Origin of the sequence: Nonomuraea sp. NPDC052129 (assembly GCF_040680095.1) — a bacterium.
GTDB lineage: Bacteria > Actinomycetota > Actinomycetes > Streptosporangiales > Streptosporangiaceae > Nonomuraea.
In genome coordinates this window covers 515,812-630,155 of record NZ_JBFAVX010000002.1, presented here as the reverse complement: position 1 = coordinate 630,155, position 114,344 = coordinate 515,812, and the positions used below count along the sequence as shown (strand labels likewise).

Genomic DNA, 114,344 nt, shown 5'->3' with positions numbered 1-114,344 from the left:
CGGCTGTGCTCCGCATATGGCGATCAGGCTGTCGAGCAGATTGTCGATGCCGTCAGCGGACTTGAACCGCGAGAGGGCTTCCCGGATGCTGGTCTGTGATCGTTGATCGGGTTCTGCTGCCAAGAGATCGCAGGCGACCAGGCCGGTGAGCGCGTAGGCAGCCGAATGGGAGTCATCCCCCCGGTCGAAGTGGTCGAACGCTGTTTGGAACATGGTCCGCGCCGGCTGGAAGCGCCGCCGTTCCAGCTCGATGTCGGCCAGGGCGAGGTGCGCGAGCATGGCCGTGCCATGGGTGTGTGCTCGCTGGGCGACGTTCCGCAGGAGGCATTCGGCGTCCGGCTGGAAGCCGTTCGTGATGAGGAACGGAGCAAGGCGAAGGGCGAGTTCGGCCGCGGACTCGGAATCCGCGACCTGGGTAACCGTCAAGAGCGTCTCCCGCTCCGCGGACAACCATTCGGCGCCACCTTGAGAAGGCCTGTTGGTCCCCGCCGGCGTCATCAGGGGAACCACCGGTGGTGGATATTCCAGACCCGCGACACGTACTCGCGCCAGGCACTCATCGACAAGCCGTCGCAGCGCCATATCCCGGTGCTCAGGTGAATCCTCGTTCTGTGCGCGCTCACGTGCGAATTTCCGCAGGAGATCGTGCATGCGGTAACGCGATTGACCGCTCTGATCGACTTCACCGGTACTCAGCAGGCCGGCCGCGACGAGCGCTTCCAGCGACGCGTCCGCCTCGCGGGAGGATTCGCCCAGCAGCGCCGTCGTGATCCACTCCGCGGCGCTGTCGATCCCGGCAAGGCCGATCAGCCGGAAGGCGCGGCGGGGCATGTCCGGCAACAGCCGATAGCTCACGGCGAAGGTTTCCCGGATGTCCAGCTCGCCCAAAGCCAGCTCATCCAGAGGGCGTCCGCCTGTCAATCGCGTGGCGAGCTCCCGCAGCGGCCAGCTCGGCCTCGTGGAGAGCCTGGCCCCGGCCACCCTGATCGCCAACGGCAGGCGTCCACAGGCCAGCACGATCGTACGTGCCGCGTCGGGTTCGGCCCGTACCCGATCCGCTCCGGCGATCCGCTCCAGCAGCGACCGGCCCGCCACCTCGGACGGCACATCGAGCGGTATGCGAGCGGCGCCTGCCACGGTGGAGAGCGGGCCTCGGCTGGTGACCAGAACGGCGCTGCGCGGCGTACCGGGTAACAGGCAGCGCACCTGACCCTCGTCCTGGGCGTCATCGAGGACGATGAGCACGGCTCGATCGGCCAGCAGCGACCGATAAAGCGCCGCTCTGGCTTCGGTGGAGTCTGGGATCTCCGGCCCCGGCAGCCGCAACGAGCGCAGCGCGTCGGCGAGGAGAGCGGCGGGCTCGCGTGCGGTGTTACCGGTCCTGAGGCTCAGGTAGAGCTGACCGTCGCGAAAATGGTCGCGAAGCCGGTGGGCGGCGTGCACGGCCAGGGTGCTCTTGCCCACGCCGGGCGGCCCGGTCAGTACGGCGATAGCCGGCGCGGTGCGGTCGGCCGCCGGGTGCAATGCCGTGATCACATGACCGAGCTCTTCAGCTCTTCCCACGAAGTCCGCGATGGCCGGCGGAAGCTGGCAGATTCGCTGCCACGTTTCCGGCTCCTTGACGATCACGGTGTCGGCCAGGATGTCGGCCTGGAGTCGCTGAAGCTGCCGGCCGGGCTCGATGCCGAGCTGGTCGACAAGCGCCGCGCGGGCGCGCCGGTAAGCGTCCAGGGCCGCATCACGTTGCCCGGCCTGCGAAAGGGCCAGCATGAGCAGACGCCACGCAGGTTCGCTCAGTGGCTGCTCGGCCACGAAGGCGCGGAGATCTTCGACCACCTCCGCCGACCGGCCCAGGCCGAGCTTCATCTCGGCCCAGCGCAGCCGTACGGCTGCGCGCCGCTCTTCCACCTGGGTGGCACGGGCGAGCGCGGGACCCGCGAGCTCGGTCCCTTCGGCCAGCTTCCCGCGCCATAACGAGAGCGCTCGCTCGTACTGATGGACCGCACCCCAGACGTTTCCCTGGGCATGCTCGGTCTCCGCCAGCCGTACCGTCTGTTCGAAGGCGAGCAGGTCCACCTCCTCGGGAGTCGCCTCGAAGAGGTATCCCGCTGCTCTGGTGGTAAGCCGGGTGCCTGACGGGAGGGCTCGGCGCAACTGGGCGATGTAGGTCTGGAGGTTGGAAACGGCCGAGGCGGGAGGAACCTCCCACAGCGCCTCCATCAACCGTTGCTTGGAGACCAGGACGTTGACATGGAGCAGCAGGCTGGCCAGCACGGCGCGCTGCTTGCCGCTCAACGAGGCTTCCCGCCCGTCTGGCCAGCGCACTCCCACTGGGCCCAGGATCGTGAAGGTCGCCTCGCCCAAGTCCAGCTCCCGCCTGTGCTGACTTCATGGTGCATATGTGGCACCAGGGCCCATTGTTGGTCACGAGCCGCTCGCGGTCGAGGCTCACTGTGAAATGAAGCGCATCATCCCTTTTGGAGGCATTCCATGCTGCACGGCTACACCCTTCCCCTCTCCCCGCGCGGCGAGGCCAACCTGGTTGGCGCACCCCCTTGGCACTATGCGGGTGACGTGATCGGGGTGGAGTTCTGGACCACCTCCGAAGCCGCGGCCGCCACGTTACCTCCGGGCTTGACTCCGGATCCGTCCGCGTCCGGACATGCCACCGCCATGTTCATCGACTGGCAGTTCTCCGCCGCCGGCCAGGACTACCTCGATCCGGTACGCAGCCAGTACCGCGAGTTCATGGTCCTCATCGACGCCATGTGGCAGGAAACGCCCGTCGCCTGGTGCCCGTACATTTACGTCGATAACGACGCCGCTCTGGCCCGCGGGTGGATCCAGGGCTTCCCCAAGAAGCTCGGAACCGTACACCAGACCAGAGCCTTCGCCGCGCAAGGCCCAGCCACTCCGCAGGTCGGCCCGGGCGGCCGGTTCGCCGCCACCGCCTCGGCCGCCGGCCAGCGCGTCGCCGAGGCCCTGGTCACCTTGGACCAGCCCGTCTCCGACGCGGCGGCGCTGCTGTCCCGGCCCACCGTCAACCTGCGCCACTTCCCCCAACTCAGCGCCGGCCGGCACGACAAGCCCGCCGTGCACGAGTTGGTGATGGCCGTCTTCGACGACGTCCGAGTCGACAACGCCTGGAGCGGTGCGGGGGAATTGTCCTTCCTTCCCGCACGTGGTGAGGAATTGGCGGCGCTCGCTCCTGTACGCACCGGGATGGGATTCCGCGCGTCCCTGTCCTACACGGTCAACGACCTGCGCATTCTCGACAGCTGAGTTTCGCGGGTCACGGGTTGCTGGACGTCTCCCGAAGCCAGGCGTCGAGTATCGCAAAGTCCTCGTGGGTGAGACCGTTCGCGGAGTCGACGCGGTGAAGAAGAGCCGGTCCGCGATGGTGTCTGGCGACCCATATCCGATCGAGGTCGGTGATCTCATCGTCGACCCAGACAAACGGGCGGCCGGCTGCCGCCTCGACGAGAGCCTGCGTCTTCCAGTGCAGCACACCAGGGTCGTCTTCCTCAGGGGCGTCCGGGAGGTCGGCCACCGGGAGCTCCGGCAGGCCGAGCAGCGGAGCGATCACCTCGTTGGCGTCGTGCATCCACGCGGTGGCCCAGATGAGCTCGCAGGACAGCGCCAGCAGCCGCGGACCGTGTGCGGGATCGATCTTCGCCAACTGCGGATTGGCCGCGTCCTGCCATGCCGCCCACTCATCGAGGGCTGACGGGCGCCATCCGCCGCCACAGGGCAGGAGCGTCCCGTCGACGTCCAGGAACAGCAGTGGGCGCTGGACATGATCGGTCATGGCCGCACGATATCGGCCGGATCGCCATCGAGGGGCGTCGTGCGCGCTTTGGGTCGGGGCTAACCACCGACTTCAGGCGCGGGCGGCTGCTCGGCAGGGAACAAGATCGCGCTGAGGAGGTACGGCGTGCGGTCTGGCGAGGGTGTGTTGGCCAGCCGGTCGCGCAGCACCACGAGCAGGTCGGCCAGCATTTCAGCGAGCTCCTCCGGGCTCAGCCAGACGGTGCCCTGCCGGTAGGAGACCGAGTCGGCCTCCGGGCTGGCGCCGTCGCGGTCCAGGTAGGCGTTGAACTCGGCGATCAGGACGGCCATGGCCGCGGCGAATCCCCGGCGGTGGTCGTCGAGCGACATCGTGGCGGCCTCGCCGGCGCCGATCCTGGGCCGGTCCTGACGCAGCCGGTAGCGGCGCTCGACGGCGCCGCGGACCCGCTGCTCGCCGTCCACTTCCAGGAACCCTCCCTCGGTCAGCTGGGCGACCTGCCGGTACATCGTGATCTTCGGCACCTCGGGCATGCGGGCGCACATTTGCGCGATCGTCAGCGCGCCCGCTGCGGACAGGGCGTGCACGATGCGCAGCCGCACCGGGTGCAACAACTGCTCGACAGGATCCATGGCTCAACGATTTCATATGAGATACCGTTATCCAAAATGAAAACGTTGCGTTCGAAGGAGGAGCCATGCGAGACGCCCCTGGACAGCTGGTGCCCGTGAACGGCCGGACCGTCTATGTCGAGGAGTCCGGCCAGGGACAGGACTGGGTGGTCTTCGAGGCGGGCAGCGGATGCGGCCGGACCTTCTGGGACCCGGTGCTGCCACCACTGGCCGACCAGGCGCGGCTGGTGGCCTACGACCGCGCCGGGCGCGCGCTCAGCGGCCGTACCACCCAGCAGCTCAGCATCGATGACCTGGCCGCCGACCTGATCGCGATGATCGAGGCCGTCGTCCCGGGCGAGTTCGTGCTCGTCGCGCACAGCATGGGCGGGCTGGTCGCCCGCCGCGCCGCCGAGCGCCTCGGATCCCGGCTGCGGGGACTCCTGCTGGTCGACCCCACACCGGAGACCTCGCCGGTGTACGACACGTGGGACCAGACCACCAAGAAGATCGACCGCATGCTGGCTGTGACGCAGACGCTCAGCCGCTTCCGCCTCTTGGCGCGGCTGTTCAGCGGTAATGTCCGGCCCTTGTTCTCCGCCGACACCTACCAGGCCATGCTCGCCGAGAACTTCACCCCCGCCGGGACCGCTCAGACCCGCAAGGAGATGCGGGCGGTGGCCGCCGCCATCCCGCAGTTCCGCGCCCACCCGCCCCAGCTCCCGAAATGCCCGACGATCGTGCTGTCGGCGGCGCGCGCCGCCAAAGGGCGGGAGCGCCAGAACGCCGCCATCCGCGAGCACCAGCGACTGTACGCCGACACCCTGCCCGACGGGGGCCACGAAGTCGTCGACTCGGCACACTTCATCCAGGCCGAGCAACCGCACCTCGTCGCCGACCGGATAGGCCGGCTGCTCAGCCGTGGCTCCTGATCACCCGCCCGCTTGCCTGATCGACGATCTGCCCTGGCGCGTCCAGGTACGCCATGCTCGCCGCGATAGGGTCCAGCTCAAACCATACGGTCCGGCCGAACAAGTGCCTTCTGACACCCCATTTCGTCGCCACGGCCGCCAAGATCTGCAGCCCTCGCCCGCCGGTCTCGTTCGAGTCCTCGCTGAGTCGTGGCCCCGACCACCAGCCCTGGTCTCTGACCTCGACACGGATCCGGCCGCCGCTGCCGAGCCACATGCGGACGCGAAAAGCTCCATTTCTCCAGCGGCCGGAAATAGTATGCTTTATTGCGTTGGTGGCGATTTCGGTAACTAGAAGTCGTACGTTATCCAGAAGATTCGCATCGTCGACGGCTTCAGGCAGCTCCCTGACCAGCCAGCTAGCGGCATAGATCCGCACATCGCCGACGACCTCGGGGAACATCTGATCGCCATGGCCGAGAACAACTGGTTCAGCGTCCAACTCGTCCCATACGAAGCTCTGTGCACGGCAGCCCTGGTGGGGCCGGTCGTTCTCGCCCAGGAGAATGGAGTGACGATCGCTGCGTATGTCGAATCCGCTCTCCACGGTCACGTCATCGACAAACCCGCCGAGATCAAGCGACTGGTGGATCGGCTCGAATGCATACGCAAGGCGGCACTTCCCGAGTACCTGTCAATGCAGCGGATCAAGGGGAGAGTGGCGGCATGGAGTTGAGCGAGAAGATCGGGCGAGAGATCGCGAGCCCCACAGGATGGATCACCGCGTCAAGCGGCCAGGGCGGCGAGTGCCTTGAAGCCAAGCATCTGTCCGACGGCCGCGTCGCCCTGCGCGACACTGAGCAACCAGACGCCGAGCCCTGGGTGGTCCGTCGGGCCGTCTGGGACAAGTTCATAGCGGGCGCGAAGAACGGAATCTTCGACTTCTAGCGCCATCAACCATGCGGCCCCCGACAAATCCGTCGAGGGCCGCACCCGATGGTCAAACGCCCTCTTGGGCCGGATGTCAGCGTTTGGTGTCGGCGTGGGCGGCGGCTTTGTCGTGTTCCTGGGTCGCTGCCCAGCTGGCCAGGAGCTGCAGAGCGTCCGCGGCCGGTGTGCCGGGATCAGCGCTGTAGACGGTGATGGACAAGCCTTCATCGCCGGGCAGGTCCAGGGACTCGTGCCTCAGCTCCATCGCGCCGACCACCGGATGGTGGAAGCGTTTGGTTCCTCTGGTGTAGACGTGCACGTTGTGGGCGCCCCACAGGGTGCGGAAGGCGTCGCTGCGGGTGGACAGCTCGCCGATCAGGTTCGACAGTTCGCGATCGTAGGGGTTCTTGGCGGCTTCGACCCGCAGGACGCCGACGCCGTCGCGGGCGACGCGTTCCCATTCGAGGTAGAACGTTCTGGCCCGGGGATCGAGGAAGACGAAGCGGCAGCAGTTGGCCGGCTCCTGTTCGAAGCACTCACAGTGCAGGGCGCGGGCCAGCGGGTTGGCCGCCAGGATGTCCATGCGGTTGTTGCGTATGTAGGCCGGCTGGTCGTGCAGGCCTTCGATGATGCGCAGCACGCTGGGCCGCACGGCGGCCTGTTTGGGGCGGGGCCGCTCGTGGAGGGGCCGGGCGTTGGCCGCGTGTGCCAGGGCGTACAGGTGGTCGCGTTCGGTGTCGTCCAGGCGCAATGCCCGGACGAGGGCGTTCAGGACGCTGTCCGAGACACCGCCGAGGTTGCCGCGTTCCAGGCGGGTGTAGTACTCGACGCTGACCCCGGCCAGCGTCGCGACCTCGCCTCGGCGCAGGCCGGGCACGCGCCGCTGCCCGTACGCGGGCAGGCCCGCCTCCTCCGGCGTGATCTTGTCGCGGCGGGATCTCAGGAAGGTGCTGACCTCGGCCCGGTTGTCCATTACCCCAGCATAGGAAGGATGTAGCGGCCGGTGAGGGCGCGTGAGAGTCCCTGCCAGTACCCCCCACAGAGGTCTTCTCGGCGTGGGACGCGCATCACAGGGACGCGTTCGGCTTCTCGGCGTACGGCGCGGAAACCCCCGCAGGGGAACCTGCCTCCTTCAGCCGGCTGCGGGTAAGCGCCCACCCGACGAGACCGAGAAGGGCGGCGGCCAGAGCGGCGGCCATGATCGCCGCCCAGCCGCCGGATGCCCACAGGGGGCCTGCGGCGGCCGATCCGATGGCGCCGCCCAGGAAGTTGCTGACGACGAGGGCGGTGTTCAGTCGGCTGCGGTCGGAACCGGGCAGGGCGAACAGCCGGGTCTGCCCGAGCACCACGATGGACTGCCCGGCCATGTCAAGGACGACGACGACCACGATCAGCACGATGATCGAAGTGCTGGCGGCCCAGCCGGCGACCAGCGACAGTGCCAGTACGGCCAGGGCGGCACCGGTGGCAGGAACCGACCATCCCCGATCGTGCAGGACGCCGGCTCGCCGCGCGGCGAAAGCGCTGGCCACTCCGGCCAGGCCCAACAGGCCGATCTGGCCGGCCGAGTAGGTGAACGGCGCCGCTGTCAGCAGGTAGGTCAGCGACGTCCAGAACAGCGAGAACACCGCGAAGCTCGCGGCGCAGATGACCAGAGTCGGGAGCGCTGCGCGGTGGCGCACCACGGTGGTGAAGACCGACCTCAGAAGGCGCAGGTAGGGGACGGGTTCGCGGGGTTCGAGGGGCGGGATCACCTTACGGAGCACGACGGCGAGGACGAGCGTCGCCGCGGCCGCGATCACGAAGATCGCCCGCCAACCGAGGAAGTCCGCGACGAACCCGCTGATCGTGCGCGAGAGCAGGATGCCGATGTAAATGCCGGACGCCACGGTGCCGACGACGCGTCCGCGACGCTCGGGCTCGGCGAGCTCGCTGACCAGCGGGGTCAGCATCTGCGCACCGACGGTCGTCAGCCCTACGCCGCCGAGCAGCGCGAGAAGCACCGGGAACGTCGGGGCCAGGGCCGCGCCCAGGAGCGCCACGGCCGACAGCGTCAGGACGAGGGGGATGAGCCGTCGCCGGTTGAGGACATCTCCCAGCGGCACGAGGAGGAAGATCCCGAAGGCGTATCCGACCTGGGTGACCGTCACCAGCGTCGCGGCGCTCGATGACGACACCCCCAGGGACGCGGCGATGATCTCGATCAGGGGCTGCGCCCAGTAGAGATTGCCGACGGCCAGACCGGCGGCGATCGCGAAGACGAGTGTGCGCGCCGGAGTCATCCGGCGGTCGGGCATGGAGGGCACGAAGAGTCCCTTTCACAGGACAGAAGCGACGGGCGGCTATTTGCGGACGATCGCGACATTGAAGTCGTACGTCCCCAGCGCGGCCGAGACCAGCGGCGCGTACATCTCTGTAGCGCGGGCGGCGCGGATGCCGCCGAGATCCAGGATCACCTCGTCGGGCCAGCCGAACTCGCGGAGCAGGCTCTTCACGCTCTCCTTGGCGCCGGCGTCCTCGCCGGCGACGAAGCCGACCATTCTCGTGCCCAGGACCGCGATCTTCATGATCTTCTCCCCTTCAGTCGAATGGCGTGTGGTGGAGCGCCGACCGGAGTCCCCGCATCCATGGCCAGGCAGAGCCGACCACTGACTATGCAACGCAAAACAGCTGTGACCTGGGAGTCTCCGCTGTGAGGGGTACTGGCAGAAACCCCCAGCGCCCAAGACAGGGGCTCCAGGTAAACCCGGCTCCCGGTCAAGGAGACCCGCGAAGGGGGTCCCTAGAAGTACCCCCCTGCCTCGCGGTAGGACCCGCCATCCGGCATTAGAGTCGGAAACAGATCACTCGTGGGCGCAAAGCCGCAGGCCAGAAGGGTCGGCTCATACCTTCCGGGCGACGCGTCGAAGGTGACGACAACTGCCAGGCCGCCGACTCGCGTCGCGTCATGGCCGCGACCCGAGCACACATCCAGGAGGACCCGTGACCACCTCGCACAGCAGGACACTCGCACCTGGGGTCGACATCCCGCTCCTCGGGTTCGGCACCTACCTCATCCCCGACGCGGAGGCCGCCGACGCCGTCGAGGCGGCGCTGCGCGCCGGCTACCGCCACATCGACACCGCGGAGGTCTACCAGAACGAACGCGGCGTCGGTGAGGGCCTTCGCCGCGGGATGGCCGCCGAGGGGCTCACCCGCGACGACCTGTTCATCACGACCAAGCTGTGGCCGGGAGACGGAGACGAGTCCTTCAAGTCGACGCAGCAGGCCGTCGACGCCTTCGAGGCGAGTCTCCAGAGACTCGGCCTCGACCACGTCGACCTGTACCTGATCCACGCGCCGTTCAACCGGGCGCAGCGCCTGGAGCAGTGGCGTGCGCTGGTCGAGCTGTTCGAGAAGCACAGGGCGCGGGCGATCGGCGTGTCCAACTTCAGTGCCGCGCACATCGAGGAACTGACCGCGGCGGGTCTCCCCTTGCCACACGCGAACCAGATCGAACTGCACCCGTGGTCTCAGAAGCCCGAACTTGTACGCTTTCTCGACGAGAACGGCATCGTTCCCATCGCCTACAGCAGCTTGGTGCCACTCTCGACCTGGCGGACCGCCCCGGGCCATCACAGTGGCAAGACGGATGAGATGCGGGCCGACAGCGCCAGTGGAGATTCACCCTTCAAGGCCCTTGCCGCCAAGTACGGGGTTACCGAGGCGCGACTGCTGCTGCGGTGGGGCGTCCAGAACGGGTACCCGGTCCTGCCCAAGAGCACCAACCCCGCACGTATGCGCGAGAACGCGGACTTGTTCTCCTTCGCCATCGACGACGAGGACATGCGGGCCATCACGGCGATGGACCGCGGCCAGGGCGTCGCGTGGGGATCATCCGACCCCACGCACGCCACCTGATCGCCGCGCTCGACCGCTCCACCGTTCCCGCAGGCGGCGGCACCCTGGTGAGCGTACGGTCAGCGGCCGTACGCCTCCAGCAGCCGCAGCCACACCTCGCTGACCGTGGGGTACGACGGAACCGCGTGCCACAGCCGGTCCAGCGGAACCTCGCCGACGACCGCGATCGTCGCGGCGTGCAGCAGTTCCGCGACGTCCGGACCCACGAGCGTGAAGCCGACGATCACTTTCCGGTCCTCGTCGACGACCATGCGGGCGTGCCCCCGGTATCCGTCGGCGTGCAGGGCGGATCCGGCGACGGCGCCCAGGTCGTAGTCGACGACGCGGATCCGTACCCCGGCGGCCGCGGCCGCCTCCCGGCTGGTCCACGGCGCGGCCTCCCGCAAACCGGGAATGTCGGGCAGTAGTGCGCCGCTTCCGGTCGCGATGACCACCGCGTGCCGGGCCGTCAACGTGATGGGGACGCCGTCGTCGCCGGTCACCTCGACCACGCCCGCGGACACGATCCGGCCCTGGCCACGGTGCAGGGCGATCCCGGCCGAATCGAGCCAGCCGACCTGACCGTCATCCTTCCAGTACGAGGCGAAACCATCCCGCCGGCCCAGCACCGCGGCCGCGTCGAGACCACCGGTCACCGCCTCGCGCGCACCCGGCAACTGACGCGCCGCCCGTAACGCCGCCGCGCTGCGCAGCAACGCCTTGGTCGGCATGCAGGCCCAGTAGGAGCATTCTCCGCCGACGAGCTCACGCTCGACGACGGCGGCGCTCAGGCCGCCCCGCACCACCCGGTCGGCGACGTTCTCCCCGACCGGACCGGCCCCGATGACGACGACGTCGTACGTTTCGCCGTCCACGTCAGTTCCCCTTCGCGGCGCGACCGAGGCGGAAGGCCGAGATGAGGAAGAAGACGCCGCCGGGGATGGCGTAGCCGGCCGCGTTGGTCAGCGTCGGGTTGGCCGCGGCGGCGCCGACGATGAACGACGCACCGGCGAGTACGGAGACGCCGCCGCTGATGATCATCGGCCACTGGCCGCCCATCTTGCGTCGGGTGACACCCACGATCAACTGGACCAGCCCGGCAACGACCGCCCAGGCGCCCCACACGCGCAGCACCGCCGGGATGCCGGACGCGCAGGCGATGGCCACACCGATGGCGGTGATCAGGCTGACGGCGACGTTCACGTACAGCAGGGCAGGTGATCCGGTGGCGCGCGACGCGCGGGCGTCGATGACGGCGGCGGCCACGTCGAACAGCGGGTAGAGCACGAGCAGGGTGACCGCGAGCGGGCCCAGGTTCGAGGCGGTCGTGAACATCACGAGGGCCCAGACGATGGCGAACGCGAACCGGACGAAGTACAGCCGCCGCAGCGCGGACGCGGTCCCGGAAATACCGGGCGACGCGGCGATAGTGCTCATGATGATCCTTTCGGCGGATGAGTGAGGAGGAGAGCGCCTCAGCGCTCCCTCCGCTAGACCGAACGTTCTATCGCGGCACAGCATGGCAATCTGTGGCGCAGCCTGTCAAGACCGAACGTTCTATCCGCTAGGCTGGCGGCATGCCCACCCCATCCGAAGGCCGGCCGTCTGAAGCGCGGTCCCGGCTGCTCAACACCGCTACCCGGCTCTTCTACACGGAGGGCATCCACTCCGTCGGCATCGATCGCATCGTCGCGGAAGCGCAGGTGACGCGGGCCACCCTCTACCGGCACTTCCCCGGCAAGGAAGACCTTGTCCTCGCCTACCTGAACGAGGTCGACCGGGCCATGCGGGGCCAGGCGGACGAGGCCGTCACCGCCGGACTACCGGCCGCCGGCACCATCCGGGCCCTCAGCGAGTCCATCGCCCAAGGCATCCGGTCCCCCGGATTCCGGGGATGCGCCTTCCTCAACGCCGCCGCCGAATATCCCGCCCCGGAGTCCCCGGTGCACAAAGCCGTCCTCGCCCACCGCCAATGGTTCCTGGAAACCGTCACGGAGCTGCTGACCAAGATCCAGGAGACCGGCGCCGAGCCCGCCGCCCGCCACTTCGTGATGATGCGCGACGGCGCCATGGCCGCCGGCTGCCTGTTCGACCCGGTGCTGATCTGCGAGACCTTCCTGCACGGAGTCGAGAGGCTGCTGAAGGTCTATGCCGCCACCGACTACAGCGACCCGGCCTGAGAGGGACGGCTCGTCACCGGAAATTCCGCCGTTATTGGCCCATAGCTAGATTTCGGTCATTACCATAATCCCTCGCGGTGATCATCGGTGAGAGTCTCCGGTACAGATGCCGCAGGGAGTTTCAACGTGCGGAAGATCGCAGCCACCACCCTCGCCATCCTCACCCCCCTGGCTGGAGCCGGCACAGCTTCAGCCGCGGCCGAGTCCGCACCCGACCGGTCCCAGGTCGTCATCATCGGCCATCGCGGCGCGGCGGGCCACCGCCCCGAGCACACTCAGGGCGGCTATGAGCTGGCCGTGGCCATGGGCGCCGACTGGATAGAGCCCGACCTGGTGCCGACCAAGGACCACAAGCTGGTGGTCAGGCACGAGAACGAGATCTCCGGCACCACCGACGTGTCGCTGCGCCCCGAGTTCGCCGCGCGCAAGACCACCAAGGTCGTCGACGGGCGCAACGTGACCGGGTGGTTCACCGAGGACTTCACCCTGGCCGAGCTGAAGACGCTGCGCGCGGTCGAGCGGCTGCCCGCGATCCGCCAGCGCAACACCGTGTACAACGGCTACTACCAGGTGCTCACCTTCCAGGAGGTGCTCGACCTGGCCAAGCGGCTCTCGCGCCAGTACGGCAAGCAGGTCGGAGTCTTTCCCGAGACCAAGCACCCGACCTACTTCAGGTCGATCGGGCTGCCGCTGGAGGAGCCGCTGATCGAGACCGTCAAGCGCAACGGGCTCAACCGGCCGAACAGCCCGGTGGTGGTGCAGTCGTTCGAGTCGTCCAGCCTCAAGCGGGTGGCGAAGGAGCTCCGCGTGCCGCTGTGGCAGGCCCTGGGCACCACCGGCCAGCCGTACGACCTGACCGCCGCCGGAGACCCGACGACCTACGCGGACATGATGAAGCCCGAAGGGCTGGCGAAGATCGCCCAGTACGCGAAGTGGATCGGACCGGACAAGTCATCGGCGATCCCGCTCAACCCGGACGGCAGCTCGGGCACCCCGACGACGCTGGTGTCCGACGCGCACAAGGCTGGGCTGAAGATCGGCGTGTACACCTTCCGCAGCGAGAACCAGTACCTGCCCCTGCAGCTGCGTCGCGGCCAGACCCCGACGGACCACGGTGACGCGCTGGCGGAGTACCGGGCGCACATAGACCTGGGCGTGGATGCCTTCGTCACCGACTATCCCGACGCCGCCGCCCTGGCGAAGGCGGAGCAGGGCAAGCCGCGCGAGCAGGTACAGCCGAAGCAGTTCGACAACGGCCTGCCGGAAGAAGGGCAGGAGTAAACGAACACCCCGCCTCCCGGCCGGCCGGCCGGGAGGCGGGGTCACATATCGGGCACGGTACTGCCGCCGAGGGCCGACCCGTCACATGGTCCCGGGGTTGCCGGGGAGCACGATGGCGAGGAAGTCCTGGGCGGTGTAGGTGGCGAGCTTCCTGGCCTGGCCGGTCTTGACGTTCACCGCGTAGGCCGTGAAGGGAGCGTACGGAGGGTCCAGGGTCGGGGCAGGGTCGGAGTCGCGGCTCTTCTTGCACACAAGGGGCTGGGCAAGGGCGGTGATCTCCTGAGGGCCGGTCCAACTGCGCAGATAGACGCGATTGCTGGTCGTGAACAGGCCCCGTATGGGGACCCTCCGGACCACCTTGCCGGTTTCCCGGTCCAGCTGCACGAGATCCCGGCCGCTTCTGAAGCATCCGGTGCCGGGAACCTCTTCGCTCTCCACCGCGACGACGGTCTTCCCATCGGGACCGAGGCCGCCGGCCAGGTAGTGGCCGGTGACGTCGACGGTCTTCACGTTGACCGCCTTGGCCGTCTGCCAGAGGCGGGTGATGGTCTGCAGCCGCGTCTTGCCCGCGTACTCCGCCAGGGTGATCGTGTCGCCGTCCAGGGACAGGCCGATGGGGTTGCCGCCGTTGGGGAATGGCCGGACCCTGTGCTCGCGCATGTCGAACAGCATGGCCGGGTCCTTCAGCGGCGGCCTCTTGGTGAAGGCCAGGAAGCGGCCGTCGTCCGACAGCAGAAGATGGGCGATGCTGCCGAGCTGGGCCTTGGGCACCTTCGCCGGGGCTGTCAGCACGGATCCGGAGGCGAGGTCGCGCACCGCGAAGGTGCGGGCCCCGACGTCGTAGTAGGCGATCTTGCTGCCGTCCCGGCTGATCGCCAAGGGGCTGGTCACGAGCGTGGGCTGGGTACCGCGCAGGGCCTGCGCCACCCGGTAGGTCCGGCCGCCCCGGGTGACCACCCGCCAGCCACCGTCCACGCACCCGGCCAGCACCTCGCCGCTCTGCGGCCGGCAGAAGGTCATATAGGCGTGGCTCAGTGGCCCCACCCCGCGGGCCGGCAGGTCGGACACCGCCTTGGGGTCGGTGGCCGCGTGCGGCTCCGCCGGCAGCAGGCGTACGGCGGCCGTCGCGGCGAGCGCGGCGGCGATGACCGCGGCTGCCGCCACGAGCGGAGTGATCCGGTGCCGCCGCCGCTCGCGGGTTCTGATCGTCCGCTCGGTCAGGTCCACCTGGGGCGCGTCGTCGGCCACGTCGTTCAGCGCGTCTCGCAGCCAGGTCATCGGTGTGCCCCCTTCAGCTCTTCCATCTCGGCGAACTTCGGTGCCAGCTCCGGCGCGAGCGCCCGTAACCGGGCCAGCGCGTCGTGGGCTTGGCTCTTGACGGTGCCGAGCGAGCAGTTCAGCAGCCTGGCGGTCTCGTGCTCGGTGAGATCCTCGTAGTAGCGCAGGACGATCACCGCCCGTTGCCTGGGTGGCAGCCGCGCGAGCGCCTGCCGCATGGCGAGCCGGGCGATCGTGGACTCCTCGCTGGAGTGGGGCCGCTCCGGTGGCTCGGCCCTCGGCAGCTCAGTCGTCCAGACAAGCCGACGACGCCAGGAGATGTACTGGTTGACCAGCGCCTTGCGGGCGTACGCCTGAGGGCTGGCCAGCTTGGGCCAGCGCCCGAGCAGCTTGACCAGCACGCTCTGCAGCAGGTCCTCGGCGAGGTGGGCATCCCCCGTGAGCAGATACGCCGTCCGCATCAGCGACTGCTGGTGGGCGGCCATGAACTCGCGGAAGCTGTCATTGTGGTCCAAGACGACTCCTCTCGCCGTTAGCGACGCAGTCGGGCGGGCGAAAGGTTGGGTCGGTTCAGTCATTTAGGGGCCGACGTGCACGTACGCCGCCCAGAAGATCGGAAACCCCGGACGGCGGCGACGCAGCGAGCGTACGGCCAGGTGCAGCGCCGTGGCCGCCGCGTCGGGGTGCGGCTCGCGGGTGCCGCCCGCGGTCAGCACGGTGTAGACCTCCTCCGCGACGGCCGGCGCGTGCAGGTCGCTGATGGGCCACAGCGAGCCGATCACGTGCGGGAACCCGGCGAGCTGGACCGACGCCGCGATGCTGACCGCCTCGTCGGTCAGGACGTCGCCGCCGCGCGAGGTCTCGCAGCCGCTGAGGAAGGCCAGCTCGGCCCGGTCGAGGCGGCGGGCCGCCAGATCCCGTACGGTCAGCGGCGGGCCGGGCAACAGCAGCCGGCCGCTGGAGGGGTCGGTGGGCTCCTGCACGGCATGGCAGGCGAAGTGGACCCAGGCGCTCTCGTCCAGCGCGGCGAGCACCCGGTCGCGGGTGGCGTCGGCGCCGGTCAGTTCCAGCCGTCGCGGTAGGTGCCGGCGTACGGCCCGCAGTTCCTGTTCCACGCCCTTCAGTACGGCCGCCCCGTCCACGGCGGGGACGCCGACGAGCAGCACCTGCCGGTCGGCGGTCGGCCCGGTCTGCTCGCGGGCGTGCCGCAGGGCCCGCAGAGTGGGGGTGTAGCTGGAGATGACCAGGTCGGGCGCCCGACCGGCAGCGTGCAGCGGCAGCAGGGTCAGCGGGCCGGTGGGGCACCACCACATCCTGGACGGCGGTTCGCCGAGCGCGTCCAGCACCGGGCCGGTGATGTGCTCCCAGAGCCAGTCGAGGCAGGTCACGACCGCTTCGTTGGCCCTCGTGTCCACCGCCGCCGCGAACGCCGCGGCCCGTTCCTCGACTTGTGCGGCGGTGATGTCCAGTGGCACGACGCGAATGCCCTCGGGCGTGACGAGGAGCGCGTCGCAGCCGTAGCGGCTGACGTTCACGACCGCGACAGGCCCGGCGTCGGCGGCCCGCAGCAGGCTCTCGTGGCGCGGCGGGCGCAAGAACCCGGCGAAGCCCGGCAACGCCCTGATCTCGGTGAGGATCTCCTCGCGGCGCCGCCGCAACGTGTGGCGCTGGTCGAGGAGGCGTTCCCGGTCGAAGGCGGGCGCGTCGGACTCGTCCGGCGGCGCGTCGGCCAGGTCCATGCGCTCGGCGGCGTCGATGGCGTCCTGCACCTCGGCGAGCCGGTCGGCCAGTTCGGGCGCGGCTGCGTGCAGGACGTCGCGGGAGCTGCGGTTGTCGATGACCTGGGTGAGCATGACGCCTCTGCCCTGCTCCAACAGTTCCAGGGCGGTGCCCGGGTCGGCGGCCCGGATCGCGGCCGCCGCCGCGTCGCGGGCCAGCCCCTCGTAGTCCCGCAGTACGCGCTCCTGATCGTCGCGGCCGAGCCCGCGCCAGGCCGCCTCGTCCAGCGCGGCGACCGCCGTGGCGAACGCCTTGACCGCCTCCTCGACCAGCCCCGCCTCCATGGCGAACTCGCCCCACCGCTGCCCGACGGTGACCCGCCAGTCCGCCGACGCCGTCTCGACCTGGGCAGCCTCGCGGTAGCGGGCGAGCGCCTCGTCGCGCGGCGCGGGCGCGCCGGTCATCTCCCACTGGTCGGTGAGCGTCCCCGCCAGGTGGTACAGCGCGATCGAGGCGGTCGGGGCGCCGGGTTCGCAGGTCGCCACGGCGGTCCGCATCGTACGCAGGGCCCTCCTGAGGTCCCCACCCCGTCCGGTCATCGCGTAGCGCTTGCGCAGGGCACCCCCGAGCTGGCTGTACGCGACCGGGCCGCCCGGCGGCTTGGCCCTGATGGCCTCGGTGAGCTGCTCGATGGCCTCGTCCAGGTCAGGGATCTGCTCGACGGCGCCCTTGGGGGCCGGTTCCCCCAGCGCCTCGGCGATCATCGCGGCCAGCGTGGCCCGGCTGATCCGTGGCGACAGAGCCCTGATCAGCAGGGCGCCGCCCAGGTTGACGGTCGCGCGGGTGCGCATCGCGGTGCCGGGCGGGGAGGCGGCCTTGGCCTGGCGGAACATGTCGATCGCCTCGTCGAGGCCGTCGCCCGCCTGCATGAGCACCATGCCGAAGGTGTTGAGGACGCCGGGCCGCTGGATGTTGCCGGGCTGCACTGTACGGACGGCTTCGCGCATCCGCTCGACGGCCTCGAGCAACGCCGGCGTATGACCGGCGTACTTGTACCGCTCCGCCAGCACTGCGGCCAGATTGCCGAGATAACTGGGGCGGTAAGGGCTGGTCAGCGGTGCGGCGGCCACGGCGTCACGCAGGACGGAGGCGGCGTCCTCCGCGTCCTCGCTCCGGCGGGTCCGCTCGTAGCGCTGCGCCAGCGCGCCGCCCAGGTTGGCCAGGATCAGGGCGTAGTTGGGGTGCTCGGGGGCCGTTAGGGAGCTGGCCGCGCGGTGGCTTTTCACCGCTTCGTCCAGCTCCGCCAGGTTGCCGGTGAGTTCGTACCGGAAGAAGAGCGCCGATCCGAGGCCGGTCAGCGCCATCGCGCGCTCCGGGTGCTGCGGCGAGTCCTTGAGCGCCTGCCGGTAGCAGCCGATGGCGTCGTCGATCACCTTCGGACCGCCACCGAACCGGAACTTCAACATCAGCGCATTGCCCAGATCCGAGCGGTACATCCCGACATGCGGGTCGGTAGGGCTGACCAGCGCCACCCCTCGGCTCAGGACGTCGATCATCTCGTCGAGGTCGTCGACGGTGCCACTGAACTCCATGCGCAGGCCCAGCACCGCGCCCAGCGAGATCAGCAGTTGCGGCAGCTCGGGGTGGCCCGGTGGCGCCTGGGCCACGGCCTGATGGAGCATCTCCACCGCCTGGTCGGCGCGGTCCAGGGCGCCGGAGGTGCGGACATCCTCGATGAGCGTGCCGCCCATGCCCGCGAGGTAGCGCGAGCGGCCGTCGGGGCCGAGGAATTCCTCGCCGACGGCGGTGTTCCGTAGCCGCTCCATCATCTCGGGGGTGATGACCGGGATCTCGTCCGCCGCCATGATGGCGCCCAGCAGGACCATGATCTCCTGCTTGACCGGCTCGGACGCCTCGGCGTAGCGGGCGCGCACCTCGTCGAGGGCCGCCTTCAGCTCCTCGGCCCTGGCCGGGTCCTCGTGGGCGACGAGCACCAAGGCGTTGGCGAGCTTGGCCAGCCGCCACAGGTACCTGTCGCTGGACCGGTCGGTGGCGTGCACCGACTGGCGCAGCAGGTCGATCCCGCGGCGCAGGTGGTCGCGGTCGCCGGTCCGCATGTGGCTGAGCATGAAGGCCATGCCGTGGTTGGCCAGCACCAGCGGCCGGTCCTGGAGCTGACCTCGGAGTGCCACCTCGTACAGCTCCAGGGCTTCCCCGAGTTCCCCTCCGCCACTCGCCTTCACGTGGTTGCCGAGTACGCCCGCCAGCGCCGCCTGGGCCTCGGCCAGCTCCGGCCGGCCGGCCAGGGCCGCCACAGCGCGGCGATGCAGGTCGATGGCCTGGACCAGGTCCTGCTCGTCTCGAAGCCAGTCGTAGCGCATGCTCAGGGCGTTGCCGTACTCACTGAGCAGCAGGGGGTCAGGGTCGCGCGCCACCACCTCGCGGTATCCGGCCAGCCCGTCCTCCAGGGCCTTGGTGTCACCGGTCAGCAGGTATCGGTTGACGAGCTCGGCCGGGTTCATCGGCTCCTCCGCCATCTGACGACGCCGAACGCGGTCACCCCGAAGGCCGTCAGTGCCAGGGCGGCCACGATGAAGGGCTTCACGGAATCGGCTATGGGGACGCGGTAGTTCAGGGACTGCACCGCGGTCAGCATCATGATCAGGCTGCCGATGACGGCGGTGCTCAGGACGCCGAAGCGTTCCCAGCGGCGCTCGGTCTTCTCCGCCCGCAGCTGCAGCCGCTCGGCCAGCACGATGTCGGCGATCGCGGTGATCTCGCGGGCCCGCTCCCGGGCCGCCTCGGCGTAGGCGAGGTCGTCGTCGAGGCGCTGGAGAAACCACTCGGTCAACGCCAGGTCGTCCTCGAGCCCCTGCGCGCGCATGTTGTGCAGCGCGATCTCCACGCTCCGCCGCATTTCGCGCAGCCGGGTCGCGGCCCAGATCAGCCCCGCCGCCGCCGTCTGCCGCTCGGTCAGCTCGCGCCGCGCAGACGTCAGACCGTCGCCCCCGAGCAGCGCCATCGTCGCGTCGACCTGCTCGTCGACCCGGCTGCGCGCCGCCCGCATGCTCGCCCCGTCCGCGTAGACGCGCAAGTGGTAGCGGACCTTGGCGGCGTGCATCAGGTAACGGGCGAACGGCGCCATCCGGTCATCACCCGCCGTCCACGCCCACGCGTCCAGGCGGGTCTCCAGCCTGCGCGGGGCGATCACCGCGAACACGCGCCGGCTCCGCGTGTCCTCCTCGTGCCCGACCTCCCACAGAGCCAGGCCGTCTCTGGTGGTCATCCGGCTCGTGGTGTACGGCTGCGGTGTCGTGTGCGGCCGCGGCAGGGCGGCCACGATCCGATCCGCCTGCCTCGGACGGCCGTAGGCGACGAACAACCGGCACTCACCGAGGGCCCACTCGCCGATGTCCTCGCCGGCGCATCCGGCCCAGAGGGCGTCGAGCTCCTTCCAGGAGTCGCCCGTCAACGCCACGCTCAGGCAGCGCGTGTCGTGTTCCAGTCGCAGCACCGCCTGACGCAGCGGCAGGCCCCGCGCCGTCCGGACCTCGACCGTGCCCACGGTCGTGGCCGGCATGTGTAACCGGTCGCCGAGCGCGTCCCACACCTGGCGCAGCCGCCGCTCGCCCGCGGCCGCCTCCGGTCCGGCGGCGGCCACGAACACGTGGACGATCAGCCCTGGGGCGGCAGGCTCACCCGGCCTCATCGGCCCGGTCCGCGACGGGGGCCGACAGGCTGTGGATCAGCTCGTTGACGCGCTCGCGGGTCTGCTCGGGCATCGGAGCCACCGGTTCTTCGGGGTATTTGGTGATGATCCGCATGGGCCCGGCCAGCTCCAGGTAGCCGATCTCCGCGTCCGGGTCGGCCGACGCCGCGAGCCTGGTCACGGCCGCGTCCACGTTCGCCCACTTCGCCGCGGGCAGCTCCCAGCCGAGAGCCTCGCGCAGCAGTGCCACGGCCTCATCGTGCACGCCGAACCTCCCGTCGGGCGATTCCCGACTCAAGTGTGCATGCCACCCCGTGATCACGACCAGCGATCACACCAACACGATGCGGTAACAAGGGGGGCGTTCGCCGCGTTGATCCCTTGCGACCTGCGGCGTCCGCGTGGCCGCTGGATTCGCCCGTGAAGACGCCCCGGTCTCCAGCGAGACCGGGGCGTCTTAGCCCGTGCGCTTTGGTGCCTCAGGGCCCCCGACTGAGGCATGTCGAGATTATTCCTTTGCGTCCGTTTTGTACAGCTTTTCGCAGATGGGACCCGCTGGAGCGCCTTCAGCGCCGCCCGTTCTGGCAGTGCGGCTCCCCTTCCGGCGCGGGGAGCGAGTTCTCCAGGAAATCCCTGGGTTTCCGGATGGCGCATAGGGCAATCGCCAGCGGCCCGTCAGAGCGCTGAAAGCGCATTGCAGGCGGCGTGCCTGTCAATGGTTACGCATACGGTTCACGCCGTCACCAAGGAGATCCGATGAAGCGCACCATCCGTACCATGTTCGGAGTCGCCGCCACCGCCGGCATCCTCGCCCTGGGCGTCCCGGCCTTCACCGGCGCCGCGAACGCGTCGACCACGTCCGCCACATCCGCCACCGCGTCCGCCGGTCTCAGGCAGGGTCAGTCCTTCCTGTTCAATTACACCTTCAACGGCCATCTCAAGGTCGCCGGCGGCAATTTCACGGTCGATCACCGGGTCTTCCTGGTCGTCAAGTTCAACACCGGCCGGGTGGCGTTCTCCAAGTGGGAGATCGCCCGGACGCACCCCATCACTCCCGGCGGGGCCATTTATGTGGAGACGACGATCGCGGCGCCGTGCGCGCCGGGCAACAACGGCTACGCCCGCGCCTATGACGAGGCCACCAGGACCTGGTCTCCGAAGCTGCCGGTGACCATCTGCCAGCGGATCGACTGACCTTCGCCAGACCGGCCGGGCACCCTGAGTGACGATCAACGACTCAGGGTAAAGAGCGGAGCGACAGTCCCCCCGGCCATGGAGTTTCGCATGGAACGTACGGTTCTCGCCGCAGTCGCCGAGCGCCCCGACGCCGACACGGCACTCGCCGAGCAGATCCGCCGCGTCGGCGCGGCGATGGACGACCTCGGCGTCCAGGTGCGCTGGACGCACCGCACGCAGGACGCGCTGGCGGTGATCGGCTCGGACGCCTCGCTGTCCGGGATGCTGGCCGACTGGGACGCGCCCGGCGCCGACCAGGTGCTGGGCGCGGTCACCCAGCGCTTCCGCGGCCTGCCGGTCTTCCTCATGACCGCCGAACAGGAGCTCCCTCTGTGGGTGTACGAGGTCATTCAGGGCTATGTGTTCCCGCTTGAGGACACCCCCGACTTCATCGCCGGCCGCATCGCGCACGCCGCCGAGGAGTACGCCGAGCGGATCCTGCCACCGTTCTTCCGCGCGCTGCGCAAGCTGCAGGACCACCACCAGTACTCCTGGCACACCCCGGCGCACGCCGGCGGCGTCGCGTTCCTGAAGTCGCCGGTCGGGCGGGCGTTCTTCGACTTCTACGGCGAGCGCCTGCTGCGCACCGACCTGTCCATCTCCGTCCCCGAACTCGGCTCACCGCTGGACCACACCGGTCCGATCGGCGAGGCCGAACGCAATGCCGCCCGCGTCTTCGGCGCCGACCGCACCTTCTTCGTGATGAACGGCAACGCCACCGCCAACCGCATCGTCGGCCACCACGCCATCGCCCGCGACGAGACCGCCCTGGTGGACCGCAACTGCCACAAATCCCTCCAGCACGCGCTGACCATCAGCGGCGCCCGCCCCGTCTACCTGGTGCCCGAGCGCAACGGCCTCGGCCTGGCCGGCCCCATTCCGCCCGCCGCGCTGCAGGCCGACGCCCTGCGTGCCCGCCTGGTCGGCCACCCGCTCGCGCGGACCGACCCGGCCTACGCCGTGATCACCAACTCCACGTACGACGGGCTCTGCTACGACTCCGTACGCGTCGCCGAGCTGCTGAGCGAGAGCGTCCCCCGCGTGCACTTCGACGAGGCGTGGTTCGCCTACGCCCGCTTCAATCCCCTGTACGCCCGCCGCTACGGCATGGCCGTGGACGAGCGGACGCTGCCGGGGCCGCGGCGCCCCACCGTGTTCGCCACCCAGTCCACGCACAAGCTCCTTGCGGCCCTGTCGCAGTCGGCGATGCTGCACGTCCGGTCGGCCGATCGCGCTCCGGTGGACTACGAGCGGCTCAACGAGACGTACCTGATGCACTGCTCCACCTCGCCGCTCTACCCGATGATCGCCTCGCTGGACGTGGCGGCGGGGATGATGGACGGTCCGGCCGGGCCGTACCTGACGGGCGAGGCCGTCATCGAGGCGGTCAGGTTCCGCCAGGCCATGGTCCGGCTGGCCGCCCGCATCCGGGAGGACGGCCGGCGGCCGGACTGGTACTTCGGCGTCTGGCAGCCCACGCACGTCACCGACCCCCACACGGGCCGGCCCGTCTCCTTCGCCGAAGCCGACCCCGTCCTGCTGAGCACGGATCCGGCGTGCTGGACGCTGGAGCCCGGCGCCGCCTGGCACGGTTTCCAGGGCCTGACCGACGGCTACTGCCTGCTCGACCCCATCAAGGTGACGATCACCTGCCCCGGCGCCGACGCCGCCGAAGGCACGCTCGACTGGGGCATTCCCGCTCGGATCGTCGCCACCTACCTGCGGGAGCGCGGCATCGCCGTGGAGAAGACGGGGGACCACACGCTGCTGGTGCTGTTCTCCATGGGCATCACCAAGGGCAAGTGGGGCACGCTGATCGACGCGCTCACCGACTTCAAACGCGCCTACGACGACGACCTGCCCCTGGCCGAGGTGCTGCCGGGCTTCGGCCCGCCGGCCATCACGCTGCGCCGCTTCTGCTCCGACGTACACGACAAGCTCCGCGCCCTCGAGCTCGGCGCGCTCCTCGACCAGATCTTCACCACCCTCCCCCAGCCCGTCCACACCCCGGCCGACAGCTACCAGGCCCTGATCCGCTCACGCACCGAACGCGTCCCGCTCGCCGACCTGCCCGGCCGCATCTCGGCCGCCACCGTCGTGGTCACGCCGCCAGGGATCCCCATGCTGATGCCCGGGGAGGCGATCGGACCCGCCGACGGCCCGCTGATGGCGTACCTGCACGCCCTGGAGGACTTCGACCGTTCCTTCCCGGTCCTGGCCACCGACATCCACGGCGCGCACCGCGGCGACGACGGCCGCTACCACGTCGAAGTCGAACGCTGAGGAGCGGCGCTGGTGGAGCTTAGTCCTCGTAGAGCCTGGCCAACTCCCCGGCCTCGACGGGGTGCAACGAGCGCAGCACGGCGAGCAGCTCTTTCTTGCTCATCGTCAGGCCTTCGATCCGCACCAAGTCGTCGCCGTACCAGGCATAGATGATCTTGTGGGTGTCACTGGGAACGAGCCATACCCCCGGTGACACCTGCCGGCACTTGTCCTCCTCCGGGAGGTAGTAGTTCAGCGCGGCATAGTCGCAGGCGTCTTTGGGGCTATCCGTGCTCCCTGACTCGACGGCGACGTCAACCCGCGAGACCAAGCCATCGCGGGCGTAGCTGAGCTCCAGCCGCCCATCCACGCCCTCAAGGGACCAGAGCCGGTAATCCGGCAGCGTGGGCGCGAGGAGCGGGACCCCGGCACGGGTCAGTCTGTGGGCGCGCGCCGCGTCGGCGAGCACGTCCTGTGCCGACCACACGGCCAGGTACGCCACGGCGACGCCCGCGACCGTCAGGACGCGGAGCCCCCGGTGCACCGGCATGACCAGACCGCCCGCGGCCAGGTAGGCGGTCGCGCCCAGAGCCACGAGGGACAGGCCCATCTGCCAGTCACCCGAGTCCATGGTCTCGGTGGCATGTACGAGGGGGAGGGCGAGGAGGAGGAACGCCACTATGGCGGCCGGACCCACCAGGCCCACCCCCCACCAGCGCGGCAGGCCGCCCCACCAGGACAGGAAGAACCCCAGGGCGGAGGACAGGACGACCGTCATCATCAGGTCGAGCGGCCCAAGGTCGTCTCCCCGCCAGCAGAGGAGGACGAACTGGGCCAGTCCGACCACTGCCCCTACGAGCGCGGCCCGCAGCGATGCGTTCATGTTCCGATCATGTCGAAAGAACTGCGCCCATGGCGGAAATCAGGCGATTTGGTGCGGCGACCACCGCCGCCCGCCTGCGGCCACCGGCGCACCCACGGATCCTGGCGGGCGACTTCAATGCCACGCTGGACCATGCCCGCGCGCTTTTTAGACGGCCCTCCACAACTGCGCCGCCTACCACGCTGAAACGTATTTACATTACACGAACAGAATTATCCGCGAAGGCGCCACATAACCACTACATTCCCCCCACACGGGTGCCCCCGCCAGCGTTGATACATATCAGTCGACGCACAGGAACTTTTCAGAAATCGCCTTTCAGGCGTGGCTTCGTACGCGATTTGAACATCGAATTAAACATCCGTCCAGACCCTTGTTGAGCGAGTTTCGATCATTTACTGTCCAGAGGATCAATTCGCTCGTTAAATGAGGAGGACCGGTTGCGTCGATTAACATTCACCGTCGCCGTCGCGGCAGTGCTACTCCCCCTGCTCTCCCCGACGGCGTCCGCCGTCACCACCACCACCAGCGCCACCAATGAGGCGGACCCGGACAACGTCCAGCAGGTCGGTCCGGGGCTGTACTTCACCGACACCGACACCTTCAAGATCAGCGGGACCGACGTACCGGCCGGGGCGATCGGCCGCTCGCACGGCGTGGCCACCGGAGGCGGCGACCTGGCCCGACCGCAGTCGGCCCTGGCCTCCCGCCCTGAGATGGCGGTGTTCGGGCCCGGCTGGACGGCGGAGTTCCTCGGCGGGATGGTCGACCGGAAACTGGAGACCCAGAACGGCGCCATCGTCGTCACCGAACTCGACGGCGGCACCACCTCCCGCTACGACCTCAAGAGCAGCATCTCCTTCCCCGACGGTGGCGGCGTCCAGCGATACGAGACCACCGACGGCTCCAAGATCACCGAAACGACCCGATGGGACACCGCCGCCGGAGCGATGCGCACCTCCATCACCGAAACCATCGCGATGGACAAGGGCGCCACGGAAGCCGGCGACGACACCTTCACCCAGAGCAACGCCGACCTCAGCCTCACCTACACCTGGAGCAAGATCGACGGCCTGCAGGGCACCGACACTTGGCGCGCGACCAGCACCGGCAACACCGCGTACGGCACCTCATCGGTGACCTACGACCCCCAGGGCCGCATCAGCACCATCAAGGAACCGGCCGGAGGTGAGACCCCCGAGGAAACCCTCACCATCCACTACGCCGCCACGACCACGGCCACCGCCGCCTCCTTCGGCGACTTCGCGGGCCGACTCAAGGACATCACCCTCACCTCCGGCTCGTCCGCCCCGCAGACCGTGGCCCAGTACGGATACGACCCCAACGGCCTGCTGCGCACCGTGGCCGACCCCGGCCTGAGCAGCTCCCCCGCCGCCACCTATGGCTACGACCAGCTCGGCCGCCTGAACTCCATCGACTCCCCCACCGACGGCAGCTGGCAACTGGCCTTCGCCAACGGCACCGCCGCCCCCACGGCGACCGCCACCGGCACCGCCCAGCCGACCCCCGGCGACCCGATGCAAGGCGCGACCGGCATCAACGACCCCAACGCCACCGAGCCGTCCCCGGGCGACTTCCTGCCCGGCGACATCTCCAACCCCCAGGCGTACCCGTCGTACTGCAACGACGCCTGGAAGTGGCTGTACTACCAGCGGGCCGGCTGTTCGTCCTGGGTCGCGCACAACGGCTGGCACAAGCCGCTGTGGAAGAAGCTCCCCAGCAAGCGTTATGTCGTCGGCATCACCTTCGACCACTGCACCAACGCCCCCGACCGGCCGATGGGCTTCGACTTCCGGCCCGCCTGCGACATGCACGACTACGGGTACGGCCTGATCGGCAACACCTACAAGCACTACAGGTACTACCTCGACAGGTACCGCAAGTCCCAGGTGGACGACGTCTTCTACAGCACGCTCAAGAACTGGACCTGCAACGCCTACTTCATCCTCGTCCGGCCCGCATGCAGGAGATGGGCCTTCATCTACCGCCAGGGGGTTCGCCTCGGCAATCCCAAGAACGGCGCCGACAAGACCTGACTCGCAGCACACTCTGATCTGAGAAGGCCGGCCGGATGGCGTGATCGCTCGCCATCCGGCCGCCCTTCGTCACATGACCGCCTTGATCCCTGTGACGGTCCATCGTGGCTGGGGCTTCGGGGATGTACCCCCTCCGGGGGAGCGAAGAAAACGGTCCGTCGTGACGTCACTCCAGCCGGGCCGCGGCCTCCAGTGGCTCGGACGAACGGAGGAAGCGCAGGTCCTCCATGACCAGGGCCGCATCGGTGGCGCCGCCGCGGCGGAGGGCCGGGGCCAGCGCGTCCAGGTCGGACCAGCGGGACGGGCGGAGGTGGACGCGGTAGCCGTCTCCGGCGGGCTCCAGGGTGAGGGCTTCGCCGATGGCGAGCCCGCTCTCCGGGAGGTGGGCCGCGGTCGCTCCGGCGGCTCGTTCCAGGGCGGTGACCGAGGTGACCCCGGCGGCGATGGGCAGGGGCGTGTCCGGGCCGGTGACGTGTTCGTGCAGGTCACGCAGGCGGGCGGCGGCGGTCGTACGGGCGGGGTGGTCCTTGGGCAGGCGGTCGGCCAAGAGCCTCGCGGCGCGGGCGATGTGACCCAGCGGCGGTAGGGACGCACGCTCGCCGAGCAGGGCGATCAGCGCCTCCAGGGCATCCTCGGCGCCGGAGGCGAGGATGACCCACTGTTTGGTGGTGAGCGGGGTGAGCCTCGGGTGGCGTTCCGTCCAGTACGCGACCGCCCGGTCCAGGTCGGGGCCCGTACGCCAGAGGTCGGCGGGGTCATCGGGCATGAGCAGCTCGACGGCTTCGACGGCCTCGTCGGTGTTGGTGAGCGCTTCCAGGGAGAGGGCGGCGATGTGCAGTTCGATCTCGGTCAGGTCGAGTTCGCGGGCGGGGGCGGCGTCGCCCTCGCGGAAGGCGGCGACGCGGCCCCGCGCCCAGCCGTCCGGCCAGGAGAGCGTGCGGGCCGAGGTGGACAGCAGGATCAGGCACTGGGCCAATGACAGGCCGGTGGCCTCGGCGAACGCCCGTACGGTCGCCTTCCGGTCCACGGGCGGCGGGCCGTTCTCGGCGATCAGGTCGAGCGCCCGCCGCAGCCGGTCCGGGTCGCCCCAGCCACGGCAGGTCCGCAACTCGACGGCCCGGTTGCGGGTGAACAGGAGCGGGTCGGGGCCGTCCGGGGTGTAGAGGAGCGCCGTGACCATGTACCCGTGCCCCACCCGCTCATAGTCGGCGACGGCGGCGGCCGCGATGGGGCCGCGGCCCGAGCGGATCTGCCCGAGCTTGTACTCCGGGCGCAGCCGGGCGACATGCCAGGTGCCGTCGGTTCGGAGGAGTTCGGGGACGGCGGCCAGTTCCAGAAGTCGCGCGCGGCTGCCGCCGTCGCCCCACGCGGTCTGCAGGACGGCGGCGCCGAGGCGGCCCAGCGTGTTCTCGACCCCCTTGACGGCGGAGGCGTCGAATGTCGCGATCGTCTTGTCGTACGGCACATCGATGGCGGTTCGGGTGAAATGGACGATCCTCTCGAACGCGGGCTCGGGCCCCGGATCGTCCGGCTCGGGGGACTTCTCGGACCGGACGGCGGGCTCCGCGGCGGCGGGCGCCGGGCGCAGGTGGGGCGGCGGGGTCAGCGCCAGGCGTTCCAGCAGGGCGAACGCGCGCTCGCGGCATTCGACGGCCGTCCACACCAGGAACGTGACGCCCTTCCAGAGCGACTCGTCGGTGATCTCCGGCAGGAGCGGGCGGAGCCGTCCCGCCAGCTCGTCGCGGGCGGCGTCCCTCTCCGGGTACCCGCTCTCGGGGTCCAGCACCCGCATGAGGCCGGCGGCGAGCGCGGCGTCCGCGACGTCGATCAGGGCCTGCGCCTGCTTCTCGTCGACGGCGCGCAGCGCCCTGGATCCTTCGGGGTCGCGCGGCCGCATCGCCGACCACCGGCCGGGCGGCGCGACCAGGCGGGTCCCGGACGCGTAGCGGTGGCGCTCGACCGTGCTGATGTTCTCGGCGCCGTCGTGCTCGGGCACCCTGCTCCAGCCGCGGACGTAGCGGCCGATTGTCCGCCCGGCCGGGTCCCGCAGCTCGATGATCCGGCCCTTGCCGCGCCACACGGTGGCCTCGGCGCCGCCGGGAAAGGCGACCCGTTCGCCGTCGGCCGGTACGACACGGCGGGCGGCGGGGTGCGCGCTGCCGTGCGGGCAGTGCGGGCCGCCGTGGTCAAGTACGGTCACCCGGCCGTTCACGGCGATCAGGCAGCGGTCGTAGAGGTCGCGCGCCTCGGTCCGTTCGTGGGACCGGCTGGAGACGTACTCGTACGTGCCGAAGCCGTGGGACGGACCGACCCCATCCGGTGTGACGACGGAAGCGCGGAACTTGTGCTCCCAGAGCCGGCCGGACTCGATCAGGAGCAGGTCGGTGCCACTCTCTTCCATGTAGTCGGTGATGGTGTTGACGTGGCCGGGGACGAAGGCGGGCAACTCCAGTTCGTCGAGGACGCCGCCGCTCAGCGTGGCGGCGAGGGCGCGGGCCGGGTCCGTCCCGGTCGCGATCGTCCGGACGCTGTCCAGGAGGGGGCCGGGGACTCCGGCGATGGTGAACCGTTCGGCGTCGCACAGGGCGGCGTGCGCGTCCGGAAGCCCTTGATCGGGAACCCGCTCGGCATGCTCGGCCAGGATGGCGGCGACGATCCGCGCCGTTCCCGCCGTCGCGGTCAGGGCCCGTACGGTCTCGGGGGCGGTCTGCTTCGGGACGGCGGGCTCGGTGACGTTGAGCTGATTGGTCACGTTGCCCACGATCGCGTCGCGCAGCAGCGGAGCCCAGTCCGGGTCGGCGGCGACGGCGGCCAGGTCGGTGCCCACTCCGGAGGCGAGCCGGTCGTACAGCTTGAATGTGTGCAGCAACCGGGGCCGCGCGAGCGGAACGCCGCGGTCCAGGAGGAGATCGAGGAGCGGGAGGTCGGCGGCGGTCTCCTCCCAGCGGTTGACCTCGTCCTCGTCCACTCCCAGTACCGCCTCATGGCCGTCGCAGGTGAGGTCCTCCGCGCGCAGCCGCGTACCGGCGTCGTGCAGGAGGTCGCCGAGACCGGCGACGGGGAGCGCGAGCCCCGCGTACAGCTTCAGGAAGCGGCCGAGCCAGACCTTCGCCGCCGTCCCCGTCAGCCCAGGGGTGGTGAACGGGGCGGTCAGGCCCACGCCCGCGAGGTTGCCGAGCAGAAGAGACACTGCCGCGCTCTTGGCCTTGGGGGTGTCCGCGGCGGGCAGCGGCAGGACGCCGAGGAGCGCGCGGCCGATGCCCGCGTCCGCCCGTGCCATCGGGCCGAGCAACGGAAGGACGAACTTCCAGAGGGCCTGCGGTGCCGACTCCATGCAGCCACCCTCCAGCAGGGCCCGTACGGCGCGTTCGTCCTCGGGCCCGCCGAGCGCGTGCCCGGCGGCCTTCGCCAGGGCCGCCCAGCCGTCGGCCAGGGCCAGCGCGCCGTCCGCGCCGTCCGGGACTTCCTCGCACCACTCGATGAGCAGGCCGCGGTGCCAGCGGTACGCGCCGGGGGCGGGATGGCGGGCGGCGAGCCGTTTGCCGTGCTTCTTGAGCGTGGCCGTTCCGGCGGCGTCCGGTCCCGCGGCGAGGTGCGCCGCGACGAGCGCGGCCTCGTCGACCGGCAGCGCGTGCGCGTCCTCGGCGACGCGGGCCTTCTCGAAGAAGGCGGCGGCGAAGCGGGCGCTGCCCGCGGCGGCCATGATCCGCGCGCACTCCTCGTAGAACGGCGGCAGCAGTTCGGGCGCGTGCGTCTCCAGGTCGTCGCCGGTACGGGTGAGCGCGGTGCGCGCGAGGCCGGGCTTGCGGGCGGCCATGCCTCGGGCGGCCCGCAGGTCGGTGTGCGCGGCCAGGATACGGGGGCGGTGCGCCGGGTACCGATGCAGGGCGGAGGCGAGGAAGCCGAGCGGGCCCACGTGCACGGTGCCGACGCCGGTCTCCGTCACCGGGTCCAGGTCGTACAGCGACTTCTCGGCCTTGTCGCCGTCGACGGCCGCGCGCCGGACGAGTTCGACGACCGGCTCGTCCAGGACGGTGTGCTCGTAGCGGACGGCGACGCACGTGTCCTCGCCGGAGCCGGCGGGCGGGCCCGGCAGCACCGCCCCGGCGCGCAGCAGCACGTCGCGGGTCGGGGCGGCGATGCCGGAGGGCACCACGGTGCCGGGCTCGCCTTGGTGGGCGTCGCAGTAGTGGGAGTACGCCTCGGCTGCCTCCACCACCGGCTCCGTCTCCTCCACGGTGCGGTCCGCGTACAGAGCCATGAGAATCCGGACACCCTCGGACCAGGCGATGTCGCCGATCTCCCGGCCGCCCGCGGCGAAGCTCAGCCCCGCCATGTAGGCCGGGCTCATCGGCCCGCTCCAGTGCAGGTCGATCTCGATGCCGAGCGGCTCGGGCGCGTGCACGGTGAAGCGCGCCCTGTCCCCCTTGATGCGCCCGCCCAGCTCGTGCACGCGGCGCTCGAACGCGGCGCCGCTCTCGTAGTGGGAGTCCATGTATCCGAAGTCGACCACGCCGAACGTACGGTCCATGCTCGCGGGACGCGTCCACACCTCGCGGCGTACCTGCTCGACAACCTGCGTGAGGTACCGTCCCCGCCAGATGGGCAGCTCGTCGCCGAGCAGCAGCGGGTGCGGGATCGCGAAGGCGTTCGCGCCCGTCCACGCGCCCTCGCGCAGGAGCGCACAGCGGGCGAGGTCGGGCGTGCCGTCGACGATCGGGGCGATGACCAGGTCGGTGAGCGTCTCGCGCCACACCGGGTCGTCCCACACGGCCGCGAACACCGCGGCCGGGACGGGCAGCGACCGTACCATCCAAGACTCGACCTGGTCGTGCACCGCCCGCGCGTGCTCGCCGAGCCGGTCGCAGAGGGCGGCGAGCCGTACCGCGGTCGGATCCTTCCTGACGTTGGCGGGCACCTTGGCCAGCACGCGGCCCGCGGCCGTCCGGCAGGCGAGCACCGGCCGCCGCGTCCCCTCGACGGTGAGCTCGTGGCCCGTCGCGATCCCGATCCATCTCATGGCGCCATTCTTGATCATCCCTAGGACATTCCGCTGTTGATCTCCCGAAGCAGGGGCTGTCCAGCTCGATCGCGCCGATGTTCTTCATCCGGGGCAGCAGCGGGGTCTCTCAGAAGGGGGCTCTCCGAGGAGCGCCTCGCGCCGGCGGGCCTGCGCGCGGCGTTTCTCCCGACCAACCTTGAGCCTTGACGGGCGAGTGCGCTCGAATGCCTGCGTCCTGGGTCTATGCGTCTATGTGTCCATGTGTCTATGTGGCGCGTGAGGCTCCGTTCTTCGCGGCGGAGCGTTCGAAGGAGGGCTCTGGCGGAGCCAGCTCGGGCGTGGCGGAGTCCGTCACGGCCTGCTGCTCCTCGGCCCGCCGCTCCGGCGAACCGGCGGCGTCCACGGCCGACTGCTCCTCGGCCTGCCGCGTCAGCGAACCGGCGGCGTCCACGGCCGGTTGCTGTTCGGCCTGCCGCTCCGGTGAACTGGCGGTGTCCACGGCCGGCCCGCTTCTCGCGGAGCGCTCGAAGAAGCGCAGCAGCTCCACGGGTAGCGGCATGACCAGCGTGGAGGTCTTCTCGGCCGCCACCTCCACCACGGTCTGCAGCAGCCGCAGCTGAAGCGCGCCGGGCGCCTCGGTCATGATGGCCGCGGCGTCGGAGAGCTTCCGCGCCGCCTGGAACTCTCCGTCCGCGGTGATCACCCGCGCCCTGCGCTCCCGCTCGGCCTCGGCCTGGCGGGCGATGGATCGCTTCATGCCCTCGGGCAGATGGACATCCTTGATCTCCACGCGGTCGATGTGGATGCCCCAGCCGAGCGCAGGGCTGTCGATCATCAGCGCCAGGCCCTTGTTCAGCTGCTCACGGTTGGACAGCAGGTCGTCCAGGTCGCTCTTGCCGATGATCGAGCGCAGTGAGGTCTGCGCCACCTGCTCGATCGCGAACAGATAGTCCTGCACCGCGATGGCCGCCCGCAGCGGCTCCACGACGCGGAAATAGGCGACGGCGTCGACCTGAACGGAGACGTTGTCACGGGTGATGCCCTCCTGTGTGGGCACCGGCATCGTGACAATCTGTATGTTCACCTTCTTCATCCGATCCGCGACCGGAATGAGGAAAGTGATCCCTGGTGGGCGGACCTCCCGCTGAGCCTTGCCGAGGCGGAAGACCACACCGCGCTCCACTTGGTTGACGACCCTGATGGAACTGACGGCCAGCCAGACCGTCAACAGGACGATCAGCCCGAGCACGATATTGATGATCATGGCGTGCCCCTTCCAGCTCAAGGCTAGATCCGGGGACGCACCTGTCAGGCAAGGAAGGCGTCAAGTCCTGGTCAACGGCACGAACAAAGCTCAGAGCCGGCCCGCCTGCGCGTCGGCGTGGAGCAGGCCGGCTTTCCCCGGGGCCCGAGGAGGGTGACGGCGCGCGGTCGTCGCTCTCCTCGGGCGTCATCGATGGTTCAGCTCGGTGGGATCATTCCGTTCTTGGAGACCGGTACGGCCAGTTGCACGGCGGCGGTCAGCCTGGCGTCCTCGGCCGGCAGGTTCCCCAGCACCGGGTTGAGGTGCTTCAGGGTCAGCGACACCGGCGTGATGGTCGAGGCGGTGATGTCGAACTTCTCCAGGTCGACCCATCGCACGATGTTCATGATGTCCGCCGGGATGTCGTCACCGGACTTCTGCACCGGCACGCAGAGCTGGCGGGCGGCGGTGACCCGGGCGTCCGAGGGCGGGATCTGGCTGGTCAGCACCGGGTTGAGCTGGGTGAGGTTGAGGCCGACGTTCATGGCCGGATTCGGGGTGTGGGCATAGCACAGCAGGTCGATGTGGGAGATGAGCCGCACAATGTCCGGGGCGGGCACCACGCCGTTCTTGGAGACCGGGACGCACAGATGCTCGGGCACGTTCAGGACGACCCCGATGCCCGGTACGTTCGCCAGCACCGGATTGAGGTGGCGCAGCGCCAGGCTCAGGTTGAGCGAGGGGCCGGTGACCCGATAACAGGACAGGTCGACGAACCTGACGAAATCGAGGACGCCCGGCGGCGGGATCACGTTGTTCTTGGCCACCGGAACGCACAGTTGCTCACGCTGTCCGAGCGTGACTTGCAGGTTCGGCTGATTGGCGAGTACGGGGTTGAGGTGCCGCAGCTTCAGGGTGGTGGCCGGTGGTTGGTACGGGGTGGTCTTGAAGCATTCCAGGTCGAGGTTCGACACGAATGCATTCGGCGTCGGCAGGGCCAGGGCCTGCGCGGGCGGCGCGACGAGGAAGGCCACGACGAACATGGCGAGGCCAGCGGATAAGAGACGTCGTACGAGGTTTTTCGCGCGGCGTTGTGGTGCGACCGTTCCGTCCATAAATAGTGCTCCATTCCGGTGGGCGGTGCCTCGACTGTGCGCCCGTGCGACCGGCCTAACAAGGCTGGTGACCGCTTTTTGCCACAATGCTCAAACGACCGGGTCCGATGAAAAGGCGGATCCATTTTCGGCCAGAAATATCCGGCCTATTCTTCGGGTATTCAATAGCGAATCGGCGAAGCGGCTAACCGACCTTGCGGAGCACCACGCCGAGCAAGCGGTCCGTCGTCAGATATCCGGAGCGGCGGGAGTCGTACGAACGGTCCGCGTTGTCCCCCAGCACGACCAGGTGGCCGGCGGGCACATGCGTACCCGGCGCGGTCCGCAGCGCGGGCACCGTGTCCCTCGGTATCGGGTCACCCGGGACGGCCGCGACGCGCTTGACGATCCAGCCCGTGCCCGGCTCGTCCGCTGGCGACCCTCCCACCGCGCCGGCGCGCGGCCCCTTCGTCACTCCAGCGCGCGACCCCTTCGCCACTCCCGCGAGCACCACGACCTGTCCGGTACGCAGTGAACGGGGAGATGTCCGCCGGACGACCAGGCGCTCGCCCGGCCGATACGTCGGCAGCATGCTCTCCCCATGAACGGTCACCACCACATACCGCCTGCGCAGCCACAGGATGATGACGAGCATCACCACAGCGACGCCGGCGAGCGCGCCGATCAACGCGCCACTCCCGTCGGGTGAACCTCGTCCCGGTAACCGGTGGCCTGCCGGCTGAACAGCCGCGCGTACGTCCCCCCGTCCGCCAGCAGCGCGGCGTGCGTGCCCTCCTCGGTGACCACGCCGTCGGCCAGCACCACGATCAGGTCGGCGTCGCGCACCGCGCCGAGGCGATGGGAGATCACCACGCTGGTGCGCCCGGACCGCAGCCTGGCGAGCTGGCTGTGCACCTCGTACTCGGCCTCGGGATCCAGCCCGGCGCTGGGCTCGTCGAGGATCATCAGGTCACGGTCGCGGCGCAGGAACGCCCGCGCCAGCGCCACCCGCTGCCACTGCCCGCCCGACAGCAGCACGCCCGCGCTCTCCTCGCCTTCCTCCTCCGGGGTGAATTGGCGGCTCAGGAGCGTGCGATAGCCGTGCGGGAGAGCCGCGACGGTGTCGTGGACGCCGGCGTCGCGTGCCGCTCGTTCGACGCGCGTCCGGTCCTCGGTGGCGGCCGGGTCGCCCAACGCGATGTTGTCGGTCGCCGTCATCTCGTAGGCCACGAAGTCCTGGAAGACCGCGCCGATCCGGGCGCGCAGCGTCTCCGGCGCCACCTCGCGGAGGTCCACGCCGTCCCACAGGATCGCGCCGCGTGTCGGGTCGTAGAAGCGGCACAGCAACTTCACCAGCGTGCTCTTGCCGCCGCCGTTGCGGCCGACGAGCGCGACCGTGCGGCCGTGCGGGATGAACAGGTTGACGCCGCGTAGGACCCACGGATGGTCGTCGCTGTACCTGAACCAGACGTCCCGCAGTTCGATGCCCCGGCGCAGCGGCGCGAGCGGTCTGGGCTCGCCCGGCGCCGGGAGGTCGGGGCCGGCGGTCACGATCGTGACGTGATGGTGGAAGGTCAGCAGCTGTTCGTAGGCCATCACGCCTGCCGACACCATGACATTCAGCGCGGCCTGCACACCGGCGACGGCCGCCACGAACATCGACACGTCGCCCACGCTGAGCTGCCCGCGGCCCGCCGCGAGGATCGTCCAGACGAGTCCCACGCCGGCCACGGCCGCCGACGTGCCCGACAGGCTCGCCTGTACGAGGAACTCCCGCCGGTCCATCCGCCGGCGAGCCACGTTGGCGGTCCGCAGCTCGGCCAGCATGCGCAGGCGCAGGAAGGCGCCGAGGTCGAACAGGCGGATCTCCTTTGCGGCGTCCGCGGTCGACATCAGGTGCGCGTAGAACAGCTCCCGCCGCTCGGCCGGCCCGATCCGCCACATCATCGCGACCCGCTGCCGCGACAGCCGCAGCTCGATCAGCAGCGCCGGTACGGCCGACAGCAGGACCAGGACGGTGAACGCGGGACTGATCAGCGCCAGAGAGCCGACGAACCCGACGACGGTCACCGTGCTGCGCGCGGCGGAGCACGCGGTGTCCACCAGCCTGCCCGGATTGCTCGCGCTCTGCTGGGCCAGGCGCAGCCGGTCGAGGAAGGCGGGGCTCTCGAACGGGGCCAGTCCCGTGAAGCGGGTCACCGCCGCGAACAGCTCGTCCTTGGCGCGCTGTGCCGCCCGGCGGTCCACCTCGGCCCGCAGGTAGTGCGCGGCGTGCGTCGCCGCCACGGCGGCCGTCGTCACGACGGCGATCGTCACCGCCAGGCCGAGCAGCACAGTGGTCCGGTGGTCCGCCAGGCCGTCCAGTACGGCCTTCGTCAGCCAGGCCAGGGCGATCGGGGCGGCCGCGCCCACGAGCGTGACCGCCAGGTATCCGAGTACGTGGGCCGGCGCCGACCGCCACACCATCCCGGCGGCGCGCAGCCCGCATCCCGCCAGGACCCGGGGTGCCGGTGCCGTCCCCGGCCGGCGATCGCTCACGCCGGCTGCTCTTCGGCCTGCCGCTCCGACGAACCGACGGTGTCCGCGGCCGGCGAACCAGCGGTGGACACGGCCGGCGAAACGGCCGGCAGCCGAGAGATCCGGGGCGCCCTCGCGAGCACCTTGCCGCCCTCGGCCACCTTGAAGAAGGTCGGGAACGACTGGACCCGGAACGCGTTGGCGACCCCCGAAGGCGCCTCCTCCACGATCACCTGGGCGACGGGCGACAGCTGGGTGACCAAGGACGCGGGATCACCCGAGCGTCCGTCGACCACCGCGAGCACCCGCGACCGGTCCTGGCCCGCCGCCCAGGAGACCACCTCGGGAAGCTGCTCATGGCAGCCTTGGCAGTCCGGCGACATGAACGCGACGACCGTCCCCTCGGGCAGGAGGTCGCGCGTGACGTGGGCGCCGTCCACGGTCGTCGCGTCGAAGTCGCCGACGACCTCTCCGACGGGCAGACCGTTGTCCGCTCCGGCCAGGACGCCCGTGCCGACGGCTTCGTACAGCGCGTCGATCAGCTTCGTCTGCTCCCGGAGCCGCCGGATGACGCCGAGGGTCAGCAGCAGGTCCAGCAGACACAGGGCGCCGACGAGGACCACGATGGCGATCAGGTAAGGCACTAGACATCTCCGTGTCGAAAGCTCATGAGGGTGTGCCCGGCCGCGGCCGACCACCGCCGGGCACCGGTCATCGCGGCGTACTCGTCACCGTGAAGGCCCGCGCGCGCTACGTGAGCGGGCTCGGGGACGAGTGGTTACGAGCAGTAGATGTAGCTCTTGCACCCGCCACACGACACGTGACCGTTCGGGTAGTAGCAGCAGTACTTCGCGGTGAATGCGGGGAAGCTGCAGCACTCGTAGGCGCAGTCGGCAGCCCGGGCCACAGTGTGCGGCGCGACCAGCTCAAGGAGCCGGTCGGCCATTTTGGTCACGACGCGCATCGAACCTCCATATCGGCGGCGGTCCCGGCGGGCCATCACCCGGCCGGCACGGCAGAGCACGGCCGGCCCACGCCGACCGTCCCGCCGCGCCTCGCAGCCTGCACCCGGGCTCTGAGCGATTTCTCAACGAATTCTTAACGGCCTGCCGAGAACGGGCTCACCCCTCCTGGTCGTGGGCCGCGATGCGGGCGCGTACCTTGTCGGCCTGCGCGTCGCCGAGGTCGTCGTAGCATTCCGCCGCCCGCTTCCAGGCGTCGAGCGCGGCGGCGGTGTCGTCGGCCCGCAGGTGCGTCTCGCCCAGCCGGACCAGCGTCTCGGCGGCCGGGTGGAGGTCGTCGCAGCCGCGCAGCAACTCCACCGCCCGCTCGTAGGACGCCACGGCCTGCGCGAGGTCGCCCTTGGCCTCCAGTACGACGGCGATGCTGTCCCAGGTGTGGCCCTCGCCCTGGGCGTACCCGAACTCGGCCAGGATGCGCTGTGCCCGGCGGCAGTCGGCCAGCGCCTGGTCGTACTCGCCGAGCTGGGCCCGCAACCAGCCCGCGTTGTTCAACGCCCGCGCCTCGCCGATGGCATCGCCGGCCCGCCGGAACAGCTCCTGCGCGCGCAGCGTGTGGCCCAGTTGTCCGGCGGGTCGCACCCGGTTCAGCGAGACCGTCAGGCCCAGGTGGAGGTGCGCCTCCAGGACCGGCTCGTCCAGGTCGCGATGCAGCTCGATCGCCTGTTGGAAGTGCTCGATGGCCGCCAGGTCGCGGCCGAGCCTGACGTGGGCGCGCGCGATGCAGTTGTGGCACCGGGCCTGGGCCAGCCGGTCGCCGAGCCGCTCGGCCGCGTCCAACGCCACCGCCTGAACGCCCAGCACCTGCTCCCATGGGCCGCGGCGCTGCATGAACTCCGAGAACGCCCACGCCAGCTGCCACACGTGCCGGTCCAGCCCGGCCTCGGTCGCCTCCGTCAGCAACGCGGGCAACGCCACCGACTCGTCGGCGTACCAGCGCAGGGCCTCCGCCTGACCGGCGAACCGCTCCGTCACGGCACCTCGCGCCCGCGGTTCCAGGTCGAGCTTTTCGCGGTGCGGGTAGCAGACTTCGCTGGCCGCGCAGGCCGAATGCAGGTAGTGGTCCAGCAGCCGCCTCGTCGTCCCCCGCCGTACCGTCCGGCTGTCGGCGGCCCGCTCCTGCTCCGAGGCGTACACGCGCAGCAGGTCGTGCAGGTGCAGGCGGCCTGGCGCGCGGAGGCCGACCAGGTTGGCGCGGTCGAGCCGCGCGGCCAGTTCCCGGGTGCGGTCCACCGGCAGGGCGGCCAGGCTCGCCGCCGCGGCGAGCGACATGTGCGGCCCGGGGTGGCGCCCGAGGCGCCGGAACAGCCGGATCGCGGGCTCGGGCAGGTCCCGGTACGACCGCCCGAACACCCTGCGCAGGTCGATCGCCGGGTCGCTGTGGGCGAACGGTTCCAGATCGGCGCCGGGCCGCGCGAGGTCCGCGGCGACCTCGGCCAGCGGCAGGTCGGTGTGCCGCGCCAGCTGCGCCGCGACGATCGCCAGGGCCAGCGGCAGCCGGCCGCACCGGCGAATGATCAGCGCGGCGGCCTCGGGCTCCGCCGCCAGCCTCGGCTCGCCCAGGCGCGCCGCCAGCAGGCGGTAGGCGTCGTCGTCCGGCAGGACGTCCAGGCGTACCAGGGAGGCGCCCGAGGTGACCGCCAGGCCGGTCAGCTCGGCGCGGCTGGTGATCAGCGTCAGGCACCCCGGCGCGCCGGCCAGCAGCGGGCGTACCTGTTCGGCGCCGCGGGCGTCGTCGAGCACGACGAGGACCCGCCGGGCGGCCAGCAGGCTGCGGTAGAGCCCGATCCGGGCCTCGACGTCCGACGGGATCTGGGCTTCCGGGACCGCGAGCGCCCCGAGAAACCGGGGCAGGACCACGGCCGCGTCGGCCGGGTCGACCGTGCTGAGGTCGGCGTACAGCTGGCCGTCCGGGAAGCGGTCGCGATTGAGGTGCGCCCAGCGCAGCGCGAGCGACGACTTGCCCACGCCGGGCGGTCCCGAGATCGCGTAGACCGCCGCGCTCGCCGGCCGGTCGCCGGTCGCGGCCTCGGCCAGCCGGTCCAGCTCCGCCGCCCGCCCGACGAAGCCCCTCAGGTCGACCGGCAGCTGGGCCGGGACCACGTGTGTGGTCTCGGCCACGTCGCCGGAGCGCAGCAGCATCCGGTGGACGCGCCGTAATGCCGTACCGGGCTCGACGCCCAGCTCGTCGGCGAGCGTCCGGCGTACCCGGGCGAAGTGCGCCAGCGCCTCGGCGGTCCGCCCCCACGTGTGCAGCGCCTCGATCAGCGCGGCCGCCAGGAGTTCGTCCAGCGGGTGTTCGTCGGCCAGCGGCGTCAGCGCCGCCACGGCGGCCGCGGCGTCGCGGCCGGTCACCGTACGCGCCCACCGCAGCATGGTCGCCTTGCGCTCGTCGCGCAGCCGGTGGCGGGCGCGCTCGGCCCATTCGCCGGGCAGGCCGGTCAGCGGGTCGCCGCGCCACAGCGCGAGAGCGTCGCCCAGCAGCGGCGCCGGGTCCGGCTCGGCCATCGCCTGATAGGCGAGGCTCCGGAAGCGCGACACGTCCACCGCGGACTCGTCCACGTCGAGCAGGTAGCCGCCGGGCCGCTGGACGACGGCGCCATCGCCGGCCAGTACGTCGCGGCGGATACGGGTGATGACGGTGTACAGGGTGCGCCGCGCGCCGGGCGGAACCTGCTCGCCCCAGACCCGGGCGAGGAGCCTCTCGACGGACACGACCCGGCCGACCTCCCACGCGAGCGCGGCCAAGGCGAGCGCGACCTGCGGCGGCCGTACGGGGCGGGTCTGGCCCGAGCGCTCCACCTCGACGGGTCCGAGCAACCGAATCAGCACGACGGTCTACTCCCTGCTCGTGGATCTTCGAGCGTAACGAACTCCCTCTTGCTGGATCCGCTCGCCCGTGGCTACGTTGTGATCATGCAGTACGTCGACGTGGCGAGCAGACTGCTGCTGCTCACGATGTTCACGCTCGCGCTGGTGGGCAAGGTCTCCAGCCGCCGGGCCTGGGACGAGTTCGTCGTGTCGGTCGGAGCGATGGGGCTGGTCGGCGCCGTGAAGGTCCCGGCGGCGGTCGCCACGGTGGTGGCGGAGGGCGGGGTCATCGTGCTGGCCGCGGTTCCCCTTCGCTGGGCCGGATCGGCGTCGTTCGTCCTCGCGGCCGGGCTGCTCGGGTGTCTGACCGTCGCCGTCGCGCTGGTCGTCCGGAGGGGAAAGACGGTGGCCTGCCGCTGCTTCGGCCCCACCCAGACGCCCTTGGGCGTAGAACACGTGGTACGCAACGTCGTGCTCGTCGTGATCGCCCTGCTCGGGCTGGCGGGGTCGCTGGTGAGCGGTACCTTCGACCCGGCGCTCAGCGTGGTGGTCGGCGTCTTCGGCGCTGTTCTGGGGCTGCTGTTCGCCCGATGGGACGATCTCGTCTCGTTGCTGGCGCCCTCCTGATCATCGTCTGCGCACGATCCCGGGCCGCGGACGACTGATCGCCGGGGGGCGTCGCTACCCTGAGCTGGATGGACATCCAGCAGCTCCGTTACTTCGTGGCCGTGGCCGGGGAGCTCCACTTCGGGCGCGCCGCCGAACGGCTGCACGTGACGTCGTCCCCGCTCAGCCGCCGCATCCGGGAGCTGGAGAAGGAGCTCGGCAAGGATCTGTTCGACCGGGGCTACCACCAGGTCGAGCTGACCGCCTTCGGGCGGGCCTTCCTGGAGCCGGCCCGCGACGTGCTGGCCCGCTTCGACGCGCTGGCGGACCTCGCGACCGGACCCGCCGTCGTCGCCCCGGCCGTGCGGGTGGGGGCCACGCCGCTCGCCCCCACCCAGGTCCTGGACCTGGTGCTGGAGACGTTCGCGCGGGTGAGTCCCGGGATCGAGCTGCCGGTGAGCCTGGAGCCGTCGGCGGGGCTGCTCGCCCTGCTGGCGGCGCACCGGCTGGACATCGCCGTCGTCCACCTGCCCGTGGACGCCCCCGGCCTCGACAGCCTGGCCCTCGCCGAATACCGCTTCGCCATCGCGATGCGGGCCGACGACCCGCTGGCCGGCCGTACCCGGCTCAAGCTCGGTGACCTGGCCGACCGGCAGATGCTGCTCACCTCGTTCAAGGTGCACCCGCTGGTGATGAAGGGGCTGCGCGACCATCTGCGCGAGGGCGGGGTCACCCGGATCCGGGAGATGCCGCACAGCGACGTCGTACAGATCGCCGCGCACATCACCCACTCGCGCGCTCTGTCCCTGATCACGCCCAACACGATCGCGGGCCGCGTCCTGACTGAGTCCGGGCTCGTCCTCGTGCCGCTGGACGACCCGGACCTGCACTTCCGGCTCGGCGTGGTCTGGCCCGCGGGCGCGGCGGATCGTGGCGGCCCGCTCGCGAGCGTCATCACCGCCCTGCGCGAACGCGCCGCCGACCCGCTCACCATCCTCTGACACCGGGCCTCGGCCAAGCCGGTGCCCGGTCAGAGCGGCAGCGGGATGCGATCGACGAACCAGTACAGGCTGACCGCCACGATGGGGACCGACAGCGCGACCACCCCCCAGCGGGCGGCGGGCGTACGGCGCAGCAGCACCAGCAGCGGAAAGAGCACCGCGATGATGGCGAGCTGCGCGGCCTCGATGCCGAGGTTGAAGCTCAGCAGCGACAGGAGCAGCGCCCACGATCCGCTCTGGTCGATGTCCAGCGCGCCCGCGAAGCCGAGCCCGTGCACCAGGCCGAAGGCGAACACGATGGGCAGCCGCCACCTGCCCAGCCGGTCTTCGCCCCGGCCCAAGAGGTTGGCGAGGGCCACGACGATGATCGAGCCCGCGATGATCGGCTCGACGATCTGGCCGGGAACGTCCACGACCCCCATCGCCGCCAGCAGGAACGTGATGCTGTGGGCGGCGGTGAAGGCGGAGGCCGTGATGACGACGTCCCGCAGGCGGCGCGCGCCGATGAGCAGCGCGAGCAGGAAGAGGACGTGGTCCAGGCCGAACAGCAGATGCTCGGCGCCGAGCAGGAAGAACTCCCCGATCTGGTTCGGCGCCGGATGCTCGCCGACCTTCAGCGTCGGGTTCTGCGCGGCCAGGACGGCGGAGCCCTTCTCGCCGTCGACGTCGTAGCGGACGATGGTCTTCGTACTGTGCACGAAGCTCTCGGCGTCGGGGAACAGCGCGCTGGAGATCGCGTGCGCTCCCCCGCCGTCGCCCTGGCAGGCGTAGGCGTAGGTCAGCACGGCGAAGGCCACCTTGTCGCGCAGGCGTACGTCCGCCGCGCCCACCTGCGTGGGCGCGCACGGCTTGTCCTCGTACGCCACGGCGAAGCGGCGCGTGACGTACGTGGTCACGGCGTCGCGGTTGATCGTGAGCTGGCGGAGCTGCTCGGCCCGTTCCTTGGCCTCGTACGCCTCCGCGTAGAGCCAGGCCGACTTCATGAGCAGGTCGTACTCGAGGTCGAGCACGACTTTGACGTTCGTCCCCGTGCCGGTCACCTCGGCCTGGGCGGTCGTCGTGACGTCGTGCGCCGCCGCCGGGGCGGGACGCGCCAGGCCGGCCAGCACACCGCCGAGGACGACGGCGAGGACGAGAGTGGCCAGCCGCCGCATATGGGGCATGTCTCGTGTCTCCAAGTGGGGGATGCCGCCCCGGACCAGGTCCGGGGCGGCGGATGGATCAGCGGTTGAACCAGTGGTACATGGGCGAGTCAGGCCCCCACTTGCCCGGACGGCCGTCCTTGTCCTTCGTGACGAAGACGCTCGGCTCGGAGGCGGTCACACCGCCGCCGGCCGAACGTGCCGTGACGAACCAGGCATAGGCCGTGTCGTCCTTGAGCCGGTCCCAGGTGACCGAGGCCACCTCGCCCGACGTCACCGTGCTCTTGCCGATGATCCGGCTGGGCTTGTAGAGCGCCAGGGAGTCGGTCTGGAAGCTCGTCGTACGGGAGGTGAGATCGACCGGCAGCACCATGTTGTCCTCCTTGCCGTTGTAACGGCGCAGCGGATCGAACTCGGTGGCGCCGAAGTCGTTGAGCAGCGGCGAGTAGGTGTCCACGCTCAGCTCCGCCCGCTTGACGTTGAACGACAGCAGCCGGAAGAAGCTCGCGCCGAACTGGAGCTGGTCGTCCGGCTTGTACCCGCCGATCTCGGTGAGCCCGAGACGGTCGGCCGAGACCGTGTAGAACTGGTAGTCCGCCAGCAGCTCGACGACGCCGTTGCCGACCTGGCCCACCTTCGGCTTCACGTTGGTGCCCACGCCGTGCTCGTGACCGGCGAGGATCAGGAAGACGTTCGGGTTCTTCTCGACCACGGTCTTGTACAGCATCGAGCCGTCGGGCGCGGAGAATCCGGCGCCGCGTCCGTCGGGGTTGGTGCTCGGCACGAGGTAATCGTGGGAGAGCAGGATGCCGTTGCGGCCCGGGAACTTCTTGAAGATGGAGTCGGCCCATTCGGCCTCGTCCCTCGTCACGCCGTACGACAGGCCGACCACGACGAAGTCCAGCCCGCCGGCGGAGAACAGGTCGTAGTGGTTCTGGTTGTCGCCTTCCTTCCACGGCCCGCCGTACTTGGCGTGCTGCCAGCCTTGTGAGGCGTCCTGGTACCGGTTGGGGCCGTAGTACTTGTTGTAGATGGCCTCCGGCCCGTCCTCGGTGCCCGACTGGTTGTCGTGGTTGCCGGCGATCACGCCGTTGGGGATGTTCGCCTCGTCCAGCACGCGCTGCTGCTTCGACGACACCTCGAACTCGCCCACGACCTGCTTCTGCGTGGCCTCGTCGGCGGGCTTGCGGATGTTGTTCTCGATGATGTCGCCGGTGTGCGCGACGTAGGAGATCTTGCGCTGGTCCTTGTTCGCCTTGATCCAGTCGACGATGCCGGAGTAGGCACGCTCCCACACCGCGCGCTCCTCGGGCGTCTCCTGTTCCACCGCGCCCTCGGAGATGTACTGGGTGTCGGTGAAGTGGACCATCGAGAAGTCGTACGTGGCGGGGTCGGCGAAGCCGTTGGGGTCGCCGGGCTCGACGTCGTCGGCGAACGGGTCCTCACCCGTCACCATGACGTGGACCTGCCGCCTGTCGATGTACTTGGTGTCGACGACGGCCGTGAGGGCGGTCTTGCCCGTGGCGGCGCCGCGGGCGCTCGTCAGCAGGTCCCACGTCTTGGCCTTGGTGTTCCACACCCGCAGCGCGACCAGGCGCTCGGGGTCGATGACGCCCTCCCAGCGCAGGACCGGGGCGTCCACGTGCCCCTCGACCTGGACGTCGAACCGCTGGTACGTCATGTCCCGGCCGGTGGGCGCGTCGAGCGTCTTGCCGTCGGCCGGGTCGAGCCCGTCCGTCCTGACGCGCTTCTCACCCGGAACCTGCAGGGTCGTGGGAAGGGTCTGGGTCGTGCCCTGGTACGCCTGGTCCGGCGCCAGGATCTTGGCCTCCGAGAACGTCGCCGTCAGCCGGCCGCCATCGGGCTCGGCGACCTTCGCCGAGAGCTTCACGGGATCCGACACGTCGACACTTCCCAGCGCCGGGGTCAGCTCGGCGGGGACGTCCGGGATGCCCGCGGACTCGAAGACGACCTCGCGGACCGCGGTGTTGCCGAGACCGTCGGCGCCGGTCACGGCCAGCGTGTGCTTGCCGGCTCGAAGACCGGGCCCCACCTTGGCGCCCAGTTCGATCGGCTGGCCGTCGAGCTTGACGTCCGGCCCGGACACGACCGCCGAGGCGTCCTCGAGCTTGACGTCCAGGATCACCGAGGCGGTGATCTTCTCGTTCGCGGCCGGGACGCTCTTGGCGACCTTAGGCGCCGAGTTGTCCGTGACCAGCAGGCGCGTGGCGGCCTTGCCCGCGGCCGACGTGGCCTCCAGCGTGTGCTTGCCGTCCTTGATGGCCTTGGTGTCGAGGTCGGCGCGCAGGCCGCGGGCCTGGGCGTCCACGAGGAACTCCAGGTCGATCTCGGTCAGCGGGTTCACGTTGTCGCCGCAGTTGCCGTCGCCCATGCCGTACGAGGTCTTGACCATCTGGCCGGTCGCCGTGCCGCCCACCGGGGTGAGGGCGATGTTCGAGATCGCGAAGTCGTCGCGGTTGCTGCCGCACGAGGTCGGGAAGGTGCCGGCCACAAAGTCGATGGTGTTCCAGCCGGGCACCAGGAACTCGTTCGGGATCGTGAAATCGACGCGGCGGCTGACGAAGTCGCCGTCGAGCACGACCTTCTGACCGTTGACAAGCAGGTAATTCTGGTAGCGCGCCTCGATCGAGTTGGTGCCCACGTTGAAGCTGAGCGTCGCGTCGCCCGAGCCGAGCGTCTCGATGACGTGCACCGCCGGGGCGTCGATCGAGTAGCGCAGCTCGGCCTCGCGCAGGGCGCTCTGGTTGCTGCCGCAGGTGCCGTCGCCCATCTCGTACGACGACTTGATGTCCTGGCCCTTGACGGTGGCCCCGTCCAGGGCGAGGTCGAGGTTGGCGATGGTGAAGTCGTCGCGGCCGTTTCCGCAGGTCTCCTTGTAGTCGCCGGTGACGAGCTTGATCGTGTTGTCGCCGGGGACCAGGAACCTGGCCGGGACCGCGACGGTCACCCGCTGGTTCACCCAGGAGCCGCCCAGGTCGACGCGCTTGCCGTTGACGAGCAGGAAGTTGTCGTACTTGTCGTCGATCGAGTCCGCGCCCACGTCGAAACTGAGCTTCGCGGCACCGTTGCCGAGCGTGGCCTTCGTGACGGGCTCGGCGCCGTCGACGGTGAGCGACTTGACGCCGCCCTCGCCGGTGGCCGGGACGTTCGCGAAGACCGGCTTGGTGCCCGCCACGAGCGTGCCGTCCGTGGGCATCAGCCGCGGCGCGCCGGCCGGGGCGTTGTTCACGGTCACGGTGTTCTTGACGCTCGCCCCGGCCGCGGTCGTGGCGGTGATGGCGTGCTCGCCGTTGGCCAGCGTCGTCGTGTCCACTTCCGCCGCGAGACCGGTGGTGCCCTGCGGGTCGGCCTGGACGAAGAACTTGAGCGTGGCGCGCTTCAGCAGCGAGGTGTTCGTGCCGCAGCTGCCGTCGCCGAAGGACAGCGTGTACGGGTTGTCCTCACCGTCCGCGACCTCGCCGAGCAGTTCGAGGCCCACGTCGGACAGCACGAAGTCGTCGTAGTTGGTGCCGCAGGAGGACTGGACCGTGCCGACGACGATCTCAACGGTGTTCTCGCCCTTGACGAGCTGCTCGTTGGGGATGTCGATGGTGGCCCGTTCGTTCACGTAGTCGCCGATGTCGCTGCGGTGCGCGCCGTTGACGAGAACGTAGCTGTGGTACTGCGCCTCCGTGGAGTTGGAACCCACGTCGAAGCGGAGCTTCGAGACGCCCACGGTCTTGGTGGCGTTGACCGCGGCGCCGTCGATGGCGAGTTTCGTGACGCTGTCCCCGGCCGCGACCGGGGCTGCCACGACCTTCACCTTGCCCTCAAGGTAGGACCCGCTGATGGGGGTGAGGGTCGGCGGGCTCTGGGAAGTGGTCGGCGTCGGGGTGGGCCGTCCCCGATCCGCGTCCGTCGGCCCGGGGTCGGCGTACGCCGCCGTCACGAGGCTGCTCACGAGTAGCGCCACGGCCGTGCCGACGGCGGCCAGGCGCCCCCGGCTCCGTACGCCGCCGAATAAATGTCTTGCTGCTGGCCGCATCAGGCGCAGTCCCTTCACTTGCATGCTCACACGGACAACCGGCCAGGCCGGTTGCCCTCAAGCGGACACGTTGGAGCGCACATGTGAACGCTGTGCATGGAGAGACTGACGGGAAGAAGAACTGTGCGTGCTCGCTGCCGCCGCCGTCGGCCATGACCTGGTCGATCACCCGTCTCTATAGGGCTCACGCGCCGTGCTCGCATGGCGCGTGAGCCCTTGCCCTGCAGGGGTGGGACGGCTTACCAGTCGCCCTTGTAGAGCTGGCCGCGCACTGCGCCGCCCGGGAACTCGGCGGTGTGCAGGTTGGCGTACCAGTTCTTCGGCTTCTTCCAGATGCGGCGGGCCACCGCTATAGAGGTGGTCGTGCTGCCGGCGATGCCGTTGACGCTGGCGGGCAGGCCCTTCTCGGCGGCGAAGAAGGGCACGACCACCGGCCCGTTCTTGCCCTTCGGGGCGCGGTGGATGTGCGCGCCGACCGGTGGCCCGACCCCCGCCCACGCGGCGGCGAACCACACCCGGTTGCCCTCCGGCTGCACCAGCCACCCGGCGCGCCCGTCGCGGTCGCCGACCTTCATGCCGGGTGCCGGTATCTCCTGGCGCCCGTCGGCCCGCGTGGTGAGCGTGGCGCCGAACCCGTGCGCCAGCACCGACTCCAGCTCCACCGGGCGGATCCGGTACAGCTGGGCCCGTACGGCGCCGCCGCCGAACTCGGCGTTGTGCAGGTTGGCGTACCACTTGCCGGGATGGCTGACGATACGGCTGAGCAGAGCGCCGTCCTGCACCTGGACCGTGCCCTTGACGGCGTGGAACGTGGTGGGCAGCGCCTCGACGAAGAACGGGACCCTGACGTCGCCGTTCTCACCCGCCTCGCCACGGTGGATGTGGAACCCGCTGGGCGCGTCTACTTTGCTCCACCGGACGGCGTAGTCGACCCGGTTGCCATGGATGCGGAAAACGGCCAGCGCGCTTCCGTCCGCGTCACCTACCTTCATGCCCTGGGCGGGCACTTCGTTCGCGCCTTTGAGCGACGCGGCCAGGTAAACCGGGGTGGTCGCCTGTGCGGAAACCGGGCTGAGCGAAGTGGCGATCAGTACGAGGGAGGCAGCAAGGCCGGGGACAATGAGGGTGCGCATGTTCATGATTACCCTTTCCGTTCTCTCTCGGCCTGGTACGGCTGCCTCCCTTGTGGGGTTCAACTGCGGATAAAAGCGCATTCTCGGTGATATGTGGAAAAGGCCGTGACACGGTGGCGCTGACCTCGGGAAACGACGCGTCAGAGGCAGCCTCAGCGGGCGCAGGTCGTCAGACCGGGGCGCCAGCGGCAGGCGATGGCGGCGAACCCGCCCTCCGCTATGACCTCCACCGGCAGCGTGCCGCCCTGCACCACGTGCGCCTCACGGACGAGCCCGTCGGCGCCGTCGCCGGTCACCTCGACCAGCCACCGTCCCCGCAGGAAGCCCGTCGGCACCTGCAGCGTCCGGGCCGCCCCGGAGACTCCGGCGCCGATGAACCAGCGGTCGCCGCTGCGCCGGGCCATCACCGTGTGGTCGGCCGGCTTGCCGGACAGCAGCCGCGTCTCGTCCCACACCGTGGGCACCTGGTCAAGGAAGCGCTCGGCCTCGGGCCGCGCCCGGTACGCCTCCAGCGACCCGGCCAGGTTCTCCAGCCCCGACTCGAACACCACCGACAGCGCCAGCTCATGCGCGTCGGAGGTGGGCCGGCTGGGGCGCTGGAAAGCCATCGGCGTGTAGTCCATCGAGCCGATCTCGTTCCTGGTGTACGGCAGGGCTGCCAGGTGGCTGGTGGTCAGGTTCGACGACTTCTCCGCGCCGTGCACCCCTTCCATGCTCATGACCTGGGGCCACGTGCGGTTGATCCCCTTGGGCACGGTCGAGCCGTGGAAGTTGACCATGAGCTGGTTGTCGGCCAGGTCGCGCAGCGTCCCGTCGTACCACTGCAGCCGCTCCTGCGCCTCGGAGTCGATGAAGTCCAGCTTGACACCCTTGACACCCCATTGACGCAGCAGCCCGAAGCGCTGGACGCGCTTGTCGTGGGTGTCGAAGTCGGAGAATCGCAGCCAGGTCATGATGCCCACGCCGCGCGCCTTCCCGTACTCGACGAGCTCGGGTATCCAGGTGAACTCGGCCGTCCGATCCGTCCAGGCCCGCTCGCCGGTGACCGGATCGTCGTACCAGCCGGCGTCCACCAGCACGTACGGCCAGCGGTGCTGCGCGGCGTAGTCGACGAACTCCTTCTGCTGCTCAAGGCTCTGCTGCACGCTCCGGCCACCGGCCAGCCAGCTCCACAGCACCTTGCCCGGCTTGATCCACGAGGTGTCGGCGACCTGGGATCCGGGCGCGAGGTCGTCGACGAGGGTGGACTCGGTGACGGTCGCGAGGTCGCCCGTGACCATGACCCGCCAGGGCGTGGTCAGGCCGTGGTCGTAGGGGACCCGCGCGTCCCAGAGGGCGATCTTGTAGGTGCCCTGGTCGCTTACCAGGCGGGGACCCGTGTAGGAGCCATTCAGCGCCGATTCGGCCAGCAGGAGGTAGTTATGGCCCACTCCGAACAGGGCGGGCATCTGGTATTCGGCCGGGGGGACGTCGGCGTACTGGATGAACGGGTTCTCGTAGTCGCGGCGGTGGCCGGCCAGCCAGGCGGTGGACCCGGCGGGGACGGCGAACGCCGACGCCTCGCTGAGGACGGCGCCCGCGCCGGGCAGTTCGTAGCGGTAGGCGACGCCGTCGCGGGCGGCCCTGACGACCAGGTCGAGCTTGGCATCTCCGCGGGCGAAGCGGAAGCGGGTCTCGTTCATCACGGACAGGCGATTGAGGCGCTTGCCGGCCGTGGTCGTGTACTTCTCGACGACCACGCGGCCGGAACGGCCGGTCAGGCTCAGGCCGGTGGTGAGGTCGGCCTGTTCCGTGGTGACGCCGAGCGGGCTGGGTTCGAGTACGGTCGCGCCGTCCCGTGACACGGCCACGGACGGGCGGCCCTGCGCGTCGAGGTGGACGGTGGCGACGGGCCCACCTGTGGGGGCCTTGACGGTCCAGGAGTCGGTGGGGGTGGTGGGAACGGTGAGCAATCCGGCGAGCAGTGTGCCGGTGATAACCCAGTGCAACTGGTGCCTCCCGAGAGGGCTGGGGTGTGCAACCGATTGTACTGGTAATTAACTTCCTCAAGAATTGAATTGTCCAGCGGCGACGTCGCTGCGCCCTTGAGGGCTGTGGGTCAGCACATGGTCCACGAGGTCGACTTGGTGCGCTGTGTCGGCGAGGTGAGCCGGAAGACGACCGTGTGCTTGGTACCGAGCTCGGGGGTGATCTGCTTCTTCGACCCGAAATAGTCGCTTCGGCCGTAGGACGGGATCCGCCTGGAGCCGCTCTCGATCACCTGACCGTCGACGAGCCACTGGTAGGAGAACGCGGCTCCCATCTCGGAGGAGTCGATGCCGATGCCGAAGCCCAACGAGCCCCTGTAGCAGGTGATCCCCGCGTCGTTGATCTTCGACGAGCCGGCGACCCGCACGTAGGCGAGGCTGAAGGAGGCGGCCTTGGTCTTCTTGGTCGCGGTCGGCGACGGTCGGGTTGTCGTCGGTTTCTTCGTCGCCGTGCTCGTGGATTTGTTCGTAGGCGTGCTCGTGGGCCTCGGCGTGTTCTTGGGCGTGTTCTTGGGGGTAGAGCGGATGGGCGTGTGCTCCTGCGACGGCTCGGGGGTGGAGGGCGCGTGCGTGGGCTTGGGGGTGGAGCGCGAGTGCGTGGGCTTGGGAGTGATCGGTGAGGTCTGCGTTTTCTTGGGCGCTGCGGTCTTTTTGTGCTTGGTCGTGGTGGCGGAGGGGGACGACTCGCTGGAGTTCGCGGCCAGAGCCGATAGAGCGGCGCCCCCGTTCAGCGGGCCTTTCCAAACGACGACGCCGGCCGCCAGACACACGGCTACCACTCCGGATACGCCCGCGACCAGCGGAAAGCGACGACGCGGCCGCGCGGGACGCTGACCGCCACCTGCGGGAGCGTGCCCCGGACCGGGTGGGGCGTACCCGGGGCCGGATGGAGTGTGCCCGGAGCCGGGTGGGGTGTGCCCAGAGCCTGGCGGGACGTATCCCGGGCCGGGCGGGGCGTGCTGAGGCGCTGGCGGCATGTGCTGGTTTCCGGCGCTGTTGGCGCCGCCGAGCAGGCGCAGCAGGACGTCCTGCATCTGTGGGCGGGCGGCCGGGTCCTTGGCCAGGCAGGTGTACACGACCGAGCGCAGCGGCTCCGGCAGGTCGCCCAGGAAGGGCTCCTGGCTCAGGATGCGGTTGATGACCGCGGGCAGCGAATCCTCGCCGAACGGCGGCGTGCCCGTCGCCGCGTACACCATGACCGAAGCCCAGGCGAAGACGTCCGCCGCCGGGCCGACGTACGCGCCCGCCAACTGCTCGGGGGCCATGTACGCGGGCGTCCCGACGACGCTGCTGGTGACGGTGACGGCGGAGTCGGCGACGCGGGCGAGGCCGAAGTCGACGACGCGCGGCCCGTCGCGGCCGAGCAGCACGTTGGCGGGCTTGAAGTCGCGGTGCACGATGCCCGCCTGGTGGATGGCGGTCAGCGCGGTGGCCGTGCTGACGGCCAGGCGCTGCAGGTCGCCGCCGCCATGGCGGCCCGCCTGCTGCAGGGAGGGGCCTTCGACGTACTCGCTGACGATGTACGGACGGCCGCCCATCGACGCGTCGAGCACCTGGGCGATGCAGAACGGCTCGACGCGCCGGGCCGCGGCGATCTCCTTGGCGAAGCGGTCGTCGCCGCCGACGGACTGCCGCAGCACCTTGACGGCCACCGGCCGCCCGTCCGGGGCCTGGCCGAGGTAGACGATGCCCTGGCCGCCCTCACCGAGACGCCCGACGATCCGGTAGGCCGCGATCACCTCGGGGTCGCCGGGGCGCAGGGGTTCGGCATTCGGCATGAGTGGAGTGACTCCTCTGACGGCCGGAACGGACCCCATGCACCTTAACGAGATAGATCCCGATTTTCAGGCACGTTACGCGATCTCCACCGCAGCCGCAGCCGCACGCGAGCGCGGCGTCGCGGGCACACCGTCGCGGCGGGCACACCGTCGCGGAGCCGGTCAGAGGCGGTAGACGCGGGTGGCCGTCGCGGCGAACACGTCCCGGATCTCCCCAGCGGATCGCCCTGAGAGCACGTCCTGCCAGGTAGAGAGCAGGGTGGGCAGGTCGGTCCAGAGCTTCTCGATCGGGAAGTTGCTGCCCCACATGCACCGACGGGAGCCGAACAGCTCCAGGCACGTGGCCGCCACCCGCTCGATCAGCGACCGGTCCACCCGGTGCACGAAGGTGCCCTGGCCGGTGAGCTTCACCACGACATTGGGCCGCTCGGCCAGCAGCCTCAGGCCAGCGGTCCACTCCGCGACGGCCGGCGGCTCGGCGCCCACCGGCATACCGGCGTGGACCAGCACGAACGTCACGTCCGGGAAGTCGGACACGAGGGCCGCGGCGTCGGCCATCTGGGCGGGGAACACCTGCAGCTCGAACAGCCACCCCAGCTCGGCGAGCACGCCGATGCTGCGCCGGAAGACGGGATCCTTCATGCGGTCCGGGGCGGCGGCGAAGCGGAACTCCGGCCGCTCGTGCCAGTGCAGTTGCAGCCGGGTGCCACGAACGAGCGGGGTCAGGGCGGCCTGCCGGCGCAGCACGTCGGCCGCGCCCTCGTCGAACAGGTCGGCTGAACCCACCACGGCGGTGGGCCAGCCGGTCTCGGCGTGTACGTCGCGCAGCCACCGCACCTCGTCCACAGAGCGGTCCAGCGGCCAGTTGGCCTGCACGTAGACGGCCGAGGTGATGCCACAGGCGGTGGCCTCCCCGACGTACTCGGAGGCGGGGTAGTCGCGGCGGATCGGCTCGTACGGGCCGAAGATGCGCGGGACCATCTCCCCCTGGAGCCAGGGCAGGTCGGCGGCCCGCCATATGTGGTGGTGGGCGTCCACGATTCCATCCAAAACTATTCCGTCCAAAACTTAAGCTCCCAGGGGTGGCGAGGTGGACCAACGCCGCGCCGCGGTGTGGCGGGGGCCGGACAGGACAGCGGGGAGGCGGCGTACCTCCTCCAACGCGGTGGGCAGATCGCGTACGCCGCCGAGGTGGTCCAGGCTCGGGAGCTGGGCGGCCATGGCGCGCGTGGCGGGGCGGTAGGTCGGCGAGCAGGCCAGCGGGGACCACCAGACGAGCCGGTGGCCTAGCCGCGACAGGCGGGCCGTGGCGCGCACCATGGGGGTGCAGTCGCCGCGTTCGAGCCCGTCGGACAGCACGATCACGAGCGCGCCTCGGGCCAGCGCCGCGAACCGCGGGTTGCCCAGGAAACGCGCCAGCGCCGCACCGATCGCCGTACCGCCGTCCGCGTCCGTGACCAGCGCCGACACCGCCCGCAGCGCCTGATCGGCGTGCGGGTGCGACAGCGCGGCGGTGATCCGGGTGAGCCGGGTGCCGAAGGTGAACACCTCCGTACGGGCCGGCGCCGCGCGCAGCGCGGTGTGCGCGACGCGGAGCAGGTCCGGGGTGTGCAGCCGCAGCGAGCCGGAGACGTCGACCAAGATCAACAGGCGGCGCGGACGCGGCGGGCGGGCCAGGCGGCGAAGCTCGATGATCTCCCCGTCGTGGCGATGGGCGCGCCGCCACGCGTGCCGTACGTCCAGCCGGTCCCCCGACCGGGCCGGGCGGCGGCGCCGTGACGGGGTTGCGGGCAGTACGGCGGGCCAGGTGGCTTCGAGCGTGCGCATGAGCGCGTGCCGCTGTTCGCCGGTCCGGCCGAACTCGCGCGTGCCGTAGGTGCTCAGGGTGCTGGCCTCGATGCCGTCGCCCGGCCGTACCTCACGCGCTGGGTCTTCCTCACCGGGTCCGCCGGGGGACGGCGCGCCGCCCTCGTCGCCTTCGGGCGGCGGGTCTGCCCCGCAGGGTCCGCCCTGCCGGAACCAGGCGTCGAAGACCCGGTCGAAGGCGGGCAGGTCGCCGACGTCCTGGAGCAGGGTGATCCGGGTGTACCAGTACAGCGTGGTCAGGTCGGGCGGCGGGGACTCGGCGATCGCCCGGAGCAGGTCAGCCCGCTTGGTCGGCGCGGCGGGCACGCCCACGCCGCGCAGCGCGGTGAGAAACCCCCAGAGATGGTCCGCTGCGGGGGTCAGGTCAGGCATCGTCGAACATCTCCTCCGCGTGCGCGAGGAGCAGCCGGGTGTCCTCCTCGTCCTTGATCAGCAGGCCGAGTGCCCGGCGCAGCGCCACGGGCCACGGGCTACCGCCGTCGGCCAGCGCCAGCGCGCCGCGCGCCCACTCCACCGACTCGGCGATGCCGGGCCGCTTGAGCAGCGGCAGCCGTCGTACGTGCTGCACCGCCCGTACGAGCCCCTCCGCCGCCCGCTCCTCGAGCCCGGGAACGGCCGCGCGTAGGATCGCCCGCTCGCGGTCCGGCTCGGGGAAGGCGATCCAGTGGTAGAGACAGCGCCGCTTGAGCGCGTCGTGCAGCTCGCGCGTGCGGTTGGAGGTCAGCACCACGATCGGCGGCGTACGCGCCCGCACCGTGCCCAGCTCCGGGATCGTGATCTGGAAGTCGCCCAGGAACTCCAGCAGGAACGCCTCGAACTCGCTGTCGGCCCGGTCGATCTCGTCGATCAGCAGCACCGCGCCCCGCTCGGCCTGTACGGCGCGCAGCAACGGCCGGCGCAGCAGGAACTCCTCTCTGTACAGGTCGCCGACGTCCTGGCCACGGCTCTCGGCCACCCGGACCTGGAGGAGTTGCTTGGGGTAGTCCCACTCGTACAGCGCCTGGCCGGAGTCCAGCCCCTCGAAGCACTGCAGGCGGATCAGGTCCAGGCCGGTGACACGCGAGAGCACCGCGGCGACCTCGGTCTTGCCGACGCCCGGCTCGCCCTCCAGCAGGAGCGGCCGGCCCAGCCGCAGCGCCAGGTGGATGGCCGTGCACAGCCCCTCCTCGGCGAAGTAGCCCGCCCCCTCCAGCGCGGCGGCCAGCTCGCCCTCGCGCCAGAGCCCGGCGGCGGCGCTCACAACTGGGCGTGCTCGGTGGTCAGCAGGTGGACGCGCTGGGAGGTGTGCGCGGCGGCGTCGGCCGCGGCGGCCTTGCCGTCCTCGGAGCCGAACGCGGCGGCGCGGGCGTCCTCGTCGTCGAAGTACAGCTCGTTCACCGAGTCGTAGGCCCCGCCGTCGCCGGTGGTGACGCTGACCGTGTACTTGCGCAGGCCGGGCAGCCTCTTGGCGAACTCGACGTGGTCCTCCACCACCCACTTGGCGAACTCCTCATGGGACAGGCCCTCGGCCCGCTTGAGCAGGGAGACTACTTTCAGCATGATTCCTCCACTTTCAGGCGCAGGGCGTCCAGCCCGCGCAGGACGCGTTCGGGGGTGAACGGCATCGACTCCAGGCGCACGCCGCAGGCGTCGAAGATCGCGTTGGCGATGGCCGGGATCGGGGCGTTCGCCGTCATCTCGCCGATCCCCTTCGCGCCGTACGGACCGTTTCCGGCCGGCCGCTCAAGGAACAGGCTGTGCTGTACGGGAATGTCGGCGGGGCCGGGCATCAGGTACCCGGCGAAGTCGCGCGGCCCGTGGTCGCGCGACGGGTAATAAGGCTCGGTGGTCTCGAACAGGGCGTGCGACACGCCCATCCAGGCCCCGCCCTCCACCTGCTGCGTCGCCATGGCCGGGTTGAGCGCCCGGCCGATCTCGTACGCGTTGTACAGCTCCAGCACCTCGACCACCCCGGTCTCGTCGTCGACCTCGACGACGGCGGCCGTACACGCGTGCGCCTGGCAGGAGTCGGGGTCCATCTCCCCCGTCTCGGGCACCGGCGCGCTCGGCTCCTTGAGGTAGATGCCGCGGCCGGAGATCGTCCGCCCGTGCTTGAAGTGCGCGGCCAGCGCCAGGTCGGTGATGTGGATGCGCTTCTCCTCCGCGCCCTTGAGCCTGATGAAGCCGGTGCCGTCGGTCTCCAGGTCGGCGGCGTCGACCTCCAGTTCCTCGGCGGCGACCTCCAGCATCACGCCGCGTGCCTCGGCGGCGGCCATGATGACGGCGTTGCCGACGCGGTGGGTGCCGCGGCTGGCGAAGGTACCCATGCAGTGCGGGCCGGTGTCGGTGTCGGCGGTGTCGACGAGCACGTTCCCGATCGGCAGGCCGAGCGTCTCGGCGGCGCACTGGGCGGCGATCGTTTTGATGCCCTGGCCCAGGTCCACCGAGGACAGCGAGATCACGAACGTGCCCGTGGTCGTGGCGTGGATCAGTGCCTGCGAAGGGTCGCCGCCCAGGTTCATCCCGGTCGGGTAGTTGACCGACGCGTACCCGCGCCCGCGCAGCAGCGCCATCGCTACAGCCCCTCTCGGGTCGTGGAGGACATGCGGCGGAACGCCTCCGGCAGCTCGTGCCCGGCCATCTCCGCCGCCTTCTGGATCACCTCGACCAGGGCCGTACCCTCGGCGACCTTGCGGTGGGCCTTGAGATCCCCGTCGCGGTAGGCGTTGAGCAAGCGCAGCCGCAGCGGGTCCAGGTCCAGCGCGCGGGCGATCCGATCCATCTGCGACTCCAGCGCGAAGTCGGCGATGGTCACGCCGAACCCGCGCATGGCGCTGGAGGGCGTGCGGTTGGTGAAGACGCAGTGGCAGTCGGCCCACACGTTCGGGATCGAGTAGGGGCCGGGCAGGTGGGCGGCGGCCTTGGTGGTGCCGTACGGGGTGTGGCGGGCGTACGCGCCGGCGTCGACGTACAGCGTGACCTTGCGGCCGATGATCCGGCCATCGGCCATCACCGCGTCCTTGATGTAGATGCGCTCGGCCGCGCGCGGCGAGGAGACCTGCATCTCCTCGGCCCGGTCGTAGACGAACTTGACCGGGCGGTCGGCCGCCATCGCCGCCACGCACGCGACCGGCTCGACCACCACGTCCACCTTGCCGCCGAAGCCGCCGCCGACCGTACCGCCGACGATGCGTAACTTGTTGAACGGCGTCTCCAGGATCAGCGCCGTGTTGTCCAGGGTGAAGAAGCACGCCTGGGTGTCGGAGTGGATGCGCAACCGCCCGTCGGCCTGCGGGACCACGACGCAGCCGGTGGTCTCGGTGGGAGCCTGCTCGATCGGCGCGGACTGGTAGCGCCACTCGAAGACGTGATCGGCCCGCGCGAACGCCGCCTCCACATCGCCGAACCGGATCCGCCGGCAGTGGTGGCCCTCGTAGATGAAGTGGTTCTGCCCGTGGTACTCGTTGACCAGCGGCGCGCCCTCCTTCAACGCCTCCTCGACGTCGAAGACCGGCGGCAGGTCCTCGTAGGCGACCCTGATCCTGGCCGCGCCCTCCAGCGCGGCCGCCTCGGTCTCGGCGACCACGGCGCAGATGGGCTCACCGAGGTAACGCACCTTGTCCACGGCCAGGATGGGCTCGTCGTCGGGCCCGACGCCGATCAGCTTGAGCGGGGTGTAGAGGTTGTTCGGGATGTCGGCGTGGGTGAGGATCCGCAGGACACCGGGCACGGCCAGGGCCTCGGTCAGGTCCACGTCCAGGATCCTGGCGTGGTGCCGGTCCGAGCGGTGCATCTTGAGGTGGGCGAGCCGCGCCGGGGCCACGTCCTCGAAGAACTCGGTACGGCCGGTGACGTGGCCGCGCGCGTCGGACCGCTGGACCACCGAACCGATCACGGTGAAATCGCCACCGCCGTCCACCCTTGTGCGCGCGGCGGCCCGCTCGTCGGCGAACGTACTCGTGTCAATGGGAGCGAGCCGGTACGCGGGGGCGAGCCGGTCTTTGGGGGCGAGCCGATCCGTCATCGCGCCACCGCCTCCTGCTTCTGCTGGGGCTGGGCGCGCCGGCGCCTGGCCGCCTCCAGGATGGCGATCACGATGGGCCGGTAGCCGGTGCACCGGCAGACGTTGCCCGAGATCGCCTCCACGACGTCCTCCTCGCTCGGATCGGGATCCCGTTCGAGCAGCGCCTCGGCGACCATGATCATGCCAGCCGTACAGAAGCCGCACTGAGTGGCGAAGCAATCGACAAAGGCGCTCTGCACCTCGTCCAGCTCACCACCGGTGGCAACCCCCTCCAGCGTGCGGACCTCGCGACCGGCGACGGTCTCCACCGCGACCAGGCAGGCCACCTCGGGCCGGCCGTCGACCAGGACGGTGCAGGTCCCGCAGGCCCCCTGCGAACAGCCGCGCTTGGCCGCGGTGAGCCCCAGCGACTCACGCAGACTCGCGAGCAGCGTGGCCCCTGGCGCGGCGATGAACTCCCGCTGCTCACCGTTGACCGCGAGCGAGACGATCTGTGACGGCACGGTCCACCTCTTTCTGTCGTGTCACGAACTACCCGGGGACCATCGTGGTCACCGCACCACGGGAGGGATGAACGCGCGCCGCAGATGCACGGGCAGCACCCGCCTCCGATACCACGCACTGGCGTAAGCGTCATCGAAGGGGTCGATGTCGCCACGGGCGGCCGCCTCACCCGCCTCGGTGAGGACCTCGTGGGTCAGCGGACGCCCCCGCAGCAGGCGCTCGGCCGACACCGCGCGCACCGGACGCGGGGCGACACCGCCAAGCGCGATCGTGGCGGAGGTGACCACGCCATCGGAGGTCACCAGGCCGTCGGAGGCGACGACGCCATCGGCAGTACGGGTCACGGAGGCGACGGTCACGATCGCCGCCGAGTTGAGGCGGCGGCGCATGGCCTTGTGGTAGTACCAGGTGCCCGGTTCCGGCACCGTAGCCCGTACCGCCACGACGACCTCGCCCGAGCCGACCCCAGAGCCCAGCACCTCGGCCACCGGTGCGTCCCGCCGACCGTCCGGCCCGGCGATCTCGCAGGTCGCGTCGAGGGCGAGCAGACACACGGCCAGGTCGCCGTACGGCTGCGCGACGAACAGGTTGCCACCCACGGTGGCCTGGTTGCGGATGGTCGGAGAGGCGATCGTCCGCAGCGCCGGGCGCAGGAAGGCGAGCCCGGGATGCTCGCCGACGGCGGCGAGGGTGGCCGCCGCCCCGATCCTGGCCACCCCGTCGCGTACCTCGACGCCGTCCAGCCCCGCCCGGCGCAGACTGACCAGCTCGGTCGCGGACGCGGCCCCGCTGTTCACCAGCGGCATCACGACGGTGCCGCCACCCATGATCCAGCCACCCCGCGCCGAGCAGGCGACCACGGCCTCGGCGGACTCCGGCACATGCACCGCCTGGATCACCATGTCGCGGCCCTCCCAGCCCTCGGCGTGTAATTATCGATAATTGATTATCGAGGTATCGTAGTCAAGACAGCTATCGATAATCGGTAGGATCACTCCATGGCTGATGAGCCCTCCAAGCTGCCGCGTCTCACGCTGGCCCGGCAGATCCGTGACTCGCTGGTCGGCAGGATCGTGTCCGGCCAGTTCAGGCCCGGCGAGCGACTGGTGGAGACCCGGCTCGCGGCGACCTACGGCACCAGTCAGGCGCCCGTACGCGAGGCGCTGCGCGAGCTTGAGGTAATGCGACTGGTGGAGACCCAGCCGCGCCGCGGCACCTTCGTCCGGCCCTTCGTCCAGGAGACTCTGCGGGAGAGCTACGTCGTACGGGCGGCGCTGGAGGAGACGGCCACCCGGCTCGCCCTGCTGGCCGGGACCATGCCGGTGGAGGCGCTGCGTACGGACGTGGCCGCGATGCGGGCCGCCGCCGAGATCGGTGACGGCGAGGCGTCGGCGCGGGCCAGCGTGTCCTTCCACCGGCGCATCGTCGAGGCCGCGCACAACGAGCTGCTCAAGCTCTCATGGGAGGGCCTGCAGATCGAGGCACGCACGTCGGTCACGATGGTCGCCACCGAGGTCGACCTGCACGACATCGTCCGCGACCACGCCGACCTGCTGGCCACGATCGAGGCCGGCGACCTGGAGACCGCGTGCCGGCACGCCCGCGACCACCAGTGGCACTACGCCGACCTCCCGCATGACGCCCACGGCCGCACCCGCGACTCCGCCGCAGGCTGACCACCCCGACCTCCAGCACGACTCTCATTCGCCGACCAAGAGTTGGACGACCCGTAGCGGGAAGTCCAAGGCCCGCGTGCTCCAGATCGCCGCCCGGTGCTGGGGCGCGGGCGCGCACATGACGGTCTACCTCCAGTACGAGCGGCCCGGCCCACTCGGGTACAAGATCGTCAAGGATGGCCAATGGGACTGCACCGGCGCCAACGGCTACATTCGCATGCACAATGCGAAGATCGGCGGCACGTTCCGCGCTTACTTCGTGCTCAACCGCAAGCACACTGTTGAGTACTGGGCGCAAAACTGGATGCCCTAGATCGAGCGGTCCGCCCTTTCAAAACGGGGCCGGGTCGTCTTCGATCGTGATCGTTCCGGCGGACCTCCTCAGGTCGCCAGAGGTCGGCTCCGCGAGCGGTGGCTCGGTGGGGGCGTCGTGGGGTGGCTGCGCGGGTCGGGAGAGGCCGTCGGCTCGGTGCCCGTGGCAGCCGGAGGCGATGGGGGACCGGGGCGCGTTGCTCCAGCTTGCCGCCCATGCTCATGGACTCGGCAACTCAGCCAGCGTAGAGGCGAGTCACCGGCTATGGGATTGGATGCCATCGAAGTTCCCTTCGGCCGGAGGTTTCTCCCGCCACATCGATGACCAGCCTGTTGACCTCTCCAACTGCCCCGCCACGGCGCTGATCATTTCGAATGTGTCCTGTCTCGTTGGACTTGAGGCATAGTGCATCTCTCACCTGCGGTGCATCAGATTGGATGAGACAACGCCGAGCGGGACCGTCTCGTCGATCACGAGGCATATCGATGAAACTCACCGTGGTGCGCCGGAATCACTTGGGCGCCTCGCCGGGGTAGGCAGCCAGGGCGGCTTCGAAGTCCAGGTTGTGCTTGATGGCCATGCGGTACTTGCGGCGGGGACCGATGCCCAAACGCTCCTTCCCGGCCAGAACCGAGTTGACGAGCCGTGCCATCCGGACCGGTTCAGGCAGCACACCCAGCTCGAGGTCGTAGTAGGTGTAGGCAAAACCTCGTACGGCACCGGGCTCGTTGACGTCGAGCAACGCCCACCCGTGCTCCTCGTCCCATTCGAGGCTCATCTCAACGGAGTTCCCGAAGTCCGGAATGTGCCAGTAGCGGTCCAGGAGCGAGATCGTCAGGGCACGCTTCAACTTGCCCGGCTCCCCGGCCCGTGCGGCGCCACTGTTCTCGATGCCCGCCGCCGTCAGCGCGTTCGCTACGGCCCAGCCGTAACTGATGGCGTCGGCGCGTTCCCGCTTGGTCATGACCCGGTCCTTTCAACGTGTCCGGTCCCATTAATCGTGTCAGTCGATCAAGCTGTGACCTGGTGTTCGCCAGGTTGATCGACACGATCGGGACCAGTCGGGGTCCAGGCTGTCGGATCGCGTATTCTGCCGTGTGTCGATGTCCCAGGGATCATGTCACTCGCCTGGACCTAGGAGCTGGGGCGCGACAACTGTTATGCGACAGCGGGTGTCCGAAATCTCGGTCAACCTTGCAGATTTAGCCCATGTTGATCTTTGGTGGGCGCAGGCCTAGGCAGCTGACCGACGCACAAGACGGCCGCTCATGCCGATGGCAGCGCGTCGGCTACCTGGTTGATCACATCAGGCGCATAAGCCATGCTGGGCACTGTGAGCGATGGGTACGTCCGTTTGATTCCGACCGACCGAGAGTGGCAGCCCACACTCGAGCATGCTGCTGCGGCAACGGCTTATGTAACCCAGCTGTTCTCTCGTCCCGAAGACGACGTTGAAGAGGTCGAGCACGAGTTTTACGACCAAGTCACTCTGATCGACGCCGGCGAGAACACCACTCGGATCTCTTGCTCAAACTGCGACGGAGACATCGATGTGCAGTGGCTCAATGACCTGGTCGAGGAGAACGGCGAGAGCATCGGCAGCCTGGATGTCTCAGTGCCGTGCTGCGGCTCGGTCGTCGCCCTGGATTCGCTTCGTTATGACTGGCCCATCGGATTCGCCCGATTCGAGGTGAGCGTCATGAATCCGGTTCGCGCCAAGTACGAACTCGATGCCCAAGAACTTGACGCCGTAGCCGCACTTCTCGGTCATCCTGTCGCCCAGATCCTCGCGCACTACTGATGGCACCAGCCTGGCCGGGCCTCAGCTGAGACAGAGATCGGCCTTTTCTTAATGAGGATGGCAGTTTGGTACGCGAGAGCAGGGCGGGAATGTTCTGGTCATCGAATTGAAGGCGATGCTCGACGGCGGTGAGGAACGCATCAGGACTCTGGTGAGGGCGCCGACACAAGAGGCTGGTGAGGGTGACGGTCTCGGGATAGGTGACGAGTTCGACGCGGTCGGGGCCCGGCCGGTGTGGGTCGCCGTAGGGGTCTTCGTCGAGGTGGGAGAGGCGTTGCTGCCAGCGGTGGATCAGCTCGGGTGGGCCGTTGTTGCTGGTCAGCCAGGAGGCTGTCAGCTGTTGGGCTTCGTGGTGTTTCCAGCTGAGGAGCAGGGGATCGGGCTGTCCTCTGAGGAGCCGTCGGTGCCGGTTGTTGGCGTGCAGTACTTCAGGGAGTTGGTGGAGTGGCCGCAGGTCGCCTCCGCCGTGCCAGCGACCGTGAACGGCGGAGATGCGTTGATGTGGGTAGGTGCGCTGGAAGGCCATGCCGCGAACTCCTCGGCGGGCTGCGCAGAAGAGGCAGGCCACTGCCTTCCATGCGGTAGCGATCAGCTGGATCGTCAGGGGCGGTTGCGGGGATGGGGCGAAGATCTCGTGGAGTGCGGGCAGGGCTCGCTGGAGCACGGTGGTTGATCGGCCAGTGAGCACGGCCAGGTTGGTGATGGAGTCGGGTGTCCACCCGATGACGTTGTCGGCGTCTCTGTCGTGGTGGTGGCTGTGGCCGATCTCATGGGTCAGCTCCCGTATGGTGAGGTGGTTGGCATCGGCCAGCCGGTTGAGGTAGGAGCCGACAAGCTCTGCCGGGAGCGGTGGCAGCGGGATCGGCAAGAGCCGCGGCTGGATCGGCTGCGCGGCGAACGCCACCACCTCCGGATCGAAGTCCAGGAGGATCGCATGATCGCGCCTGCCGACCTCGTGACAACTACGACAAGCAAGTGCCATCTTGGGCGCGCAACGACAACGCGCGTCCGGGCGCTGGGACGCCACGTCCAGCAAGTTATGGCCAGCGCCCATAGGCGAATGACGCAGCCCAAGAGTGACACCGTCCGTGGCGTTCCACGAATCGCGAAGCCGCTTGGCCGGGACGTCTGAGGGCGCTCACACCGGAACCCCAGCCACGGCGGACCGGCACGCCCCCCGTCAGACCCGGTGCGGATTGGTGATCATGGCGGCGCGGCGCCCGCTAAGCTGCTCCGGCCCCCTACACAGAGCGCGGAAAGCCCCCGATGCGCGAAATGAAGTTCTTCTGGTCGGCAGCGGTGGGCTCTAGTGGCCGGTGTTGTCGTAGGTGAAGGAGACGAACCCGAGGGAGTCAAGGCGTCCCTGGTGCTCCGTCGAGAGTCCGGCCAGGGCCATGGTCGCGCCCGGAGCGGCGGCGACGTGCTCCTGTGAGGTGACGAGGGCGGTGATGCCGGTGGAGTCCCAGAACGTCATGCCGCTCAGGTCCAGGACCAGCCGGAGGGGCTTGGTCGTCGAGATCAGGTCCTCGACGGTGGCGATGACGTCCGGAGCCGTCCGCTGGTCGAGGTCGCCCACCAGGCTCAATGTTGTGCGGCCGTTCTGGGCGTGGCGGGTCAGCTTGAAGGCCGGGCGGAGCGGGCTGGGCAGCGCGAAACCCACGGTGACGACGGTGCCGCCGGGACCATGGCTCACGGTGTGGAAGTCGCTGAGGAAGCGGGCCATCCACAGCCCATGCCCGAACTGGTACGGCCATCCAGGAGTCCCCTGCTCCGGGTGAGCGGCGCCGCTGTCGACGACCTCGCAGCGCAGCATGCCGTCCGCGATCTCCAGGCGTACCGATCCGCTCCCGGAGCCGTGCAGAATGACATTGCTGGCCAGCTCGTGCCCGATGAGGACCATGTCCGAGGTTCGGCCCTCGGGCAGCCCCGCCTGGCTCGCGTGCGCCTCCAATGTCGCCCGCAGCGCATAGAGCGAGTCGCGGTCGAAGGGCTGATCCAGGAGTACGGCCGACTCGACCGGCCCCTCCCCATCTCGCTGACTCTCCAGACGACGCTGGCCCTCCACCTCGCCGGAGGGCGACGCCGGACGGTCAGGTGGCCGGTTACCCGTCATGAGTGGCCACCAAGCTGAGTCCGGGCACCGCGGAAGCGCCGAGCAGGGCGAATCGCGGGTGGATGGCAGGGCTGCAGCGCAGTGTCGCTTTGCGAGGCGTGGGCAGGCTGCGGACGGCGTCAATGATCATACGAGCGCTGGACAGGTCGATGAAGGAGAGTTCGGCCATGTTAACGGTGATGTCGTCATCGACCCGGATGGTTTCGCTCAAGGCCAGCCTGAGCGCGTCTTCGGCCGACCGGTCGAGCTGCCCGGCCAGCCGTATGCCCGGCGGGGCGTACTGGCGGCAGATACGCAGCAGCGCGTCGTGGTGATAAGTGGCCGCGGCGACCGTATGGGTGTGATAGCTCGAGACCGAGGCGAGGGTGATCGGGTCGAAGCGTTCGCGGTCATACTGGCACAGGATCGCCGCGCCGCCGCCCGCCAGGGTCGCCGCGATCTCCTCTTCGAAGGCCGGCAACTGCTCGATGCCGCTCACCGGCGTTAAGGCCCAGCTCATGTCGAGCGCCACACGCAGTCCGGGATAACCCTCGCGCGCCGTGCGTACCATCTGATCGCGCAGCCACCGCGTGGCGTGCTCCGCGGTGAACGCCTGCCCGTCCAGCAGCCCGTCCTTGCAGGTCATGACCATCATTCGCCCAGCCGTCGTTGCCTCCCGCGCGACCACTCCCCGCCGGCCCAGCTCCGCCAGACTGCGCGCCGGCTCCTCTGCCAGCCAGACGACGCGCTGCCCCTCGGCCAGTCCGTCCCGGACGAAGGCGGTGGTGAGGTCGAGCAACTCCTCATGCTCCCCGAATGTCAGGCAGGCATGATCGTTGATGGTCAGATCCGTGATCTGCGTTTCAGCACCGACCGTCACCCATGCCACCTTCCCGATCGCGGCCACCTCCCGGAGCACGCATCGTTGCGGAACTTAGAGTAGTGACCAGCAGACCGTAAGGCATTCGGGGTGCCGCCCGTAACTCTTCCCCGCCCCATCTGCCCGATGAGCGCCGTCATAATCCGTGGATCGCGGATTCAGGCGCCACTCCGTCCCCCTCCGACGTGCTGTTTCTCGACTCGGGCTCCCGTCCGCTAGCGAGTCTATGACCGTCTGTTGTGGGGGCGGCAGGGCGGCCGCCCGCAGCGGGTACGGCAGGGTGGCCCCCACTATGGGGCACCGGCCGGCAGCGGCGGGACCGCGTTCCGTGCCCGCTCAAGGGCCTGGTCGGGCCACCACTGGCCGGCCGCCGGGGTGACGATGCCGTACGCCGGGTCCGCCGGTCCCCCGGTGCCCCGCGTGCACTGGCCGTTGGAGAATCCCGGGCTGTTGAGCCACAGCGACGCGTCGGCCAGTGGGCTGCCGGTGTCGGCGGTCGGCCGGGCGCCCGCGCCCCTGCCCGGAGGGTTGCACCATTCGTCCGGTGCCGGGAACCGCCCGGCCGGCGGCTGCCACTCGCCCGTCCCGTTGCGGCTGGTGTCTACGACGAAGTGCGGCAGGCCGGGCGTGTCGTCCGGCACGGCGGCGAGGGCCGCGTCGGCGCACGGGGCCGTCCGCGAAGCCGCCCTCAGGTAGACGCACTTCGACAGCTTCGCGGCGTACGCGAGTGACCGGGCGGTCGGGCGGTAGCCGACCGCGTTGACGTAGAAGCCGTCGGCGCGGACCGCTCCCGCGTTGACCAGCCGGTCGGCGATCTGCGTGAACGCCGGCCACCCCGCCAGCCCGCCGTCGAGGTAGACGGCGGTGCCGGCCAGGCCGGTGAGGGTCTCCACGGCGTAGGAGAGGTCGGCATACCGCTGGACGGCGGCGGCCTCCCCGCCCTGCGGGCACTCCGGGCTGCCGGGCAGCCGGGCCAGGGCGCTGGGCTCCAGGGCGACGACGGCGGGCCGGTTTCCGATGCCCTCGGCCACGGCGTCGATCCAGGTGCGGTAGGTGTCGGTGTTCGGGGCGCCGCCGTTCCAGCAGTCACGTCCCGGGATGTTGTTGGTGACGAACACCGGGACGGTTCGCTGCCGGTCCGCCTGGGTGACCGTCTCGCGGACCGTACGGGAGATGTCTGCGGGTGAGCCGCCGCTGAGCCAGATGGCCTGGGGGACCTCCGACAGGGCCCGCATCAGGGCGGCGTCGGCCGTTCTGCCCTGTGCCGACCAGGTCCGCGCCTGGCGGGCCGCGTCGGTGTCCGGCTGGACGTAGAAGCGGACGCCGGCGACGCGCAGGGGGTTCTCGCCGGGGAGTTTCCGCCACCGCGTGCCCGCGTCCTGCGCCACGGCGGGGTTCCCGGCGGGACGCGCGGACAGGCCGGGAAGCAGCGGGTCTCGGTGGGTGATCGCCAGGGAGGTGAAGACGGCTCCCGCCGTCACCAGGGCGAGTGCGGCGCCGCCCCACACCCACCGTCGTCTCGACACCCGCCGTCGCGATGTGGCCCTGCGGCGTCGTCGCTGGTCCTTGCCCGCGCTGGCACCTACGCCGCCGCCTGGCTCAGGGGTGGTCGGCTGGCTCCTAGAATCGCCGCCCGGCGGCTCGGCCCTTAAGGCTCCCGGTGACGCGCCCGGCGGCTCGGCCCCTGCTCCGGATGGCGTGCTCGGAGGCTCGGGGTCGGGCGCGACGATCGGGGCCTCACGCACGGGGGCAGGTGGTCGTGCGACGCCGAGGCGGGGCTCGGTCGCGAGCGTGTCGGCCGGGGTCGGAGCCGGGACGGCGGTGGGCGGGAGGCGTCTCGTCGGGCCTTCGGCGAACGCGTCCACGAGCTCCGCCGCCGTGGGCCGCGCCGCCGGGTCCTTGCTCAGCGCCCTCGGCACCAGCTCCCCGAGAACCCCCTCCAGCTTGGGCAGTACGGGATCATCGTGGACCACCCGATAGAGCACCTCGTGCCCCGCCCCGTAGCCGAACGGCGGCTGCCCGCAGGCCGCGAACACCACCACCCCGCCCCAGGCGAAGACGTCGGAGGCCGTCGCGAGCGGCAGCCCCCGTACCTGCTCCGGAGACATGTACGCCGGCGTGCCCATCCTGGTGACGGAGAGCGTGGTGGAGTCGGCCGCGAAGGCGAGGCCGAAGTCGATGACCTTCGGACCCCCGGGGGACAGCAGCACGTTGGACGGTTTGAGGTCCCGGTGGACGACGCCCGCCGCATGGATCGCCCCCAGCGCGACCGCCATGCTCATGGCGAGCCCTTCAAGCTCCGAGCCCACCATCGGGCCCCACTCCTTGACCGCGCTGTACAGCGTCGGCCCCGGCACGTACTCGGTCACGACATAGGCCAGGTCGCCGTCCAGATCGGCCTCGAGCACGGGAGCCGTGGAGAAGCGGGCGACCCGCTGCGCGGTGGCGACCTCGCGGCGGAAGCGCCGGCGGAACTCCGGGTCGCCGGCGAGGTGCCGGTGAATGACCTTGATCGCCACCAGTGTCCGCGCCCCGCCCTCGGCGAGGTAGACCACGCCCATCCCGCCCGCGCCGAGCCGGCGGATGATGCGATGGCCGCCGACCAGCCGGGGATCACCGCCGATCGTCCCGTCCACCGTGTCGCCGCGCTTGGTGCCGTGTGCCATCGCCTGCCCATCTAGAAGACGCCAGGTCCTGTCCAGAAAGGCGCCAGGTCCTGCTGACGCCTGCAGGCAACAGGGCTTTCCGCTCCAGACAGTCGTCAGAAGGTACGGCTCCCGCGGCACCCGGGTTCAGGCACGCCGCGGACCGCCGAAATACGGCAACCCGTGAATCGGGCATTAACCTGCCCCGATGATCCGTTACGTATCGTGAGATCCACTCTGACGACGAGGCGGGGAGTTGTGATGCCTGATATGACGATTGATGTCGCGGCGCTGAAGCGGCGCATGGGCCGAGTAGGGGTCTGGAACAGCACGCTGGGCGGCGAATCGGCCTCGTTCGAGCGCGACGCGGCTGCCGAGATCGAGAGCCTGGGCTACGGGACCCTGTGGGTGGGTGAGGGGCCGAAGGCCAAGGAGGCGCTGGTCCATTCGGCCATCCTGTTGAGCGGGACGCGGCAGATGATGATCGCGACCGGCATCGCCAACATCTGGGCCCGGGACGCCACCGCCATTACGACCGGGGCCAACGCCCTCGCGGAGGCGTACGACGGCCGGTTCGTGCTCGGCCTCGGCGTGAGCCACGCGCCCTTGGTGTCGGCGCGAGGCCATGACTACAGCAAGCCGGTGTCGGCGATGCGCGCCTACCTCGATGCCATGGACGCGTCGGAGTACGGCGGCCCCCTGCCGGAACCGGCTCCACGGCTGCTGGCCGCGCTTCGTCCCAAGATGCTGGACCTGGCCGCGAAGCGCGCCCAGGGCGCACACCCCTATTTCGTCACCCCGGAGCACACCGCGCGCGCCCGCGCGGTCCTCGGCCCCGATCCGGTGCTGGCGCCGGAGCAGACGGTCCTGCTCGACACCGACCCGGAGCGGGCCCGGCGGACCGCCCGCGGTTTCACGACGCACTACCTCGCGCTGCCCAACTACGCCAACAACCTGCGCGAGCTGGGCTGGGACGACAAGGACCTCGCCGACGGCGGCAGCGACGCCCTGGTCGACGCCATCGTGGCCTGGGGCGACCCGGAGACGATCATCGAGCGGGTACGGGCCCACCTCGACGCCGGCGCGGACCACGTCTGCATCCAGCCGCTCGCCGAGACCAGCGGCGAACTGCTGGAACACCTGCGCATCCTGGCCCAAAGCGACGTGGTCTCAAGCTGACAGTCCCGGCGCGAGCTCGCCGTCCCACCTCACGCCGCGGGCTCGCCGCCGCCCAGGACGCCTCACGCCGCAGGCTCGCCCTCCCCCAGGACGCATCGGACGCGGTGCTCCTCGCCGTAGGTGGGGATCTGGCCGGCGCACGCGTCTGCGGCGTACGGGCAGCGGTTGCGGAACAGGCACCCATCGGCGACGGGCGGGCCGCTCCTGCGCTCCTGCCGGGCGGGCCGCCCGTCCTCGTGCGCCGCCCAGGGGTCGGGGGCGGCCTCGGCCAGCAACCGGGTGTACGGGTGCCGTGGCGCGAGGATGACGTCGTCGGCCGGGCCGCGCTCGACGATCTGCCCCCGGTACATGACCATGATGTCGCGGGCGAAGTAGCGCGCGGTGGCCAGGTCGTGCGTGACATAGAGGACGGCCAGCTCCTCCTCCCTCTTGAGCCGGTCGATCAGGTTGAGGATCTCCAGCCTGATCGACACGTCCAGCATCGAGACCGGCTCGTCGGCCAGCAGCACCTTGGGGCGCGGTGCCAGCGCGCGGGCGATCGCCACCCGCTGCCGCTGGCCGCCGGACAGTTCGTGCGGATACCTGCGGGTGTAGGCGGCGGGCAGGTTGACCCGCTCCAGCAGTTCCTCGGCCGTGCCCGGCGACTTGTGGATCTCCAGGGGGCGGCGCAGGTGGTAGCCGATCGTGTGGGCGGGGTTGAGCGAGGCGAACGGGTCCTGGAAGACCATCTGTACGTCTTTGCGGTAGTTCGAGGTCTCCAACCGGATCTCGCCCGAGGTGGGCTTGGCGAGTCTGGCCAGCATGCGGGCGATCGTGGACTTACCGCTGCCGCTCTCCCCCACCAGCGCGGTGGTCTCGCCGGAGCGCAGCTCGAAGGAGACGTCGTCGACCGCCCGAAGGTGCTCCTTCCTGGACAGCTTGAAGGTCTTGCTCAGGTGGCTGACCTTCATCGACGTCATGAGATCACCTCGTGATCGGCGTGCTCGAAGCGGCGCTCCCGCAGGCGCCGGTCGGGGCGGGCGGGGTGCAGCCTGCGGTCGTACTGCAGGCAGGCCACCAGGGAGTCCTGGATCGAGTCCAACTCGGGCTCGTGGGTGTGGCAGCCCTCGAACGCGTACGGGCAGCGGGGCGCGAACGAGCAGCCCACCAGCTCCTTCGACAGGTCGGGCGGGCTGCCGGGGATGCCGTGCAGCGCCTGGCGTTCGCCGCGCAGGCTGGGGAAGGAGTTGAGCAGGCCGACCGTGTAAGGGTGGCGGGGTTGGAGGAGGGTGTCCTTGCTGGTGCCGTACTCGACGATGCGGCCGCCGTACATGATCGCGAGATGATCGCTGATCTCCAGCAGCAGCGACAGATCGTGGGTGATGAAGACGACGGCGAAGCCGAACATCTCCCGCAGCCGGTCGATCTCCTCCAGGATGTCGCGCTGCACCACCACGTCCAGCGCTGTCGTGGGCTCGTCCAGGACGACCACGTCGGGGTTGAGCGCCATGGCCATCGCGATCAGCACCCGCTGGCGCATGCCGCCCGACAGTTCGTGCGGGTAGGCGCCGATTCGCCGCGGATCGATGCCGACCAGCTCCAGGAGCTCGCGGGAACGCTCCTCCCGCTCGCGCCGGGACATCGACGGCTCATGGGTGGTGAACACGTCGTGGAGCTGGCGCCGGACGCTGAGCACGGGATTGAGCGCGTTCATGGCACTTTGGAAGACCATGGCCACCCGCCGCCACCGGAAGCGCCGCAGCTCCTCACCCTCCAGGGCCAGCACGTCGATGGGGTCGCCGTCCTTGGGGTGGAAGACGACCTCGCCGGAGGTGGTCCGGCCGGGCGGCTGGAGCAGCCGGTTGACCGCGTACGCCAGCGTCGACTTGCCGCAGCCGCTCTCGCCCGCGATGCCGAGGACCTGGCCGCGGCCCAGGTCGAAGCTCACGCCACGGACCGCGCGGGTCTGTCCATAAGCCACGCTCAGGTCGCGTACGGACAGGACGGTGTCGTTCATGTCGCGGTCGTTCATGTCGCGTACCGACGGGACGGTGTCGTTCATGCGGCCGCCTTTCGCAGTCGCGGGTTCATCAGCTCGTCGATGCTGAAGTTGATCAGTGAGAGCCCGGTGCCGAGCGCGGCGATGAACACCCCCGGCGGTACGAACCACCACCAGGCGCCCATGGAGAGCGCGGAGCCGTTCTGGGCGTAGTAGAGCATCCCGCCCCAGGAGGTGACCGCGCCGCCGCCGAGGCCGAGCGCGGACAGTCCCGACTCGGTGAGGATGGCGCCGATGATCGCCCAGACGAAGCCGGAGGCGATGACGGGGACGAGGTTCGGCAGGATCTGGAAGACCATGATCCGCCAGCCGGGCTCGCCGCTCACCCTGGCCGCGTCCACATAGTCGCGATTGCGCAGCGACATGACCTGGGAGCGGATGACCCGCGCGGGACCCGCCCAGCTGATCATCGAGATGATCAGGGCGTAGGTGAACGGGCCGCTGTCCTCGACGTAGTCGGCGACCAGGATCAGCAGCGGCAGCGTGGGGATGACCAGGGCGACATTGCTGAGCAGGGAGAACGCCTCGTCCACCCAGCCGCCGAAATAGCCGCCGACGACGCCGATGAACAGCGAGCCCACCGTGCCCAGCACTCCGGCGATCACGCCGATCAGCATCGACCCGCGCGTGGCGTGCATCAGCTGGGCCAGTACGCTCTGCCCGGTGTCGGTAGAGCCGAGCCACTGCTCCGCCGAGGGTGGTTCGAGCCGGCCGGCCACGAGAGCCTCGGGGTCTCCGACCAGGATGGGGCCGACGATGGCGAGCAGGGCGAAGAAGCCGACGATCACCAGTCCGGCGACGAGCTTGCCCGATCTGGGCAGGCCGAGCACCCGGTCCCGGGGAGCGGCCAGGGTCACAACAGCGGTCACTGCCTCAGCCCGCCTTCCGCACTCGGGGGTCGATCAGCCCGTACAGCAGATCGACCAGGAGGTTGGCGGCCAGCACGGCCACCGAGATGATCAGGAAGAGGCCCTGCATGAGCGGGTAGTCGGCGCTGCCGACGGCCTGCAGCAGCGCGAACCCCACGCCCGGGTAGGAGAAGACGACCTCGGTGGCGACCTGGCCGCCGACGAAGAAGCCGAGCGTGATCGCGAACCCGGTCACGCTGGGCAGGACGGCGTTGCGGGCCGCGTACGCGACCATCACCCGGCGCGGCCGTAATCCCTTGGCCTGCGCCATGACCACGTAGTCCTCGGCCATGGTCGAGACCATCATGTTGCGCATGCCGAGCAGCCAGCCCGCGATGCCGGAGATCACCAGCGTGAGCGCGGGCAGCGCGCCGTGGTAGAGCACGCTGCCGATGAAGTCGCCGGTGAAGCCCATGCGTACGTGGGCGTAGTCGTAGGCGCCGTTCAGCGGGAACCAGCCGAGCCCGGCCCCGAGGAAGAACAGCAGCAGCAGGGCCAGCCAGAAGTACGGGATCGCGGCCAGGAACGTCGTGGTCGGGATCAGCCCGTCCAGCCAGCTCCCCCGCCGCCACCCGGCCACCATGCCCAGGCCGACGCCGAGCCCGACCGTGATCAGCAGCGCTATCGACACCAGCCCGAGCGTCCAGGGCATCGCCTGGCCGATCACCGTGCCCACCGGGGCGGGGTAGTAGGTGACGGAGGTGCCCAGGTTCCCGGTGGCCAGCTGGCGGAGGTAGGCGAAGTACTGGACCCACAGCGGGTCATGGCTCACCCCGAACATGACCTCCAGGGTCTTGCGGAACTCCGGCGGCGGGGGTTGCCTGCTCTGGAAGCGCGACAGGATGATGTCGACCGGGTTGCCCCTGATCAGGCGCGGGATGAGGAAGTTGATCGTGAGTGCGGCCCACAGCGCCACCGCGTAGAAGCCGAGCTTGCGCCAAAGGTATGCCATGTGATTCTCCCCGGGCGACCGGGGCGCGCGGCCCCGGTCGCGTCCTCGTCGTTCCTACTGCACCGGCTGGAGGTTCTTGGCCACGATGCCGTTGTCGGGGTGGGAGAAGGGCAGGCCGAGCGCGTACGGGTTCTGCTCGCTGGGCCACCCGGTGACGTTGGTGGTCCGGAACTCGGCCAGGGCGCTGGACTGCTGCAGCGGGATGTAGGGCAGGTCGGCCACGACGGCGTCCTGGATGGCGTAGATCGCCTGCTTGATCGTGTCCGTCTGCTCCGGCGGGGTGTCGGCGATGACCTTCAGCGCGGCGTCCACGGCCGGGTTCTTGTAGCGGGCCATGTTCTGGTTGGCCGGGGGGATGTTCTTGCTGTTGAGGATGTTGTCGTACATGTAGTACGGGTGCGGGCCGCCATAGGCGTTCCACATCATCAGCTCGAAGTCGCCCTTCTGCTGCATGTCGACGAAGGCGTTGAAGGAGACCTCCTTCGACTTGAACTCGATGCCGACCTCCTTGAGCTGCTGCCTGATGACCTGGGCGGCCGAGACGTAGTCGGTCCAGCCGCTCACCAGATGGCAGGTCACCGACAGGCGCTTGCCGTCCTTGGCGTAGAAGCCGTCGCCGTCCTTGGCGTATCCGGCCGCCTCCAGGGTCTGGCGGGCCTTGTCCTGGTTGAACTCCAGCTTCGCCGTGGCGTACTTGGGCGAGAGGTAGTCCTGGAAGAGCGGCAGCACTATGCCCGCCGGGCTGGCCGGCTTGCCGAGCCCGGCGAACGCCAATTCGATGATCTTGTCGCGGTCGAGCGCGAGGTTGATGGCCTGCCGCACGGCCAGGTCGTTCATGGGGGCCTTGGTCAGGTTCGGCACCAGGTTGGTGACGTAGAGCTGGGACTCGTTCTTGTAGGCGTTGTGCTCGGGGTCCTTGGCCACGAACTGCTTGTCGGGGTCGGCCATGAACATGCCGCCCCAGTCGAGCTGCCCGGTGACCATCGCCTGGAGGGAGGCGTCGTTGTTGTTGTACGACCAGAACCGCATTCCGGCGATCTTGGGCTTGCCGGTGTCCCAGTGGTTCGGGTTCTTGACCATCGTGTAGCTCTGCGGCGTGAACTCGCCCATCATGAACGGCCCGGTGCCGACCGGCTTGGTGTTCGTCTCTTTGGTGGGCTTGTCGACCTTCTCCCAGATGTGCTTGGGCACCATGTACTGGTGGCCGGCCACGTCCCACAGTTTGGTGTACATCTTCTCGGTGAAGCTGATCTTCACTGAGGTGGGGCTCAGGACCTGGGCGTCCTTGATGTTGCTGCCGCCCGCGTTCAGGTCCTTCTTGTCGCGGCGGTAGAGGAAGTTGAACGCCACGTCCTCGGCGGTGAACGGCTTGCCGTCGCTCCACTTCACGCCGTCGCGGAGGGTGAAGGTGATCGACTTGCCCTCGTCGCCGAACTCGTACTTGGTGGCCAGGAGAGGCTGGACGTCACCCGACTTCGACTGGTTGAAGAACATGAGCGTCTCGTAGATCAGCCCCCAGGTGCCCATGAGGTTGGGCGCGCCCTGGACCAGGGGGTTGAGGTTCTCGTTGAACTGGCCGGTGCCGGCGATGACGTTCACGATGGTGTCTTTGGCGGCGCCTCCGGAGGCGGAGGCTGAACCGGAGGAGGGGGCGGTGCTGCCGGCGGTCAGTGGCACCCCGCCGCCCGAGCAGGCGGTGAGGAGGGCAAGCGTGGCCGCTGCCACGATCACCTTGGTTCTTTTCACCGAGGTTCTTCTCACCGAGGTTCTTTTCACCAAGGTTCTTTTCACCGAGGTTCTTCTCATGTACTTCTCCCAGGGGGGTTAGGCAGGAGGGCGGAGCGGTCGTTCACCCACCTCATGGGCACATCAGCCCCGATTTCCCGATTTATCGTGAAGCGATGGCTTTCGCCGGGCAGGAGGGTGATGAGCTGGTCGTCCACCTCGGCGTCGGGGTGCACCTGGTCAGGGAAGATCGCCAGATCCCGTACCAGCGTGTGCGCGCTGACGATGACGTCACGCCCCTCGACCGTCACCGTGCACCGTCCCTCGGGCAGGTCGAGGTCCTTGTCCGGCAGGAAGAACCACAGCGCCCTGCGCTCCCCCGCGCGCACCGCGATCAGCTCCCTCGCCGGGTCGGCCGGCTCACCCACGCCAAGGGGCACCGTCACCACGCCACGCGGCGGCACTTCGAGGTCGAAGCTCTCGGTCCGCAGCTCCGTACCATCCACGCCGAGCCGCGCGGCCACCGCGCCGCTCACCCACGGCTCGTCGGTGTCATTGACGGCCACCAGCGCCAACCCGCCGTCGCGCGGCTGCACGGTCAGCAGCCGGTCGGCGTACGCCCGGCGCAGCGCATGGAACAGCGGCTTCCTGCGCCCGTCGCCGTCGATCGCGGACCACGAGGTGACGGGCCAGCAGTCGTTGAGCTGCCACACGATCGTGCCCGCGCAGTGCGGCCACAGAGACCTGAAGTGCTCGACCCCGAGCTGGATCGCCCTGGCCTGGTTGACCTGCGTCAGGTAGTGCCAGTCGGCGAAGCCGGTGGGCGGCGCGAAGTGCGGCTTGAGCCCGGCGGCCAGCTTGAGGTCACCGTCGATCGCCTTCTGATGGAGGCGCATGCCGGGCGAGTCGGGCGTGAGCGGGTCGTCGCCGATGGCCCGCTTGATGGTCGCGTACGTCGCGGGCCCCTGGAAGCCGAACTCCGAGACGAACCGGGGCCGGTATTCGCGGTAGGCCGTGTAGTCGCGTTCGTTCCAGACGTCCCAGATGTGGATGTTGTGGTGGGCAGGGTCGTTGGGATGGACGTCCATCGACCCCGAGTACGGGCTGCCCGGCCAGTACGCCCGGCCAGGGTCGAGCTCGGCCACGATGGCGGGCAGCAGGTCGAGGTAGTAGCCCTCGCCCCAGGTGCGTCCGGCCAGCCGCTCGCGCCAGTGCCAGTCGAAAAAGCCCCAGATGTTCTCGTTGTTGCCGCACCACAGGGCCAGGCTCGGATGCGGCATGAGGCGGGTGACGTTCTGGCGGGCCTCGGCCTCGACCTCCGAGCGCAGCGGCTCCTCCTCCGGGTAGGCGGCGCAGGCGAAGGGGAAGTCCTGCCAGACCAGCAGCCCCAGCTCGTCGCACAGGTCGTAGAAGTCGTCGCTCTCGTACAGTCCGCCGCCCCAGACACGCATCAGGTTGACGCCCGCCTCACATGCCTGCGCGAGGCGCTCGGCGTAGCGGGCGCGGTCGATCCTGACCGGGAAGCAGTCGTCGGGGATCCAGTTGACGCCCTTGGCGAAGATCGGGCGGCCGTTGACCACGATCGTGAAGGCGTCGTCGGCCGTGTCCAGCTCGACCGTCCTGAAGCCGATCTTCCCCTGCCACCTGTCGAATTCGTCGCCGAGTGTCACGGTCAGCTCGTGCAGCGGCTGCTCGCCGTACCCACGTGGCCACCAGAGCTCGGGCTGGGGAATGTCGACCTCAAGTACCGCCGTGTCCGATGGGAGCGCTCCCATAGCAGACCTGCCGCAGACAGTGGCGGTGATCTGCAGTTCCTCCTGTACTGCTTGTACGGCCCGCTCGATCTCCACGTGCACGGCGACCCGGGCGACGCCGTCGGCGACGGTCACCACCGGCCGCACGGCGGCCAGCCGGGCGCCGCTCCACTCGTGCAGCCCGATCGACCGCCAGATGCCCGCCGTGACCAGGGTCGGGCCCCAGTCCCAGCCGAAGTTGCAGGCCATCTTCCTGATGAAGTTGTAGGGCTCGGTGTAGGCGCCCGGCCGGTCGCCGAGCTCTTCCTTCAGCCGCTCGGCGTACTCCCCCGCCGGCCGGAAGGTCACCGCCAGCCGGTTGCTCCCGATGCGCAGCGCGGGGCGGACGTCGAACCGGTAGGAGCGATGCATGTTCGCGGTCTCGCCCACGCGCACGCCGTTGAGCTCGATCTCGGCCACGGTGTCGAGCCCTTCGCAGACCAGATCGGTGCGCTCGTGCTCGGTGCCGTCCCACGAGAACTCCGTCTCGTAACGCCACTCCGTACGCCCCACCCAGGCCAGGCGGGTCTCATTGTCGTCGAGGTAGGGATCCGGGATCAGACCGGCGGCGAGCAGATCGGTGTGCACGCAACCGGGCACGGTGGCCGGAGCCCGCACGTCGCCGCTCGCCGAGCGGACGGTCCAGGAATCGGTCAAGGGGCGGAGCGGGGTCATCAACCCTCCGGAGTTGAGCAGCGGAGATTAGCCGTCATGCCATCACTAAACCCGTTTAGTTTCAATGATTGGTCGCGGACATTTCCGCTCGATTACTGAACCGATTCAGGACAAGGGGCCGTGCTCCCCCTGCTCACCAGGCGCGGCTCGGCCTGCTGCGAGTCGGCCACCTCCCGGCCCTGGACCAGGCTGAGCAGCGACCGGGCGGCGTTGGCGCCGAACGCGGCGATGTCCCTGCTCACCGCTGTCAGATGCGGCCGGGTCAGCAGGCACAGAGCGGAGTCGTCCCAGGCCACGACGGACAGATCGGCGGGCACCGAGAAACCCGCCTCGCGAGCGGCGGCGGTGCCGGCCACGGCCATCACGTCGTTGTCGTACACGATGGCGGTCGGCCGGTCGGGTCCGCGCAGCAGGTCGAGGGTGGCCCGCTCGCCGCTCTCGCCGCTGTAGTCGGCGTACACGGTGACGGCCGTAACGCCCAGCCTGGCCGCCGCCTCCCGCATCGCGGCGGTCCTGACCCGGGTGTGCCTGAGCTCCTCCTGCCCCGCGACCCTGGCGATCCTGCGGTGCCCCAGCCCGGCCAGGTGCGCCATCACCACGTCGATCGCGCCGGCGTCGTCGCTCCAGACGGCGGGCAGCCGCCCGGCACCCTCCGGTCCGCCGATGACCACGGCGGGCAGCTTCAGCTCCTCCAGCACGGCGATCCTTGAATCCTCGGCCCGCAGGTCGACGACGAACACCCCGGCGACCCGGTGCTGCGCCCACCATTTCCGATAAATCGCGATCTCGGTTTCGGGGTCCTCGGTCATCTGCAGCAAAAGCCCCACGGACTCCGCCGACAGCGTGGCCTCGATGCCGGAGATCAGCTGCATGAAGAACGGCTCCAGCCCGAGCGTGCGCGCCGGCCGGTCCACGACGAGACCCAGCACGTCGGGCCGACCGTCGAACAGGGCCCGTGCCAGGCTGTTCGGCTGCCAGCCCAGCTCGGCGGCGATGGCCTGGATACGGCGGCGGGTCTCGCTGGAGACACCGGGACGGCCGTTCAACGCGAACGACACCGCGCCCTTCGAGACGCCGGCCCGGCGGGCGATGTCGTCGATCGTGGGTCGCTTCATTCGGCCGTCCCTGGATTTACCGGTTCAGCTACGACACCCTGCTTGCGCAGCGTCGCGACGTCCTGGGCCGACAGTCCGAGCTCGGCCCGCAGCACCTCGCCGGTGTGCCGGCCCACCTGCGGCGCCGCCGCGGGCGGCGACTGCTCCCCGTCCATCACCACGGGCGAGCCGGGCGCCCAATGCCCGCCGACTCCTGGCTGCTCGACCGCTCCCATCAGCGGGTTCTCCCCCAGCAGCGCGGCCAGCTCGGTGAAGCTGCGATATCTCGACCACAGCACTCGGGCGGCACGCAGCGCCGACTCGGCCTCGGCGAGCGTACGGTCCTCGAACCAGCCCGCGAGCAGCTCGCCGAGCACCTTGCGATGCCGGTAGCGGGCGGGCTCGTCGGCGAAGTCCACCCCGAGCGCGGTGGCCAGCGCGCTGACCACGTCGGTCAGGCCGGTCGCGGCCAGCAGCCCGCGCCAGTGCCGGGCGGTCAGCGCCACGACCATCAGCCGCCCGCCGTCGGCCGTGGTGAAGTCGCGGCCGAAGGTGCCGTAGACGTAGTTGCCGCCGCGTTCCCTCGGGGTGCCGCTCAGCTGCGCCTCGGCGAGGTAGCCGAGGTTCCCGGCGGTGGCCAGGGCGACGTCCTCCAGCGCGACCCGTACCTGCTGCCCCTCGCCCGTCAGCAGGCGGTGCCGCTCCGCGGCCAGCAGCCCGACCGCCAGGTACAGCCCCGCCGTCACGTCCCAGGCGGGCACCAGGCTGTTCACCGGCTCCGCAACGTCCTCCGGGCCGGTCAGCAGGGGGAACCCGGTCGCCGCCTGCACCGTGTAATCCACCGCGGCCCCGCCGTCGCGGCGGCCGGTGAGCAGCACGTGGATCACGTCGGGGCGGCGCGCGCGCAGCGCCTCGAAGGACAGCTCCGGGTAGCGTTCGGAGTTGCTGATCACGATTCCGCCGCGCGGTCCGCCGCTGACGATCAGCTCGCCGACGAGGGCGCGGCCCTCCTCGGCGGACAGGTCCACCTCGATGGCCCGCTTGCCCTTGTTCAGCCCCGACCAGTACAGGCTCGTCCCGCTCTCGGCCAGCGGCCAGCGCGTACGGTCGACCGCGCCGCCGATCGGCTCGACCCGGATCACGTCGGCGCCCAGCTGAGCCAGCGTCATCCCGCTCAGCGGGGTCGCCACATAGCTGGAGATCTCGACGATCCGCAGGCCGCGCAACGGCTGCGAGCGCCGGGTGTCCGTCACCGGGCCGCCCCCTTCAGCACAACGACATCAGCAGTGAGACGATAGCCGCCCTTCCGCGCTTCAGGGGATCAGGGCAGCCGTGAGACCTGATAGTGGTCGATCAGCCAGTCGTCGCCGACCCGCCGCGCCAGCACGCACAGGTTGACCGTCACGACCGGCCGGTCGGTGAAGGTGAAGTCGACGTGCAGGTAGCCGAGGACGAGGTCGTCGGCCATCCGCCGGGTCTCCAGGATGTTGTACGCGGCGGTCATGCCGATCGGCTGCGAGTCGTAGTACTCGGCGACGCTCTCGGGACCGATGCCGTACGGATGCAGACCTTGGAAGATGGCGTCGTCGGTGAAGTACGACGCCACGCGCTTGGGGTCGTGCGCGTCGACGCCGCTCTTCCATCGGTCCAGGACGGTGCGGAGGATCTCGGCCTCGGCGGTACTGGTCATGGCGTTCTCCTGTCAGTGGTCGGATATCAGCGGTCGGATGGATGGATCTTGATGTGCGTCGGTTGGGCGGTGTCGACCCGTCGGGGCAGTGGGCCGAGGTGATGCGGGAAGCGATGGCGCAGCGCGGCGGTCGCGACCGCGGCCGGCGCGACGAGGGCGGCGCCGAGGAGCAGCGCCTGGTTGTAGCCCGGCGGTACGGAGGATCAGCACGACGACGTCGGACAGGGCGATCCCGGCGCCGATGCCGCCGAAGGCCCATCCGGTGAGGTGGTGGGCGTGACCGCGCAGCCCGGTGAGCATCGCGTTGACCGCGACGACGAAGATCAGCGAGCTCGCGACCCCGGCGACCAGCCGGAGCAGCCACCAGAGCGCGCCGACGTGCGTGAGCGGCATCAGGGCCAGCGTGGCGATCAGGATCACCAGCGACAGGCGCAGCGTCGTCCGGGAGGCGGCCATCGCGGGGGCGATGATCGCGGCGACCGCGCCGAGGAGGTAGCCGATGTAGTTCGCGGTGGCCAGGCTCGCGCCGAGCTGCGGCGACAGCCCGGCATGCGCGAGCATCAGGGGCAGGATCGCGGTGTAGGCGAAGCGGCCGATGCCCATGCCCGCCGCCAGCGCCGCCGCGCCCTGCCCGACGACCCGCCAGGGCCGCTCCAGCGAGGTCGCCTCGATCGTCTGCTCCGGTACGGCTGTCAACATGCGCCTTTCTCTCGGCTCTTTCGGCAGGTGAAGCTGATGGCAGGTGAAGCTGATGGCAGGTGAGGCGGGCGGCGGCTCTTTCGGCAGGTTGGGGGCGGGCGGCGCCTGGGGTTACCGACCGCCCTCGCCCCGCCCCCGGCCCAGTGACCAGCTCAGTGACCGGCGCTCTGGCCGCCGTCGACGTGCAGAATCTCGCCGGTGACGAACGGAGCGTGCTCGAGATAGATGATCGCGTCGACGATGTCGCTGATGTCGCCCATCCGGCCCACAGGGTGCAGCTCGGCCAGGAATTCGTGGGTCTCGACCGGGTGCATCGGGGTGCGGATGACACCGGGCGCGACCGCGTTGACCCGAATGCCCCGGGTGGCGTACTCGGTGGCCAGTGATTTGGTGACCGCGTTGAGGCCGCCCTTGGTCAGCGACGCCAGCGCGGACGGCACCTTGCTGTTAGCGTGATCGACGAGGCTGGTCGTGATGTTGACCACGTGTCCGCCGCCGCCCTGGCTGAGCATCGCCTCGATGGCCCGCTGGGAGATCTCGAAGAACCCGCGCAGGTTGACTCCCGTCACGAGGTCGTAGTCCTCGTCGGTGTAGTCGGTGAACGGCTTGGACACGAAGAGGCCGGCGTTGTTGACCAACGTGTCGATGCGGCCGAACGCCTTCAGCCCCTGCTCGATGACGCGTGCCCCGACGGCCGGGGCGGCGATGTCGCCGGCGACGGCCCGCACCATGGGGTCATCGGAATCCGCGATCGACCGGGAGTTGGCGACGACCGCGTAGCCGAGCTTGCGGTAGGCGGTCACCAGCGCCGCGCCTATGCCCTGGGAGGCGCCGGTGATCACGGCGACCTTTGGCGTACTCATTGCTTCCCCCTTGTAAGTGACTGTGGACGTGTGGCACCCGCACCGCTCCTGGGCGGTGCCGGCATGGGGGGGAATGGCTCAGACAGCGGGCGGCCGGGTCCCGACCTGCCCTGGGGCCATGCATTCCATCGTGCACCCAGCGGTCGCCGTCACGCCACGACGGGCTTGCTCTCTGCTGGTAGGCACAGCCTCCTACCGCACTACGATGGGCGGGTGGAGCTACGCCAGCTGCGCTATTTCGTGGCTGTGGCCGAGGAGCTGAACTTCGGCCGCGCCGCGGCCCGGCTGCGCATCGCCGGCCCGTCGCTCTCCCAGCAGATCAAGGCGCTGGAGCGGGACCTGGGGGTGCGGCTGTTCGACCGGGACCGCCGCTCGGTCGCGCTGACTCAGACCGGGGAGGCGTTGCTGGCCCCGACCCGGGCGCTGCTCGGACAGGCCGACGAGTTGCGCGCGTCCGCGGCCCGTATGTCCGCCCCCGAACCGGTCCGGCTCGGGTACGTCAACTGGCGGCCCCCCGACCTGGCCGCCCGCATGTCCGGCATAGCGCAATTGCACGTCGACGCGTGGGTCATGCCGTCACACACCCAGGCCGGCCGGGTCGCCGACGGCAGCATCGATCTGGCCATCTGCTGGGTTCAGACCGACGACCTGGCCGCCTACGACCTCGACGCTCGGCTGATCGGCGCGGATCGGCTCCACGCGATCTCCGCGGGCACCGACGCGTCCGTGGTCCGAGCCAGGGACACCCTGGTGCTGCTGGACGCCGACACCGTCACCTGGGACTCCTGGAACCGCTACGCCAAGGTGTTCGCCCGCGACACCGGATCCCAGACCGTGCACATCGACGATGGTGGCATCACCGACGCGGCGTTCTTCGACCACGTACGCCGGTTGCGCCGCCCCGTCATCAATTCACCGAAGGGTCAGACCACTCCCCTGCCGCCCGATCTCGTCCGGCGACCGGTGATCGACCCGTCGCCGTACTGGACCTGGGCCCTGGTGTACCGCCACGGCGAGAAGCGCGGCGCCGTACGAGCCGCCGTCGAGGCCCTGACCCGTGACGTCGGCAGGCTCGGCCTGGACGCCGATACGGCCTGGCTGCCGGTCGGCGACCCGTTCCGCCCGCCTGCACCGGGCGCGGCATTACCGCACTGGGCGAGGGGCACAGGGCCGACCGACGATTAGCTCCGCACCACAGAGGCCAGCAGGAGATCGAGCGAATCTCATCATTTCCTTCGTCAAGAATTGAATTCCGCCTGGGCCGCATTTACGCTCCAGAGATCCGATGTCTCCGCACCCCCCGGTGGTGACCATGCCATCCAGACGATCTCTACTGAAGGCCGGCGGCGCTCTAGCCGCCGCCACATTCGTCCCCGGAACCACGTCCGCGCAGGCCGAGGCCCGATCGGCTGATCCCTGGCGCCAGGTGCCGGACATCCTGCGCAAGATCCGTCCTCCTCGCTTCCCTGACCGAAGGTGGGATGTCACCGCGTTCGGCGCCGTGGGTGACGGCACGACCGACTGCACGGCCGCGTTCAAGGCGGCGATCGGCGAGTGCCATCGCAGGGGCGGCGGCCGGGTCGTGGTCCCGCCGGGACGCTTCCTCACCGGCGCCGTCCATCTGCTCAGCAATGTGGAGCTGCACGTGTCCGAGGGCGGCGTGATCGCCTTCAGCACCGATCCGAACGCCTACCTGCCGGTCGTCTTCACCCGGTGGGAGGGCACGGAGTGCTACAACTACAGCCCGTTCATCTACGCCCACGGCCAGCGGAACATCGCGGTCACAGGCAAGGGCACGCTCGACGGCCAGGCCAGGCAAGGGCCGTGGGAGAGCTGGTACGCCAACAGCGGCCCGCAGGGCGCCGATCAGCGGGCACTGCGCAAGATGGGCGACGACGGCGTCCCGGTCGAGCAACGCGTGTTCGGGGCGGGTCACTATTTGCGCCCCGCCATGGTCCAGTTCGTGAAATGTCAGAACATCCTGGTCAGCGACCTCACGATCCTCGAGCCGGCCATGTGGACCGTGAACCCGGTCCTGTCCACGAACGTCACCGTGCGCGGCATCACCGTCGTCAGCACGCTGTACAACACGGACGGCTGCGATCCGGAGGCGTCGTCGTACGTGCACATCCACGACTGCCGCTTCAACACCAACGACGACTGCGTGGCGGTCAAGTCGGGACGCGACGCCGACGGCCGCCGGGTGGGCGTGCCCAGCGAGAACATCGTCGTCCAGGACTGCGCCTTCTCCGGCCGCTGGGGCGGCATCACGGTCGGCAGCGAGATGTCCGGCGGCGTCCGCAACGTCTTCGCCGAGCGGTGCGTGATCAACTCCCCGGACTTCCCCGGCAACTACCCGGTGAAGTACCCCGTCTACATCAAGGCCAGCAAGAAGCGCGGCGCCTACATCGAGGGCGTCTACGTACGCGGCTTCACCGGCCAGAACGTGGACCGCGAGGTGATGTTCGTCAACATGGCCTACAACAGCAACGAAGGAGGCACCGAGCCGGTGTCGGTCCGCGACATCCGGATGGAGCGGACCAGGCTCGACGGCGCCGACGCCGTACTCAACCTCGTCGGCCTGGAGACCGACCACCTGACCGGGGTGCGCCTGGAGAAGTGCGCGTTCACGAACATCACCGGCGCGAACACGATCACGTTCACCGACGACCTGACCCTGCGCAAGGTGTTCGTGAACGGGGTGGAGCAGCACTGAGGCCCTCATCGCCCGTCACTCGAAGGCGGGCGATCCTTCGCCTTACGGTTTCCGTGGATTTATCGGATACTGCGGGCATGCGGTTGCTGGAGCGGGAGCCGTCGCTGGCGGCGCTGGCTGAGTACGCGGCCGAGGCCAGGCAGGGTGCCGGGCGGCTGGTTCTGGTCTCGGGTGAGGCGGGCGTCGGGAAGTCGGCGCTGGTGGAGCGCTTCCAGGATGAGCTGCCGGATGCCCGTTGGTCGTGGGGGATGTGCGACGGGCTGTTCACTCCGCGTCCGCTCGGGCCGCTCTTCGACGTGGCGGACCAGCGTCGTGGCGCGCTGCTGGAGCTGTGTCGCGCGGGGGCCGGGCGTGAGGAGCTGTTCCGCGGGCTGCTGCACGAGGTCAGTGAGCCCGGGACGCTGAACGTGGTCGCGGTCGAGGACGTCCACTGGGCCGACGAGGCCACCCTCGACATGCTGCGGTTCCTCAGCCGGCGGCTATGGAGCGCTCCGGTGCTGGTCATCGCCACCTACCGGGACGAGGGCTTGGCAGCGGATGATCTGTTCCGGGTCGCCCTGGGCGATCTGGCTTCGCAGCGGTCGACGCGGCGGATCGCGCTGGCGCCGCTGTCCGCCGACGCGGTGGAGTTGCTGGCCCGTGGGAGCGGGTGGGAGGCGTCCGCGCTGCACCGACTGACCGGCGGGAACCCGTTCTACGTGACCGAGGTCGTACAGGCCGGCGTGACAGAGGTGCCCCCGTCGGCGCGGGACGCGGTGCTGGCACGCGCGACGCGCCTGGACGGCGGGTCCCGTCAGGTGCTGGACGTGGCGGCGCTGACCGGGACCAGGGTCGAGTCGCGATTACTGGAGTCGGTGACCGGCTGCCCGCCGTCCGCCCTGGACGAGCTGCTCGGGTGTGGGTTGGTGATCGAGGACGGCCCGTGGTTGAGGTTCCGTCATGAGATCGCGCGACTGGCGGTGGCGGGGGCGGTCTCCGCGCATCGCGGCCGGGCCATTCACGGCCTCGTCCTGACCGCGCTGGCCGACCTGGGGTGCGACGACGAGGCTCGGATGGCCTTCCACGCTGAGGCGGCCGGCGATGCCGAGGCGGTCCTGCGGCACGCGCCCGCCGCCGCTCGCCGTGCGGCGTGGCTGGCCTCGCACCGTGAGGCGGCGGCGCAGTTCCGGCGGGCCCTGCGGTTCGCGGACGGGGCGGACGCCTCGACGATCGCCGGGCTGTACAAGGGGCTGGCCGATGAGGCGGCGCTGCTCGACCAGTGGGAGGACGCGGCCGATGCCTGCGAGCACGCGCTGGCGCGGTGGCGCGAGGCGGGCGATCGGCTACGGGAGGGCGACGCGCTGCGGCGGCTGTCACGCACTCTGTGGAACCTTGTCCGCGCGGATCAGGCGGTCGCCGCCGTCGAAGCCGCCGTATCGGTTCTGGAACCGCTCGGGCCGAGCGTCGAGCTGGCCTGGGCTTATGCCATCTTCGCCAACCGGCGCATGTTGCAGGCCCAGCACGACGCGGCGATCGACCTGGCACGGCGGGCGCAGACGATCGCCGAGCGTCTGGGTGCCACCGATGTGCTCAGCGATGTGCTCAACACCATGGCGGCGTCGGCCGCGGCCAAGGGCGAGGACTGGGTGGGGGGCATGCGCCGGGCGTTGGACCTCGGTCTGTCCGGGCGCCACCAAGATCAGGCGGGCCGGGCGTTCGCGAACTTCTGCGCCACGTACGTGAGCGAGCGGCAGTTCGCCGAAGCCGAGCCGTTACTGGTCGAGGGCCTCGCCTATTGCGATGAGCGGGACCTCACCACGTACGCGATGCATTTGCGCAGCGAGCAGGCCACCATGATGGAGCGGACGGGACGCTGGGACGAGGCGGTGACGCTCTGCGCCGAGATCCTCACCGTCACGCCGCTCTCCTCGTGCAGCCGGTTGTGCATCGTACGCAAGCTCGGCGCGATCCACGCCCGCCGTGGCGAGCCCGGCGTCTGGGCGTACCTCGACGAGGCGGCCGAGATCGCCGACCGTACCCGCGAGCCGCAGCAGATCGTGCCCGTCCGGCTCACCCGCGCTGAGGCGTACTGGCTGGAGGGGAAGGCGGACCACGCCCGCCGCGAGGCCGAACTGGCCGCGGACGCCTCCGAAGGGTGCGACGCCTGGGATCTCGGCGCGGTCGCCGTCTGGCTGCGGCGGACCGGCTCTCGCCGCCGGGCGCATGGCGCGCACGCCGAGCCGTACCGGCTGGAGCTCGGCGGTGACGTGACGAAGGCCGCGCATGCCTGGACCGAGCTGCACTGCCCGTACGACGCCGCGCTGGCCCTGGCACACGCCCCACGGGAGCCGGAGCTCCGTCAAGCCCTGGAGATCCTCACCGGCCTCGGCGCCTTCTCCGCCACCCGCATCGTCAGACGCAAGCTTCGCGAACTCGGCGCCCGGTCCCTCCCCACCGGGCCGCGAGCGGCGACCCGAGGGCATCCGTTCGGGCTGACCCGGCGCGAACACGAAGTGCTCGCCCTGCTCTGCGCCCGATGCACCAACGCCGAGATCGCCGCGAAGTTATTCATCTCCACCAAGACCGTCGGTCACCACGTCTCGTCCATCCTCGCCAAACTGGGCGCCCCGAGCCGCAACGCCGCCGCCGACCAGGCCATCAGGCTCGGCCTGGCCGAGTGGGAACCCACGGCGGAAAGTTAGGCATCGCCCGCCGCAATATAGGGATCGGCCACCGATCCCCACCGCCGCCCCATCCCCGTACGGTCGAGCCACTCACCACGACACGGGGACTCATTACGGCGATAAGGGGGCGGCATGGCGCGGCTTACCAGCCCGTCTGTCATAGACATGCGGCCGATTGTCATGGACATGGACATGCGGCCGATCACCAGCGACGGTCGCGCCGACCTGCTCATGGAGCTGCTGCGGCGCATCATCGACCTGTTCCAGCCCACGGACTCGCGCGCCGAGCAGTGCCTGCTGGAACTGGGCGCCCTGCTGGCACGGCAGGATCATCCGCCGGTCGAAGGGATCAGCCGGTCGGCCGCGTCCTGCCACCGCTGGGGACGGCAATGGCGGATCGAGCTGGCCGGCCGGACCGCGTACGTCGAGCACAGCGTGGGGATGAACCACCTGGCGCTCCTGCTGGCCAACCCGTACCAGGAGATCTCCGCCCTCGAACTGGCCGCCGGATCCACGCTCCCCGGACAGTCAACGGGCCGGGACGGCGAAAGCGCCCAGCCGGTGCTAGACGACCTGGCCAAACACCGCTACATGCAGCGGCTGTCACACCTGAGGGCCGAGATCGACGAGCTCGAGTCGATGAACGACTCGGAACGGGTCGCCGCGGTACGCGCCGAGCGCGACTGGCTGCTCGACGAGCTGGCCGCGGCCACCGGCCTCGGCGAGCGGACCCGCCACTTCACCGGCAGCGCCGAGCGCGCCAGGGTCGCGGTGGGCAAGGCCATCAGGCGTACGCTGAACCGCATCGCGGAGGCCGATCCGATCATCGGCGACGAACTGCGCACCACCGTACAGACGGGCATGCGCTGCTGCTACCAGCCCAGTTGGCCACGGGCCTACCAGGACAGGTGAAGCTAGTGGTCCGGCGGGATGCGGTAGACGGACACGTGGGAACGCGACTCGGCGGTGAAGTCGGCGCCGGTCCAGTCGGCATGCCTGGTCTCCAACTCGAACCCGGCCAGCTGCGCCATGAGGTCGAGCTCGGCCGGCCAGATGTAGCGGTGCGGGCTACGGAACAGCTGAGCCTGCCTGCTCTCGTCGAACCTGAAGTGGTGCGAGACGACGTGCTGCCGCAGAATGTCGTAGGTGTCCAGGCCGATGTAGCCGGGCTCGCAATGGTAAACAGTGGCCTGCTGACCTGGGGGAAGCTTGCGCAACTCGGGCACCCAGAGCTCGACCACGAACCGGCCGCCCGGTGTGAGGTGGCGGGCGGCATTGCGGAAGCACGCGACCTGCTCGGCCTGAGTGAGCAGGTTCGAGATCGTGTTGAAGACGAGGTAGACGAGCGCGTACTTTCCCGGAGCGACGGCGGTCGCCATGTCGCCAACGATCACCGGGATCGTCGCTTCGTCCACCTTCGTCCGCAGTTGGGCGACCATCGGAGTCGACAGCTCGATACCGGTTACGGGCACCCCACGCTCGGCAAGCGGCACGGCCACGCGGCCGGTTCCGATGGCGAACTCGAGCGCCTGCCCGTCGCCGGCAAGCTCGGCGAGGCGGTCCACGGTCGGGCCCAAGACCTCGGGCGCGAACATGCCGGTGCCCGGCGTGTCATAGCGCTCGGCGGTCTCGACGTCCCAGATCTCCTCCTGTTGCATGCCGCCAACGATGGTCATGGGTTGTAGGCGTTGTCCAACGATTTTGCGGGTCAGCCGATGGCACGAGGGCGAGGGCCCCGCGCTCTTGAGTCGAGTGACGCGTGTCACGTCGGGTGATGTCACGTCGCAGCGGTCGGCGGTGTCCTGAGGGCATGACCGAACACAACACACGCCACAAGGTCGTGGTCATCGGCGGCGGTTACGCCGGAACGCTCGCGGCCAACCGTCTGCGGACGCGCGACGACGTCGACATCACCCTGGTCAATCCGCGCCCGGAGTTCGTCGAACGCATCCGGCTGCACCAGTTCGTGGCCCGTACCAGCGAGGCCACGATCGACTACGGCACGCTGCTCGGCGAGGGCATCCAGTTGGTCGTCGACAGCGTCACGCGCATCGACACCGCCGCCCGCGCCGTGCGGCTGGCCTCGGGTCGTAGGCTGGACTTCGACTACGTCATCTATGCGGTCGGCAGCAGCAGGGCCATACCGTCAGCGGTGCCTGGCGCGGCCGAGTTCGCGTTCGACATCGCGGAGTTCGAGTACGCGCAGCGGCTGCGCGCCCGGCTGGAGGAGTTGCCCGTCGATGCTCCGATCACCGTGGTCGGCGGCGGGTTGACCGGCATCGAGACGGCCGCCGAGCTGGCCGAGCAAGGACGCAAGGTCACGCTGGTGTGCGGCCGGAGCCTGGCGCCGACATTCAGCGCGTCGGGTCGCCGCTACATCGCCAAATGGCTGTCGCGGCACGGGGCCGTGGTGCTTGAGGACGCCCAGGTGAGAGAGGTGCGGCCGGACGCGGTCGTCGTGGCCGAGGGTGGGGTGCGGGCAGACGCGGTGGTCGTCGCCGACGGTGGGGTGCGGGCGAGCGCGCTGACCATCTGGACGGCCGGTTTCGGGGTGCCGGAGCTGGCGGCGGCCAGCGGGCTGCGCACGGACGCGCTCGGCCGGCTGCTCACCGACGAGACACTGACCAGCCTCGACGACGACCGCGTTGTCGCGGCCGGCGACGCCGCCGCACCGTCGGGCCGGCCGCTGCGGATGAGCGGCTACGCCGCCGGGCCGCTCGGGGCGCGAGCCGCCGACACGGTCCTGTCCCGTATCGCGGGGACCGAACCGGCGGTGCTCGACCTGGCCTTCACCGGGGCGTGCGTCAGCCTCGGCCGGCGCGCCGGCATACGGCAGCTCGCCCGCAAGGACGACACCGCGATCAACATCTACATCGGCGGCCGCATGGGCGCGGCGATCAAGGAGGTGACCTGTAAGTTCGTGGTGTCGAAGCGGATACGCGGCGAGGCCCGCAAGCCGGGTTCCATGAGCTGGCCCAAGGGCGGCCCGCGTCCCGAGCAGCCGGCCTCCGCCGCGCGGGTGGTCACCTCCCCGTGAGCGCCGATGAGCATGCCGAGCGGTTCACCCTGTTGCGGCCGCTGCTGTTCACGATCGTCTACGAGATCCTCGGCTCGGCGACCGAATCCGACGACGTGCTGCAGGACAGCTATCTGCGCTGGGCCAGCGTGGACCTCGCGACGGTGCGCGACACCAAGTCGTATCTGGCGCAGTTGGTGACCCGTCAGGCGCTCAACGCGTTGCGGGCGAGCGCGCGCCGTCGCGAGGACTACATCGGCCCGTGGCTGCCCGAGCCGCTGCTGCTCGCCGAAAATGACGCCTCGGCCGATGTGGTGCTCGCCGAGTCGGTGTCGATGGCGATGCTCGTACTGCTCGAAACGCTCGGTCCCGATGAGCGCGCGGTGTTCGTGCTGCGCGAGGTGTTCGGCTTCGACTACCACGCCATTGCCACGGCGGTGGGCAAGTCCGTGGCGGCGGTGCGGCAGGTGGCGCACCGCGCCCGCGAGCACGTACAGGCGCGGCGTCAGCGCTTCGAGCCCGTCGACGCCGCGACCAGCGCGCGGATCACCGAGCAGTTCATGACCGCGGCGGCCACCGGTGATCTGGAAGGGCTGCTCTGGCTGCTCGCGCCGGACGTCACCTGGACCGCCGACAGCGGCGGCAAGACCACCGCGTCGCGCCGGCCGGTGGTGGGCGCGCAGAAGGTGGCCGCGGTCCTGATGAGCCTGTTCCGTCAGGAGCGGCTGGCGGACCTGCGGATCGAGATGGTCAACTGCAACAACACGCCCGCGATGGTCCTCAGCGGCGAGCGCCTGGAAGGCGTCTTCTTGATCGAGATCGCCGACGGGAAGATCACCAACTTCTACGCCATCCGCAACCCCGACAAACTTCTCGCGGTGGCGGTTCCACGGCAGATCAGCCGGTAGCAGGAGTCGGCGAGCCGCAGCGAAGGGTGACCTGGTGAGCGGGCGGGCACCGAGAGCCCGGACCGGCCCGCCGAACTGGTAGGGCTCTGCGGGGACAAGCCACCTCCCCATCACAACAGAGCCACGTCCGTGACGGCCGGCCACCAGCACATTCAGATGTCCGTCAGCAACAGGCTGTGCAAGGGGAGATTCATGCATGATGTAGTGATCGTGGGCGCCGGCCCGGTTGGTCTGTTCCTTGCCTGCGAGCTTGGCCTCGCGGGCTGCTCTGTCCTGGTGCTTGAGCGAGAGCCGGAGCCTCGCTCTCCGTGGAAGGCGTACCCGCTCGGGACGCGGGGCCTGTCCGCCGCGTCGGCGGAGGCGTTCTACCGCCGGGGAATGCTGCACCCACTGCTGACGGCGTCGGGCATCCACGACGATCCCGGCTCCAGCCTCGACGATTCCGGCACGAACCCCGACCCGGACGAGCTGCCACCCCCTCGCAACGTGGGCCACTTCGCCGGCATGATGCTCGATCCGGCCAAGGTCGACGTCGCCGCCCTGCCGTTCCGGCTGCCCAGCCCGGCACCGGAATCCATGTTGACAAGCCTCGAAGCGGTCGAGACCGTGCTGTCCGAGCGGGCGGCCAAGCTCGGCGTGCAAATCAGGCACGGCGTCACGGTCTCAGCCATCGCGCGGACCGATGAGAGCGTGGTCGCACGAGCCGGCGAGCACGAATACGCGGCGCGCTGGCTCGTCGGCTGCGACGGCGGCCGCAGCGCGGTGCGCGGGCTCGCGGGCTTCGACTTCGTCGGCACCGAGCCGCAGTTCACCGGCTACACCATGCTCGCCACCATCGCCGATCCCGAGAAGCTGCGCCCCGGATTCAACCTGACGCCGACCGGCATGTACCTCCAAATGGCCACGGCAGGACACATCGGCATCCTGGACTTCGACGGCGGCACGTTCGACCGCTCGCGGCAGCCGACTCGCGAGCATCTCCAGGCGGTTCTGCGCCGTGTGTCCGGCACCGACGTGACGCTGAGCGACGTCCATCTCGCCTCAAGCTTCACCGATCGGGCGATGCAGACGACGACCTACCGCCAGGGACGCGTCCTGCTCGCGGGCGACGCCGCACACATCCACCCTCCCTTTGGGGGGCAGGGACTCAACCTCGGCATCGGCGACGCCTTGAACCTGGGCTGGAAGCTCGCGGCGACCGTGCACGGGTACGCGCCGGACGGGCTGCTCGACACCTACACCCGCGAGCGCCATCCGATCGGCGCCTGGGTACTCGACTGGACACGCGCCCAGACAGCGGTCATGCGGCCGGACCCGCACGCCCAGGCGATCCAAGGCGTGATCCGCGACCTGCTCGGGACCCATGACGGAACCACCTATGTGTTCCAGAAGATATCGGGATCGTCACTCCGTTACGACCTCTGCAGCGAGCAACCGCTGGTCGGCCGCAACGCCCCGGACCTTCACCTCGAGGACGGCACTCGCCTCAGCGAACTGATGCAGGACGGACGAGGCGTCGCACTCGATTTCAGCACCGACCGACGCCTGCACAACTCAGCGATGGGCTGGCAGAGCCGGATACGGTATGCGGCCGGTCCGGCGAGAAACGACCTCGGATTCGGGGCCGTGCTCGTCCGGCCCGACGGCATAGTCGCCTGGGCCGGTGATCACGCCCCTGATCGTGACGCGTTCGAACGGGCCGCCGGCCATTGGTTCGGCAATCCGGCGTGAACGATTCGATCATCCTGCGGCCCGGCAAGCTCGGCATCACCGATCTCAGGACGCCGCGCGGACCATGAACACGTCCACCGGATCCTCAGACTCCAGGGTGAACCCGTGCCGCTCGTACAGCCGCCGGGCAGGGCTTCCCTGCAGCACGTTCAACCGGACAGGGATGCCGTCGCGGTCACACTGATCCAGCAGCTCGCGCAGGACGCCCGAACCGATGCCGGAACCCTGCAGGTGCGGGGCCAGGAAGAAGTGCTCCAGCCATCGGGCGTCCTCGGCCTCCCGTAGCGCCACGCAGCCGGCGAACTCGCCGCCGACCTCGATCACCCAGGTGTGCGACGGGTCGTAAGCGTCCCTCATTCGCTGCCGTACTCGCTGCTCGTCGTACCGGCCGAGCCGCTCCAGATCGGCCCGCATCACCACGGCGCGTAGTTCGACCATCGCCTCAATGTCCGCCGCCAAAGCCCGCCGAATGCCCCAATCCACCATGATTCTGCACTTTACGACACACGGGCGGCCCCTCGTCGCCGGGGATGCGGTGGCTGGGGAGGGACCGGTTCATGTGGTGCCTCACTGCCGGGACTCACCCACGGGAGAGGACCCGGCGGACGGCCCCGAGCTGCCGCTCCTTGTGGGTCTCGAGTGCCTGAAAATATGCTGCGTGAGTAAGAATGGCGTCTTCCTGGATGCGTTTCTCCGTCGCAGCCCAGATGGAAACAAGATCGCCCTTCTTTTTGCACCACACGTCTGTCTCCGCCGCCATGATCTCCTGATGAGAGGGCCGCTGATTGTTCATCCACCGATCATCGGTGATGGCCGCGAGCGGGTCCGGGTAATCAAATCCCTTTTTCTTCATGCATGCGCTCCAATCGCGGAAGACCCGCACGACATCTCCGTCACGCTGGGATTCCTCAAAGGTCTGCCTGACCAGCGTGTTGAACAAGGATGCGCTGACCTCCGGAGCGTCCTTCAAAAGATGCGCCTGGGCTTTGTCCGAGCATCCGTCCGCATCCTTGGCGGAATCGCCGTAAGCGGCACGCGCCGCAGGCGACAGTTCCGTCAACTGATCGTCTCGTTCCGCGTTGTACCGAGCCACTGATGGCCGGTCGAGGGGGGCGTGGTAACCGAAGGACCGGGCGATCTGCGGTTCGATGACGCCGTAACGGCGGCGGTTCTGCGGTTCGATGTCGGCCTGCGCCGGGAGGGGCGAGAGTTTCCACTCCATCCCCTGGCCGCGCATGCAGTCGCGGATGAGGAGATCCTGCGCGGCCTCGATCGTCATGATCTCGGCAGGGGAGAAGTTGTACGCATCGAACGGGACAGCGAGCTTTCGGGCTTCTTCCCCCGGGAGCGGAACGTCCGTGACAGACGCCGCCCTTACCCTGCTCTCAGCGGGGGGATCGGCCGTCGCCACCGAGCAACCACTGGCAACCACAACGAGACTGAGAACAGCGCTCTTCAGCCGAACGGACACGTTGAACTCCCATGGAACATGGGCGGAGCATGACAACGATGCCGCCGGGTGCAGACTCCGCCCCTTCCGGCGCGACGACTATCTGATCGAGCTCAGCTTGTTGTCGAAGCCGTTGTTGGTGAAGTCCTTATCCTTGCTGTGGGGCTTGGCGGTGTAGCCCACCGCTCCGGCGCAATTCTTGCGGTCATACAGCTTTACGCGGCGATTTGTTCCGTTTATCATCGAGCTCGCCATGTTGTCCCTGCTGCTGTGAACGGTCCGACAGGAACCGTCCGGGAAAAACATCACCCAGCGTCCGCCCCAGAAGTTGAACTTGTCATGCTCGTATATGCAGAAACTAGCGCAGTCGGGTGCGGCCGAACTGGCATGAGCGGGCGCGTTCGAGCCGATCAGGCTTGTGACGCTGAGCAGTAGCGCGGAAATGGCGAGGGTGGTCTTACGCTTCACTTGTCTCGCTCCTATTCGATTGAGCTTGCCCTTGTACTTGTCTCTGCGATTCTTATCCGAGGCAATGAAATGTGGGTACGTCGCCGGAACAGCCCTCCCGACTCTCGGCCAAGAATCGGGCAGGCATGGGCCCGGAGACAGATCTCCCCCGGCGCCGAGAACAACTCTACACCATTTCAGAGCACTTGCTCTGTTATCGGCGTTCGCGGTCGATTTCGGCCGCTGTGATCTGTAGCCAGATCGTGAGTCCTCCCGCCTATGCTCTGCTCCCATGGAGACCACGGAGAAAGAGACGGTTCTGGACCTTCAGCGGCAGTTCGACGCGGCGGAGCTGGCCGCCGACGCCGGACGCCTGCGCGCGTTACTGGCCGACGACTTCCAGTCGATCGGGCCCAAGGGGTATGTGCTCGACAAGGAGCAGTGGATCGGTCGCCACGCCCAATTCCAGTACCACGCCCTGGACACCAGCCAGATCGACATCCGGATGTACGGTGACGCCGCAATCGTGCGCAATGTGCAGAGCAACCAGGCGACCTCTCACGGGCGGGCGGTGGCGCTTCGGGTGCGCGTGTCCCAGACGTGGGTCAAGCAGGAGGGCTCGTGGCGGCTGGCGGGCATCCAGTTCAGCCCGATGGCCGACGACGCGTAGCCCGACCCCGCCCCCGTTCCCGGACATGCCGCCCAATGTCCGGCAAATGTCCGGTTGCTGTCCTGGCCCCGATCGTTCGCCGGGATAGAGGATGAACGCAACTGCGCGATCCCCCGAGGCGGTAAACGACGATGACGACACAGACGACCCCTCCACTCGGCCAGGTGCTGCGGCACTGGCCGGTTCTGGTCGGGGTCGGGACCGCCGTGCTCATGATCCTGGACATGGCCACGGGCCTCGAACTGGCCAAGGTGCTGGCCGCCTCGGCGGTGGTCTACCTGGGTGCTGCCGCGTTCGGGAAACCCGCCGCGACCTGGCCCGTGTTCTTCCTGACCTTCGCCGTCATCCTGGCCGCGGAGCTCATCGATGACGACTTCGAAGCGACCTGGGCGGTGCTGGGCCTGGGCGTCCTGCTGGGCGGCTATGGTCTGCTGCGCGGCTACGGTCCCCTGCGTGGTACGCGGCCTGAGCCCGGTGGGCTGCCATTGCAGCTGATCGCCATGCTCGGTTTCGGCGCCGCGGCCACGATCGCGCTGTTCGTCAACCCGACGGTCGGCAGCTACCTGGTGGCGCTGGGCCTGCTCGGCCACGCCGCATGGGACGTCTACCACTACCGGGCGAACCGAGTGGTGACCCGGTCGCTCGCCGAGTTCTGTCTCGTGCTCGACACCGCCCTGGCCGTGGCGATCATCGTCCTGACGGCGACGGCCTGACCCCGGAGGAACGATGAGCCTTCTCAAGGACCGGGTCACCCTGGTCACGGGCAGCTCCCGAGGGATCGGGGCGGCCATCGCGACCACGTTCGCCCAGGCCGGCGCCCGAGTCGTGCTGCACGGCCGCGACGAGGCCGCGCTCGCCGCGGTCCAGGCGCGCGTCGACGACCTCGGCGGCGAGGCCGTCAGCGTGACCGGAGACGTCACCGTCGCCGCCGACCTCGACCGGATCCGCGAGCAGATCCTCGACCGGTACGGCCGCGTCGACGTGCTGGTCGTCAACGCCGGCAGCACGGCCAGCCGCCCCACGCCCATCGAGGACATCACGGAGGAGAGCTGGCGGGCCGACATCGACCGGAACCTGACCGGCACCTTCCTGACCGTCAAATGTTTCCTGCCCGGCATGAAGGAGCGCCGGACCGGCAACATCATCACCCTGTCCTCGGCGGCCGGGCGCAAGCCGAGCGAACGGACGATTGTCGCGTACGCCGCGGCGAAGGCCGGTGTGCAGCTCTTCACCCAGGATCTGGCCGCCCAGGTGGGTCCGTTCGGCATCCGGGCCAACTGCCTCGCCCCGGAGACGATCCTCACCGACACGAATCAGCAGTGGATACCGGCCGACGTCCAACGCTCGCTGGCCGAGTCACACCCGCTGCGGCGGCTCGGCACGTCCGAAGACGTCGCACGGGCCGCGCTCTTCCTCGCCTCCGACGACTCGAGCTGGATCACCGGCGTCATCGTCGACATCGCCGGTGGCGCGGTATTGGTGTGACTCCTCAGCCCGACCCTGCGGCCGGGCGGAAGACGGGGACCGCTTCGCCGCCCTCGGGGTGCTCGAAGGCGACACGGACCGGCAGGCCCGCGTACACCTCCTCGGGCACGGCATCGGTGAGCTGGAGCTGCAGCCACGGCTCCTCCTCCAGCTCGACGATCGCGACCACGGTCGGCGGCGCGCCCTTGGTGTGCACCACCGACCAGCTCACCACCGACCCCGTGCCGGAGGCGGCCGTCCAGGACAGCTCGGGTGAGCCGCACCGCGGGCATGTACGCGCCTGCGGAGCGGAGAAACCGCCGCACTGAGCGCAGTGCCGGATCAACAGTTCGCCGCGCGCGGTGCCGTCGAAGAACTCGGCGGTGGCCGCGTCACGGTGGACGATTCCCACGGGCATCGGCATGCTCCTATCGCGCGTGCGGGCTGAGGATGAGGGTGGAGTGGTGGTCGAGTACGCCGCCGTTGCCGCTGACCAGCACCATGTCGTTGCGCGAGGCCTGACGGTCGCCGCCCTGGCCGCGGGCCTGGATGACGGCCTCCGACAGCGGGGTCATCCCCCACATGTAATAGGAGGAGAGCTGGCCGCCGCCGGTATTGACGGCCAGCGTCCCCTCCGGTCCCAGTACGCCGCTGGCGACGAAGGGGCCGCCCTCGCCCTTGGCGCAGAAGCCGTAGTCCTCCAGGGAGATGAGCGCGGTGTAGGTGTAGCAGTCGTACAGCTCGGCGATGTCGATGTCGTCGATCGATACCCCGGCCATCTTCAGCGCCGTCGGCCCCGACAGAGCGGCCCCGCTGACCAGGCCGAACTCGCTGTCCCTGCCCATGACGTACCCGGGGTGCGCCTGTCCCCAGCCGCGGATGTGCACGGCGGGCTGGGCGAGGTCGGCGGCCCGGTCGGCGGAGGTGACGATGACCGCGACGCCGCCGTTGCTGACCAGGCAGCAGTCGAGGAGGTGGAACGGCTCGGCGATCCACCGGGAGCTCTGGTGGTCCTCGAGGGTGATCGGGGTCCGCATCTGGGCCAGGGGGTTCCTGGTCGCCCAGGCGCGCTGCGCGACGGCTATGTGCCCCAGTTGCTCGCTGGTCGTGCCGTACTTCTGCATGTGCCGGCGGGCGGCCAGCGCGTACATGGTGTTGGCGCTGTAGATCCCGGACGCCGCGGTCAGCCCTTGCCAGCCGGCCAGTCTGCGGCCCGCGCCGGCGTAGGCCGCGCCGCCCCCGGACGCCTTGTCCTTGAGCGGCGCGTCGGCGAAGACGCAGGCCACGACGTCGGCCATGCCGGAGGCGACGGCCATGGCGGCGTACTGGACCATGGCGCCGGCCGACGAGCCGTACGCCTGCACCTCCGACAGCAGGCGCAGCTCTCGCAGCCCCAGATCCCGCTGGAGGCTCAGGCCGACGTCGGCGGTGAGGCCGGTGTTGGTCAGCAGGCCGTCCACCTGGCGCAGGTCGAGACCGGCGTCGGCGGCGGCGAGCCGTACGGCGTCGGCGGCGAACTCGGGCGCGCTCCGGCCATAGACCTTGCCCATCTCGGTGATGCCGAGACCGGCGATGACCGATGTGTGGTTCATCGTCCCTCCCAAACCGGGGCGCGCTTCTCGGCGAAGGCGCGTGGCCCCTCCTTGGCGTCCGCCGACCGCATGAGCGCGGCGCTCTCGGCGGCGGTCCGCTCCCAGGCGGCCTGCTCGGACGGGATACTGCCGTCGGAGATGCCGCGCGCGATCCGCTTGCTGGCCTGCACGGACAGCGGGGCGTTCGCGCTGACCGTCTCAGCCAGGGCGAACGCGGCGGTCAGCAGCTCGGCCCGCGGTACGACCCGGTTGACCAAGCCGAGCCGCAGGGCCTCGGCGGCGGTGACGGGCTCACCGGTCAGCAGGATCTCCATGGCGACCTTCGTGGGCAACTGCGCGGCCAGCCGGAACGCGCCGCCCGCGCCCGCGAGGATGCCGCGCTTGACCTCCGGCAGCCCGAACGCGGCGGTCTCGGCGGCCACCACCAGGTCGGCCCACAGGGCGATCTCGGTGCCGCCGCCGAGCGCGAACCCGTTGACGGCGGCGATGACCGGCTTGGCGATGGGATGCGTGACACATCCGGCGAAGCCCCAGTGCGGCTTGAGCCCTTCGGTGGAGAATTCCCCGCGGGCCACCGCCTTCAGGTCGGCACCGGCGCAGAACGCCTTGTCCCCCGCCCCGGTCAGCACCACGGCCCGGACAGACGCGTCCGTGTCGGCCTCGTCGAGAGCCTCACCGACGGCGCGGGTCAGCTCCGCGTTCACGGCGTTGCGGACCTCGGGCCGGTTCAATGTGATCAACACGATGTGATCGCGGCGCTCGACGAGCGCGGCGGGCTCACCCATGATTTGCTCCTTCATTCGTTGCCTCTTCCAGCACGCCCGCGTCGATGAGCGCCTGGATCTCGGACTCGGCCAGGCCGAGCAGCTTGGCGGCCACCAGCCGCGTGTGCTCCCCCGCCAGCGGCGCGGGGCCCAGCTCGGGGTCGGCGACCCCACGGAAGGTCGCCGGGGCGTTCTCGGTACGCAGGGCGTGCTCGATGTACGGATGGCGCATCTCCCGCAGGAACCCACGGGCGGTGAGCTGGGGATCGTCCAGATACTCGATGACGCGCCGCATCATCCCGGCGGGCACCCCGGCCTCCTGCAGCCGCTCCATGGCCGCTCCCGGCGGGGTGGCGGCCGTCCACTCGGTCACGGCCGCGTCCACGAGGTCGCGGTGCGCGCGGCGGCCCGCGGCGGTGGCCAGCCGCGCGTCGGCGCGCAGGTCGGCACGGCCGATCACTTCGCACAGGCGCCGCCACTGCTCGTCGCCGTCGACGCTCACCACGCACCACTCGTCGTCGCCCGCGCACGGGTAGACACCCTGGGGCGCGTCCCACTCGCCGCTGTTGCTGTGGGCGGTGAACGAGCCGGGTTCCAGTGATTCGCGCAGGAAGCCGGTGGACAGCTGGGTGAGGATCGTCTCGGCCTGGGCGACGCTGACCGTGCCGCCCTTCCCGGTACGCCGCCGCTCGATGAGCGCGGCGAGCACGGCGACGGCGCCGACCCGCGCCGCGATGTGGTCGGGATAGATGGTGATGCCGTCACAGAACCCGGCCTCGACCTCGGTGTCCCGCCAGAGCCCGGTCAGCCCGGCGGAGGCGCGGACGAGCGGGCCGTAGCCCATGCGCCTGCTCCACGGCCCGGTCGGGCCCAGGGCGCTGCTGTCGGCCATGATGATCTTTGGGTTCAGCTCGCTGATGACGTCGTAGCCGAGACCCAGCGACTCCAGCGTGCCCGGCTTGAAGTTGGACAGGATGACGTCGGAGTCGGCGGCGAGCCGCTTGAAGAGGTCCAGGCCCTCGGGTGAGCGGAGGTTGATCCCGGCGCTGAGCTTGTTGCGGTGGCCCCAGGCGAAGCCGACGCTGACGACCTCGTCGCCGAGCGACTGGCGGCTGCCGTCCGGGTAGGCCCGGCTCTCGATCTTGATGACCTCGGCGCCCTGGTCGGCGAGCAACCGGCCCAGCTCCGCACCGACCACGATGACACCCAGGTCCAGCACCCGAAGCCCGTCGAGGGGGCGACGCGGCGCAACCTCGGCCGCGTCGGAGGTGACCGGCTTGCCGGGTGTCACCGCGGCGAAGACCTCGTCGTCGTGCTCCCCCGGCTCGGGGGCCCGGTGCCGGAACCCGGCCCTTACCCCGTTCACCTCCACGTACCCGGACGGCACGCGGCCGGTCAGCCCCGGGGCGACCTCGGCGTCAAGCAGGCTGTTCCGGGCGCGGAAGTGCGGGCTGTCGAGCACTTCGCCGGGGTCGAGCAGCGCCGCGATCGGCACGCCGCGCTCCTGGCCCTGGGCCACGAGCTCGTCCCTGGTCCGGTCCCTGAACAGCTCCCCCATGAGGACGCGCAGCCGCTCAGCGGCTCCGAATCGGGCGCCCATGCTGTCGTACTTGGGGTCGGCGAACTCCTCAGGCTCCCCCAGCCAGCCGAACATCCCGCGCCACTGACGTTTGGCCAGCACGCAGATCCGGACGTATCCATCGGCGCACGGGAAGATCGGGTACAGGTCGCCCGCCTGCGGACGGCCGCGCGGCAGGCGGGTGGCCGGGACCCCGCCGGTGGCCGAGCCGCCCATGCCGAAGCCCGGGTCCAGGACCTGGGCGGTCATCTCGTACACCGAGCAGTCGACGTGGTCGCCGCGCCCGGTGTCGAGCCGGTTCAGGTACGCCAGCAGGCCCGCCCACGCTGACTGGATGGCCGCCGACTCGTAGGCCAGCGGGCCGGGCGGCATGACCGGCCGACGGCCGGGGACGCCGGAGCGCGACAGCACCCCGCCGAGCGCCATGTGCGTCCAGTCGGTGCCGATCCAGTCCCGGTACGGGCCGGTCTGCCCGAAGTCGGTGATCGAGACGACGACCAGCGCCGGGTTGCGGGCGAGCAGCGCGTCCGCGCCGAGACCGAGGCCGTCGAGGGTGCCGGGGGGTTCGGTCTCGATGAGGAAGTCCGCTCCGGCTGCCAGGTCGAGCAGCCGGTCACGGTCGGCGGGGTCGCGCAGGTTCAGGGTGACGCCGCGCTTGTTGGCGTTGTGCGTGGCGAAGTAGAGGCTCACGCCGTCGTGGACGGGCTCCCGGTGACGGGTCGGCGCGCCGCCGGGCGGCTCGACGCGGATGACGTCGGCGCCGAGGTCAGCGAGGAAGCGGCCGCACATCTCGGCCTTGCCGTCGGCCAGGTCGATGACCCGGAGACCGGCGAGGGGAAGTCCCCTGGCTGCGGGCATGGTGAATCACCCCACGGTGTGAAGGATGCGCGAGTACGCCGGACATGACCTGTCGCGGCGGAGGGATCCCGGCCCGCGAGCGGCGGTTCAGGGCCGCGCCGGGATTTCGAGCGGTTCATGGCCGCTCGCCAGGATTGTTGCGAACAGGTTTCCTACAACCGTGAGGATGCCACCCGGTTTCCGGTCTGAAAACGTCCGAATCGGCAACGTGGCACGCGTCCCAATCGGCAACATGACCGCGTCCGGCGGCCAACCCCGTGGTTACCAGCGCGAAACGGAACATGCCGGTTGACGCGCGGCGACGGCCCGCCACAGACTCCCTGCTCATGGACGTACAGCAGCTGCGATGCTTTCTCGCCGTCGCCGAGGAGCTTCACTTCGGGCGCGCGGCGGAGCGGCTGCACCTGACTCCGTCACCGGTCAGCCGCGCCGTCAAGGACCTTGAGCGCGAGCTGGGGGTCGAGCTGTTCGTCCGCCGCTACCACCAGGTGGAGCTCACCGCCGGCGGCACGGTCCTGGTCGAGCGGGTACGCGGCATCCTGGAGCAGGTCGACGGCCTGAAGGACGTGCTCCGGGAGGCGTCCGGCACCAGGAGCCGGGTGGTGCGCGTGGGCGGCACGCACCTGTGCCCGCCGGCCGTGATGGACCGGTTCTTGGCGGTGACCGAGCAGGCGTTCCCCTCCTTCGCGGTGGACGCGACGGCGGCGCCGTCCGCCGAGCTCCTGCCGGCGCTGGAGCGCGGCGAGCTCGACGCGGCCCTGGTCCACCTCCCGTTGGACCGGCCCGAGCTCGACAGTCTCGTAGTGGCCCGCTACGTGTTCTCGGCGGCGATGCGGGCCGACGATCCGCTGGCCGCCGCCGGCGAGCTGACGTTGCGGGACCTCACGGACCGGATCTTGACCGTCGGCCCGCTCACGCCCCAGCCCCTGGCGATGGACCGGCTGCACCGGCGGCTGAAGAGTGCCGGCGTCACCTCGCTCCATGAGATGCCGGACAACGACTCCGTCATGCTGGCCAGCCACATCCGCCGCAGCCACGGCGTCACGCTGACGCTCGACCCGCGCAACGGCGGCGCCGCCCGGGTCTTCGACGACCCGGCCTTCGTGATCGTCCCGCTCCGCGACGACCTGGAATTCCTGCTCGGCGTGGCCTGGCACCGGTCGCGGGCGGGACAGGACGACGTCGTACGCCGACTCGTCCACGCAATGCACCAGGAGTGGGCCGGGCAGGCACTCACCCTTTAGGGCGTCCCCTTCGTTGCGTTTTCGCGCATGTGCACATGCCCCAAACCGCGATGGTCACCACCGCCGGGACCTGCCTACGGTTCCCAGCACCACCTCTCCGTGAGCCCTGTCACAGCCCCCATCCCGCCGGCGCGGACCGCTCACCGCTTCATGTCCGCTCATTGCTCATGTCCTGGAAACCGCAGGAGAGCGCCTCCAGCTCGTGCTCCGTTGCCCCATTCCAAGGAGGCCGCCATGTCTCAGACACCCCTCGACTCGCCCGCCCCGGAACCGCCCGTACCGACTCGCGGCGTGAACGCCCGCAGTGTGGACGCCCGCATCGACGCGATGCCGAAAGTCGGGCTCAGCCGCGCGGGCTGGCTCGCGCTCATGCTCTGCTTCTTCTTCGCCAACTACGACATCTCCGTCCTGACCATCACGCTGCCCTCCATGCGGAGCGCGTTCGGGCTGGCCGGGGCCGAGCTGGGTTACCCGATCACGTGGAATCTCGTCGGTTACTGCATCGGCGCGTACGCGTTCGGGCACATCGCGGACCGGCACGGCCGGCAGAAGGGCCTGGCGCTGACCATCCTGGCGCTCGGCATCGGCGGGCTCCTCACGGCATTCTCGTGGGACGTGTGGTCGCTGACCTTCTTCCGGTTCCTGACCGGGTGCGGGATGGGGGCGGTGCTCGCGCTCTGTTCGGCCTACATCGGCGAGCTGGCGCCCAAGAACCAGCGCGGCGGCTACCTGTCGCGCCTGTACATGGTGGGCACGGTGCTGCTCCTGGCGATCGGGTTCGCCTCGCTGCCGGTCCTGGGCGCATCCCCCGACGGGTGGCGCTACCTGCTGGGCTTCGGTGGCCTGGTGCTCCTGGTGCTGCCGCTGGTCGGCAGGCACGCGCTGGTGGAGTCGCCGCGCTGGCTGGTGGCGACGGGCCGCGCGGACGAGGCCGACCGCATCGTCCGCGAGATGGAGACCCGTGTCGGCCTGCCCCCGGGCGGCGCCGAGGGCACGCTCGAAGAGGAGCCTCTTGAGACCGCTCCAGCAGAGGAGACGGTGCCGGCCCGCGCCCTCTTCAAGGCCCCGTACCTGGGTCGCATGCTGATCGTGCTGGGTTTCTGGTTCATCTTCTACATCGCCATGTACGGCTACGCCAGCTACCTGCCGCTCATTCTGGAGGGCATCGGCATCTCGACCTCCGACGCGGTGCTGGTCAGCGTGCTCACCCGGGCCATGCCGCTGGTCTCCACCGTCGCGGCCGTACTGCTGGTGGAGCGGATGGAACGCCGCACCATGGTCATCATCGGCACGCTGGTCTTCGCGGCCTCCCTGCTGTTCATCACCCTGGACATGGGCGAGGCGGTCGCCACCATCGGTGCCCTGTTCAGCTCGTTCGGCATCGCCTTCATGGCGACCCCCGCCTACACCTACACGGCGGAGGTGTTCCCCACCCGGGCACGGGGCACGGCATCGGCCATCGCGGACGGAGTCGGGCATCTGGGCGGTGCGGTCACCCCCTTCGTGGTGCTGCCCATCCTGACCGGCTTCGGCGCGCGGCCGGCGTCGTTCGTCCTGGTGGGGCTGCTGGTGATCGCCGCCGGCATCATCCGGCTGGGCGTCCGCACCCGCGACCGCTCACTGACCGAGATCGCCGCCTGACCCGGACGCCCAAACAAAAACCCGGACGCCAAACAAAACCCGAACGCCCAAGGAGCCGGGCGCCCGGAAACAGACCCTAGAACCTCACTTTCCGCAGATAGCGATATCCGACCTCGGCGGTACGCCGGGGAGTCACATCGGGGGTGTCGTTCTCCACGATGTACTCCGCCACGCGGTGCTTGTCGAAAATGCGCCGGAAGTCGATGGTCCCGGTGCCGAGGTCGGCCATGTCGCCGTCGGGTGCTCGATCCTTGACGTGGAACTGCAGCACCCGCTGCGGCGCCCTGCGGATGACGTCGAGCGCGAAGCGCACCGGGTCGGGGGCCCCGCGTCCGACGCCGCCGGTGACCGCCCAATAGAGGTCGATCTCCAGATGGACCAGATGCGGATCGAGCTCGGCGGTGAGCACGTCCCAGGGCATCTTACCGCCGCCGAGGTCGGTGGTGAACTCGTGGGCGTGGTTGTGGTAGCCGTAGCGCAGACCGGCCGAGCGGGCGGCCCGCGCCTCGACGTTCATGCGCTCGGCCCACGCCTTCCACTCGTCCTCGCTGGTGGAGTTCAGGTAGGGCACGACCATGAAGGACTGGCCGAGGGTCAGCGCGTTGGAGATCTTCGTGTCCAGACCGGCCTGGTCGGTGGTGAGGCCGTCGTGGCTGGAGCTGGCCCGGATGCCGATCCCGTCGAGGAACTGGCGGAGCTGCTGGGCCGTACGACCGAAGTAGCCGAGCGCCAGCTCGACCTTCGGGTAGCCGGTCTCGGCCAGGTAGGTGAGCGTGGCGTCGTAGTTCTGGGCGAGGTCGTCGCGTACCGTCCAGAGCTGGATGCTGATCTGGTTCGGCGGGATGCGCTCCCCGCCGGAGTGGTGCGGCGGCGTCGCCGCGGCGGCGGGCGAAGCGGCGGCCAGCGCGGCCGCCCCCAATCCGAGGCCCGCGGCGAGCAGGGACCGCCTGCTGGGGCCGTAGCCGTAGCACATAGGGAGACTCCTAACGTGTGGGCTGGAGGACGACCTGGTCGCTGCCGGTCAGCGGGGGCAGGTCGGTGCCGCCGGGGTCGGTGTAGCCGGCGACGAAGACGCCGGTGAGATGGTCGGTCTCCGGATCGTGTCCGCTCGGCAAGGTGGTCTGGATGGAGCCCGTGCAGCCGCGGGCCGTGGTCTGCGGGTGGCCGTGGTCGTCGTGGCCGAGGATGTAGTCCACGGTCACCTTGGCGCAGTCCACCGGCTGGTCGTCGGTGACCCGCACCTCGAACTCGACGACGTCGCCGAAGTGGAAAGCCTGCCCTTCGGCGGGCCGGACCAGCTCCACGACCGGAGCGGCGTTGCCGACCACGATCCGTACCGACGTCGCCGCGGACATGCCGGCGGTGTCGGTGACCTTGAGCGTGGCGTTGTAGAGGCCGTTCTTCTGGTAGGTGTACGACGCCTCGGGGCTGCGGGAGTCGACCTTGCCGTCGGCGTCGAAGTCCCAGGCGTAGCGGAGCCTGTCGCCGTCGGGGTCGGTCGTACCCGCGCTGGTGAAGCGGACGGTCAGGGGCGCGTGGCCGTCGGTCGGCGAGCCGGCGGCGGCCGGGACGGGAGTGTGGTTGCCGGTGTTGCCGATGTAGTCGTAGCGCGAGAGCTGGGCGTCCGGGTTCTCCTGGAAGTAACCGTCACCGTACTCCAGCACGTAGAGCGCGCCATCAGGGCCGAACTCCATGTCCATCGGATTGTCGAAGACGAACGAGGGCAGCACGTCCTCGATCCGCCCGTCACGGTGGAACGCCTTGACGTAGTCGCGGGTCCACTCGTAGAAGAGCGGAACGCCGTCGAAGTACTTCGGCCACCCCACGGCAGTCCGGCCGCGGGCGTTGCGCGGGTCGAAGTGGTACGCCGGACCGGCCATCGGCCCGATGCCACCGGTGCCCAGTTGCGGGAACTCCGCTGAAGCCCCGTAGGAATACCACACGTTCGGCTGCGACACCGGTGGCAGCGCGCGCAGGCCGGTGTTGTGCGGCGACTCGTTGACGGGCGCCGCGCAGTTGAACGCCGCGCCTGACACGCCGGTCGCGAAGTCGTAGTCGACGTACGGGAGCCGCGCCGTCGCACAGTACGGCCAGCCGTAGTTACCGGCCTTGCGGATCACCGTCCACTTGCCGGTCCCCGACGGGCCGCGCTGGGGATCGGCCTCCCGCGCGTCGGGCGAGTAGTCGGCGACATAGAGCTCGCCCGTGGAACGGTTGAGCTCGATGCGGAAGGGATTGCGCAGGCCCATCGCGTAGATCTCCGGCCGGGTGCGCGCCGTGCCGGGCGGGAACAGGTTGCCGCGCGGAATCGTGTAGGACCCGTCGGCGCGGACCTTGATGCGAAGGACCTTGCCGCGCAGGTCGTTGGTGTTGCCGGCGCTGCGCTGGGCGTCGAAGGCGGGGTTGTGGTCGGGCCGCTCGTCGATGGGGTTGTAGCCGTCGGAGGAGAACGGGTTCGTGTCGTCGCCGGTGGACAGGTAGAGGTTGCCGTCGGCGTCGAAGACGATGTCCCCGCCGACGTGGCAGCAGATGCCGCGGTTCACCGGCACGTCGAGGATGCGCTGCTCGGTACGGAGATCGATCGTGGCGCCGGTGAAGCGGAAGCGGGACAGCCGGATCAGCCCGTTGAACGGCGCGAAGTCCGCCGGTGTGCCGGTGACCGGGGCGTCGCCCTCGTTGAAGTCCGGCGTCGCCGGGTCGTCGATGGGGGTGTTGAGCGGCGGGGAGTAGTAAAGGTAGACCCAGTCGTCCGCCTTGGAGCCCTTGCCGAAGCCGGGGCTGAGGGCGATGCTCTGCAGTCCCTCCTCGTCGTGCCGGTAGACGTCGAGCCGGGCGGCCTGCGTGTTGAGGCCGGTCTTCGGATCGTGTAACCAGACCACACCGGGCCGGGTGGTGTGCAGGACCCTCGAATCCGGTAACACCGCCAGGTCCATGGGCTCACCCGGATTGTCGTTCAGCGTCACCTTCTGGAACTGGCTGTCGGGCGGCGGAGCCGCGATGCCCACCGCCTCAGTGACAGTGACGGTCCCGGTGGCGTTGGCGGCGGCCGGCATGAGGATCGCCGCAGCGGTCAGGGCGGCGAGCGCGGTTCTCGTTCTCATGCCTCTCCCTTCGTTCTGCTCAGGGGGATAAGAGAGGGCAAATTAACGTGAATGTAACCCGGCTTACGCCGATCGAGGAGGGCCTAATTACGCACGATCAAACAGCTTTCGCCTCAGATCGGACTAAGTACCGCACGCCGCTGGACCATTCAGGTGCGGTGAGCCTTGCCTGAATGGTCCAGCGGTTACGAGCGGGGCGTGACCGGAGCCAGCCAGAGACCGACGATCGCGTCGATCAGCCCGGTCGCGGCGTCGTGCCAGCTGGACCGGGGTGTGGGGGTGCCTTCGGCGAGTGCGCGCTCGCGCTCGGCGATCATGTGCACCATCAGTTGACGCGCCATGTCGCCGCGTTCGAGGCGTACCTCCAGCGGCAGGTCGGGAAGACATCGGTTGAGCCCGTCGATCGCCTGGCGCAGGGACGGCGAGCTGATCGTCTCCTCGATCATGATCTCGCGCAGCGCGGGATCGGTCATCACCTGGGCGCTGAACCGGGCGAACCAGGTGGGGTTCCCCAAAGCGCCCAGGTGCTCGGTGATCGGGCGCAGCAGGCAGCCCACCCAATCACGCGCGTCCGTGGAGCCGGCGATCTCGGCCAGCATGCGCAGGCGCAGCCGCTCCATCGGCTCGGTGTGCTTGCGCACGATGGCGCGTACGAGATCCGCCTTGGTGCCGAAATGGTAGCCGACCGCCGCCGTGTTGCCCTGGCCGGCGGCCTCGCTGACCTGGCGGTTGGACACGGCGAAGACCCCGTGCTCGGCGAACAGGCGCTCCGCCGCCGTCAGGATCTGCTCTCGCGTCGCGCTCACACGCTCGGCCCGGGCGGTTCTCTCCATCAGGTCACCACCGTACTGGAAGCTCGCTCAGTCCGCCGACGACGAGCCCCTCGACCCGGCGCAGTTCCTCGGCCGTGACGGCGAGCTCCAGGGAGGGCAGCTTGCGCAGCAGCACGTCCAGCACCGCCTGCAGCTCAGTGCGGGCCAGCGGCTGGCCGAGGCACGAATGAGCCCCGGCGCCGAAGGCCAGGTGCGGGTTCGGGCTGCGGCTGAGGTCCATCTCGCCGGCCCCGTCGAACGCGCTCTCGTCCCGGTTGGCCGCGGCCATGTCGCACAGCACCGTGGTGCCGCGCGGCAGGAGGGTGCCGCCGACCTCGACCTCCTCGCCGATGTAGCGCGGCATCCCGAACCCGAGGTTGGCGTCGAAGCGCAGGGCCTCCTCCACCGTGGTGCGGACCAGCGACCGATCGGCCAGCAGCCGCTCCCAGCGGCTCCGGTCGGTCAGCAGCATGGCCATCATCTTCGCGATCATGTTCGCGGTGGTCTCGTGCCCGGCGACCAGCAGGCCCATGCCGGTGGCCACGAGCGCCGCGTCGGACATCTTGCCGCCCTCGGCGTCGGTGCCCGTGATGAGCTCACTGAGCAGGTCGTCGCCCGGCTCCTCACGCTTGGCGGCGATGTGGCCGGCCATGTACGCCACGAACTCGGCCTGCGCCGCCTCGGTCTCCGCCTGCGTGTAGCGGGTCAGGTTGAGCAGGGAGTCGGACCAGTAGGAGAACCTGTCGCGGTCCGAGTCCGGGACGCCGAGCATGTCGCAGATCACCCAGACGGGCAGCGGGAAGCCCAGGCTCGCCTTGAGATCCGCCGGCTGGCCCTGCCGCACCATGTCGTCGATGAGCTGCTCGGCCATCGCCTCGATCCCCGGCCGCAGCGCGTTCATCCGCTTGGCCGTGAACCACTTGGTGATCATCCGCCGCCACAGCAGATGGCCCTCGCCGCTCTGCGGGAGCGCCGTCGCCATCTCGCTGTTGAACACGCCGCCCGACTCGCTGTCGGAGATCCGGGCCGCGTCGTCGGCGTTCAGCTGCCGGGTGAAGCGCGGGTCGGACAGCACTTGCTTGACATCGGCGTAGCGCGTGAGCAGCGACGCCTCGTCCCCGCTGGGCAGCGTCACCCGCGCGACCGGGCACTCCTGCCGCAGCCGCGCCCACTCCGCCGGCGGCTCCAGCGCCCCTTCTCTGGAAAGCGGGTAGCTCAACGCCTGCTGGTCCTGGCTCTGGCTCACCGTACGTCCTCCTCGAATTCGGCCCTCGGTACGCGCCCAGTCAACCGGTCCTGCTAATTTAAGTCAAACAGTTGATTTAAGTTGTGGCCGGATCGCTGATATCCGGCCGCTCGGACGGAGACCTTTCCATGCGCCATGCAAAAGCTCAGCCCTTCGAGGCCGAGCCGCCCGGCCCGCCGCGGACCAATGCCGTCGTAGTAGTGCTGGCCTTCGCCGGGATCGTGGTCGCGCTGATGCAGACCCTCGTGATCCCGCTGATCCCCCAGCTCCCCCGGCTCCTGAGCGCCTCGCCCTCCGACGCCACCTGGGCCATCACCGCGACGCTGCTCGCCGGCGCCGTCGCCACCCCGGTCATGGGACGACTGGGCGACATGTACGGCAAGCGGCTCATGCTGCTCATCAGCCTGACCCTGCTGGTGGCCGGCTCGACCGTCGCCGCCCTCAGCGACTCCCTGGCGCCGATGGTCGTCGGACGGGCCCTGCAGGGGCTGGCGGCCGGTGTCATCCCCCTGGGCATCAGCATCATGCGCGACGAACTGCCGGCCGAACGCCTCGGCTCGGCCACCGCGCTGATGAGCGCCTCACTCGGCGTGGGCGGCGCGCTCGGCCTGCCCGCGGCCGCCTTCCTGGCCGAGCGCACCGACTGGCACGTGCTGTTCTGGACCGCGGCGGGATTCGGCGCCGTGGCCGCCGTGCTCGTGCTCACGCTCGTACCCGAGTCCAGTGTCCGCAGCGGGGGACGCTTCGACCTGGTGGGCGCGGCCGGACTGTCGGCCGCGCTGGTGTGCCTGCTGCTGGCCATCTCCCAGGGCGCCGGCTGGGGCTGGACCAGCGGCCGTACCATCGGGCTGTTCGCGGTCTCGGTCGTCGTCCTGCTGCTGTGGGGCTGGTGGGAGCTGCGAACCAGGCAGCCGCTGGTGGACCTGCGCGCCACCGCGCGCCGTCAGGTGCTGCTCACGAACCTCGCCTCCGCCGTGTTCGGATTCGCGATGTTCGCGATGTCCCTGGTGCTCCCCCAGCTGCTGCAGCTGCCCGAGGCCACCGGCTACGGGCTGGGGCAGTCGATGCTGGTCGCGGGCCTGGTGATGGGTCCGTCGGGCCTGGTGATGATGGCCATGGCACCGCTGTCCGCGCGCATCTCCAGGGCCAGGGGCCCCAAGACGACGCTGATGGTCGGCGCCGTCGTGGTCGCCGCCGGCTACGGCCTGGGCACCGCGCTGATGTCCGCGATCTGGCAGCTCGTGCTCGTCTCCGCCGTCATCGGGGCCGGCATCGGGCTGGCGTACGGGGCCATGCCCGCACTCATCATGGCCGCCGTTCCCCTGTCCGAGACGGCCGCCGCCAACAGCCTCAACACCCTGATGCGCTCGATCGGCACCTCGATCTCCAGCGCCGTCTCGGGCGCCATCCTGGCCCAGCTGACCATGTCCCTGGGCCCCGTGATCGTCCCCTCCCAGAACGGCTTCCGCGTCGTCCTGGCCCTCGGCGCCGTCATGGCCCTCATCGCCCTGGTGATCATGTCCTTCATCCCTGGGCGCCGCCCGGCCGCCTCCGCCGGGACGACGCGCACCGCCGTCCCCGCACCCGCGAAGGAGCCTTCCGCGGGTTGATTCACTCCGGCGGCCCTGGCCCCGCGGGAAAGCCGCCACACGAGTTGAGCAGAGAGCTGCTCAAGCCGCCACGCAACTTGAGTAGAGGCCTACTCATGACCCGGCCGGGCTGCGCGCCTAGCGTCAAAGCCCTGAGCCGGGGAGGTGGCGATGCGCCGGTACGGCCTGGTGGCCTACGTACTTGCCGCGAGCGTGATGGTGCTGATGGCCGCGTGCGTGATCGGGCTGAGCCCGGCTACAGCCGGGGCAGCGGGGCCGACGACGGCCGGAGCGGTGAGGGCGGCAGCGGCGGAGGCCGCGGAAGCGGCGGAGCCGACGACCGCGGTGACGGAGGCGGCGCCGACGGCCGAGCCGTCCTGCCCGACCTTGTCCGAATGGAACAGCGTGACGCATGACGGCACCCGCCCGGGGCCGGTGCCGAACGTCATGGGGATGACCCGGGACAGCGCGGTCGCCGCGCTGGCCCAGGGTGGCTTCGGCGCGGAGTCCACGCCTTCCGACGCGGCGGCCGACTGGACGGTCACCGACCAGACCCCCACCAGCGAGGAGCTCGCGAACTGCGGCTCCACCGTCACCATCGACCTTCAGGCGCCGACCGTGGAGGTCCCGGACGTCGTGGGCGACCAGCGGGACGTGGCGGAGAAGAAGATCCGCGGCAAGGGGCTCGTCCCGTCGGTGACCGAGGGAGACGGGACGGGCGTGGTGGACGCCCAGGATCCCGCCGCCGGCACGCAGGTGCCCAGCGGCAGCACCGTGACGCTGACCCTGCGTCCCCCCGCGCCGACGTCCCCGACACCTGACGACCGCGTCGAGGTCCCCGACCTGAACGGGCTCAGCGCGAAGGTGGCGCGGCGGCAGCTTCAGGGCCTGGGGCTCACGCTCGTCGTCGGCAGCGGGGACTCGGGCCGCGTGAGCGAGCAGGATCCGGCCGCCGGCACCATCGTCGACCGCGGCAGCTCCGTCACCGTCACGCTGACAGCGGGACCCACGCCGACCGACCCCGCGAGCCCGGACGTCACCCCCTCCGGGACCGACGAGTCACCGCGGGTCAGCGACATCGACTCGCGGGAAACCGACTCATCGAGCACACCGCTGCCCGGCTTGCTGGTGGGCGCGCTCGTGGCGGTGGGCGTAGTGGCCTGGGCGCTGCGCCGCGCCCGCCGTGGCCGGCGAACGTCCGCGACGCCCTCCGTGGTCTGCGTCCCGTACGCCGACCTCTCGCCGAGCTTGCAGATCCGTGAGTTCGCGCCCTCGCTCAACCTCGACTTCGTCTGCCACCACGACCCGGGCCGGCAGGAGATCAGGGAGATCGTACGGTGACCGTTACCTTAATCACCCACCCCAGCACCGCCGACCTGCTGCTCTACGCCGACCCGAAACAGGCGGCGCAGGAGCTCGCGCGGGCCGTGGACGCCCGCCGGGTGCTCGACGAGATCAACCGGCAGGTCCAGACGCCGCCCGGCGAGCTGGCGCGCCGGGCCGCGGAGGCGGGTGCCGACCTGCTCGGCGGCATCGACGTGGGGTCGGTGCTGCTGGGCGGCTGGGCGAAGTACCGCAGCCTGCGCGCCGCGGCCCGCAGCACCTTGGACAACCCGGGTATGGGAAAGGTCGTGCCGCTGGCCGAGCACGAGGTCGTCTCCCATCACGAGCCCTATGTCGAGGTACAGGTCAACGGCCGGGCGCTTGGCCGGCTGACCTTCGGCGTGGACCTCATCCTGCATCTCACGATGGTGCAGGCCAGGGTCCGCGGCGGCCGGCTGATGGGACTGACCGGGGGCGACTGTACGGCCGTCATCGCCTGCAAGATCCAGGGCGTCGAGGTGGCCAGAAAGGAGTTCGTGGTGGTCACGTTGCCGATCAACCGCGACTTCGGGCAGGGCTTCGCCTTGCTGCCGGAGGCACGTACGGCGAACTGACGGCCGACTGACTTATCGGCGCGGACTGCACGGACGTGCCAGCGCGGACGGCCAGCTGATGTATCGGCGCGCCCTAACGGCCCTGGTAGCCCTCGCGGGCGGTCACGACGTCGGGCATGCGGTCCTCCAGCCAGGTGATGAGGGGGATCAGGCGCTCGGCGGCCTCGCGACCCAGCGAGGTGAGGCTGTATTCGACCCGGGGCGGAATCGTGTGCTCGGCCACCCGCAGCACCATGCCATCGCGTTCCAGGGTCTGGAGGGTCTGGGACAGCATCTTCTCGCTCACCCCGTCGACGCGGCGGCGCAGCGCGTTGAAGCGGTAGGGCCCCTCATAGAGAGCCACCAGCGCCAGGATCGCCCAGCGGCCGGTGATCGTCTCCAGCACCGAGCGAGAGGTGCACTTGCGCGAGAAGACGTCGGCCACCAGGTTCTCGAACTCCTCCATGCGTGCTAGCTTACAGTGCTTTCTGATAGAAAGTACTAACCGATAGTTCGTACTGAGAGGGAGTAATCATGATCGTGGTAACCGGAGCCAGCGGACACCTCGGCCGGCTGGTGGTCGAGGAGCTCAAGAAGCGGATTCCCGCCGGGCAGATCGTCGCGGCGGCGCGTACCCCGGAGAAGGCCGCAGATCTCGGCGTCGAGGTCCGCGAAGCCTCCTATGACCGGCCCGAGACGCTCAAGAGCGCGTTCGAGGGCGCCAGCAAGGTGCTGCTCATCTCCGGCACCGAGGGCAACCGGCTCCAGCAGCACTCGGCGGTCGTCGACGCGGCCAAGGCGGCCGGCGCCACGCTCACCTACACCAGCGCGCCCAAGGCCGACACCACCGAGGCCGGCCTCGCCGCCGACCACAAGGCGACCGAGGACTACATCAAGGCGTCCGGCGTGACGTACACGATCTTGCGCAACAACTGGTACCACGAGAACTACGAGCAGTCGATCGCGGGCGCTCCCCAGCTCGGCGCGGTTTACGGCGCTGCCGGCGACGGCCGGATCGCCGCCGCCTCGCGCGCGGACTACGCCGCCGCCACGGCCGCCGTGCTGGCCGGAGAGGGCCACGACGGCAAGATCTACGAGCTGGGCGGCGACACCGCCTGGACGCTCGCCGACCTGGCCGCCGAGATCTCCAAGGTCACCGGCAAGGAGGTCGCCTACCAGAACCTGCCGAAGGACGACTTCGCGGGCGTTCTGGCCGGCGCCGGTCTTCCGGCTCCGTTCGCGGCGCTCATGGCCGACGTGGACGTCAACATCTCCCGTGGCTGGCTGGCCGACACTCCCGGCACGCTGAGCGAGCTCATCGGCCGGCCGACCCAGCCGATCGGCGAGTATGTCCGCTCCCTGCTCGGCTGATCACTGCGGCACCCCGATGAGGGCCGCCC

97 protein-coding genes and 1 pseudogene (1 of these 98 running past the window's edge) are annotated in these 114,344 nt (G+C 69.9%); 33 read left to right on the top strand and 65 right to left on the bottom strand.

Going from position 1 to position 114,344, the window contains the following annotated elements:
- Positions 1-2,364 carry the 5' portion of a BTAD domain-containing putative transcriptional regulator gene (locus AB0L53_RS07560; RefSeq protein ID WP_363991802.1) on the bottom strand. Its footprint begins 489 nt before the window's first position, so only the first 2,364 of its 2,853 coding nucleotides appear in the window; its start codon is at positions 2,362-2,364; its stop codon lies beyond the left edge, outside the window.
- Between the two features lie 126 nt (positions 2,365-2,490).
- On the opposite strand from AB0L53_RS07560, the gene AB0L53_RS07555 reads away from it, so the two are divergent.
- A complete protein-coding gene (locus tag AB0L53_RS07555; RefSeq protein ID WP_363991799.1) occupies positions 2,491-3,282 on the top strand; it encodes an acetoacetate decarboxylase family protein in 792 nt (263 codons plus the stop codon).
- Between the two features lie 10 nt (positions 3,283-3,292).
- On the opposite strand, the gene AB0L53_RS07550 is transcribed toward AB0L53_RS07555, so the two are convergent.
- Complete coding sequence (locus AB0L53_RS07550) at positions 3,293-3,808, bottom strand: HAD domain-containing protein (RefSeq protein WP_363991797.1); 516 nt, start codon at positions 3,806-3,808, stop codon at positions 3,293-3,295.
- Between the two features lie 59 nt (positions 3,809-3,867).
- Positions 3,868-4,419, bottom strand: coding sequence for a helix-turn-helix domain-containing protein (locus AB0L53_RS07545; protein ID WP_363991794.1), 552 nt, complete (start codon positions 4,417-4,419; stop codon positions 3,868-3,870).
- A gap of 65 nt (positions 4,420-4,484) precedes the next feature.
- Here AB0L53_RS07545 and AB0L53_RS07540 point away from each other — a divergent pair, with 65 nt between their 5' ends.
- The gene (locus tag AB0L53_RS07540; RefSeq protein ID WP_363991792.1) at positions 4,485-5,330 is read left to right on the top strand and encodes an alpha/beta hydrolase; all 846 of its coding nucleotides are present in this window, start codon (positions 4,485-4,487) and stop codon (positions 5,328-5,330) included.
- On the opposite strand, the gene AB0L53_RS07535 is transcribed toward AB0L53_RS07540, so the two are convergent.
- The gene (locus tag AB0L53_RS07535) at positions 5,314-5,772 is read right to left on the bottom strand and encodes an ATP-binding protein (RefSeq protein ID WP_363991789.1); all 459 of its coding nucleotides are present in this window, start codon (positions 5,770-5,772) and stop codon (positions 5,314-5,316) included. The two genes, AB0L53_RS07540 and AB0L53_RS07535, sit on opposite strands and share 17 nt — an antisense overlap.
- A gap of 9 nt (positions 5,773-5,781) precedes the next feature.
- Between AB0L53_RS07535 and AB0L53_RS07530 the strand changes: the two genes are divergently transcribed.
- Together AB0L53_RS07530 and AB0L53_RS07525 are read left to right on the top strand one after the other, a co-directional pair.
- On the top strand, positions 5,782-6,045 hold the full coding sequence (locus AB0L53_RS07530) for a Scr1 family TA system antitoxin-like transcriptional regulator (RefSeq protein WP_363991786.1): 264 nt from the start codon (positions 5,782-5,784) through the stop codon (positions 6,043-6,045).
- Positions 6,036-6,257, top strand: coding sequence for a DUF397 domain-containing protein (locus AB0L53_RS07525; protein WP_363991784.1), 222 nt, complete (start codon positions 6,036-6,038; stop codon positions 6,255-6,257). The genes AB0L53_RS07530 and AB0L53_RS07525 overlap by 10 nt, the downstream gene beginning before the upstream one ends.
- 76 nt (positions 6,258-6,333) lie before the next feature.
- On the opposite strand, the gene AB0L53_RS07520 is transcribed toward AB0L53_RS07525, so the two are convergent.
- The 3 genes from AB0L53_RS07520 to AB0L53_RS07510 form a co-directional block, all read right to left on the bottom strand.
- Positions 6,334-7,212: a helix-turn-helix transcriptional regulator gene (locus tag AB0L53_RS07520; RefSeq protein WP_363991781.1), complete on the bottom strand. Its 879-nt coding sequence runs from the start codon at positions 7,210-7,212 to the stop codon at positions 6,334-6,336.
- A 94-nt stretch (positions 7,213-7,306) separates the two neighbouring features.
- Positions 7,307-8,536 carry an MFS transporter gene (locus AB0L53_RS07515; protein WP_363991930.1) on the bottom strand — a complete coding sequence of 410 codons (1,230 nt, stop codon included), beginning with the start codon at positions 8,534-8,536 and terminating at the stop codon, positions 7,307-7,309.
- A 45-nt stretch (positions 8,537-8,581) separates the two neighbouring features.
- A complete protein-coding gene (locus AB0L53_RS07510; RefSeq protein ID WP_363991778.1) occupies positions 8,582-8,806 on the bottom strand; it encodes a hypothetical protein in 225 nt (74 codons plus the stop codon).
- A gap of 415 nt (positions 8,807-9,221) precedes the next feature.
- On the opposite strand from AB0L53_RS07510, the gene AB0L53_RS07505 reads away from it, so the two are divergent.
- Positions 9,222-10,139 (top strand): aldo/keto reductase, encoded by a 918-nt coding sequence (locus tag AB0L53_RS07505; RefSeq protein ID WP_363991775.1) that lies wholly within the window; start codon positions 9,222-9,224, stop codon positions 10,137-10,139.
- A 59-nt stretch (positions 10,140-10,198) separates the two neighbouring features.
- Here the strand turns inward: AB0L53_RS07505 and AB0L53_RS07500 are convergent, their stop codons facing one another.
- Positions 10,199-10,993, bottom strand: coding sequence for an FAD-dependent oxidoreductase (locus tag AB0L53_RS07500; RefSeq protein WP_363991772.1), 795 nt, complete (start codon positions 10,991-10,993; stop codon positions 10,199-10,201).
- A gap of 1 nt (position 10,994) precedes the next feature.
- The gene (locus AB0L53_RS07495; RefSeq protein WP_363991769.1) at positions 10,995-11,555 is read right to left on the bottom strand and encodes a hypothetical protein; all 561 of its coding nucleotides are present in this window, start codon (positions 11,553-11,555) and stop codon (positions 10,995-10,997) included.
- 140 nt (positions 11,556-11,695) lie between these two features.
- On the opposite strand from AB0L53_RS07495, the gene AB0L53_RS07490 reads away from it, so the two are divergent.
- Complete coding sequence (locus AB0L53_RS07490; protein WP_363991766.1) at positions 11,696-12,298, top strand: TetR/AcrR family transcriptional regulator; 603 nt, start codon at positions 11,696-11,698, stop codon at positions 12,296-12,298.
- Positions 12,299-12,424: 126 nt separating this feature from the next.
- Positions 12,425-13,579 (top strand): glycerophosphodiester phosphodiesterase, encoded by a 1,155-nt coding sequence (locus AB0L53_RS07485; protein WP_363991764.1) that lies wholly within the window; start codon positions 12,425-12,427, stop codon positions 13,577-13,579.
- 81 nt (positions 13,580-13,660) lie between these two features.
- Here AB0L53_RS07485 and AB0L53_RS07480 read toward each other — a convergent pair whose 3' ends face one another.
- The 5 genes from AB0L53_RS07480 to AB0L53_RS07460 all read right to left on the bottom strand — a co-directional run bounded on the left by AB0L53_RS07480 (position 13,661) and on the right by AB0L53_RS07460 (position 20,583).
- A complete protein-coding gene (locus AB0L53_RS07480; protein ID WP_363991761.1) occupies positions 13,661-14,857 on the bottom strand; it encodes a hypothetical protein in 1,197 nt (398 codons plus the stop codon).
- Positions 14,854-15,372: a SigE family RNA polymerase sigma factor gene (locus AB0L53_RS07475; protein WP_363991758.1), complete on the bottom strand. Its 519-nt coding sequence runs from the start codon at positions 15,370-15,372 to the stop codon at positions 14,854-14,856. Before AB0L53_RS07475 ends, AB0L53_RS07480 begins: the two co-directional genes overlap by 4 nt.
- 63 nt (positions 15,373-15,435) lie before the next feature.
- Positions 15,436-19,098 carry a CHAT domain-containing protein gene (locus tag AB0L53_RS07470; RefSeq protein ID WP_363991755.1) on the bottom strand — a complete coding sequence of 1,221 codons (3,663 nt, stop codon included), beginning with the start codon at positions 19,096-19,098 and terminating at the stop codon, positions 15,436-15,438.
- Positions 19,095-20,285: a CATRA conflict system CASPASE/TPR repeat-associated protein gene (locus AB0L53_RS07465; protein ID WP_363991752.1), complete on the bottom strand. Its 1,191-nt coding sequence runs from the start codon at positions 20,283-20,285 to the stop codon at positions 19,095-19,097. Before AB0L53_RS07465 ends, AB0L53_RS07470 begins: the two co-directional genes overlap by 4 nt.
- The gene (locus AB0L53_RS07460; protein ID WP_363991749.1) at positions 20,272-20,583 is read right to left on the bottom strand and encodes a CATRA system-associated protein; all 312 of its coding nucleotides are present in this window, start codon (positions 20,581-20,583) and stop codon (positions 20,272-20,274) included. Before AB0L53_RS07460 ends, AB0L53_RS07465 begins: the two co-directional genes overlap by 14 nt.
- A 458-nt stretch (positions 20,584-21,041) precedes the next feature.
- Here AB0L53_RS07460 and AB0L53_RS07455 point away from each other — a divergent pair, with 458 nt between their 5' ends.
- Together AB0L53_RS07455 and AB0L53_RS07450 are read left to right on the top strand one after the other, a co-directional pair.
- The gene (locus AB0L53_RS07455; protein ID WP_363991746.1) at positions 21,042-21,479 is read left to right on the top strand and encodes a hypothetical protein; all 438 of its coding nucleotides are present in this window, start codon (positions 21,042-21,044) and stop codon (positions 21,477-21,479) included.
- Between the two features lie 90 nt (positions 21,480-21,569).
- A complete protein-coding gene (locus tag AB0L53_RS07450) occupies positions 21,570-23,804 on the top strand; it encodes an Orn/Lys/Arg decarboxylase N-terminal domain-containing protein (protein WP_363991743.1) in 2,235 nt (744 codons plus the stop codon).
- Positions 23,805-23,823: 19 nt separating this feature from the next.
- On the opposite strand, the gene AB0L53_RS07445 is transcribed toward AB0L53_RS07450, so the two are convergent.
- Positions 23,824-24,666: a hypothetical protein gene (locus AB0L53_RS07445; RefSeq protein WP_363991740.1), complete on the bottom strand. Its 843-nt coding sequence runs from the start codon at positions 24,664-24,666 to the stop codon at positions 23,824-23,826.
- A gap of 440 nt (positions 24,667-25,106) precedes the next feature.
- Between AB0L53_RS07445 and AB0L53_RS07440 the strand changes: the two genes are divergently transcribed.
- Entirely contained in the window at positions 25,107-26,723 is a 1,617-nt protein-coding gene (locus AB0L53_RS07440) for a phospholipase A2 (protein ID WP_363991737.1), read from the top strand.
- A 166-nt stretch (positions 26,724-26,889) separates the two neighbouring features.
- Here AB0L53_RS07440 and AB0L53_RS07435 read toward each other — a convergent pair whose 3' ends face one another.
- The 8 genes from AB0L53_RS07435 to AB0L53_RS07400 all read right to left on the bottom strand — a co-directional run bounded on the left by AB0L53_RS07435 (position 26,890) and on the right by AB0L53_RS07400 (position 40,430).
- Positions 26,890-31,743 (bottom strand): DUF4132 domain-containing protein, encoded by a 4,854-nt coding sequence (locus AB0L53_RS07435; protein ID WP_363991734.1) that lies wholly within the window; start codon positions 31,741-31,743, stop codon positions 26,890-26,892.
- 247 nt (positions 31,744-31,990) lie between these two features.
- Complete coding sequence (locus AB0L53_RS07430) at positions 31,991-32,989, bottom strand: SPFH domain-containing protein (protein WP_363991731.1); 999 nt, start codon at positions 32,987-32,989, stop codon at positions 31,991-31,993.
- A 197-nt stretch (positions 32,990-33,186) separates the two neighbouring features.
- Positions 33,187-34,011 carry a hypothetical protein gene (locus AB0L53_RS07425; protein WP_363991728.1) on the bottom strand — a complete coding sequence of 275 codons (825 nt, stop codon included), beginning with the start codon at positions 34,009-34,011 and terminating at the stop codon, positions 33,187-33,189.
- A 256-nt stretch (positions 34,012-34,267) separates the two neighbouring features.
- A complete protein-coding gene (locus AB0L53_RS07420) occupies positions 34,268-34,750 on the bottom strand; it encodes a S26 family signal peptidase (protein ID WP_363991725.1) in 483 nt (160 codons plus the stop codon).
- Positions 34,747-36,600, bottom strand: coding sequence for an ABC transporter ATP-binding protein (locus AB0L53_RS07415; protein WP_363991722.1), 1,854 nt, complete (start codon positions 36,598-36,600; stop codon positions 34,747-34,749). The genes AB0L53_RS07420 and AB0L53_RS07415 overlap by 4 nt, the downstream gene beginning before the upstream one ends.
- Positions 36,597-37,223: a hypothetical protein gene (locus AB0L53_RS07410; protein ID WP_363991719.1), complete on the bottom strand. Its 627-nt coding sequence runs from the start codon at positions 37,221-37,223 to the stop codon at positions 36,597-36,599. Before AB0L53_RS07410 ends, AB0L53_RS07415 begins: the two co-directional genes overlap by 4 nt.
- Positions 37,224-37,357: 134 nt before the next feature.
- Positions 37,358-37,543, bottom strand: coding sequence for a hypothetical protein (locus AB0L53_RS07405; RefSeq protein WP_363991716.1), 186 nt, complete (start codon positions 37,541-37,543; stop codon positions 37,358-37,360).
- 157 nt (positions 37,544-37,700) lie between these two features.
- The gene (locus AB0L53_RS07400) at positions 37,701-40,430 is read right to left on the bottom strand and encodes a BTAD domain-containing putative transcriptional regulator (protein ID WP_363991713.1); all 2,730 of its coding nucleotides are present in this window, start codon (positions 40,428-40,430) and stop codon (positions 37,701-37,703) included.
- 84 nt (positions 40,431-40,514) lie between these two features.
- On the opposite strand from AB0L53_RS07400, the gene AB0L53_RS07395 reads away from it, so the two are divergent.
- Positions 40,515-41,036, top strand: coding sequence for a MauE/DoxX family redox-associated membrane protein (locus tag AB0L53_RS07395; protein WP_363991711.1), 522 nt, complete (start codon positions 40,515-40,517; stop codon positions 41,034-41,036).
- A 68-nt stretch (positions 41,037-41,104) separates the two neighbouring features.
- On the top strand, positions 41,105-42,016 hold the full coding sequence (locus AB0L53_RS07390) for a LysR family transcriptional regulator (protein WP_363991708.1): 912 nt from the start codon (positions 41,105-41,107) through the stop codon (positions 42,014-42,016).
- Between the two features lie 29 nt (positions 42,017-42,045).
- Here the strand turns inward: AB0L53_RS07390 and AB0L53_RS07385 are convergent, their stop codons facing one another.
- The 13 genes from AB0L53_RS07385 to AB0L53_RS07325 form a co-directional block, all read right to left on the bottom strand.
- The gene (locus tag AB0L53_RS07385; protein WP_363991705.1) at positions 42,046-43,179 is read right to left on the bottom strand and encodes a HupE/UreJ family protein; all 1,134 of its coding nucleotides are present in this window, start codon (positions 43,177-43,179) and stop codon (positions 42,046-42,048) included.
- A gap of 58 nt (positions 43,180-43,237) precedes the next feature.
- Positions 43,238-47,203: a metallophosphoesterase gene (locus tag AB0L53_RS07380; protein ID WP_363991702.1), complete on the bottom strand. Its 3,966-nt coding sequence runs from the start codon at positions 47,201-47,203 to the stop codon at positions 43,238-43,240.
- A 239-nt stretch (positions 47,204-47,442) separates the two neighbouring features.
- Positions 47,443-48,342 carry a CHRD domain-containing protein gene (locus tag AB0L53_RS07375; RefSeq protein WP_363991699.1) on the bottom strand — a complete coding sequence of 300 codons (900 nt, stop codon included), beginning with the start codon at positions 48,340-48,342 and terminating at the stop codon, positions 47,443-47,445.
- Between the two features lie 146 nt (positions 48,343-48,488).
- The gene (locus tag AB0L53_RS07370; protein ID WP_363991696.1) at positions 48,489-50,324 is read right to left on the bottom strand and encodes a glycoside hydrolase family 97 catalytic domain-containing protein; all 1,836 of its coding nucleotides are present in this window, start codon (positions 50,322-50,324) and stop codon (positions 48,489-48,491) included.
- A 110-nt stretch (positions 50,325-50,434) separates the two neighbouring features.
- A complete protein-coding gene (locus tag AB0L53_RS07365) occupies positions 50,435-52,141 on the bottom strand; it encodes a protein kinase (RefSeq protein WP_363991693.1) in 1,707 nt (568 codons plus the stop codon).
- 162 nt (positions 52,142-52,303) lie between these two features.
- A complete protein-coding gene (locus AB0L53_RS07360) occupies positions 52,304-53,191 on the bottom strand; it encodes an amidohydrolase family protein (RefSeq protein ID WP_363991689.1) in 888 nt (295 codons plus the stop codon).
- Positions 53,192-53,209: 18 nt separating this feature from the next.
- Positions 53,210-54,379, bottom strand: coding sequence for a VWA domain-containing protein (locus AB0L53_RS07355; protein WP_363991686.1), 1,170 nt, complete (start codon positions 54,377-54,379; stop codon positions 53,210-53,212).
- Positions 54,372-55,247, bottom strand: a complete 876-nt coding sequence (locus tag AB0L53_RS07350; RefSeq protein WP_363991683.1) for a MoxR family ATPase — start codon at positions 55,245-55,247, stop codon at positions 54,372-54,374. Before AB0L53_RS07350 ends, AB0L53_RS07355 begins: the two co-directional genes overlap by 8 nt.
- Entirely contained in the window at positions 55,244-55,546 is a 303-nt protein-coding gene (locus AB0L53_RS07345) for an EthD family reductase (protein ID WP_225295367.1), read from the bottom strand. Before AB0L53_RS07345 ends, AB0L53_RS07350 begins: the two co-directional genes overlap by 4 nt.
- A complete protein-coding gene (locus tag AB0L53_RS07340) occupies positions 55,540-56,559 on the bottom strand; it encodes a molybdopterin cofactor-binding domain-containing protein (protein WP_363991680.1) in 1,020 nt (339 codons plus the stop codon). The genes AB0L53_RS07345 and AB0L53_RS07340 overlap by 7 nt, the downstream gene beginning before the upstream one ends.
- 2 nt (positions 56,560-56,561) lie before the next feature.
- Positions 56,562-58,010: a molybdopterin cofactor-binding domain-containing protein gene (locus tag AB0L53_RS07335; RefSeq protein ID WP_363991677.1), complete on the bottom strand. Its 1,449-nt coding sequence runs from the start codon at positions 58,008-58,010 to the stop codon at positions 56,562-56,564.
- A complete protein-coding gene (locus tag AB0L53_RS07330; RefSeq protein WP_363991674.1) occupies positions 58,007-58,513 on the bottom strand; it encodes a (2Fe-2S)-binding protein in 507 nt (168 codons plus the stop codon). Before AB0L53_RS07330 ends, AB0L53_RS07335 begins: the two co-directional genes overlap by 4 nt.
- Before the next feature lie 48 nt (positions 58,514-58,561).
- Positions 58,562-59,416 carry an FAD binding domain-containing protein gene (locus tag AB0L53_RS07325; protein WP_363991672.1) on the bottom strand — a complete coding sequence of 285 codons (855 nt, stop codon included), beginning with the start codon at positions 59,414-59,416 and terminating at the stop codon, positions 58,562-58,564.
- A 96-nt stretch (positions 59,417-59,512) separates the two neighbouring features.
- On the opposite strand from AB0L53_RS07325, the gene AB0L53_RS07320 reads away from it, so the two are divergent.
- Together AB0L53_RS07320 and AB0L53_RS07315 are read left to right on the top strand one after the other, a co-directional pair.
- A complete protein-coding gene (locus AB0L53_RS07320; RefSeq protein WP_363991669.1) occupies positions 59,513-60,190 on the top strand; it encodes a GntR family transcriptional regulator in 678 nt (225 codons plus the stop codon).
- The gene (locus tag AB0L53_RS07315; RefSeq protein ID WP_363991666.1) at positions 60,150-60,503 is read left to right on the top strand and encodes a hypothetical protein; all 354 of its coding nucleotides are present in this window, start codon (positions 60,150-60,152) and stop codon (positions 60,501-60,503) included. The genes AB0L53_RS07320 and AB0L53_RS07315 overlap by 41 nt, the downstream gene beginning before the upstream one ends.
- 511 nt (positions 60,504-61,014) lie before the next feature.
- Here AB0L53_RS07315 and AB0L53_RS07310 read toward each other — a convergent pair.
- Positions 61,015-61,467 (bottom strand): DUF6292 family protein, encoded by a 453-nt coding sequence (locus tag AB0L53_RS07310; RefSeq protein ID WP_363991663.1) that lies wholly within the window; start codon positions 61,465-61,467, stop codon positions 61,015-61,017.
- Positions 61,468-61,836: 369 nt separating this feature from the next.
- On the opposite strand from AB0L53_RS07310, the gene AB0L53_RS07305 reads away from it, so the two are divergent.
- Positions 61,837-62,304 carry a hypothetical protein gene (locus AB0L53_RS07305; RefSeq protein ID WP_363991660.1) on the top strand — a complete coding sequence of 156 codons (468 nt, stop codon included), beginning with the start codon at positions 61,837-61,839 and terminating at the stop codon, positions 62,302-62,304.
- Positions 62,305-62,410: 106 nt separating this feature from the next.
- Positions 62,411-62,977: a hypothetical protein gene (locus tag AB0L53_RS07300; RefSeq protein ID WP_363991933.1), complete on the top strand. Its 567-nt coding sequence runs from the start codon at positions 62,411-62,413 to the stop codon at positions 62,975-62,977.
- Between the two features lie 39 nt (positions 62,978-63,016).
- On the opposite strand, the pseudogene AB0L53_RS07295 reads toward AB0L53_RS07300, so the two are convergent.
- The 4 genes and pseudogenes from AB0L53_RS07295 to AB0L53_RS07280 all read right to left on the bottom strand — a co-directional run.
- A pseudogene (locus tag AB0L53_RS07295) lies at positions 63,017-63,286 on the bottom strand (hypothetical protein); the annotation flags it as partial.
- A gap of 324 nt (positions 63,287-63,610) precedes the next feature.
- Positions 63,611-64,417 (bottom strand): ATP-binding protein, encoded by an 807-nt coding sequence (locus AB0L53_RS07290; protein ID WP_363991657.1) that lies wholly within the window; start codon positions 64,415-64,417, stop codon positions 63,611-63,613.
- On the bottom strand, positions 64,407-65,276 hold the full coding sequence (locus AB0L53_RS07285) for an MEDS domain-containing protein (RefSeq protein WP_363991654.1): 870 nt from the start codon (positions 65,274-65,276) through the stop codon (positions 64,407-64,409). The genes AB0L53_RS07290 and AB0L53_RS07285 overlap by 11 nt, the downstream gene beginning before the upstream one ends.
- Positions 65,277-65,566: 290 nt before the next feature.
- A complete protein-coding gene (locus AB0L53_RS07280; protein ID WP_363991652.1) occupies positions 65,567-67,942 on the bottom strand; it encodes a glycoside hydrolase family 6 protein in 2,376 nt (791 codons plus the stop codon).
- Between the two features lie 249 nt (positions 67,943-68,191).
- Between AB0L53_RS07280 and AB0L53_RS07275 the strand changes: the two genes are divergently transcribed.
- The gene (locus AB0L53_RS07275; protein WP_363991649.1) at positions 68,192-69,100 is read left to right on the top strand and encodes an LLM class F420-dependent oxidoreductase; all 909 of its coding nucleotides are present in this window, start codon (positions 68,192-68,194) and stop codon (positions 69,098-69,100) included.
- 62 nt (positions 69,101-69,162) lie between these two features.
- Here the strand turns inward: AB0L53_RS07275 and AB0L53_RS07270 are convergent, their stop codons facing one another.
- The 11 genes from AB0L53_RS07270 to AB0L53_RS07220 all read right to left on the bottom strand — a co-directional run bounded on the left by AB0L53_RS07270 (position 69,163) and on the right by AB0L53_RS07220 (position 81,537).
- Positions 69,163-70,059, bottom strand: coding sequence for an oligopeptide/dipeptide ABC transporter ATP-binding protein (locus tag AB0L53_RS07270; protein WP_363991646.1), 897 nt, complete (start codon positions 70,057-70,059; stop codon positions 69,163-69,165).
- Positions 70,056-71,141 (bottom strand): ABC transporter ATP-binding protein, encoded by a 1,086-nt coding sequence (locus tag AB0L53_RS07265; RefSeq protein WP_363991643.1) that lies wholly within the window; start codon positions 71,139-71,141, stop codon positions 70,056-70,058. The genes AB0L53_RS07270 and AB0L53_RS07265 overlap by 4 nt, the downstream gene beginning before the upstream one ends.
- Complete coding sequence (locus AB0L53_RS07260) at positions 71,138-72,007, bottom strand: ABC transporter permease (protein WP_363991640.1); 870 nt, start codon at positions 72,005-72,007, stop codon at positions 71,138-71,140. The genes AB0L53_RS07265 and AB0L53_RS07260 overlap by 4 nt, the downstream gene beginning before the upstream one ends.
- A 4-nt stretch (positions 72,008-72,011) precedes the next feature.
- The gene (locus AB0L53_RS07255; protein WP_358544261.1) at positions 72,012-72,998 is read right to left on the bottom strand and encodes an ABC transporter permease; all 987 of its coding nucleotides are present in this window, start codon (positions 72,996-72,998) and stop codon (positions 72,012-72,014) included.
- 54 nt (positions 72,999-73,052) lie between these two features.
- Positions 73,053-74,744 carry an ABC transporter substrate-binding protein gene (locus AB0L53_RS07250; RefSeq protein ID WP_363991638.1) on the bottom strand — a complete coding sequence of 564 codons (1,692 nt, stop codon included), beginning with the start codon at positions 74,742-74,744 and terminating at the stop codon, positions 73,053-73,055.
- Between the two features lie 56 nt (positions 74,745-74,800).
- On the bottom strand, positions 74,801-77,191 hold the full coding sequence (locus AB0L53_RS07245; RefSeq protein ID WP_363991635.1) for a glycoside hydrolase family 2 protein: 2,391 nt from the start codon (positions 77,189-77,191) through the stop codon (positions 74,801-74,803).
- A 92-nt stretch (positions 77,192-77,283) separates the two neighbouring features.
- Positions 77,284-78,306 (bottom strand): LacI family DNA-binding transcriptional regulator, encoded by a 1,023-nt coding sequence (locus AB0L53_RS07240; protein WP_363991632.1) that lies wholly within the window; start codon positions 78,304-78,306, stop codon positions 77,284-77,286.
- Positions 78,303-79,538: a CoA transferase gene (locus AB0L53_RS07235; protein WP_363991629.1), complete on the bottom strand. Its 1,236-nt coding sequence runs from the start codon at positions 79,536-79,538 to the stop codon at positions 78,303-78,305. Before AB0L53_RS07235 ends, AB0L53_RS07240 begins: the two co-directional genes overlap by 4 nt.
- A 68-nt stretch (positions 79,539-79,606) precedes the next feature.
- Complete coding sequence (locus AB0L53_RS07230) at positions 79,607-79,975, bottom strand: hypothetical protein (RefSeq protein WP_363991627.1); 369 nt, start codon at positions 79,973-79,975, stop codon at positions 79,607-79,609.
- Between the two features lie 12 nt (positions 79,976-79,987).
- Positions 79,988-80,674: a YbfB/YjiJ family MFS transporter gene (locus tag AB0L53_RS07225; protein WP_363991624.1), complete on the bottom strand. Its 687-nt coding sequence runs from the start codon at positions 80,672-80,674 to the stop codon at positions 79,988-79,990.
- A 152-nt stretch (positions 80,675-80,826) separates the two neighbouring features.
- Positions 80,827-81,537 carry an SDR family oxidoreductase gene (locus tag AB0L53_RS07220; protein WP_363991621.1) on the bottom strand — a complete coding sequence of 237 codons (711 nt, stop codon included), beginning with the start codon at positions 81,535-81,537 and terminating at the stop codon, positions 80,827-80,829.
- 213 nt (positions 81,538-81,750) lie between these two features.
- Between AB0L53_RS07220 and AB0L53_RS07215 the strand changes: the two genes are divergently transcribed.
- The 4 genes from AB0L53_RS07215 (at position 81,751) to AB0L53_RS07200 (ending at position 87,828) form a co-directional block, all read left to right on the top strand.
- Positions 81,751-82,722, top strand: coding sequence for a LysR family transcriptional regulator (locus AB0L53_RS07215; protein WP_363991619.1), 972 nt, complete (start codon positions 81,751-81,753; stop codon positions 82,720-82,722).
- Positions 82,723-82,849: 127 nt separating this feature from the next.
- Positions 82,850-84,253 carry a glycoside hydrolase family 28 protein gene (locus tag AB0L53_RS07210; protein WP_363991616.1) on the top strand — a complete coding sequence of 468 codons (1,404 nt, stop codon included), beginning with the start codon at positions 82,850-82,852 and terminating at the stop codon, positions 84,251-84,253.
- A 77-nt stretch (positions 84,254-84,330) separates the two neighbouring features.
- Positions 84,331-86,934 (top strand): AAA family ATPase, encoded by a 2,604-nt coding sequence (locus tag AB0L53_RS07205; RefSeq protein WP_363991613.1) that lies wholly within the window; start codon positions 84,331-84,333, stop codon positions 86,932-86,934.
- 147 nt (positions 86,935-87,081) lie between these two features.
- On the top strand, positions 87,082-87,828 hold the full coding sequence (locus tag AB0L53_RS07200; RefSeq protein ID WP_363991610.1) for a hypothetical protein: 747 nt from the start codon (positions 87,082-87,084) through the stop codon (positions 87,826-87,828).
- A gap of 2 nt (positions 87,829-87,830) precedes the next feature.
- Here AB0L53_RS07200 and AB0L53_RS07195 read toward each other — a convergent pair whose 3' ends face one another.
- Complete coding sequence (locus AB0L53_RS07195; protein ID WP_363991607.1) at positions 87,831-88,592, bottom strand: class I SAM-dependent methyltransferase; 762 nt, start codon at positions 88,590-88,592, stop codon at positions 87,831-87,833.
- 134 nt (positions 88,593-88,726) lie between these two features.
- On the opposite strand from AB0L53_RS07195, the gene AB0L53_RS07190 reads away from it, so the two are divergent.
- The 3 genes from AB0L53_RS07190 to AB0L53_RS07180 all read left to right on the top strand — a co-directional run bounded on the left by AB0L53_RS07190 (position 88,727) and on the right by AB0L53_RS07180 (position 92,571).
- Entirely contained in the window at positions 88,727-89,953 is a 1,227-nt protein-coding gene (locus AB0L53_RS07190; protein WP_363991604.1) for an FAD-dependent oxidoreductase, read from the top strand.
- Entirely contained in the window at positions 89,950-90,840 is an 891-nt protein-coding gene (gene sigJ, locus AB0L53_RS07185; RefSeq protein WP_363991601.1) for an RNA polymerase sigma factor SigJ, read from the top strand. Before AB0L53_RS07190 ends, sigJ begins: the two co-directional genes overlap by 4 nt.
- Before the next feature lie 192 nt (positions 90,841-91,032).
- Positions 91,033-92,571, top strand: a complete 1,539-nt coding sequence (locus AB0L53_RS07180) for an FAD-dependent monooxygenase (RefSeq protein WP_363991598.1) — start codon at positions 91,033-91,035, stop codon at positions 92,569-92,571.
- 45 nt (positions 92,572-92,616) lie between these two features.
- Here AB0L53_RS07180 and AB0L53_RS07175 read toward each other — a convergent pair whose 3' ends face one another.
- From AB0L53_RS07175 to AB0L53_RS07165, 3 genes are all read right to left on the bottom strand, one after another.
- Positions 92,617-93,057: a GNAT family N-acetyltransferase gene (locus tag AB0L53_RS07175; protein WP_363991595.1), complete on the bottom strand. Its 441-nt coding sequence runs from the start codon at positions 93,055-93,057 to the stop codon at positions 92,617-92,619.
- A gap of 94 nt (positions 93,058-93,151) precedes the next feature.
- Positions 93,152-94,042: a hypothetical protein gene (locus AB0L53_RS07170; protein ID WP_363991593.1), complete on the bottom strand. Its 891-nt coding sequence runs from the start codon at positions 94,040-94,042 to the stop codon at positions 93,152-93,154.
- A gap of 78 nt (positions 94,043-94,120) precedes the next feature.
- Entirely contained in the window at positions 94,121-94,489 is a 369-nt protein-coding gene (locus tag AB0L53_RS07165; RefSeq protein WP_363991590.1) for a peptidase inhibitor family I36 protein, read from the bottom strand.
- Positions 94,490-94,760: 271 nt separating this feature from the next.
- Here AB0L53_RS07165 and AB0L53_RS07160 point away from each other — a divergent pair, with 271 nt between their 5' ends.
- The 3 genes from AB0L53_RS07160 to AB0L53_RS07150 all read left to right on the top strand — a co-directional run bounded on the left by AB0L53_RS07160 (position 94,761) and on the right by AB0L53_RS07150 (position 96,623).
- Positions 94,761-95,138, top strand: a complete 378-nt coding sequence (locus AB0L53_RS07160) for a nuclear transport factor 2 family protein (protein WP_363991587.1) — start codon at positions 94,761-94,763, stop codon at positions 95,136-95,138.
- Between the two features lie 131 nt (positions 95,139-95,269).
- The gene (locus AB0L53_RS07155) at positions 95,270-95,851 is read left to right on the top strand and encodes a hypothetical protein (protein WP_363991584.1); all 582 of its coding nucleotides are present in this window, start codon (positions 95,270-95,272) and stop codon (positions 95,849-95,851) included.
- Positions 95,852-95,864: 13 nt separating this feature from the next.
- A complete protein-coding gene (locus AB0L53_RS07150; RefSeq protein ID WP_363991582.1) occupies positions 95,865-96,623 on the top strand; it encodes an SDR family NAD(P)-dependent oxidoreductase in 759 nt (252 codons plus the stop codon).
- Between the two features lie 4 nt (positions 96,624-96,627).
- Here the strand turns inward: AB0L53_RS07150 and AB0L53_RS07145 are convergent, their stop codons facing one another.
- From AB0L53_RS07145 to AB0L53_RS07130, 4 genes are read right to left on the bottom strand one after another with little or no spacing between them, the layout of a single operon-like run.
- Positions 96,628-97,020, bottom strand: a complete 393-nt coding sequence (locus AB0L53_RS07145; RefSeq protein ID WP_363991580.1) for an OB-fold domain-containing protein — start codon at positions 97,018-97,020, stop codon at positions 96,628-96,630.
- 10 nt (positions 97,021-97,030) lie between these two features.
- Complete coding sequence (locus tag AB0L53_RS07140; protein WP_363991578.1) at positions 97,031-98,194, bottom strand: thiolase family protein; 1,164 nt, start codon at positions 98,192-98,194, stop codon at positions 97,031-97,033.
- On the bottom strand, positions 98,191-98,979 hold the full coding sequence (locus AB0L53_RS07135; RefSeq protein WP_363991575.1) for a crotonase/enoyl-CoA hydratase family protein: 789 nt from the start codon (positions 98,977-98,979) through the stop codon (positions 98,191-98,193). Before AB0L53_RS07135 ends, AB0L53_RS07140 begins: the two co-directional genes overlap by 4 nt.
- Complete coding sequence (locus tag AB0L53_RS07130) at positions 98,972-101,395, bottom strand: CoA transferase (RefSeq protein WP_363991572.1); 2,424 nt, start codon at positions 101,393-101,395, stop codon at positions 98,972-98,974. Before AB0L53_RS07130 ends, AB0L53_RS07135 begins: the two co-directional genes overlap by 8 nt.
- Before the next feature lie 326 nt (positions 101,396-101,721).
- Between AB0L53_RS07130 and AB0L53_RS07125 the strand changes: the two genes are divergently transcribed.
- Together AB0L53_RS07125 and AB0L53_RS07120 are read left to right on the top strand one after the other, a co-directional pair.
- Entirely contained in the window at positions 101,722-102,639 is a 918-nt protein-coding gene (locus AB0L53_RS07125) for a LysR family transcriptional regulator (RefSeq protein WP_363991570.1), read from the top strand.
- Between the two features lie 234 nt (positions 102,640-102,873).
- Positions 102,874-104,280: an MFS transporter gene (locus AB0L53_RS07120; protein ID WP_363991567.1), complete on the top strand. Its 1,407-nt coding sequence runs from the start codon at positions 102,874-102,876 to the stop codon at positions 104,278-104,280.
- Positions 104,281-104,356: 76 nt separating this feature from the next.
- Here the strand turns inward: AB0L53_RS07120 and AB0L53_RS07115 are convergent, their stop codons facing one another.
- The 4 genes from AB0L53_RS07115 to AB0L53_RS07100 form a co-directional block, all read right to left on the bottom strand.
- Positions 104,357-105,253, bottom strand: a complete 897-nt coding sequence (locus tag AB0L53_RS07115; protein ID WP_363991564.1) for a sugar phosphate isomerase/epimerase — start codon at positions 105,251-105,253, stop codon at positions 104,357-104,359.
- 10 nt (positions 105,254-105,263) lie between these two features.
- On the bottom strand, positions 105,264-107,381 hold the full coding sequence (locus AB0L53_RS07110) for a PQQ-dependent sugar dehydrogenase (RefSeq protein ID WP_363991561.1): 2,118 nt from the start codon (positions 107,379-107,381) through the stop codon (positions 105,264-105,266).
- A gap of 185 nt (positions 107,382-107,566) precedes the next feature.
- The gene (locus AB0L53_RS07105) at positions 107,567-108,214 is read right to left on the bottom strand and encodes a TetR/AcrR family transcriptional regulator (RefSeq protein ID WP_363991558.1); all 648 of its coding nucleotides are present in this window, start codon (positions 108,212-108,214) and stop codon (positions 107,567-107,569) included.
- A gap of 4 nt (positions 108,215-108,218) precedes the next feature.
- Entirely contained in the window at positions 108,219-109,439 is a 1,221-nt protein-coding gene (locus tag AB0L53_RS07100; protein ID WP_363991555.1) for a cytochrome P450, read from the bottom strand.
- 128 nt (positions 109,440-109,567) lie between these two features.
- On the opposite strand from AB0L53_RS07100, the gene AB0L53_RS07095 reads away from it, so the two are divergent.
- The 3 genes from AB0L53_RS07095 to AB0L53_RS07085 all read left to right on the top strand — a co-directional run bounded on the left by AB0L53_RS07095 (position 109,568) and on the right by AB0L53_RS07085 (position 112,965).
- Complete coding sequence (locus AB0L53_RS07095; protein ID WP_363991552.1) at positions 109,568-111,049, top strand: MFS transporter; 1,482 nt, start codon at positions 109,568-109,570, stop codon at positions 111,047-111,049.
- A 150-nt stretch (positions 111,050-111,199) separates the two neighbouring features.
- Entirely contained in the window at positions 111,200-112,369 is a 1,170-nt protein-coding gene (locus AB0L53_RS07090) for a PASTA domain-containing protein (RefSeq protein WP_363991549.1), read from the top strand.
- Positions 112,366-112,965, top strand: a complete 600-nt coding sequence (locus tag AB0L53_RS07085; protein ID WP_363991547.1) for a hypothetical protein — start codon at positions 112,366-112,368, stop codon at positions 112,963-112,965. Before AB0L53_RS07090 ends, AB0L53_RS07085 begins: the two co-directional genes overlap by 4 nt.
- A gap of 73 nt (positions 112,966-113,038) precedes the next feature.
- Here AB0L53_RS07085 and AB0L53_RS07080 read toward each other — a convergent pair whose 3' ends face one another.
- Positions 113,039-113,410, bottom strand: a complete 372-nt coding sequence (locus AB0L53_RS07080) for a helix-turn-helix domain-containing protein (RefSeq protein WP_357952302.1) — start codon at positions 113,408-113,410, stop codon at positions 113,039-113,041.
- A 68-nt stretch (positions 113,411-113,478) separates the two neighbouring features.
- Between AB0L53_RS07080 and AB0L53_RS07075 the strand changes: the two genes are divergently transcribed.
- Positions 113,479-114,315: an SDR family oxidoreductase gene (locus tag AB0L53_RS07075; protein ID WP_363991544.1), complete on the top strand. Its 837-nt coding sequence runs from the start codon at positions 113,479-113,481 to the stop codon at positions 114,313-114,315.
- Positions 114,316-114,344 lie beyond the last annotated feature (29 nt).

What these genes read in the sequence shown, in the direction of transcription:
- AB0L53_RS07290 (WP_363991657.1), bottom strand. Translation starts at nt 64,417, where the DNA reads ATGACGGGTAACCGGCCACCTGACCGTCCGGCGTCGCCCTCCGGCGAG.
- AB0L53_RS07455 (WP_363991746.1), top strand. Translation starts at nt 21,042, where the DNA reads ATGAAGCGCACCATCCGTACCATGTTCGGAGTCGCCGCCACCGCCGGC.
- AB0L53_RS07210 (WP_363991616.1), top strand. Translation starts at nt 82,850, where the DNA reads ATGCCATCCAGACGATCTCTACTGAAGGCCGGCGGCGCTCTAGCCGCC.
- AB0L53_RS07265 (WP_363991643.1), bottom strand. Translation starts at nt 71,141, where the DNA reads ATGAACGACACCGTCCCGTCGGTACGCGACATGAACGACCGCGACATG.
- AB0L53_RS07160 (WP_363991587.1), top strand. Translation starts at nt 94,761, where the DNA reads ATGGAGACCACGGAGAAAGAGACGGTTCTGGACCTTCAGCGGCAGTTC.
- AB0L53_RS07430 (WP_363991731.1), bottom strand. Translation starts at nt 32,989, where the DNA reads ATGATCATCAATATCGTGCTCGGGCTGATCGTCCTGTTGACGGTCTGG.
- AB0L53_RS07450 (WP_363991743.1), top strand. Translation starts at nt 21,570, where the DNA reads ATGGAACGTACGGTTCTCGCCGCAGTCGCCGAGCGCCCCGACGCCGAC.
- AB0L53_RS07130 (WP_363991572.1), bottom strand. Translation starts at nt 101,395, where the DNA reads ATGCCCGCAGCCAGGGGACTTCCCCTCGCCGGTCTCCGGGTCATCGAC.
- AB0L53_RS07320 (WP_363991669.1), top strand. Translation starts at nt 59,513, where the DNA reads ATGGCTGATGAGCCCTCCAAGCTGCCGCGTCTCACGCTGGCCCGGCAG.
- AB0L53_RS07550 (WP_363991797.1), bottom strand. Translation starts at nt 3,808, where the DNA reads ATGACCGATCATGTCCAGCGCCCACTGCTGTTCCTGGACGTCGACGGG.
- AB0L53_RS07075 (WP_363991544.1), top strand. Translation starts at nt 113,479, where the DNA reads ATGATCGTGGTAACCGGAGCCAGCGGACACCTCGGCCGGCTGGTGGTC.
- AB0L53_RS07435 (WP_363991734.1), bottom strand. Translation starts at nt 31,743, where the DNA reads ATGAGATGGATCGGGATCGCGACGGGCCACGAGCTCACCGTCGAGGGG.
- AB0L53_RS07390 (WP_363991708.1), top strand. Translation starts at nt 41,105, where the DNA reads ATGGACATCCAGCAGCTCCGTTACTTCGTGGCCGTGGCCGGGGAGCTC.
- AB0L53_RS07530 (WP_363991786.1), top strand. Translation starts at nt 5,782, where the DNA reads ATGGCCGAGAACAACTGGTTCAGCGTCCAACTCGTCCCATACGAAGCT.
- AB0L53_RS07520 (WP_363991781.1), bottom strand. Translation starts at nt 7,212, where the DNA reads ATGGACAACCGGGCCGAGGTCAGCACCTTCCTGAGATCCCGCCGCGAC.
- AB0L53_RS07245 (WP_363991635.1), bottom strand. Translation starts at nt 77,191, where the DNA reads ATGACCCCGCTCCGCCCCTTGACCGATTCCTGGACCGTCCGCTCGGCG.
- AB0L53_RS07335 (WP_363991677.1), bottom strand. Translation starts at nt 58,010, where the DNA reads ATGACGGATCGGCTCGCCCCCAAAGACCGGCTCGCCCCCGCGTACCGG.
- AB0L53_RS07140 (WP_363991578.1), bottom strand. Translation starts at nt 98,194, where the DNA reads ATGAACCACACATCGGTCATCGCCGGTCTCGGCATCACCGAGATGGGC.
- AB0L53_RS07135 (WP_363991575.1), bottom strand. Translation starts at nt 98,979, where the DNA reads ATGGGTGAGCCCGCCGCGCTCGTCGAGCGCCGCGATCACATCGTGTTG.
- AB0L53_RS07525 (WP_363991784.1), top strand. Translation starts at nt 6,036, where the DNA reads ATGGAGTTGAGCGAGAAGATCGGGCGAGAGATCGCGAGCCCCACAGGA.
- AB0L53_RS07385 (WP_363991705.1), bottom strand. Translation starts at nt 43,179, where the DNA reads ATGCCCCATATGCGGCGGCTGGCCACTCTCGTCCTCGCCGTCGTCCTC.
- AB0L53_RS07150 (WP_363991582.1), top strand. Translation starts at nt 95,865, where the DNA reads ATGAGCCTTCTCAAGGACCGGGTCACCCTGGTCACGGGCAGCTCCCGA.
- AB0L53_RS07545 (WP_363991794.1), bottom strand. Translation starts at nt 4,419, where the DNA reads ATGGATCCTGTCGAGCAGTTGTTGCACCCGGTGCGGCTGCGCATCGTG.
- AB0L53_RS07230 (WP_363991627.1), bottom strand. Translation starts at nt 79,975, where the DNA reads ATGACCAGTACCGCCGAGGCCGAGATCCTCCGCACCGTCCTGGACCGA.
- AB0L53_RS07395 (WP_363991711.1), top strand. Translation starts at nt 40,515, where the DNA reads ATGCAGTACGTCGACGTGGCGAGCAGACTGCTGCTGCTCACGATGTTC.
- AB0L53_RS07325 (WP_363991672.1), bottom strand. Translation starts at nt 59,416, where the DNA reads ATGGTGATCCAGGCGGTGCATGTGCCGGAGTCCGCCGAGGCCGTGGTC.
- AB0L53_RS07555 (WP_363991799.1), top strand. Translation starts at nt 2,491, where the DNA reads ATGCTGCACGGCTACACCCTTCCCCTCTCCCCGCGCGGCGAGGCCAAC.
- AB0L53_RS07375 (WP_363991699.1), bottom strand. Translation starts at nt 48,342, where the DNA reads ATGAACATGCGCACCCTCATTGTCCCCGGCCTTGCTGCCTCCCTCGTA.
- AB0L53_RS07480 (WP_363991761.1), bottom strand. Translation starts at nt 14,857, where the DNA reads ATGACCTGGCTGCGAGACGCGCTGAACGACGTGGCCGACGACGCGCCC.
- AB0L53_RS07275 (WP_363991649.1), top strand. Translation starts at nt 68,192, where the DNA reads ATGACGATTGATGTCGCGGCGCTGAAGCGGCGCATGGGCCGAGTAGGG.
- AB0L53_RS07280 (WP_363991652.1), bottom strand. Translation starts at nt 67,942, where the DNA reads ATGGCACACGGCACCAAGCGCGGCGACACGGTGGACGGGACGATCGGC.
- AB0L53_RS07225 (WP_363991624.1), bottom strand. Translation starts at nt 80,674, where the DNA reads ATGTTGACAGCCGTACCGGAGCAGACGATCGAGGCGACCTCGCTGGAG.
- AB0L53_RS07190 (WP_363991604.1), top strand. Translation starts at nt 88,727, where the DNA reads ATGACCGAACACAACACACGCCACAAGGTCGTGGTCATCGGCGGCGGT.
- AB0L53_RS07510 (WP_363991778.1), bottom strand. Translation starts at nt 8,806, where the DNA reads ATGAAGATCGCGGTCCTGGGCACGAGAATGGTCGGCTTCGTCGCCGGC.
- AB0L53_RS07110 (WP_363991561.1), bottom strand. Translation starts at nt 107,381, where the DNA reads ATGAGAACGAGAACCGCGCTCGCCGCCCTGACCGCTGCGGCGATCCTC.
- AB0L53_RS07090 (WP_363991549.1), top strand. Translation starts at nt 111,200, where the DNA reads ATGCGCCGGTACGGCCTGGTGGCCTACGTACTTGCCGCGAGCGTGATG.
- AB0L53_RS07495 (WP_363991769.1), bottom strand. Translation starts at nt 11,555, where the DNA reads ATGAGCACTATCGCCGCGTCGCCCGGTATTTCCGGGACCGCGTCCGCG.
- AB0L53_RS07515 (WP_363991930.1), bottom strand. Translation starts at nt 8,536, where the DNA reads ATGCCCGACCGCCGGATGACTCCGGCGCGCACACTCGTCTTCGCGATC.
- AB0L53_RS07490 (WP_363991766.1), top strand. Translation starts at nt 11,696, where the DNA reads ATGCCCACCCCATCCGAAGGCCGGCCGTCTGAAGCGCGGTCCCGGCTG.
- AB0L53_RS07080 (WP_357952302.1), bottom strand. Translation starts at nt 113,410, where the DNA reads ATGGAGGAGTTCGAGAACCTGGTGGCCGACGTCTTCTCGCGCAAGTGC.
- AB0L53_RS07115 (WP_363991564.1), bottom strand. Translation starts at nt 105,253, where the DNA reads ATGTGCTACGGCTACGGCCCCAGCAGGCGGTCCCTGCTCGCCGCGGGC.
- AB0L53_RS07535 (WP_363991789.1), bottom strand. Translation starts at nt 5,772, where the DNA reads ATGTTCCCCGAGGTCGTCGGCGATGTGCGGATCTATGCCGCTAGCTGG.
- AB0L53_RS07365 (WP_363991693.1), bottom strand. Translation starts at nt 52,141, where the DNA reads ATGCCGAATGCCGAACCCCTGCGCCCCGGCGACCCCGAGGTGATCGCG.
- AB0L53_RS07095 (WP_363991552.1), top strand. Translation starts at nt 109,568, where the DNA reads ATGCGCCATGCAAAAGCTCAGCCCTTCGAGGCCGAGCCGCCCGGCCCG.
- AB0L53_RS07180 (WP_363991598.1), top strand. Translation starts at nt 91,033, where the DNA reads ATGCATGATGTAGTGATCGTGGGCGCCGGCCCGGTTGGTCTGTTCCTT.
- AB0L53_RS07310 (WP_363991663.1), bottom strand. Translation starts at nt 61,467, where the DNA reads ATGACCAAGCGGGAACGCGCCGACGCCATCAGTTACGGCTGGGCCGTA.
- AB0L53_RS07405 (WP_363991716.1), bottom strand. Translation starts at nt 37,543, where the DNA reads ATGCGCGTCGTGACCAAAATGGCCGACCGGCTCCTTGAGCTGGTCGCG.
- AB0L53_RS07425 (WP_363991728.1), bottom strand. Translation starts at nt 34,011, where the DNA reads ATGTTCGTCGTGGCCTTCCTCGTCGCGCCGCCCGCGCAGGCCCTGGCC.
- AB0L53_RS07200 (WP_363991610.1), top strand. Translation starts at nt 87,082, where the DNA reads ATGCGGCCGATTGTCATGGACATGGACATGCGGCCGATCACCAGCGAC.
- AB0L53_RS07240 (WP_363991632.1), bottom strand. Translation starts at nt 78,306, where the DNA reads ATGAAGCGACCCACGATCGACGACATCGCCCGCCGGGCCGGCGTCTCG.
- AB0L53_RS07105 (WP_363991558.1), bottom strand. Translation starts at nt 108,214, where the DNA reads ATGGAGAGAACCGCCCGGGCCGAGCGTGTGAGCGCGACGCGAGAGCAG.
- AB0L53_RS07120 (WP_363991567.1), top strand. Translation starts at nt 102,874, where the DNA reads ATGTCTCAGACACCCCTCGACTCGCCCGCCCCGGAACCGCCCGTACCG.
- AB0L53_RS07315 (WP_363991666.1), top strand. Translation starts at nt 60,150, where the DNA reads ATGACGCCCACGGCCGCACCCGCGACTCCGCCGCAGGCTGACCACCCC.
- AB0L53_RS07540 (WP_363991792.1), top strand. Translation starts at nt 4,485, where the DNA reads ATGCGAGACGCCCCTGGACAGCTGGTGCCCGTGAACGGCCGGACCGTC.
- AB0L53_RS07255 (WP_358544261.1), bottom strand. Translation starts at nt 72,998, where the DNA reads ATGGCATACCTTTGGCGCAAGCTCGGCTTCTACGCGGTGGCGCTGTGG.
- AB0L53_RS07155 (WP_363991584.1), top strand. Translation starts at nt 95,270, where the DNA reads ATGACGACACAGACGACCCCTCCACTCGGCCAGGTGCTGCGGCACTGG.
- AB0L53_RS07175 (WP_363991595.1), bottom strand. Translation starts at nt 93,057, where the DNA reads ATGGTGGATTGGGGCATTCGGCGGGCTTTGGCGGCGGACATTGAGGCG.
- AB0L53_RS07445 (WP_363991740.1), bottom strand. Translation starts at nt 24,666, where the DNA reads ATGAACGCATCGCTGCGGGCCGCGCTCGTAGGGGCAGTGGTCGGACTG.
- AB0L53_RS07355 (WP_363991686.1), bottom strand. Translation starts at nt 54,379, where the DNA reads ATGCCTGACCTGACCCCCGCAGCGGACCATCTCTGGGGGTTTCTCACC.
- AB0L53_RS07340 (WP_363991680.1), bottom strand. Translation starts at nt 56,559, where the DNA reads ATGGCGCTGCTGCGCGGGCGCGGGTACGCGTCGGTCAACTACCCGACC.
- AB0L53_RS07220 (WP_363991621.1), bottom strand. Translation starts at nt 81,537, where the DNA reads ATGAGTACGCCAAAGGTCGCCGTGATCACCGGCGCCTCCCAGGGCATA.
- AB0L53_RS07205 (WP_363991613.1), top strand. Translation starts at nt 84,331, where the DNA reads ATGCGGTTGCTGGAGCGGGAGCCGTCGCTGGCGGCGCTGGCTGAGTAC.
- AB0L53_RS07470 (WP_363991755.1), bottom strand. Translation starts at nt 19,098, where the DNA reads ATGAACCCGGCCGAGCTCGTCAACCGATACCTGCTGACCGGTGACACC.
- AB0L53_RS07465 (WP_363991752.1), bottom strand. Translation starts at nt 20,285, where the DNA reads ATGAGGCCGGGTGAGCCTGCCGCCCCAGGGCTGATCGTCCACGTGTTC.
- AB0L53_RS07345 (WP_225295367.1), bottom strand. Translation starts at nt 55,546, where the DNA reads ATGCTGAAAGTAGTCTCCCTGCTCAAGCGGGCCGAGGGCCTGTCCCAT.
- AB0L53_RS07195 (WP_363991607.1), bottom strand. Translation starts at nt 88,592, where the DNA reads ATGACCATCGTTGGCGGCATGCAACAGGAGGAGATCTGGGACGTCGAG.
- AB0L53_RS07125 (WP_363991570.1), top strand. Translation starts at nt 101,722, where the DNA reads ATGGACGTACAGCAGCTGCGATGCTTTCTCGCCGTCGCCGAGGAGCTT.
- AB0L53_RS07145 (WP_363991580.1), bottom strand. Translation starts at nt 97,020, where the DNA reads ATGCCCGTGGGAATCGTCCACCGTGACGCGGCCACCGCCGAGTTCTTC.
- AB0L53_RS07380 (WP_363991702.1), bottom strand. Translation starts at nt 47,203, where the DNA reads ATGCGGCCAGCAGCAAGACATTTATTCGGCGGCGTACGGAGCCGGGGG.
- AB0L53_RS07270 (WP_363991646.1), bottom strand. Translation starts at nt 70,059, where the DNA reads ATGACGTCGATGAAGGTCAGCCACCTGAGCAAGACCTTCAAGCTGTCC.